General features: G+C 66.6%; 99 protein-coding genes and 1 tRNA gene (2 of these 100 only partly in view). 78 read left to right on the top strand and 22 right to left on the bottom strand.

The genetic code is table 11. From position 1 onward, the window contains the following. The 9 genes from MNI96_RS02100 to MNI96_RS02060 all read left to right on the top strand — a co-directional run. On the top strand, positions 1-320 hold the 3' portion of the coding sequence (locus tag MNI96_RS02100) for an NADH-quinone oxidoreductase subunit J (RefSeq protein WP_249689940.1). 295 nt of this gene lie to the left of the window's left edge; 320 of the gene's 615 nt are visible here — the last part of the coding sequence; its start codon lies off the left edge, out of view; the stop codon is at positions 318-320. Between the two features lie 85 nt (positions 321-405). Further along, positions 406-714: an NADH-quinone oxidoreductase subunit NuoK gene (nuoK, locus tag MNI96_RS02095; RefSeq protein ID WP_067215325.1), complete on the top strand. Its 309-nt coding sequence runs from the start codon at positions 406-408 to the stop codon at positions 712-714. Positions 715-721: 7 nt separating this feature from the next. Continuing rightward, positions 722-2,683 carry an NADH-quinone oxidoreductase subunit L gene (nuoL, locus tag MNI96_RS02090; protein WP_249689938.1) on the top strand — a complete coding sequence of 654 codons (1,962 nt, stop codon included), beginning with the start codon at positions 722-724 and terminating at the stop codon, positions 2,681-2,683. After that, complete coding sequence (locus tag MNI96_RS02085; RefSeq protein ID WP_249689936.1) at positions 2,683-4,194, top strand: NADH-quinone oxidoreductase subunit M; 1,512 nt, start codon at positions 2,683-2,685, stop codon at positions 4,192-4,194. Before nuoL ends, MNI96_RS02085 begins: the two co-directional genes overlap by 1 nt. Positions 4,195-4,216: 22 nt before the next feature. Then, entirely contained in the window at positions 4,217-5,671 is a 1,455-nt protein-coding gene (gene nuoN / locus MNI96_RS02080; protein ID WP_249689934.1) for an NADH-quinone oxidoreductase subunit NuoN, read from the top strand. A gap of 32 nt (positions 5,672-5,703) precedes the next feature. Next, on the top strand, positions 5,704-6,480 hold the full coding sequence (locus tag MNI96_RS02075) for a biotin--[acetyl-CoA-carboxylase] ligase (protein ID WP_249689931.1): 777 nt from the start codon (positions 5,704-5,706) through the stop codon (positions 6,478-6,480). Positions 6,481-6,647: 167 nt separating this feature from the next. Further along, positions 6,648-8,345, top strand: a complete 1,698-nt coding sequence (locus MNI96_RS02070) for a ribonuclease J (RefSeq protein WP_249689929.1) — start codon at positions 6,648-6,650, stop codon at positions 8,343-8,345. A gap of 120 nt (positions 8,346-8,465) precedes the next feature. Then, positions 8,466-8,870 (top strand): methylmalonyl-CoA epimerase, encoded by a 405-nt coding sequence (mce, locus tag MNI96_RS02065; protein WP_249689927.1) that lies wholly within the window; start codon positions 8,466-8,468, stop codon positions 8,868-8,870. Positions 8,871-8,918: 48 nt separating this feature from the next. Next, positions 8,919-9,188: a DUF1467 family protein gene (locus MNI96_RS02060; RefSeq protein ID WP_249689925.1), complete on the top strand. Its 270-nt coding sequence runs from the start codon at positions 8,919-8,921 to the stop codon at positions 9,186-9,188. Here MNI96_RS02060 and MNI96_RS02055 read toward each other — a convergent pair. Beyond that, positions 9,134-9,478: a hypothetical protein gene (locus tag MNI96_RS02055; protein ID WP_249689923.1), complete on the bottom strand. Its 345-nt coding sequence runs from the start codon at positions 9,476-9,478 to the stop codon at positions 9,134-9,136. The two genes, MNI96_RS02060 and MNI96_RS02055, sit on opposite strands and share 55 nt — an antisense overlap. A 314-nt stretch (positions 9,479-9,792) precedes the next feature. Between MNI96_RS02055 and MNI96_RS02050 the strand changes: the two genes are divergently transcribed. From MNI96_RS02050 to MNI96_RS02030, 5 genes are all read left to right on the top strand, one after another. After that, complete coding sequence (locus MNI96_RS02050) at positions 9,793-10,455, top strand: protein-L-isoaspartate O-methyltransferase family protein (RefSeq protein WP_249689921.1); 663 nt, start codon at positions 9,793-9,795, stop codon at positions 10,453-10,455. Between the two features lie 398 nt (positions 10,456-10,853). Further along, a complete protein-coding gene (locus MNI96_RS02045) occupies positions 10,854-12,236 on the top strand; it encodes a TolC family outer membrane protein (RefSeq protein ID WP_249689919.1) in 1,383 nt (460 codons plus the stop codon). A 312-nt stretch (positions 12,237-12,548) separates the two neighbouring features. Next, positions 12,549-13,139 carry a PopZ family protein gene (locus tag MNI96_RS02040; RefSeq protein ID WP_349629113.1) on the top strand — a complete coding sequence of 197 codons (591 nt, stop codon included), beginning with the start codon at positions 12,549-12,551 and terminating at the stop codon, positions 13,137-13,139. A 157-nt stretch (positions 13,140-13,296) separates the two neighbouring features. Next, positions 13,297-16,140 carry a valine--tRNA ligase gene (locus tag MNI96_RS02035; RefSeq protein ID WP_249689915.1) on the top strand — a complete coding sequence of 948 codons (2,844 nt, stop codon included), beginning with the start codon at positions 13,297-13,299 and terminating at the stop codon, positions 16,138-16,140. A 28-nt stretch (positions 16,141-16,168) separates the two neighbouring features. Beyond that, on the top strand, positions 16,169-16,702 hold the full coding sequence (locus MNI96_RS02030; protein ID WP_249689913.1) for a DUF2155 domain-containing protein: 534 nt from the start codon (positions 16,169-16,171) through the stop codon (positions 16,700-16,702). Between the two features lie 88 nt (positions 16,703-16,790). Here the strand turns inward: MNI96_RS02030 and MNI96_RS02025 are convergent, their stop codons facing one another. After that, positions 16,791-17,687 carry an ATP-binding protein gene (locus MNI96_RS02025; protein ID WP_249689911.1) on the bottom strand — a complete coding sequence of 299 codons (897 nt, stop codon included), beginning with the start codon at positions 17,685-17,687 and terminating at the stop codon, positions 16,791-16,793. 255 nt (positions 17,688-17,942) lie between these two features. Between MNI96_RS02025 and yajC the strand changes: the two genes are divergently transcribed. The 5 genes from yajC to MNI96_RS02000 all read left to right on the top strand — a co-directional run bounded on the left by yajC (position 17,943) and on the right by MNI96_RS02000 (position 22,342). Then, positions 17,943-18,278 carry a preprotein translocase subunit YajC gene (yajC, locus tag MNI96_RS02020; RefSeq protein WP_249689909.1) on the top strand — a complete coding sequence of 112 codons (336 nt, stop codon included), beginning with the start codon at positions 17,943-17,945 and terminating at the stop codon, positions 18,276-18,278. Between the two features lie 77 nt (positions 18,279-18,355). Beyond that, entirely contained in the window at positions 18,356-19,966 is a 1,611-nt protein-coding gene (gene secD / locus MNI96_RS02015) for a protein translocase subunit SecD (protein WP_249689907.1), read from the top strand. A gap of 18 nt (positions 19,967-19,984) precedes the next feature. Further along, positions 19,985-20,959: a protein translocase subunit SecF gene (gene secF / locus MNI96_RS02010; protein WP_249689905.1), complete on the top strand. Its 975-nt coding sequence runs from the start codon at positions 19,985-19,987 to the stop codon at positions 20,957-20,959. A gap of 23 nt (positions 20,960-20,982) precedes the next feature. Further along, positions 20,983-21,381, top strand: a complete 399-nt coding sequence (locus MNI96_RS02005; protein ID WP_249689903.1) for an Mth938-like domain-containing protein — start codon at positions 20,983-20,985, stop codon at positions 21,379-21,381. Positions 21,382-21,463: 82 nt separating this feature from the next. Next, on the top strand, positions 21,464-22,342 hold the full coding sequence (locus MNI96_RS02000) for a phytoene/squalene synthase family protein (RefSeq protein ID WP_249689901.1): 879 nt from the start codon (positions 21,464-21,466) through the stop codon (positions 22,340-22,342). Between the two features lie 64 nt (positions 22,343-22,406). Here the strand turns inward: MNI96_RS02000 and trmFO are convergent, their stop codons facing one another. Next, positions 22,407-23,819 (bottom strand): methylenetetrahydrofolate--tRNA-(uracil(54)-C(5))-methyltransferase (FADH(2)-oxidizing) TrmFO, encoded by a 1,413-nt coding sequence (gene trmFO / locus MNI96_RS01995; RefSeq protein WP_249689899.1) that lies wholly within the window; start codon positions 23,817-23,819, stop codon positions 22,407-22,409. 172 nt (positions 23,820-23,991) lie between these two features. Between trmFO and MNI96_RS01990 the strand changes: the two genes are divergently transcribed. The 19 genes from MNI96_RS01990 (at position 23,992) to lpxB (ending at position 48,235) form a co-directional block, all read left to right on the top strand. Continuing rightward, positions 23,992-24,606 carry a hypothetical protein gene (locus MNI96_RS01990; protein ID WP_249689897.1) on the top strand — a complete coding sequence of 205 codons (615 nt, stop codon included), beginning with the start codon at positions 23,992-23,994 and terminating at the stop codon, positions 24,604-24,606. Between the two features lie 602 nt (positions 24,607-25,208). After that, positions 25,209-26,537: a proline--tRNA ligase gene (gene proS / locus MNI96_RS01985; protein WP_249689895.1), complete on the top strand. Its 1,329-nt coding sequence runs from the start codon at positions 25,209-25,211 to the stop codon at positions 26,535-26,537. A 101-nt stretch (positions 26,538-26,638) separates the two neighbouring features. After that, positions 26,639-27,943 (top strand): lipoprotein-releasing ABC transporter permease subunit, encoded by a 1,305-nt coding sequence (locus MNI96_RS01980; protein WP_502960289.1) that lies wholly within the window; start codon positions 26,639-26,641, stop codon positions 27,941-27,943. Continuing rightward, positions 27,940-28,662: an ABC transporter ATP-binding protein gene (locus MNI96_RS01975; protein ID WP_502960288.1), complete on the top strand. Its 723-nt coding sequence runs from the start codon at positions 27,940-27,942 to the stop codon at positions 28,660-28,662. The genes MNI96_RS01980 and MNI96_RS01975 overlap by 4 nt, the downstream gene beginning before the upstream one ends. Before the next feature lie 969 nt (positions 28,663-29,631). Beyond that, the gene (gene dnaE, locus MNI96_RS01970; RefSeq protein ID WP_249689891.1) at positions 29,632-33,072 is read left to right on the top strand and encodes a DNA polymerase III subunit alpha; all 3,441 of its coding nucleotides are present in this window, start codon (positions 29,632-29,634) and stop codon (positions 33,070-33,072) included. A 490-nt stretch (positions 33,073-33,562) separates the two neighbouring features. Beyond that, positions 33,563-34,357 (top strand): 30S ribosomal protein S2, encoded by a 795-nt coding sequence (gene rpsB / locus MNI96_RS01965; RefSeq protein WP_249689889.1) that lies wholly within the window; start codon positions 33,563-33,565, stop codon positions 34,355-34,357. 125 nt (positions 34,358-34,482) lie between these two features. Further along, on the top strand, positions 34,483-35,406 hold the full coding sequence (tsf, locus tag MNI96_RS01960) for a translation elongation factor Ts (RefSeq protein WP_249689887.1): 924 nt from the start codon (positions 34,483-34,485) through the stop codon (positions 35,404-35,406). Between the two features lie 122 nt (positions 35,407-35,528). Next, on the top strand, positions 35,529-36,248 hold the full coding sequence (pyrH, locus tag MNI96_RS01955) for a UMP kinase (protein ID WP_249689885.1): 720 nt from the start codon (positions 35,529-35,531) through the stop codon (positions 36,246-36,248). 137 nt (positions 36,249-36,385) lie between these two features. Further along, a complete protein-coding gene (frr, locus tag MNI96_RS01950) occupies positions 36,386-36,949 on the top strand; it encodes a ribosome recycling factor (RefSeq protein ID WP_249689883.1) in 564 nt (187 codons plus the stop codon). Between the two features lie 41 nt (positions 36,950-36,990). Then, positions 36,991-37,761, top strand: coding sequence for an isoprenyl transferase (locus tag MNI96_RS01945; RefSeq protein ID WP_249689880.1), 771 nt, complete (start codon positions 36,991-36,993; stop codon positions 37,759-37,761). Further along, the gene (locus MNI96_RS01940) at positions 37,758-38,621 is read left to right on the top strand and encodes a phosphatidate cytidylyltransferase (RefSeq protein ID WP_249689878.1); all 864 of its coding nucleotides are present in this window, start codon (positions 37,758-37,760) and stop codon (positions 38,619-38,621) included. Before MNI96_RS01945 ends, MNI96_RS01940 begins: the two co-directional genes overlap by 4 nt. Before the next feature lie 57 nt (positions 38,622-38,678). Further along, positions 38,679-39,887, top strand: a complete 1,209-nt coding sequence (dxr, locus tag MNI96_RS01935) for a 1-deoxy-D-xylulose-5-phosphate reductoisomerase (protein ID WP_249689876.1) — start codon at positions 38,679-38,681, stop codon at positions 39,885-39,887. 60 nt (positions 39,888-39,947) lie between these two features. Then, positions 39,948-41,084 (top strand): RIP metalloprotease RseP, encoded by a 1,137-nt coding sequence (gene rseP, locus MNI96_RS01930; RefSeq protein WP_249689873.1) that lies wholly within the window; start codon positions 39,948-39,950, stop codon positions 41,082-41,084. A gap of 191 nt (positions 41,085-41,275) precedes the next feature. Beyond that, entirely contained in the window at positions 41,276-43,636 is a 2,361-nt protein-coding gene (gene bamA, locus MNI96_RS01925; protein WP_249689871.1) for an outer membrane protein assembly factor BamA, read from the top strand. 70 nt (positions 43,637-43,706) lie between these two features. After that, positions 43,707-44,765: a UDP-3-O-(3-hydroxymyristoyl)glucosamine N-acyltransferase gene (lpxD, locus tag MNI96_RS01920; RefSeq protein WP_249689869.1), complete on the top strand. Its 1,059-nt coding sequence runs from the start codon at positions 43,707-43,709 to the stop codon at positions 44,763-44,765. Positions 44,766-44,807: 42 nt separating this feature from the next. Then, complete coding sequence (gene fabZ, locus MNI96_RS01915) at positions 44,808-45,272, top strand: 3-hydroxyacyl-ACP dehydratase FabZ (RefSeq protein ID WP_249689867.1); 465 nt, start codon at positions 44,808-44,810, stop codon at positions 45,270-45,272. 10 nt (positions 45,273-45,282) lie between these two features. Further along, complete coding sequence (gene lpxA / locus MNI96_RS01910; protein ID WP_249689865.1) at positions 45,283-46,089, top strand: acyl-ACP--UDP-N-acetylglucosamine O-acyltransferase; 807 nt, start codon at positions 45,283-45,285, stop codon at positions 46,087-46,089. A 32-nt stretch (positions 46,090-46,121) separates the two neighbouring features. Next, positions 46,122-47,018: an LpxI family protein gene (locus MNI96_RS01905; RefSeq protein ID WP_249689863.1), complete on the top strand. Its 897-nt coding sequence runs from the start codon at positions 46,122-46,124 to the stop codon at positions 47,016-47,018. Beyond that, a complete protein-coding gene (lpxB, locus tag MNI96_RS01900; protein WP_249689861.1) occupies positions 47,015-48,235 on the top strand; it encodes a lipid-A-disaccharide synthase in 1,221 nt (406 codons plus the stop codon). Before MNI96_RS01905 ends, lpxB begins: the two co-directional genes overlap by 4 nt. Positions 48,236-48,811: 576 nt before the next feature. Here the strand turns inward: lpxB and gltA are convergent. Together gltA and gltX are read right to left on the bottom strand one after the other, a co-directional pair. Next, positions 48,812-50,104, bottom strand: a complete 1,293-nt coding sequence (gene gltA, locus MNI96_RS01895; protein ID WP_249689859.1) for a citrate synthase — start codon at positions 50,102-50,104, stop codon at positions 48,812-48,814. 250 nt (positions 50,105-50,354) lie between these two features. Then, a complete protein-coding gene (gltX, locus tag MNI96_RS01890) occupies positions 50,355-51,785 on the bottom strand; it encodes a glutamate--tRNA ligase (protein WP_249689857.1) in 1,431 nt (476 codons plus the stop codon). Positions 51,786-51,995: 210 nt separating this feature from the next. Here gltX and MNI96_RS01885 point away from each other — a divergent pair, with 210 nt between their 5' ends. Then, the gene (locus MNI96_RS01885; protein WP_249689856.1) at positions 51,996-54,443 is read left to right on the top strand and encodes a ComEC/Rec2 family competence protein; all 2,448 of its coding nucleotides are present in this window, start codon (positions 51,996-51,998) and stop codon (positions 54,441-54,443) included. A gap of 36 nt (positions 54,444-54,479) precedes the next feature. On the opposite strand, the gene lexA is transcribed toward MNI96_RS01885, so the two are convergent. From lexA to MNI96_RS01855, 6 genes are all read right to left on the bottom strand, one after another. Further along, complete coding sequence (gene lexA / locus MNI96_RS01880; protein WP_249689854.1) at positions 54,480-55,196, bottom strand: transcriptional repressor LexA; 717 nt, start codon at positions 55,194-55,196, stop codon at positions 54,480-54,482. A 175-nt stretch (positions 55,197-55,371) separates the two neighbouring features. Then, positions 55,372-56,586: a molybdopterin molybdotransferase MoeA gene (locus MNI96_RS01875; RefSeq protein ID WP_249689851.1), complete on the bottom strand. Its 1,215-nt coding sequence runs from the start codon at positions 56,584-56,586 to the stop codon at positions 55,372-55,374. Between the two features lie 17 nt (positions 56,587-56,603). Beyond that, on the bottom strand, positions 56,604-57,101 hold the full coding sequence (gene moaC, locus MNI96_RS01870) for a cyclic pyranopterin monophosphate synthase MoaC (RefSeq protein WP_249690387.1): 498 nt from the start codon (positions 57,099-57,101) through the stop codon (positions 56,604-56,606). A 27-nt stretch (positions 57,102-57,128) separates the two neighbouring features. Continuing rightward, a complete protein-coding gene (gene trpC, locus MNI96_RS01865) occupies positions 57,129-57,938 on the bottom strand; it encodes an indole-3-glycerol phosphate synthase TrpC (RefSeq protein WP_249689849.1) in 810 nt (269 codons plus the stop codon). After that, on the bottom strand, positions 57,931-58,959 hold the full coding sequence (trpD, locus tag MNI96_RS01860) for an anthranilate phosphoribosyltransferase (RefSeq protein WP_249689847.1): 1,029 nt from the start codon (positions 58,957-58,959) through the stop codon (positions 57,931-57,933). The genes trpC and trpD overlap by 8 nt, the downstream gene beginning before the upstream one ends. 34 nt (positions 58,960-58,993) lie before the next feature. Continuing rightward, entirely contained in the window at positions 58,994-60,883 is a 1,890-nt protein-coding gene (locus MNI96_RS01855) for a peptidylprolyl isomerase (RefSeq protein WP_249689845.1), read from the bottom strand. Between the two features lie 258 nt (positions 60,884-61,141). On the opposite strand from MNI96_RS01855, the gene tpiA reads away from it, so the two are divergent. From tpiA to MNI96_RS01800, 11 genes are all read left to right on the top strand, one after another. Next, positions 61,142-61,900: a triose-phosphate isomerase gene (gene tpiA / locus MNI96_RS01850; RefSeq protein WP_249689842.1), complete on the top strand. Its 759-nt coding sequence runs from the start codon at positions 61,142-61,144 to the stop codon at positions 61,898-61,900. 133 nt (positions 61,901-62,033) lie between these two features. Continuing rightward, complete coding sequence (gene secG / locus MNI96_RS01845) at positions 62,034-62,402, top strand: preprotein translocase subunit SecG (RefSeq protein ID WP_249690386.1); 369 nt, start codon at positions 62,034-62,036, stop codon at positions 62,400-62,402. Positions 62,403-62,522: 120 nt separating this feature from the next. Further along, complete coding sequence (pyrG, locus tag MNI96_RS01840; protein ID WP_249689840.1) at positions 62,523-64,151, top strand: CTP synthase; 1,629 nt, start codon at positions 62,523-62,525, stop codon at positions 64,149-64,151. Between the two features lie 63 nt (positions 64,152-64,214). Beyond that, positions 64,215-65,081, top strand: a complete 867-nt coding sequence (locus tag MNI96_RS01835; protein WP_249689838.1) for a VOC family protein — start codon at positions 64,215-64,217, stop codon at positions 65,079-65,081. A gap of 124 nt (positions 65,082-65,205) precedes the next feature. Then, a complete protein-coding gene (locus tag MNI96_RS01830) occupies positions 65,206-66,351 on the top strand; it encodes an efflux RND transporter periplasmic adaptor subunit (RefSeq protein WP_249689836.1) in 1,146 nt (381 codons plus the stop codon). 5 nt (positions 66,352-66,356) lie between these two features. Further along, a complete protein-coding gene (locus MNI96_RS01825) occupies positions 66,357-69,506 on the top strand; it encodes an efflux RND transporter permease subunit (RefSeq protein ID WP_249689833.1) in 3,150 nt (1,049 codons plus the stop codon). Between the two features lie 83 nt (positions 69,507-69,589). After that, positions 69,590-69,665, top strand: a tRNA-Lys gene (locus tag MNI96_RS01820). Between the two features lie 367 nt (positions 69,666-70,032). Continuing rightward, a complete protein-coding gene (locus MNI96_RS01815) occupies positions 70,033-70,323 on the top strand; it encodes a hypothetical protein (protein ID WP_158192338.1) in 291 nt (96 codons plus the stop codon). A 426-nt stretch (positions 70,324-70,749) separates the two neighbouring features. Next, entirely contained in the window at positions 70,750-71,718 is a 969-nt protein-coding gene (locus MNI96_RS01810; RefSeq protein WP_249689830.1) for a TAXI family TRAP transporter solute-binding subunit, read from the top strand. Positions 71,719-71,829: 111 nt separating this feature from the next. Next, the gene (locus tag MNI96_RS01805) at positions 71,830-74,667 is read left to right on the top strand and encodes a TRAP transporter permease (protein WP_249689828.1); all 2,838 of its coding nucleotides are present in this window, start codon (positions 71,830-71,832) and stop codon (positions 74,665-74,667) included. Then, on the top strand, positions 74,664-75,101 hold the full coding sequence (locus MNI96_RS01800; protein ID WP_249689826.1) for a universal stress protein: 438 nt from the start codon (positions 74,664-74,666) through the stop codon (positions 75,099-75,101). The genes MNI96_RS01805 and MNI96_RS01800 overlap by 4 nt, the downstream gene beginning before the upstream one ends. Before the next feature lie 81 nt (positions 75,102-75,182). Here the strand turns inward: MNI96_RS01800 and MNI96_RS01795 are convergent, their stop codons facing one another. The 3 genes from MNI96_RS01795 to MNI96_RS01785 all read right to left on the bottom strand — a co-directional run bounded on the left by MNI96_RS01795 (position 75,183) and on the right by MNI96_RS01785 (position 77,195). Then, on the bottom strand, positions 75,183-76,271 hold the full coding sequence (locus MNI96_RS01795) for a YeeE/YedE family protein (protein ID WP_249689824.1): 1,089 nt from the start codon (positions 76,269-76,271) through the stop codon (positions 75,183-75,185). A gap of 87 nt (positions 76,272-76,358) precedes the next feature. Beyond that, on the bottom strand, positions 76,359-76,685 hold the full coding sequence (locus tag MNI96_RS01790) for a metalloregulator ArsR/SmtB family transcription factor (RefSeq protein WP_502960295.1): 327 nt from the start codon (positions 76,683-76,685) through the stop codon (positions 76,359-76,361). Positions 76,686-76,793: 108 nt separating this feature from the next. After that, a complete protein-coding gene (locus MNI96_RS01785; protein WP_249689822.1) occupies positions 76,794-77,195 on the bottom strand; it encodes a thioredoxin domain-containing protein in 402 nt (133 codons plus the stop codon). Positions 77,196-77,403: 208 nt separating this feature from the next. Between MNI96_RS01785 and MNI96_RS01780 the strand changes: the two genes are divergently transcribed. The 10 genes from MNI96_RS01780 to MNI96_RS01735 all read left to right on the top strand — a co-directional run bounded on the left by MNI96_RS01780 (position 77,404) and on the right by MNI96_RS01735 (position 86,628). After that, positions 77,404-78,144 carry a cytochrome c biogenesis CcdA family protein gene (locus MNI96_RS01780; RefSeq protein WP_249689820.1) on the top strand — a complete coding sequence of 247 codons (741 nt, stop codon included), beginning with the start codon at positions 77,404-77,406 and terminating at the stop codon, positions 78,142-78,144. 190 nt (positions 78,145-78,334) lie between these two features. Next, positions 78,335-78,790, top strand: coding sequence for a sulfur oxidation c-type cytochrome SoxX (gene soxX, locus MNI96_RS01775; protein WP_502960294.1), 456 nt, complete (start codon positions 78,335-78,337; stop codon positions 78,788-78,790). A 56-nt stretch (positions 78,791-78,846) separates the two neighbouring features. Continuing rightward, entirely contained in the window at positions 78,847-79,299 is a 453-nt protein-coding gene (gene soxY / locus MNI96_RS01770) for a thiosulfate oxidation carrier protein SoxY (protein WP_249689818.1), read from the top strand. Between the two features lie 52 nt (positions 79,300-79,351). Then, positions 79,352-79,678, top strand: coding sequence for a thiosulfate oxidation carrier complex protein SoxZ (gene soxZ, locus MNI96_RS01765; protein ID WP_249689816.1), 327 nt, complete (start codon positions 79,352-79,354; stop codon positions 79,676-79,678). Positions 79,679-79,764: 86 nt separating this feature from the next. Further along, positions 79,765-80,619: a sulfur oxidation c-type cytochrome SoxA gene (gene soxA, locus MNI96_RS01760; RefSeq protein ID WP_249689814.1), complete on the top strand. Its 855-nt coding sequence runs from the start codon at positions 79,765-79,767 to the stop codon at positions 80,617-80,619. A gap of 146 nt (positions 80,620-80,765) precedes the next feature. After that, positions 80,766-82,460 carry a thiosulfohydrolase SoxB gene (gene soxB, locus MNI96_RS01755; protein WP_249689811.1) on the top strand — a complete coding sequence of 565 codons (1,695 nt, stop codon included), beginning with the start codon at positions 80,766-80,768 and terminating at the stop codon, positions 82,458-82,460. Positions 82,461-82,544: 84 nt separating this feature from the next. Further along, complete coding sequence (soxC, locus tag MNI96_RS01750; RefSeq protein WP_249689809.1) at positions 82,545-83,834, top strand: sulfite dehydrogenase; 1,290 nt, start codon at positions 82,545-82,547, stop codon at positions 83,832-83,834. Then, positions 83,818-84,480, top strand: a complete 663-nt coding sequence (locus tag MNI96_RS01745; RefSeq protein ID WP_249689807.1) for a c-type cytochrome — start codon at positions 83,818-83,820, stop codon at positions 84,478-84,480. Before soxC ends, MNI96_RS01745 begins: the two co-directional genes overlap by 17 nt. Positions 84,481-84,550: 70 nt before the next feature. Further along, positions 84,551-85,276: a c-type cytochrome gene (locus tag MNI96_RS01740; RefSeq protein ID WP_249689806.1), complete on the top strand. Its 726-nt coding sequence runs from the start codon at positions 84,551-84,553 to the stop codon at positions 85,274-85,276. 74 nt (positions 85,277-85,350) lie between these two features. Next, complete coding sequence (locus MNI96_RS01735) at positions 85,351-86,628, top strand: NAD(P)/FAD-dependent oxidoreductase (protein WP_249689804.1); 1,278 nt, start codon at positions 85,351-85,353, stop codon at positions 86,626-86,628. 77 nt (positions 86,629-86,705) lie between these two features. On the opposite strand, the gene MNI96_RS01730 is transcribed toward MNI96_RS01735, so the two are convergent. After that, positions 86,706-87,677, bottom strand: a complete 972-nt coding sequence (locus MNI96_RS01730) for a DMT family transporter (protein ID WP_249689802.1) — start codon at positions 87,675-87,677, stop codon at positions 86,706-86,708. A gap of 63 nt (positions 87,678-87,740) precedes the next feature. Beyond that, positions 87,741-88,772, bottom strand: a complete 1,032-nt coding sequence (locus MNI96_RS01725) for an SPOR domain-containing protein (protein WP_249689800.1) — start codon at positions 88,770-88,772, stop codon at positions 87,741-87,743. Between the two features lie 271 nt (positions 88,773-89,043). Here MNI96_RS01725 and glmS point away from each other — a divergent pair, with 271 nt between their 5' ends. Beyond that, positions 89,044-90,870 carry a glutamine--fructose-6-phosphate transaminase (isomerizing) gene (glmS, locus tag MNI96_RS01720; RefSeq protein WP_249689798.1) on the top strand — a complete coding sequence of 609 codons (1,827 nt, stop codon included), beginning with the start codon at positions 89,044-89,046 and terminating at the stop codon, positions 90,868-90,870. Between the two features lie 89 nt (positions 90,871-90,959). On the opposite strand, the gene MNI96_RS01715 is transcribed toward glmS, so the two are convergent. Continuing rightward, positions 90,960-92,420 (bottom strand): peptidoglycan-binding domain-containing protein, encoded by a 1,461-nt coding sequence (locus MNI96_RS01715; RefSeq protein WP_249689796.1) that lies wholly within the window; start codon positions 92,418-92,420, stop codon positions 90,960-90,962. A gap of 174 nt (positions 92,421-92,594) precedes the next feature. Then, the gene (locus MNI96_RS01710; RefSeq protein WP_249689794.1) at positions 92,595-93,002 is read right to left on the bottom strand and encodes a YbaN family protein; all 408 of its coding nucleotides are present in this window, start codon (positions 93,000-93,002) and stop codon (positions 92,595-92,597) included. Positions 93,003-93,219: 217 nt separating this feature from the next. Between MNI96_RS01710 and MNI96_RS01705 the strand changes: the two genes are divergently transcribed. Continuing rightward, entirely contained in the window at positions 93,220-93,891 is a 672-nt protein-coding gene (locus tag MNI96_RS01705) for a DUF502 domain-containing protein (protein WP_249689792.1), read from the top strand. Positions 93,892-93,918: 27 nt separating this feature from the next. Here MNI96_RS01705 and recG read toward each other — a convergent pair whose 3' ends face one another. Next, entirely contained in the window at positions 93,919-96,027 is a 2,109-nt protein-coding gene (gene recG / locus MNI96_RS01700; RefSeq protein ID WP_249689790.1) for an ATP-dependent DNA helicase RecG, read from the bottom strand. A gap of 199 nt (positions 96,028-96,226) precedes the next feature. On the opposite strand from recG, the gene MNI96_RS01695 reads away from it, so the two are divergent. The 12 genes from MNI96_RS01695 (at position 96,227) to MNI96_RS01640 (ending at position 108,752) form a co-directional block, all read left to right on the top strand. Then, positions 96,227-96,523: an FAD assembly factor SdhE gene (locus tag MNI96_RS01695; protein ID WP_249689788.1), complete on the top strand. Its 297-nt coding sequence runs from the start codon at positions 96,227-96,229 to the stop codon at positions 96,521-96,523. 50 nt (positions 96,524-96,573) lie between these two features. Further along, the gene (gene mfd, locus MNI96_RS01690; RefSeq protein WP_249689786.1) at positions 96,574-100,074 is read left to right on the top strand and encodes a transcription-repair coupling factor; all 3,501 of its coding nucleotides are present in this window, start codon (positions 96,574-96,576) and stop codon (positions 100,072-100,074) included. 87 nt (positions 100,075-100,161) lie between these two features. Beyond that, positions 100,162-100,500, top strand: coding sequence for an FtsB family cell division protein (locus MNI96_RS01685; RefSeq protein ID WP_249689784.1), 339 nt, complete (start codon positions 100,162-100,164; stop codon positions 100,498-100,500). Positions 100,501-100,695: 195 nt separating this feature from the next. Next, entirely contained in the window at positions 100,696-101,748 is a 1,053-nt protein-coding gene (gene pdhA / locus MNI96_RS01680) for a pyruvate dehydrogenase (acetyl-transferring) E1 component subunit alpha (RefSeq protein ID WP_283776279.1), read from the top strand. 15 nt (positions 101,749-101,763) lie between these two features. Then, complete coding sequence (locus tag MNI96_RS01675) at positions 101,764-103,158, top strand: pyruvate dehydrogenase complex E1 component subunit beta (RefSeq protein ID WP_249689782.1); 1,395 nt, start codon at positions 101,764-101,766, stop codon at positions 103,156-103,158. 15 nt (positions 103,159-103,173) lie between these two features. Beyond that, positions 103,174-104,565: a pyruvate dehydrogenase complex dihydrolipoamide acetyltransferase gene (locus MNI96_RS01670; RefSeq protein WP_249689780.1), complete on the top strand. Its 1,392-nt coding sequence runs from the start codon at positions 103,174-103,176 to the stop codon at positions 104,563-104,565. Positions 104,566-104,671: 106 nt separating this feature from the next. Continuing rightward, positions 104,672-106,120, top strand: coding sequence for a dihydrolipoyl dehydrogenase (gene lpdA, locus MNI96_RS01665; RefSeq protein WP_249689778.1), 1,449 nt, complete (start codon positions 104,672-104,674; stop codon positions 106,118-106,120). 96 nt (positions 106,121-106,216) lie between these two features. Then, the gene (locus MNI96_RS01660; protein WP_158192312.1) at positions 106,217-106,465 is read left to right on the top strand and encodes a GlsB/YeaQ/YmgE family stress response membrane protein; all 249 of its coding nucleotides are present in this window, start codon (positions 106,217-106,219) and stop codon (positions 106,463-106,465) included. 58 nt (positions 106,466-106,523) lie between these two features. After that, positions 106,524-106,763 (top strand): GlsB/YeaQ/YmgE family stress response membrane protein, encoded by a 240-nt coding sequence (locus MNI96_RS01655; RefSeq protein ID WP_158192311.1) that lies wholly within the window; start codon positions 106,524-106,526, stop codon positions 106,761-106,763. Next, the gene (locus MNI96_RS01650) at positions 106,760-107,197 is read left to right on the top strand and encodes an acyl-CoA thioesterase (RefSeq protein WP_249689775.1); all 438 of its coding nucleotides are present in this window, start codon (positions 106,760-106,762) and stop codon (positions 107,195-107,197) included. Before MNI96_RS01655 ends, MNI96_RS01650 begins: the two co-directional genes overlap by 4 nt. A gap of 54 nt (positions 107,198-107,251) precedes the next feature. After that, entirely contained in the window at positions 107,252-108,235 is a 984-nt protein-coding gene (gene lipA / locus MNI96_RS01645; protein ID WP_249689773.1) for a lipoyl synthase, read from the top strand. A gap of 61 nt (positions 108,236-108,296) precedes the next feature. Further along, positions 108,297-108,752 (top strand): type II toxin-antitoxin system RatA family toxin, encoded by a 456-nt coding sequence (locus tag MNI96_RS01640; protein WP_249689772.1) that lies wholly within the window; start codon positions 108,297-108,299, stop codon positions 108,750-108,752. A 16-nt stretch (positions 108,753-108,768) separates the two neighbouring features. Here the strand turns inward: MNI96_RS01640 and MNI96_RS01635 are convergent, their stop codons facing one another. The 3 genes from MNI96_RS01635 to MNI96_RS01625 all read right to left on the bottom strand — a co-directional run bounded on the left by MNI96_RS01635 (position 108,769) and on the right by MNI96_RS01625 (position 111,087). Then, positions 108,769-109,221 (bottom strand): hypothetical protein, encoded by a 453-nt coding sequence (locus MNI96_RS01635; RefSeq protein WP_249689770.1) that lies wholly within the window; start codon positions 109,219-109,221, stop codon positions 108,769-108,771. An 82-nt stretch (positions 109,222-109,303) separates the two neighbouring features. Beyond that, positions 109,304-109,828: a CinA family protein gene (locus MNI96_RS01630; protein WP_249689767.1), complete on the bottom strand. Its 525-nt coding sequence runs from the start codon at positions 109,826-109,828 to the stop codon at positions 109,304-109,306. Continuing rightward, positions 109,825-111,087, bottom strand: a complete 1,263-nt coding sequence (locus MNI96_RS01625; protein ID WP_249689765.1) for a bifunctional 2-C-methyl-D-erythritol 4-phosphate cytidylyltransferase/2-C-methyl-D-erythritol 2,4-cyclodiphosphate synthase — start codon at positions 111,085-111,087, stop codon at positions 109,825-109,827. The genes MNI96_RS01630 and MNI96_RS01625 overlap by 4 nt, the downstream gene beginning before the upstream one ends. A 145-nt stretch (positions 111,088-111,232) precedes the next feature. On the opposite strand from MNI96_RS01625, the gene dusB reads away from it, so the two are divergent. From dusB to MNI96_RS01605, 4 genes are all read left to right on the top strand, one after another. Beyond that, on the top strand, positions 111,233-112,267 hold the full coding sequence (dusB, locus tag MNI96_RS01620; RefSeq protein WP_249689763.1) for a tRNA dihydrouridine synthase DusB: 1,035 nt from the start codon (positions 111,233-111,235) through the stop codon (positions 112,265-112,267). Continuing rightward, positions 112,264-113,379: a two-component system sensor histidine kinase NtrB gene (locus tag MNI96_RS01615; protein ID WP_249689761.1), complete on the top strand. Its 1,116-nt coding sequence runs from the start codon at positions 112,264-112,266 to the stop codon at positions 113,377-113,379. The genes dusB and MNI96_RS01615 overlap by 4 nt, the downstream gene beginning before the upstream one ends. A gap of 17 nt (positions 113,380-113,396) precedes the next feature. Further along, on the top strand, positions 113,397-114,833 hold the full coding sequence (gene ntrC / locus MNI96_RS01610) for a nitrogen regulation protein NR(I) (protein ID WP_249689759.1): 1,437 nt from the start codon (positions 113,397-113,399) through the stop codon (positions 114,831-114,833). Positions 114,834-115,003: 170 nt separating this feature from the next. Further along, positions 115,004-115,343: the 5' portion of a sensor histidine kinase NtrY-like gene (locus tag MNI96_RS01605; protein WP_283776278.1), read on the top strand. 1,886 nt of this gene lie beyond the right edge of the window; 340 of the gene's 2,226 nt are visible here — the first part of the coding sequence; it begins with the start codon at positions 115,004-115,006; its stop codon lies off the right edge, out of view.

The following is a 115,343-nucleotide window of genomic DNA, read 5'->3' as shown; positions in this document are numbered from 1 at the left end:
GCCTGATCCTGCTGGTCGAGCTGCTTTTCGTGCTCGGCGCCTGGGCGATCTCGCCGGAGATCGCCGGAACGACGGCGGCGCCCGCGCCGCTGCCTGCGGACATGTCGAACACCCGCGCGCTCGGCGAGCTCGTCTACACCCGCTACATCCTCTTCTTCCAGACGGCCGGCCTCGTCCTGCTGGTGGCGATGATCGGCGCCATCGTGCTGACGCTGCGCCACAAGGAAGGCGTGCGGCGGCAGAACATCTCTGAGCAGGTCGGCCGCACGCGCGAGGCGTCGGTCGAGGTGCGCAAGGTCGAAACCGGCAAGGGGATCTGAGGATCCCGCCGCTCACATTCACGGTGCCCGCCCGCCCGGGCCGCGCACCGCAAGGTCTCACTCGGGGGAGCATCACGAGGCGCCCATGGAAATCGGTCTGTCACACTATCTGGCGGTCGCCGCGATTCTGTTCACCATCGGAATCTTCGGCATCTTCCTGAACCGCAAGAACGTGATCGTCATCCTGATGTCGGTGGAGCTCCTGCTGCTCTCCGTCAACATCAACCTGGTCGCCTTCTCGGCGTTCCTGGGCGATCTGGTCGGACAGGTGTTCGCGCTGCTGGTGCTGACCGTCGCGGCCGCCGAGGCGGCCATCGGCCTTGCGATCCTGGTGGTGTTCTACCGCAACCGCGGCTCTATCGCGGTTGAAGACGTCAACATGATGAAGGGGTAAGGGCAGGATGTACCAGCTTATCGTCTTTCTGCCCCTGATCGGCTTCCTGATCGCCGGCCTCTTCGGCCGGGTGATCGGCGCCAAGGCGAGCGAATACGTCACCTCCGGCCTGCTGATCGTGGCGGCCATCCTGTCGTGGATCGGCTTCTTCTCCATCGGCTACGGCGAGACCGCCGTGGTCAAGGAGCCGGTGATGCGCTGGATCACCTCCGGCACGTTCGATGCCGAGTGGACGATCCGCGTCGATACGCTGACCGCCGTCATGCTGGTGGTGGTCAACTCTGTATCCGCGCTCGTGCATGTCTACTCCATCGGCTACATGCACCACGATCCGCACCGGCCGCGCTTCTTCGCCTATCTGTCGCTGTTCACCTTCGCCATGCTGACGCTGGTGACCTCCGACAACCTGCTGCAGATGTTCTTCGGCTGGGAGGGCGTCGGTCTCGCCTCGTATCTGCTGATCGGCTTCTGGTACCAGAAGCCCTCGGCCAACGCGGCGGCGATGAAGGCCTTCGTGGTCAACCGCGTCGGTGACTTCGGCTTCATCCTCGGCATCTTCGGCCTCTTCGTCCTGTTCGGCTCGGCCGACTATGACGTGATCTTCGCCAATGCCCAGGCCTTGGCGGAAGGCGAGCCGCGCGTCGTGCTCGACTTCCTCGGCTACCAGCTGACCCAGGACGCGGCGCTGACCGTGACCTGCCTGCTGCTGTTCATGGGCGCCATGGGCAAGTCGGCGCAGTTCCTGCTGCACACCTGGCTGCCGGATGCGATGGAAGGTCCGACGCCGGTCTCCGCGCTGATCCACGCCGCGACCATGGTGACCGCGGGCGTGTTCATGGTGGCGCGCCTGTCGCCGGTCTTCGAGCTGTCGCACACCGCATTGACCGTGGTGACGCTCGTGGGCGCCACCACGGCCTTCTTCGCGGCGACCGTCGGCCTCGTGCAGAACGACATCAAGCGCGTGATCGCCTATTCGACCTGCTCGCAGCTCGGTTACATGTTCGTCGCGCTCGGCGTCGGCGGCTACTCGATCGCGATCTTCCACCTGTTCACGCACGCCTTCTTCAAGGCGCTGCTGTTCCTCGGCGCCGGTTCGGTGATCCATGCCGTGTCGAACGAGCAGGACATGCGCAAGATGGGCGGCCTTCGGAAGCACATCCCGCTGACCTACTGGATGATGGTGATCGGCACGCTGGCGCTGACCGGCTTCCCGCTGACCGCCGGCTTCTTCTCCAAGGACGGTGTGATCGAGGCGGCCTATGTCGGCCACAACGCCTTCGCCATGTACGGCTTCTGGCTGACCGTGGCGGCTGCCGGCCTGACCTCGTTCTACTCCTGGCGCCTTGCCTTCATGACGTTCCACGGCAAGCCGCGCGCGTCCGTCGACGTGATGAAGCATGTGCATGAGAGCCCGCTGGTGATGACCGTGCCCCTGATGATCCTTGCGGTCGGCGCGTTGTTCGCAGGTCTCGTCTTTGCCGGCGTCTTCATGGGCGAGGGCTACGAGGGCTTCTGGAAGGGGGCGCTGTTTACGTCGGAAGAGAACCACATCCTGCACGACATCCACGAGGTGCCGCTGTGGGTGAAGGCCTCGCCCTTCGTGATGATGGTGCTCGGCTTCGCGTTCGCCTGGCTCTTCTACATCCGCTCGCCGGAGATCCCGCGCCGCCTGGCGGAGCGTCACGACGGCCTGTACCGCTTCCTGCTCAACAAGTGGTACTTCGACGAGCTGTATGACGCGATCTTCGTCCGGCCCGCCATGTGGCTCGGCCGCCAGCTCTGGAAGAAGGGCGACGGGGCGACCATCGACCGGCTCGGACCGGACGGCATCGCCGCCCGCGTCCAGGACGTCAGCTCCTGGGCCGTGCGCCTGCAGACCGGATATCTCTATCACTACGCATTCGCCATGCTGATCGGCGTCGCCGCGCTGATCACCTGGTCCATGTTCTCCGTCGGGGGCGCTCACTGATGAGCAACTGGCCGCTTCTTTCGATCACGACCTTCCTTCCGCTGGTCGGCGTCTTCTTCATCCTGCTGGTCCGCGGCGAGGACGAGGGGGCGAAGGAGAACATGCGCCGCGTGGCGCTGATCACCACGGTGTTCACCTTCATCGTGTCGCTCTTCATCTGGGGCGGCTTCGATGCGGCCAATCCCGGCTTCCAGTTCCAGGAAAGCGGGGAGTGGCTGGGCGCGAGCATCGGCTACCGGATGGGCGTCGACGGCATCTCCATGCTGTTCGTCATCCTGACCACGTTCCTGATGCCCTTCTGCATCCTCGCCAGCTGGCAGAGCGTGCAGATGCGGGTGAAGGAATACATGATCGCCTTCCTGGTGCTGGAAACGCTGATGATCGGCGTGTTCTGCGCGCTGGACCTGGTCATGTTCTACGTGTTCTTCGAGGCCAGCCTGATCCCGATGTTCCTGATCATCGGCGTGTGGGGCGGCAAGCGGCGCGTCTATGCCAGCTACAAGTTCTTCCTCTACACGCTGCTCGGCTCGCTCCTGATGCTGATCGCGCTGATGGCGATGTACTGGAACGCCGGCACCACCGACATCCCGACGCTGATGTCGCACGGCTTCCCGGAAGGCATGCAGACCTGGCTGTGGCTGGCCTTCTTCGCCTCCTTCGCGGTGAAGATGCCGATGTGGCCGGTGCACACCTGGCTGCCGGATGCGCACGTGGAGGCGCCGACGGCCGGCTCCGTGATCCTGGCGGCGATCCTGCTGAAGATGGGCGGCTACGGCTTCCTGCGCTTCTCTCTGCCGATGTTCCCGCTGGCGAGCGAGATGTTCGCACCGCTGATCTTCACCCTCTCGGTGGTGGCCATCGTCTACACCTCGCTGGTGGCGCTCGCCCAGGAAGACATCAAGAAGCTGATCGCCTACTCCTCGGTGGCGCACATGGGCTATGTGACCATGGGCATCTTCACCATGACGGAGCAGGGCGTGCAGGGCGCGCTGTTCCAGATGCTCTCGCACGGCATCGTCTCTGGCGCGCTGTTCCTGTGCGTCGGCGTGATCTACGACCGCATGCACACCCGCGAGATCTCCGCCTATGGCGGTCTGGTGAACCGGATGCCGTTCTATGCGGTGGCCTTCCTGATCTTCACTATGGCCAATGTCGGCCTGCCGGGCACCAGCGGCTTCGTCGGCGAGTTCCTGACGCTGATGGGCGCATTCCAGGTCAACACCTGGGTGGCGCTGATCGCCACCACGGGCGTCATCCTGTCGGCCGCCTATGCGCTCTTCCTCTACCGGCGCGTGGTGTTCGGCGTGCTCGACAAGGAGAACCTGAAGTCGATCACCGACCTGACGCTGCGCGAGAAGGTGATCCTGGTTCCGATGATCATCCTGACCATCCTGTTCGGCTTCTATCCGGCGCCGATCCTGGATGCCACGGCCGCCTCCGTGGACGCGCTCGTCACGCAATACCAGGCCGCGATCGAGGCGGCCCACTCGACCGCCATGCTGGCGCAGTAAGGTCCCGAGGACGAAAGACGCCATGAACGCCTATTCCCAACTCCCGGATCTCTCGCCCGCGCTGCCGGAGCTGTTTCTCGCCGTCGGCGCGCTCGCGCTCTTGATGATCGGCGTGTTCGGCGGCCGCAGGATCACGCCCTACGTGACCGCGCTGTCGGTCGCGCTGCTGGCGGTGGCGGCGCTGCCGCTGCTGCTGCCGGCGCAGTTCGGCATCACCGAGACGCTGAGCTTCCACGGTGCCTTCGTGCTGGACGGCTTCGCCCGTTATCTCAAGCTGCTGACGCTGATCGGCTCGGGCTTCGCCATCGCCATGTCGGTGGCCTTCGCCCGCAACGAGAATTTCGAGCGGTTCGAGTATCCGGTGCTGATCGTGCTGTCGACGCTCGGCATGCTCCTGATGCTGTCGGCGAACGACCTGATCACGCTCTATCTCGGCCTCGAGCTGTCGTCGCTGGCGCTCTACGTCATCGCGGCGTTCAACCGCGACAGCGTGCGCTCCACCGAGGCGGGCCTGAAATATTTCGTCCTCGGTTCGGTGTCCTCCGGCATGCTGCTCTACGGCATGTCGCTGGTCTACGGCTTCACCGGCCAGACCGGCTTTGCGGCCATCGCCGCGGCGGTTACCGCGCAGGGCGGCTCGTCGCTCGGCCTGATCTTCGGCCTGGTGTTCATCCTCGCCGGCCTTGCCTTCAAGATCTCGGCCGTGCCGTTCCACATGTGGACGCCGGACGTCTACGAGGGCGCGCCGACCCCGGTGACGGCCTTCTTCGCCGCCGCGCCGAAGATCGCCGCCATGGGCCTGATGACCCGCGTCGTCATCGAGGCGTTCGAGCCGGTGACCCACGACTGGCAGCAGATCGTCGTCTTCATCTCCATCGCCTCGATGGCGCTCGGCGCCTTCGCCGCGATCGGCCAGAAGAACATCAAGCGCCTGATGGCCTATTCGTCCATCGGTCATATGGGCTTCGCGCTGGTCGGCCTTGCCGCCGGTTCGCAGGCCGGCGTCGAGGGCGTCATGATCTACATGACCGCCTACCTGGCGATGACGCTGGGGGCCTTCGCCTGCATCCTGTCGATGCGGCGCAAGGACGGCATGGTCGAGGAGATCTCCGATCTTGCCGGCCTGTCGCGCACCAACCTGCCGATGGCGGTGCTGCTCGGCATCCTGATGTTCTCGCTGGCCGGCATTCCGCCCTTCGTCGGCTTTTTCGCCAAGTTCTACGTGTTCCTGGCAGCGGTCGAGGCCGGGCTCTATCCGCTGGCGGTGATCGGCATGCTCGCCTCGGTGGTCGGCGCCTACTATTATCTGCGCATCTGCAAGGTGATGTTCTTCGACGAGCCGGCGCGCCAGTTCCTGCCGATGCCGGTGGAGCTGAAGTTCACCCTCGGCCTGTCCTCGGCCTTCGTTGTGTTCTTCGTGGTCTTCGCCGGGTCCATCGTTGAGATGGCCGGCACTGCGGCGGGGACGCTGTTCTGAGCACGCTCGCCTTCGACGGCCGGGTCCGCGAGGTGCCCGGCGTCGCTGGATACCGGGTTGCCGCCCACGCGGAACTGGGGTCGACCAACAGCGCCGCCCTTGCCGCGGCCGGAGAGGGCGACCCGGGCAATCTGTGGATCGTCGCCGGCCGCCAGACCTCCGGGCGCGGCCGGCGCGCCCGGCCTTGGGTTTCCGAACCCGGCAACCTATATGCCTCCCTGCTGACCATCGATCCGGTTCCGTCCGAGCGGATCGGCCAGTTCCCGCTGGTCGCGGCGCTTGCCCTTGCCGACGCCGTCGACGCCATGACCGGCTCCTACGGCCTCGTCCGGGTGAAATGGCCGAACGATCTGCTGGTGGACGGCGCCAAGATCTCCGGCATCCTGCTGGAGGCTACCATGCTTGCCGACGGACGGCGCGCGGTGGTATGCGGCTTCGGGCTCAACCTTTCGCATCATCCGGATCTGCCGGACTATAAGGCGGCGAGTCTTGCCGGGCTCGGTTTTCCGGTCGGTCCGGAGCGCGCTTTCGAAGCGCTTGCCGTCAGCCTCGCGCGGCACATGACGCGCTGGCGCGAGGCGCCGTTCTCGCAGACCCTGGACGACTGGCGGCGCCGTGCGGTCGGCATCGGCGCGCCGATCCGGGTGCGGCTCGAGGACCGCGAACTGAACGGGATTTTCGCCGGGCTCGACCCGGAGGGGCGGCTGGTGCTGGAGACCGGCGACACGAGGCAGACGATCGCCGCGGGCGACGTGTTCTTCGATGGCGCGGCTCTCGGAACGGCCGCCTCCGGCCAGCCGGCCGGCTGACGAGGAGATTGCAGGCGGGCATGTCGCGGATGCCCTGCCGGTGACCACAAACGCGACACGAGGCTGTCCGCATGCGGCGGACGGACCATATCGGCATTCGAACGACCGGCCCGGGGCGGGATCCGCAAGGATCGCTGCTGCCTGCCCGGTCCATACAGGAGCATTCAATGGCCACCAGAAAGAGGGCAGGCGGCAAGGGCACGGGCGAGAACGAGCTCGTCTTCGTCGCGCTCGGCGGCCTCGGCGAGATCGGCATGAACATGGGGCTCTACGGCTACGGGCCGGCCCATGACCGCCGCTGGCTGATGGTCGACTGCGGCGTCACCTTCGCCGGGCCGGACCTTCCCGGCGTCGACATCGTCGTTCCCGACATCCGCTTCATCGAGGAAGAGCTCGACCGGCTCGACGGCATCGTCATCACCCATGCGCACGAGGACCACTACGGCGCCATCGTGCACCTGTGGCCGCGGCTCAAGGCGCCGCTCTACATGACCCCCTTCACGGCGGCGCTGCTGGAGGCGAAGGCGGCAAGCGAGCCGGGCGTCGGCAAGATCCCGGTGACCGTGGTGAAGCAGGGCGCGCGCGTCGGGATCGGCCCGTTCGAGGTCGAGTTCGTCGCCATGTCGCACTCCATTCCCGAGCCCTGCGCGCTGGCGATCCGCAGCCCGGCCGGCACCGTGCTGCATTCGGGCGACTGGAAGATCGATCCGACGCCGGGCATCGGCCAGCCCATCGACACGCAGCGCCTGGCCGAGATCGGCGAGGAGGGCGTGGTCGCGCTGATCTGCGACAGCACCAATGCGCCGCGCGAGGGCTCGAGCCCCAGCGAGGCGGACGTCGCCACGGGGCTTGCCAAGGTCATCCGCAAGGCCAAGCGCCGTGTGGCCGTGACCACCTTCGCCTCCAACGTTGCGCGTATCCGCTCGGTCGCGCTCGCCGCGCAGCAGGCCGAGCGCGACGTGGTGGTGATGGGCCGCTCCATGCAGCGCACCATCGAGGTCTCCCGCGAGCTCGGCTATCTCGACGATTTGCCTGCCTTCCTCTCCGAAGACGCCTACGGCTACCTGCCGCCGGAGCGCGTCGTGCTTCTGCTGACCGGCAGCCAGGGCGAGGAGCGGGCGGCGCTTGCCCGCATCGCGTCCGGCGATCATCGCAATGTGGCGCTGTCCAAGGGCGACACGGTGATCTTTTCCTCCCGCACGATCCCCGGCAACGAGAAGGCGGTCGGCAGCATCATCAACAAGCTGGCCGAGGCCGAGGTCGACATCGTCACCGACCGCGACGCCCTGGTGCATGTGTCCGGCCACCCGCGCCAGGACGAGTTGGTGCAGCTTTACGAGCTGCTGAAGCCCAAGGCGCTTATTCCGGCGCATGGCGAGGCGATGCACCTGAAGGCGCACCGGGATCTTGCCATGCGCCACGGCATCAAGGACACGCTCATCGCCCGCAACGGCGACGTGGTGCGGCTGGGGACGGGCAAGCTGACGGTCGTCGACGAGGTGCCGGTCGGCATCACGGTCAAGGACGGTCTGCTCTATGGCGACGTCGAGGAGATGGGCGTCAACGAGCGGCGCAAGCTCTCCTTCGCCGGTGCCATCACCGTCAGCATTGTGATCGATGCCAAGGGTGCGTTGATCGGCGAGCCGATGGCGTCGCTGTTCGGCCTGCCCGAGACCGACCGCGAGGGCGACGACCTGGAGGACATCGTCATCGACGAGGTGATCTCCGCGCTGGAGAGCATTCCGAAGAACCGGCGCAAGGACGACGATGTCGTCGCGGAGGCGGCACGGCGCGCGGCGCGCGCGGCCGTGCGCGACTGCTGGGGCAAGAAGCCGCTGACCGAGGCTCTGGTCCAGCGCGTGTGACCAAATGACGGGTGGCGGGCGCGCCCGCCATGCGTCATGAGTGACGGATCATGACTGATGGATCATGACTGATGGACCGGGCGCTGCGGCCCGGCCATCGTTTCTTGCGGAGGGAAGCTGATGATCGGACGCCTGAACCATGTGGCCATCGCCGTGCCGGACCTTGAGGCGGCGACGGCGACCTATCGCGACACGCTGGGGGCGCGGGTGTCGCAGCCCCAGCCCGAGCCGGACCATGGCGTCACCGTCGTCTTCATCGAGCTGCCCAACACCAAGATCGAGCTGCTGGAAGCACTCGGCGAGAACTCGCCGATCACTGCCTTCCTGGAGCGCAATCCGTCCGGTGGCATCCACCATGTCTGCTACGAGGTGGAGGACATCCTCGCCGCCCGCGACCGGCTGGTGGAAAAGGGGGCGCGGGTGCTGGGCACGGGCGAGCCGAAGATCGGCGCCCACGGCAAGCCGGTGCTGTTCCTGCATCCGAAGGATTTCAACGGCACCCTGGTGGAACTGGAGCAGGTTTGACGACCTGCTGCTCATCTTGCGCAACGATCCCGTTAAAAAGGCAAAGCGGTGTCTCTCGTATCTTCGCTCGCGATCTATTTCGTCATCTGGTGGATCATCCTCTTCGCGATCCTGCCGATCGGCGTGGTGACGCAGGACGAGAGCGGGGAGGTGATCCCGGGCACCGAATCCAGTGCCCCCCAGCGGCCGCAGCTGCTGAAGAAGGCGCTGATCACCACGGTCGTCGCGGCCGCGATCTTCGCCGGGGTCTACTGGCTCAAGGTCTATTCCGGATTGACGCTCGACGACCTGCCCTTCAAGCCGCCCAGCAGCCGCTGACGGCGGCGCGGCCGCAGGTGCGGCAGGCGCTTGACCGGCCGCGTGCCGGTCATGGGTCCGTCGAGGGCGATGGCAATCGTCAGTTCGTGCTCGCAGGCGGAGATGAACTGCGCCTTCTGCTCTCCGGTGAGGAGAGACAGGTCGTCGCAGCCGAACCTGCGTCCCGCAAGCCCGCGGGCAAGCGGCATCTGGTCGTAGCGTCCCAGCTTCAGCAAGAGCTGGTCGAAGCGCCAGTCGACGGACCAGCCCGACTGGGCGGGCGCCTTGTCATTGGGATCGCCAAACAGCATTACGCACTCCCTCGGCAGGCTTATACCGCAATGTGGTGCCGCCGGTGTCGCCCTGCCACCGAAGCTCATGCGTGATTGCAGCGGAAATCGCCTGCTATCCCGTCGTCCCCGATCCATCCTCGGATGCACGCCGTGATTGCATCGTTATCTCACCATGCGGACCTCCCGGGGACTTGCGCATGCGTGCGGCTTGTCAGGCGGGCCGGACCCCGGTAAGGAACCGGATGAGGGTTTGCAGGTCCGCTTTGGCGGGCCGGCGCGAGACCGGGCCGGGCGCTGCCGGACCGGGGCAAGAACGCAAAAAGAGGCGTGCAATGGGCGATTACGAGCAGGTCCGCACCCACATGGTGGACAACCAGCTGCGGACCAACGACGTCACGGACCTGAGGGTGCTGGACGCGATGGAAAGCGTGCCGCGGGAGCGGTTCGTGCCGGCGTCCAAGCGCTGCATCGCCTATAGCGACCAGGACATCCTCGCGGCGAGCGGGGAGACCAGCCGTTACCTGATGAAGCCGCATGTCTTCGGCAAGCTGGTGCAGCTCGCTGCCGTCCAGCCGGGCGAGGTGGTGCTGTGCGTGGGCTGCGGCACCGGCTACAGCGTTGCGGTGTTCGCGCAGCTGGCCGGGTCGGTCGTCGGCATCGAGTCGGATCCGCAGATCGCGGCGGCCGCCTCGGAGCTGCTGGTGGAGCTCGGCATCGAGAACGCGGCGGTGATCGAGGGCGACCTTGCCAAGGGCGGGGCCTCGGAAGGCCCCTATGACGTGATTTTCGTCGACGGCGCCGTCGAGGTGCTGCCGCCGTCCCTGACGGCGCAGCTCAAGGATGGCGGCCGGCTCGTGGTCGTGCGCGGCCTCGGCGGGGCGGGCCAGGCCGAACTCCATGTGCGCTCGGGCGACGCGGTCTCCGGCCGTTTCGCATTCAACGCCTCGGCGCATCTGCTTCCGGGCTTCGAGCGCCCGAAGGAATTCGTCTTCTGACGGTTTTCCAGGGTTTTTTGCAAGATCGAGGGCCGCGCCGGACCGGTGTCCGCGCGGCCCTTCCATTTTCCGCAACGTGACTTTCGGGCACAGGTGTTGCCGAGAGGTCGCAGCCGCTTGCGAATGCGTGCGCGGTTACCTTTGAAAGGTTGTGTCGTGCCCGGCGGGAGATAACAGTAGCCGTGCCGTGGAACGTCTGCTGGAGGGCAGGCGGCCGGCATGCGGCGTTGCGGGACAGATCGCGGCGCGCAAGGGATCAAAAAGCGGCGGGCGCCCCTGGGGCGGACCGGAAAACCGCGGATCCGTACAGGCAGGATCATGGGTCACGGGGACCCGCGTCAAACAGAAGTCGGCCGCCGGTGATTCTGCCGTCGTGGCTGCTCCGGAGTTGTACAGGGGTGTTCAAGGTGAAGCGGACGGGTTCATGGCTCTTTGCGACCGCGCTTGCGGTGGCGGTCGCTGGCGTGCCCGCGACGGGACGCGCGCAGTCGATCGACCAGGCGTTGGCTCAGGCCTATTCCGACAATCCCACGCTGAACGCGGCCCGTGCGGCGCTGCGCTCGGTCAATGAATCGGTGCCGCAGGCGCTGTCGGGCTGGCGCCCGCAGATCTTCGGGCGCCTCGATGTCGGCGCGCAGCACACCAACAGCGATCCGGGCCGCTCGCGCTACGGCAACACGGCCTCCGTCGGCCTGTCCATTTCGCAAGCCCTGTTCCGCGGCTTCCGCACGGTGAACTCGGTTCGCCAGGCCGAGGCCGTGGTGCGGGCCGAGCGCGAGAGCCTGCGGGCGACCGAGCAGGCGGTGATGCTGGATGCGGCGACCGCCTATATGGACGTCATCAGCACCACCGCCATCGTCTCGCTGCGGCGCAGCAGCCTTGCGTTCCTCTCGGAGCAGGTGCGCGCGGCGCAGGACCGGTTCGAGGTGGGCGAGGGCACCCGCACCGACGTGTCGCAGGCACGGGCCCGCTACTCGGAGGCCCAGTCGGACCTCAACCTGGCGATGGCCAACGTCAACACCGCGCGGGCCATCTACCGCCAGGTCGTCGGCTCGGATCCGAAGTCGCTGTCCGCCCGAACCACGATCTACGGCCGGATGCCGCGCTCGCTGGACGAGGCGCTTAACCTCAGCGCCGCCAACCATCCGTCCATCCTTGCGGCGCAGCATCTCGTCGATGCCGGCACGTTCGGCGTCAAGACCATCGAGGGCGAGCTGCTGCCGACCGTCACCGTCGAGGCCGACCTGCAGCGCCAGTGGCGTCCGCCGTCCTCGCCCAGCACCGACACGGTGGACAGCGCCAGCATCTTCGGCCGCGTGTCCATCCCGCTCTACCAGGGCGGCGCCGTGTCGTCGCGCGTGCGGCAGGCGAAGGAAGATCTCGGCCAGACCCAGATCCAGCTCGATGTGGCCCGCGACCAGATCCGCGCCAATGTCGTCTCCGCCTGGGGGCAGTATCAGGCGGCGCTGGCCTCGATCCAGGCCGGCGAGGATGCGGTTTCGGCCAACCAGCTGGCGCTGGAAGGCGTCATCGAGGAGCAGCGCGTGGGCCAGCGTACCACGCTGGACGTGCTCAATGCGCAGTTCGATCTGGTCAACAGCCGGGTCAGCCTGATCAGCGCGCAGCGCAACCGCACGGTCGCGGCCTATTCCCTGATTTCGGCCATCGGGCGCCTGACCTCCGACCAGATCGGCCTTGCCGTGGCCCGCTACGACGAGACCGCGCACTACAAGAAGGTGCGCAACAGCTGGTACGGACTGAAGACGCCGGACGGCCGCTGAGCGAAAGCGGCGGGCCCGTCCCGCCCGCGCTCCCGCATCGGGAAGGACCGCTCCTGACAGTTCAGGGGCGGTTTTTCGTGCAAAATGGCCCGAATCGGGGAATTGTTGGCCCGTTCGGGTCGGCTCGGGGTCATCGCGGCGCGGTGGTGCGTTTCCCCCGGCGGCTTAACACGTTATAGTTTTTCGTGATCGACTCGGCAGTTCCGCCAAGGGCTGCAGACGGTCAGAAGCTTCCCGGCCTGCGGGCCGGACGCAGAGTTTTCGAGTGCGGGGATCGGTATGGCCAACGCCAGTCAAGCTCAAGAACCTTCAATGGAAGAAATCCTGGCGTCCATTCGCCGGATCATCTCCGATGAAGACACGTCTGCAGGCGGAAAGGCAGGGGCCGAGCCGGAAGAGGCGATGCCCGCCGCCGGCGAGGAGATGTCGCAGGACGACCTCGACAAGCTGTTCGATTCCGCAGGCGACGACGAGGTGGAGATCGAGGCCGAGGACGAGCCGGACACCGATGATGTCCTGCAACTGACCGAGGAGCAGGCCGTCGAGGCCGACGAGGTCGACCTCGATGCGTTCGACATGGTCGAGGGACTGGGATCCGACGAGGACGAGGCCGGCGATGTGGCCTTCGTCGACGAAGAGCCGGCGTCCGCCCCGCGCGCGGCGCCCCGTGGGTCTGCTGTTCCGGACGGCGAGGATCTGTTGTCTCCCGACGCAAACCAGGCGGTCCAGGCGGCGTTCCACAATCTCGCCGGCACGATCCTGTCCAACAATGCCCGTACGCTGGAGGATCTCGTCAAGGAGATGCTGCGGCCGATGCTGAAGGGCTGGCTCGACGAGAACCTTCCGCCCCTGGTGGAGCGGCTCGTACGCCAGGAGATCGAGCGGGTATCGCGCGGGCGCTGAGCCCTGGCGCTGCTTCCGCTCGAAACGCCGCCCACCGGGCGGCGTTTTCGTTTCCGGTGGCGCCCCCGCCACCGCGCGATGCCACCGCGCAATGGTTGACTTGGCGCCGCGCCAGCGAGTAACCACGCGATCAGTTCTCAAATCCCCGGGAAAACCGATGCTCGACAAGACCTATGACGCTGCCACAGTCGAACCCAGGATCGCCGAGACCTGGGACGAGGCGGATGCCTTCAAGGCGGGAGCCGGCGCCGAGCCGGGCGCAGCGTCCTATTCGATCGTCATCCCGCCGCCCAACGTGACGGGCTCCCTGCACATGGGCCATGCGCTCAACAACACGCTGCAGGACATTCTCATCCGCTTCGAGCGCATGCGCGGGCGCGACGTGCTGTGGCAGCCGGGCATGGACCATGCCGGCATCGCCACGCAGATGGTCGTCGAACGCCAGCTGGCCGAGCGCCAGGAGCCGGGCCGCCGCGACATGGGCCGCGAGGCCTTCGTCGAGCGCGTGTGGGAGTGGAAGGCCGAATCCGGCGGCATGATCATCAATCAGCTCAAGCGGCTCGGCGCCTCCTGCGACTGGTCGCGCGAGCGCTTCACCATGGACGAGGGCCTGTCCCGCGCCGTGCTGGAGGTCTTCGTCGGCCTTTACCGCGACGGGCTGATCTACAAGGACAAGCGGCTGGTCAACTGGGACCCGAAGCTGCTGACCGCGATCTCCGACCTCGAGGTCGAGCAGATCGAGATCAAAGGCAATCTCTGGCACTTCCGTTATCCGCTGGAGGGCGGCGAGACGTTCGAGGCGCCGGTCGCCTGGGACGAGGACGGCAACGCGACCGAGTTCGAGACGCGCGACTACATCACCGTCGCCACGACCCGCCCCGAGACCATGCTCGGCGACACGGCGGTTGCCGTGAACCCGGAGGATCCGCGCTACAAGGGCCTGATCGGCAAGCATGTGGTGCTGCCGCTGGTCGGGCGCCGCATCCCCATCGTCGCCGACGACTATGCCGACCCGGATGCGGGCTCGGGCGCGGTCAAGATCACCCCGGCGCATGATTTCAACGACTTCGAGGTCGGCCGTCGCCACGACCTGCCGATGATCTCCGTCCTCGACCGCGAGGCGAAGGTCCGCCTTGCCGAGAACCCGGAGTTCCTGAAGGGCGTTGCCGAAAGCGCCGAGCTGTCCGAGACGATCTCGGCCTACGAGGGCTGTGACCGCTTCGACGTGCGCAAGCGCCTGGTTGCGCGGATGGAGGAGCTCGGCCTGCTCGACCGGGTCGAGCCGCACACGCACATGGTCCCGCATGGCGACCGCGGCGGCGTGCCGATCGAGCCGCTGCTGACCGACCAGTGGTATGTCGACGCCAAGACGCTGGCCCAGCCGGCGATCGCCAGCGTGCGCGAGGGGCGGACCAACTTCGTTCCGCGCAACTGGGACAAGACCTATTACGAGTGGATGGAGAACATCCAGCCCTGGTGCATCTCGCGCCAGCTGTGGTGGGGCCACCGCATCCCGGCCTGGTACGGCCCGGACGGCAAGATCTTCGTCGAGCGCAGCGAGGAAGAAGCGCTGGAGGCCGCGCGCGCCCATTACGCCCGCGAGGTCGAGGTCGTCGACATGGAGGCGGCGCTCGCCCGCTGGGAAAGCGGCGGGGAGGGCACGGTTGCGCTCTACCGTGACGAGGACGTGCTCGACACCTGGTTCTCCTCGGCGCTGTGGCCGTTCTCCACGCTCGGCTGGCCGGACAAGACGCCGGAGCTCGCCAACTACTACCCGACGAGCGTTCTGATCACCGGCTTCGACATCATCTTCTTCTGGGTCGCCCGGATGATGATGTTCGGCGATCACTACATGAAGACCGAGCCCTTCCACACGGTCTACATCCACGCCCTGGTCCGCGACGAGAAGGGCCAGAAGATGTCGAAGTCGAAGGGCAACGTCATCGATCCGCTCGCCCTGATCGACGAGTACGGCGCCGACGCGCTGCGCTTCACCCTGGCGGCGATGGCAGCCCAAGGGCGCGACATCAAGCTGGCGACGGGCCGGGTTGCCGGCTACCGCAACTTCGTCACCAAGCTGTGGAACGCGGCCCGCTTCGTGGAGATGAACGGCGGCAAGCGTCCCGCCGGTTTCGATCCGGTCGCGGTGCGCGAGACCGTCAACCGCTGGATCGTCACGGAAACCGGGCGCTGCATCGCCGAGGTCACCGAGGCGCTGGAAGGCTTCCGCTTCAACGAGGCGGCAGGCGCGGCCTACCGCTTCGTCTGGAACACCTATTGCGACTGGTATCTGGAGCTGGCCAAGCCGATCTTCGGCGAGGGCAGCGAGGATGCGCGCGAGGAAACCCGCGCCACCGCCGCCTGGGTGCTCGACGAGATCCTCAAGGTGCTGCATCCGTTCATGCCGTTCATGACCGAGGAGCTGTGGGCTCGCAGCGTCGAGGGCGATGCCGGGGCCGCCCGCGAGCGGCTGCTCGTCCACACACGCTGGCCGGTTTCGGCGGGCGGCGACCAGTCCTCGGCGGCCGAGATCAACTGGCTGGTGGACCTGATCACCTCGATCCGCTCGGTGCGTGCCGAAATGAACGTGCCGGCCGGCGCCCGCGTGCCGCTGGTCGTCACCGGCGCCAACGAGGTTACCCGCCAGCGGCTCGCCACCCACGAGGCGGCGCTGCTGCGGCTGGCGAGGGCCGAAAGCGTTTCGCTCGCCGATGCGCCGCCGCGCGGTTCGGTGCAGATTGTCAGTGGAGAGGCGGTCTTCTGCCTTCCTCTTGCCGATTTCATCGATCTTGGTGCCGAGGCGGCCCGGCTTGCCAAGGAGGAAGCCAGGCTGGACGGCGAGATCGCCCGGATCGACAAGAAGCTCGGCAATCCGGCTTTCGTCGCCAAGGCGCCGGAAGAGATCGTCGTCGCGGAACAGGAAAAGCGGGCGGAACTCGTGGAGTTGCGCGACAAGGTCGTGGAGGCGCGCAAGCGCCTTGCCGATCTGTCGCATGCGTGATCCGGCAAGCTGAGCGAGGGAAGTGCGGATGAAGCTGGCTGCGGAGTTGCGGAGCTTCCTGCCCGGTGTGGCGGGCGCGGCGATCGTGCTGTTGACGGGCCTGTCGCCGGCCCTTGCCGAAAAGATCGAGAACCCGGTCGCCGTGTTCTCGGGCCTCGACAAGATCACCGGCCGCATCATCAGCTTCGACGTCTATATCGGCGAGACGGTGCAGTTCGGCGCGCTGCAGGTGACGCCGCGCCAGTGCAACACCCGGCCCGAGACCGAGGCGCCGCAGACCACCGCCTTCGTCGAGGTGGACGAGATCACGCTGAACAACGAGGTTCGGCGGATCTTCACGGGGTGGATGTTCGCGGCGAGCCCCGGCCTGCACGCGGTCGAGCACGCCGTCTACGACGTGTGGCTGACCGACTGCAAACAGTCCTCCAGCGTTGCCCCGCCGCCCAACTACAGCGGCCCGCCGATTTCCGAGGAAGCGGCCGCCGGCGAGGATCCGCTGGCCGGTACCAAGCCCGAACTCGGAGCCGAGCAGCTCACGCCGCGGCGCAAGCCGCCGATGTGAGGGGCAGGCATAGATCATGGCCCGAACGAAAACGGCGGCCGGAGAGATCCGGCCGCCGTTCGTATTTTCGGGTGAGGGCGCGCCCGCCTCAGGCGAGGCTGCGGCCCAGCCGGCCGGCCAGGTCCTGGATGAACTGGAAGGCGACGCGGCCCGAGCGGCTGCCGCGGGTGGTCGCCCATTCCAGCGCCTCGGCGCGCAAGGTCGCCGGGTCGTAGTCGAGGCCGTAATGCGTCACATAGCCGTCGATCATCGCCAGGAACTCGTCCTGGCTGCACTTGTGGAAACCGAGCCACAGGCCGAAACGGTCCGACAGGGAGACCTTCTCCTCCACCGCTTCGCCCGGATTGATCGCGGTCGAGCGCTCGTTCTCGATCATGTCTCGCGGCAAGAGGTGGCGGCGGTTGGAGGTGGCGTAGAACAGCACCGTGTCGGGCCGGCCCTCGATGCCGCCGTCGAGCGCGGCCTTCAGCGACTTGTAGGAGGCGTCGCCGCTGTCGAAGCTGAGATCGTCGCAATAGACGATGGTGCGGTGGCCGCCGGTCTTCACCAGCTTCATCAGGGCCGGCAGGCTCTCGATGTCCTCGCGGTGGATCTCGATCAGTTTCAGCCGCTCGGCCACGCCGCGGCGCGCCAGTTCGGCATTGACATGGGCATGGGTCGCCTTGACCAGCGACGATTTGCCCATGCCGCGCGCGCCCCACAGCAGGACGTTGTTGGCGGCAAAGCCGCTGGCGAAGCGCATCGTGTTGTCGACCAGCTGGTCGCGGGCCCGGTCGACGCCCTGCAGCAGGCCGATATCCACCCGGTTCACCTTCGCAACCGGCTCCAGCGAACCCGTGTCGGCCTGCCAGACGAAGGCGTCGGCGGCGGCGAAGTCGAGGGCGGGGCGCGCCGGCGGCACCGCCCGTGAAATCAGCTCGATCAGCGTGTCGAGGCGGCTGGCCAGTTGGTCGACCTGGGTCTTGTACTGCTGTGCGGGATCCATATCTGTGCCGTGGGTCTTTTGTGATGGGGCCTGCCGGGTCAAGATGACCGGTAGCAGAAGTGCGGGGGGAATTTCCTAGCACGGTCGAAGGCCGCGCCAAAGCCGGGAAAATGCCGGCGGATGCGGGCCGCGAACCGCGCGGTTCGTCTTGCAAAGACCGGCGCGACTTGTATAGTCCGCGCGACTTTCATTCAGGAGCCGGCCTCGTGGAGTGATCGCGAAAACGCGATACACGGGCGGCTAAGGGAGATGTACATGCTGATTTCGCCAGCCTATGCGCAGGGAGCCGGCGCCGGTGGCTCGACCGACCTTCTGATGTCGCTGCTGCCGTTCGTGCTGATCTTCGTGATCATGTATTTCCTGATCATCCGGCCGCAGCGCCAGCGCATGAAGCAGCACCAGGAGATGGTCGCGAACCTGCGCCGCGGCGACACGGTCGTCACCGCCGGCGGCCTGATCGGTAAGGTCTCCAAGGTGGTGGACGACGGCGAAGTGCAGCTGGAACTCGCCGAAGGGCTGAAGGTGCGCGCCGTGCGCAGCATGATCACGGAAGTCCGGTCCAAGTCCGAGCCCGTCAAGGACAACGGCTGACCTTTCCGGTCTAACCTTTTCCCAGTCCGGCGGATCGTCAGCAGGCGGCCCGCCGGAACACCAGAAGCGGCAACGTCATGCTCTATTTCGCACGCTGGAAGGTCACGCTGATCGTCCTCGTCATTCTCGCCGGGGCGATCACCACCCTGCCGAACTTCCTGTCGCCTGCGGCCTTGCGCGCGTTGCCGGACTGGTTGCCCTCTCGCCAGATCGTGCTGGGTCTGGATCTTCAGGGCGGCGCCTATCTCCTCTACGAGGTGGACCGCGCCGATTACGTGCAGAAGCGGCTGAAGACGCTGGAAGGCGACATCCGCCAGAAGCTGCGCGACGAGCCGCGCATCGGCTATACCGGCCTCGGCGTGCAGGGCAACGGCGTGCAGGTGCGCATCCGCGACACCGCGCGGCTCGACGATGCCCGCACCCGGCTGAACGAGCTGACCAACCCGCTGGTGACCAACCTGTTCGGCGGCCAGACCGTCAACGAGTTCGCCATCGACGTGGCCGACGACGGCCTTGTCCGCTTCACCTATACCGAGCAGGGCCTGACCCAGCGCATCAGCACCATCGTGCAGCAGTCGATCGAGGTGATTCGACTGCGTCTCGACGAGTTCGGCACGACGGAGCCGAGCATCCAGCGCCAGGGCGAGGACCGCATCCTCGTGGAAGCGCCGGGCGAGGGTGATCCCCAGCGCCTGAAGGAGCTGATCGGCCAGACCGCGCAGCTCACCTTCCACATGGTCGACCAGTCGATGTCGCCGGAGCAGGCACTGCAGAGCCGCCCGCCGGTCGGCACCGTCGTCATGTATTCCATGGACGATCCGCCGTTCCCGTATCTGCTGGAGGAAACCCCGCTGCTGACGGGCGAGGATCTGGTGGATGCGCAGGTGTCCTTCGATTCGCGCAGCAACGAGCCGGTGGTCAATTTCCGCTTCAACACCTCGGGCGCGCGCACCTTCTCGGTCGCGACTCAACGCAATGTCGGCCGTCCCTTCGCCATCGTCCTCGACAACGAGGTGATCTCTGCCCCGGTCATCCGGGAGCCGATCACCGGCGGTTCGGGCCAGATTTCCGGCAGCTTCACCGTGGAAAGCGCCAACGACCTCGCCGTGCTGCTGCGCGCCGGCGCCCTGCCGGCCAAGCTGTCGGTGGTGGAGGAGCGCTCCATCGGTCCGGGCCTGGGGCAGGATTCGGTCGATGCGGGCCGCATCGCCGCGCTGATCGGCGGCGTGTTGGTGATCGGATTCATGATCCTCGCCTATGGCCGGTTCGGCGTCATCGCCGATATTGCGCTGGCGACGAACATCGTGATGATCTTCGGCGCCCTGACCACATTGCAGGCCACGCTGACACTGCCGGGCATCGCCGGCATCGTGCTCACCATCGGCATGGCGGTCGATGCCAACGTGCTCATCTTCGAGCGCATCCGCGAGGAATTGCGCGCCGGGCGGTCCGCCATCAGCGCCATCGACGCGGGCTATTCGCGGGCGCTGGGAACCATCCTCGACGCCAACATCACGACGCTCATTGCGGCGCTCATCCTCTTCCAGCTCGGCTCCGGCCCGATCCGCGGCTTTGCCGTGACGCTGGCCATCGGCATCTTCACGACGGTCTTCTCGGCCTTCACGGTGTCGCGCCTGCTCGTGTCCTTGTGGGTGCGCTGGAAGCGCCCGAGCAAACTGACGCTCTGAGCGCCGGGAGAAAAGACCATGCTCTTGAAGATTGTCCCGGAAAACACCCACATCGCCTTCATGAGGATGAGGACCGTGTCCTATCCGCTGTCGGCGATCATGTTCCTTGCCTCGATCGCGCTGTTCTTCTCGGTCGGCCTGAATTTCGGCATCGACTTTCGCGGCGGCACCGTTTTCGAGATGAAGACGATGGAGTCGCCCGCCGACATCGCCTCGATCCGCACTCAGCTCGGCACGCTCAATCTCGGCGATGTCCAGGTGCAGCAGTTCGGCGGCCCGGACGAGGTTCTGGTGCGCGTGCAGCAGCCGGAAGGCGGCGAGATGGCACAGCAGGCGGTCGTGTCGCTGGTGCGCGAGAGCTTCGCCGAGAGCGTCGAGTTCCGCCGCGTCGAGGTTGTCGGCCCGCGCGTGTCCGGCGAGCTGGCCCAAGCCGGCCTGATCGCCGTCGTCGCCTCGCTGCTCGTCATCCTGTTCTACATCTGGTTCCGCTTCGAGTGGCATTTCGCCGTCGGCGCGATCCTGACGACGATCAACGATATCGTCGTCACGGTAGGCTTGTTCGTGGTGCTGCAGCTCGACTTCTCGCTGTCGAGCATCGCGGCGATCCTGACGATCATCGGTTATTCGCTGAACGACACCGTGGTCGTCTATGACCGCGTGCGCGAGAACCTGCGCAAATACAAGAAGCAGCCGTTGCCGGACCTGCTCGACCGCTCGATCAACGAGATGCTGTCGCGCACGGTGATGACCTCGCTGACCACGCTGCTGGCGCTCGCCGCACTCTACTTCTTCGGCGGCGAGGTGATCCGCTCCTTCACGCTGGCGATGATCTTCGGCGTGGTGATCGGCACCTATTCGTCGATCTTCCTGGCCGCGCCGTTCCTGATCCTGCTGAACCTGCGCCCGTCGAGCATTGCCGGCGAGGACGGGGACACGCCGGGCGGCGGCGAGGGCAAGGCGTCGGCGGGCGGCTCCCCGGCCGCCTCCGCCTGATCGCCGGCGAGGGAGACCAGCACATGGCCGGCCGCGGACAGGGCATCGTCATTCGCGACGCGCACTTTCCCGGCCGCGCGCCGATCGAGGCCTACGGCAATGGCGGCTTCCGCTTTGCCGGCATGTCGCATCGCGGCTCGATCCTGTGCGTTCCCAGCGGCATCTACGGGTTTGCGGACCTGGCACCGAAGCAGCTCGACCGGGATGCGCTGGAGCGCGTCTTCGAGGAGGTCGCGGATATCGAGGTGCTGCTGGTCGGCACCGGGGCGGACCTCGTGCCGCTGACCGCGGACCTGCGCTCCGCAGCGCGCGAAGCCGGCATCATGGCCGATCCGATGTCCACCGGCGCGGCAGTCAGGACCTACAATGTGCTTCTCTCCGAGGACCGGGCGGTCGCCGCGGTCCTGCTGGCAGTGGACTGACCGGTCCCGTCCGGCCGCCGTCCCGCATTCTTCTGCCCGTTCCGGGCTCCCCATTTCCCGTTCGCGCGCTAGGTGTCCCTGAATGTGGGCCAAGGATGGCACGGGGGACGGCCATTGCCTCTCCCTCGTGCGCAAGTTCGACTTCGACCGTTACCTGTCGCTGCTCTACACCGGTGGAGCGGCGCGGGACGGGCTTGCCGCGCTCTATGCGTTCAACATGGAGATCGCGCGGGCGCGCGAGATCGTCTCCGATCCCATGCCCGGCGAGATCCGCTTCCAGTGGTGGCGCGACACGCTGGAGGCGCCGCCAGGAGCCGATGTCGACCAGCACCCGGTTGCCGGCGCGATACGCCAGACGATTGCCGCCAATTCCCTGCCGCTCGCGCCGTTCGTCAATCTGATCGACGCGCGGGTCTTCGACCTCTACGACGACCCGATGCCGACGCTCGGCGATCTGGAGGGTTATGCGGGGGAGACCTCGTCGGTGCTGATTCAGCTGGCCGCGATGATCCTCTGCGAGGGGCGCGATCCGGGCACGGCGGAGGCGGCCGGCCATGCCGGCGTCGCCTATGCCATCACCGGCCTATTGCGCGCTCTGCCCTGGCATGCGCGCCGCCGCCAGCTCTACCTGCCCGGGGACATGCTTGATGCGCATGGCGTCGACCGCGAGCGCGTGTTCGCAGGCGAGGCGACGCCGGAGCTGAAGGGCGTGATCTCGGATCTCGTCGCCATCGCCCGCCGGCATCTCGATGCCCTGCGCCGGCGCATCGGCGACGTTCCGGGCGAGGCGATCCCCGCCTTTCTGCCGGTCTGCCTGGCGGAACCGCTGCTGTCGCGGATCGAGCGGCGCGGCGAGGATCCGCTGAACACGGTCGTCGACCTGTCGCCGCTCGCCAAGCATTGGATCCTGTGGCGCTCCTGGCGCCGCGCACGCAAGCGCTGCCGCAGCTCCACCGCGTGAGCTGCGGCTTGCCGCATTCGGCGGCGTCGCGCGGCATGCCCTGTTTGTGCGCGCCGCTTCTCGCCTATTCGGCGGCGTCGCGCACGGGTACGGTGCCGGCGATCCAGCGGGCGAAGTCCGTGCGGGCGCGGCGGGTCATCGCGAGCTTCTTCGCCCTGGTCTTGTCCTTGCCCTTCAGCCGGCGGCCGTCCTCGTCGGTCTTCGGCGCCTCGATCGGCGGGAACAGGCCGAAATTCACGTTCATGGGCTGGAACGAGCGCGGGCCCGGCTCGTCGCGCAGGATATGCCCGCCGGTGATGTGGCCGAGCAGGGCGCCCATCGCGGTCGTCTCCGGCGGCGGCGGGCAGGCCTCGCCCAGCCGCTCGGCCGCTGCGAAGAGGCCCGCCATGCAGCCGACGCTCGCCGATTCCACATAGCCCTCGCAGCCCGTCACCTGGCCGGCGAAGCGCAGCGCCGGGCGGCTCTTCAGCCGCAGCGTGCCGTCCAGCAGCTTCGGCGAGTTGAGGAACGTGTTGCGGTGCAGGCCGCCGAGCCGCGCGAAGACCGCGTCCTCGAGCCCCGGGATCATCCGGAACACCTCGAGCTGCGCCCCGTGCTTCAGCTTCGTCTGGAAGCCGACCATGTTGTAGAGCGTGCCGAGAGCGTTGTCCTGGCGCAGCTGGACCACCGCATAGGGCTTCTGGTCCGGCTTGTGCGCGTTGGTCAGGCCCATCGGCTTCATCGGCCCGTGGCGCAGGGTCTCGCGGCCGCGCTCGGCCATCACCTCGATGGGCAGGCAGCCGTCGAAATAGGGCGTGTTCTCCTCCCACTCCTTGAACTCCGCCTTGGGGGCGGCGATCAGGGCGTCGATGAAGGCCTCGTATTGCGCCTTGTCCATCGGGCAGTTGATGTAGTCCTTGCCCGAGCCGCCGGGGCCGGGCTTGTCGTAGCGCGACTGGAACCAGCAGGTGTCGAGGTCGACGCTGTCGAAATGCAGGATCGGCGCGATGGCGTCGAAGAAGGCGAGGGCATCCTCGCCGGTCGCCTCCAGAATCGCCTGAGACAGGGCGGGCGAGGTCAGCGGCCCGGTGGCGATGATGACGCTGTCCCAGTCCGCGGGCGGCAGGCCGGCGATCTCCTCGCGCCGGATGGTGATCAAAGGATGCGCTTCGAGCGCTGCGGTGACGGCGGCGGCAAAGCCGTCGCGGTCGACGGCGAGCGCCCCGCCGGCCGGCACCTGGTGCGCATCGGCGCTGGCCATGATCAGCGAGCCGGCGTCGCGCAGCTCCGCATGCAGCAACCCGACGGCATTCTGCTCGGCATCGTCGGAGCGGAAGGAGTTGGAGCAGACCAGCTCGGCAAGGTCCTGCGTCTTGTGCGCATCGGTGCCGCGCACCGGGCGCATCTCGTGCAGCACCACCGGCACGCCGCGCCGGGCGAGCTGCCAGGCTGCCTCCGAACCGGCAAGGCCACCGCCGATGACATGAACTGGCTGCATCTCGCTACACTCTCCGCGCTGTCGTTCCCAGTGGCAGATGCCGTCCGGGCGTGTCCGTTTCAAGGCTGACTTACCGCGTCCCCTTCCATCAGGCAAACGCAGGAAGGATAACAGAGGGGACAAGGGCCGGGGGAGCACGATGATTCGGGATGGGAATGCGGGACGGCGGGGCATGGCGCCGCGCGGCAAGGCGTTGCTTGCGCTCGGTGGCCTGCTGCTGGCCGGCTGCGCCGGACAGGCCTCCGGCAATATCGGCGGCTGGTACTCGGCGCGCGGCGGCGTCGCGCCCTCCGGCACCCGCATCTATGTCTGCCATGCCTTCGGCTGCGCGCTGAAGACGCCCTTCGACTTCTCGCCCGCCCATATGCGCCGCCTCAAGGCGATCCTCGCCAGGGGGCGCAAATCGCCGGCGGCCGAGCGCGCGGCGATTGCCGAGGCCGTCGCCTGGTCGGAAAAGACCATCGGTCCGGTCGTCGGCTCCGACAAGGATGTCGGCGGCTACGATCTGCACAATGCCGGCGTGCCGGGACAGATGGACTGCATCGACGAGGCGACCAACACCACCAGCGTGCTCAGCGTCGCCGCCCGCGCCGGCTATCTCGCCCATCATCGGGTGGCCAGTCCCGTGGCGCGCGGCTTCTTCCTCGACGGCCGCTATCCGCATGCGACGGCGGTGGTGCGCGAGACCGAGGGCGGCGCAGCCTTCGCGGTCGATTCCTGGCCGGAGGCGAATGGTGTCCCGCCGGTGATCATGCCGCTGGACGCCTGGTTCGCCGAGCGCAGCTGAGCGCCCTCGCGATTGTCCGCAAGGGCGAGGGCGCATTTTTCGGAAAAGACCTCTGCAAGATCTGCAGGCAGCCGCTTTCGTTTTTCACTGGGCGAAAGCGGCTGCCTGCTTGTGGGTCTTGCGTATTGCGCAAGCATGTTTTGAGTCGACGCGGGGGCCGGAAAAGAAAAAAGCAAGGCACAAGGCCTTGCTTTCTAGGTTTCGCGTATCGCACCTTCGTTCGCCAAAGGCAAAAAAGATCTGTTTCGGCGGGCAGCAGTCAGTTACGACGCGCCAGAAGGCTCTTCCTCCCAAGACTCAGACCGCGATGTCTGTTTTTCGGCAAATTAAGCCTTGCAGCTTCTTGCCTTGTTATGAGAACGGACCATAGCGCATCGTTATCCCCTTGTCACCATTTTGTGCAAGGGCAGCCCAATTTTTTTGCGGGCAGGGGGTTGAACTCGCGCGGCTCTGAACGGGTCGCGCGATTTTCGCGGTTTCCCGCCACCTTCGGCACTGGCAGGACTTGTGTTTTCCCGGCGCATGCGCTTTCACTGCGCAAACTTCAGGCGTTGCAATCGCGCGCCGTTCCTGCCAGCCACCGAAGTCCGAGAAGCACGCCGATGCGCCTGTCCCGCACCTTTCTCCCCATTCTCAAGGAAACGCCGAAGGAGGCGGAAATCGTCTCGCATCGGCTGATGCTGCGTGCGGGCCTGATCCGTCAGGAGGCGGCCGGCATCTATGCCTGGCTGCCGATGGGCCTGCGGGTGCTGCGCAAGATCGAGCAGATCGTGCGCGAGGAGCAGAACCGGGCCGGCGCGCAGGAACTCCTGATGCCGACGATCCAGCCGGCCGACCTGTGGCGCGAGAGCGGGCGCTACGACGCCTATGGCAAGGAGATGCTGCGCATCGCCGACCGGCACGAGCGCGAGATGCTGTACGGGCCGACCAACGAGGAGATGATCACCGACATCTTCCGGGCCTCGGTGCGCTCCTACAAGGACCTGCCGCTCAACCTCTACCACATCCAGTGGAAGTTCCGCGACGAGGTGCGCCCGCGCTTCGGCATCATGCGCGGCCGCGAGTTCCTGATGAAGGACGCCTATTCCTTCGATCTGGACAAGGAAGGGGCGCGCCATGCCTACAACCGCATGTTCGTCGCCTATCTGCGCACCTTTGCCCGCATGGGCCTGCAGGCGATCCCGATGCGCGCCGACACCGGTCCCATCGGCGGCGACATGAGCCACGAGTTCATCATCCTCGCCTCTACCGGCGAGAGCGAGGTGTTCTGCGACAAAGCGATCCTCGAGCTGCCGATCCCGGGCGCGGACACGGACTTCGACGCCGACCTGACCCCGGTCATCGACGCCTGGACGACTCCTTACGCGGCGACCGACGAGATGCACGATGCAGCCGCCTACGAGGCGGTCGCGGAGGAGGCGCGCATGTCGGCGCGCGGCATCGAGGTCGGCCACATCTTCTATTTCGGCACCAAGTATTCCGAGCCGATGGGGGCGAAGGTCGCCGGCCCGGACGGCATCGAGGTGCCGGTGCACATGGGCTCCTACGGCGTCGGCGTGTCGCGTCTTCTGGGCGCGATCATCGAGGCGCATCACGACGAAGCGGGAATCAAGTGGCCGGCCTCGGTCGCCCCGTTCCATGTCGGCCTCGTCAACATGAAGCCGGGCGATGCGGAGGCGGACGCGGCCTGTGCCGACCTGGAGCGCCAGCTGACCGCCGCCGGCATCGAGGTGCTTGTGGATGACGTCGACACGAGGGCGGGGGCGAAGTTCGCGACAATGGACCTCATCGGCCTGCCGTGGCAGCTTATCGTCGGACCGCGCGGCCTCAAGGACGGCGTGGTCGAGATCAAGAACCGGGCAAGCGGCGAGCGCAGCACGGTTTCGCCACAGGAAGCTGTCACTCGTCTCGTCGGCGAGCTGGCGTCCTGACCAGGGGCCGGCCCCGCGGGGCCGGCATCCCGGGCGCGGGGGCCACCGCCGCCGGCTGAACCTGCCCGGGCAAGACCGCCCGGTCGCGACTGGCACAGGGAATGGGAATGAACGCAGCCGCAAAGCCTGGAGCCGGGTCGGCGAAGTCCGTCGACACGCCGGCCTTCGCCCGGTTCGAATGGATGCTGGCAGGGCGGTATCTCCGCTCGCGGCGCCGCGAGGCGTTCATCTCCGTCATCGCCGGCTTCTCCTTCCTCGGCATCATGCTGGGCGTGGCGACGCTGATCATCGTCATGGCGGTGATGAACGGCTTCCGCGGTGAACTTCTGTCCAAGATCCTCGGCATCAACGGCCACCTGCTGGTGCAGCCCATCGGCAGCGAGCTGGACGACTATGATGCCGTCGCCGCGCGGATCGAGAATCTCGAGGGCGTCACCTTCACGCTGCCCTTCGTCGAGGGGCAGGCGCTGATTTCCGGTCCCTCCGGCGCCTTCGGCGCCTTGGTGCGCGGCGTGCGCGAGGCCGACATGGTCAAGCTGCCGCTGGTCGCCAGCACGGTCGGTGTCGGCACGCTGGAAGGCTTCGACACGGCCGGCGGCCTTGCCATCGGCACGCGCATGGCGCGCCAGCTCGGCGTCACCGTCGGCGACACGGTCACCCTCGTCGTGCCGCGCGGCAATGTTACCGCGCTCGGCGTCACCCCGCGGGTCAAGGGCTATCCGGTGCGCGCGATCTTCGAGATCGGCATGTCGGAATACGACGGCACCATCGCCTTCATGCCGCTGGAGGAGGCGCAGCTCTTCTTCAACCAGGAAGGCATCGTCACCGGCATCGAGGTCTTCACGGACGATCCCGACAGCGTCGGGCCGATGCGCACCGCGGTGGAGGAGGGGGCGGGGCGGCCCGCCTTCGTCAGCGACTGGCGCGCGCGCAACATGACCTTCTTCTCCGCTCTGGAGGTGGAGCGGAACGTGATGTTCCTGATCCTCACCCTGATCGTGCTGGTGGCGGCGCTCAACATCATTTCCGGCATGACCATGCTGGTGAAGGACAAGGGCCGCGACATCGCCATCCTGCGCACGATGGGCGCGACGCGCGGCACCATCCTGCGCGTGTTCCTGATCACCGGCGCCAGCATCGGCATCGTCGGCACGCTGGCCGGCTTCGTGCTCGGCTTCGTCGTCTGCCTCAATGTCGAGAGCATCCGCCAGGGCATTTCCTGGCTGACCAGCACCGAGCTGTTCTCGCCCGAACTCTATTTCCTCAGCCGCCTGCCGGCCGACATGGACACCGGCGAAACCTTCACCGTCGTGGTGATGGCGATGGTGCTGTCGCTGCTGGCGACCCTCTATCCCGCCTGGCGGGCCGCCAGGCTCGATCCGGTCGAGGCGCTGAGATACGAATGACCATGGCTCACGAACAGGACCAGGCCCTGACCGACGCACTCGGCGACCTGCCGCTGGTGCTTGCCGGCATCAACCGCAGCTTTCGCGAGGGCGAGGGCAAGCTCGACATCCTGGTCGATGCCAACCTCGCGCTGCATCCGGGCGAGCTCGTCGCCCTGGTCGCCCCTTCGGGCGCCGGCAAGTCGACCCTGCTGCATATCGCCGGCCTGCTGGAGCGGCCCGACAGCGGCGAGGTCTATGTCGGCGGGCTGGCCTGCGGCAGCATGGAAGATGCCGAACGCACGCGCATGCGCCGCACCGAGCTCGGCTTCGTCTACCAGTTCCACCATCTGCTGCCCGAGTTCACGGCGCTGGAGAACCTCGTCATCCCGCAGTTGATCCGCGGGCTCGACAAGCGCGAGGCGGAGGAGCGGGCGAGCCAGCTGCTCGATTACATGCGTCTCGGCAACCGGGCGAGCCATCGCCCGTCGGAGCTGTCGGGCGGCGAGCAGCAGCGCGTGGCGATTGCCCGCGCCGTCGCCAATGCGCCGCGCATCCTGCTGGCCGACGAGCCGACCGGCAATCTCGATCCCGGTACCTCCGGCTATGTCTTCGACGCGCTGGTGGCGCTCGTTCGTGCCTCCGGCCTTGCCGCGCTGATCGCCACCCACAACATGGAGCTGGCGGGCCGCATGGACCGCCGCATCACCTTGCGCGACCAGCAGATCATCGAGCTCTGACGTCGTCACCCAGATCCCTCTGCGGTCACTCCGGACGAGCATCGCGAGAGCCCGGGCCTATTGGCTGCCAGAGCGGTTGCGAGGAAACGCCGATGCGCGCCCACGCTCGGCCTGTCGTCCCGGTTTCGGCGAAGCCGAAGACTGGGATCCAGTAACCCCGAACGGTTCGGCTCAGACCCCGACGTCGCCGCGAGCTTCTCTTACCGAACGGATGCCTTCGCAAAACCCACGCGCCCCGGCGGATACGGGCTACCTGCCTTCGCGGGTATGACAGCCGCGGAGGTGGCGATGCGCTCCCGCCTCATGCCCGCTGAAGGTGCCAATGGCTCCGGCTCTCCGGCTTCGCCTGCGGCCGGGAAGACGGCTGAGGAGATTGGCAAAGACCTCACATCCCCTCGGCCGTCACCCCGGCCAAGCGCAGCGTGCGCCGGGGCCCATTCGTTCCCGGAGTGGCAGAGAGGCTTTCTGCCGCTCCCCTACGTTGATGTTGGCGCCCGGTCCTCCAGGGCCGGTTTAACCCTGTGCTAACCATGAGTCGTGCCGTCGGCGTGAGGGGGTTGCACAAAGAACAAAACATGAACATACTCGGATTATCGAGAGTTCACCGAGAGTTCCTGGGTAAGGGAGGCTACCATGTTCGATGAGTTCCGCGACAGTTTTCAGGACCTGGCCGCACTGGCGGCACTGACCCTGTTCGGCACCACCATGCTGCTGTGGAGCAGCGCCATCGCCGAACTGTTGACCGCCTGACGCCTGACGCCTGGGGCGCGCCGGCCGCCCGTGTGAAATGCGCGGTGCATGGCATGCCCATATCTGGGGATCGGCGGACGCGACGGGTCGACATCGGCGGGCGGACGGGAAACACTGTCCGCTCGACCACGACAGGCGGCCGCCTTTCCCGATCGCGCAACAGCCCTGATCGCATGCGCGCCGCCCGGCACTTTCGGCAGGCAGGAACGGCGGGTACAGATGAGCGATCCCGGCTTCGTCCATCTCAGGGTCCATTCGGCCTATTCGCTGCTGGAAGGCGCGCTGCCGATCGGCAAGCTCGTAGGGCTCGCCAGCGCCGACGGCCAGCCGGCGCTCGCCATCACCGACACGTCCAACCTCTTCGGCGCGCTGGAGTTCTCCGACAAGGCCTGGGGCGCCGGCATCCAACCGATCACCGGTGTGCAGCTTGCCGTCGATTTCGGCGACGGCGGCGTGCGCAAGGGGCGGGGCACCGAGCATCTTGGCGACGTGGTGCTGCTGGCCGCGACCGACGAGGGCTACGGCAACCTGATGGACGTGGTCAGCCGCGCCTATCTCGACACCGACCCGTCCATGCGCGCACACATCCCGATCTCGCGCCTGGAGGACCGTTCGGCCGGCGTCATCCTGCTCACCGGCGGCGTCGGCGGTCCGGTCGGCCAGGCGCTGGTCGCCGGCGAGCCGGACAAGGCGCACGCGCGCCTGGCGCGACTCGCCTCAGCCTTCGGCGACCGCCTCTATGTCGAGCTGCAGCGCCACGACATGCCGGAGGAGATCGCCAGCGAGGCCGCGACCCTCCGGCTCGCCTACGAACTCGGCCTGCCGCTGGTCGCCACCAACGAGCCGTTCTTCGCAACCGCCGACGATTACGAGGCGCATGACGCGCTGATCGCGATTGCCGAGGGGCGCGTCATCATCGAGGACGACCGCCGCCGTCTGACGCCGGAGCATCGCTTCAAGACCCGCGCCGAAATGCTTGAACTCTTTGCGGATTTGCCGGAAGCGACGGCGAATACGGTGGAGATCGCCCGGCGCTGCCATGCCCGGCCGCAGAAGCGCTCGCCGATCCTGCCGCAATTCGCCGGCGCCTCCGCCGATCCGGAAGCCGCCTTCATCGCCGAGGTCGAGGAACTGCGGCGGCAGGCGCGCGAGGGTCTGGCGCGCCGGCTCGAGGTGCACGGGCTTGCCGACGACGTCGGCGAGCAGGATTACTGGGACCGGCTCGACTACGAGCTCGGCGTCATCGAGCGCATGCGCTTTCCCGGCTACTTCCTGATCGTTGCCGACTTCATCAAGTGGGCGAAGGCGCAGGATATTCCGGTGGGGCCGGGCCGTGGTTCGGGTGCGGGCTCCCTAGTCGCATGGTCGTTGACCATTACAGACCTAGATCCAATGCGTTATGCGCTTCTGTTCGAGCGATTTCTCAATCCCGAACGCGTGTCGATGCCGGACTTCGACATCGACTTCTGCCAGAACCGGCGCGAAGAGGTCATCCGCTACGTGCAGCGCAAGTACGGGCGCGAGCAGGTGGCGCAGATCATCACCTTTGGAACGCTGCAGGCCCGCGCGGTGCTGCGCGACGTCGGCCGCGTGCTGCAGATGCCCTACGGCCAGGTCGACCGCCTGTCGAAGCTGGTGCCGGCGGTGCCGGGCCAGCCGATCACGCTGGAGCAGGCGATCCGCGACGAGCCGCGCCTGCAGGAGGCGCAGCGCGAGGAGGAGACGGTCGCGCGGCTGCTGGCCATGGCGCAGAAGCTGGAGGGCCTCTACCGCCACGCCTCGACCCACGCTGCCGGCGTCGTCATCGGCGACCGGCCGCTGGAGCAGCTGGTGCCGCTCTACCGCGACCCGCGCTCCGACATGCCGGTCGCCCAGTTCAATATGAAGTGGGTCGAGCAGGCCGGCCTTGTGAAGTTCGACTTCCTCGGCCTCAAGACGCTGACGGTGATCGACACGGCGGTCAAGCTCATCGCCGACAAGGGCGTCACCGTCGACATGGCGAGCCTGCCGATGGACGACCCGGCGACCTACCGCCTGCTTGCGGCCGGCGAGACGGTCGGCGTGTTCCAGCTGGAAAGCCAGGGCATGCGCCGGGCCATCGCCGGCATGAAGCCCGACCGGTTCGAGGACATCATCGCACTGGTGGCGCTGTACCGTCCCGGCCCGATGGACAACATCCCGGTCTACAACGCGGTCAAGCATGGCGAGCAGGAGCCGGATTATCTGCATCCGCTGCTCGAGCCGATCCTGAAGGAGACGAACGGCATCATCGTCTACCAGGAGCAGGTGATGCAGATCGCCCAGGTGCTCTCGGGCTACTCGCTCGGCGAAGCCGACCTGCTGCGCCGCGCCATGGGCAAGAAGATCGCCTCGGAGATGGAGGTGCAGCGCGCCCGGTTCGTCGAGGGCGCGGTCGAGCGCGGCGTCGACAAGGGGCAGGCGGGCACGATCTTCGACCTGGTCGCCAAGTTCGCGAATTACGGCTTCAACAAGTCGCACGCCGCCGCCTATGCGCTCGTTTCCTACCAGACGGCCTGGCTGAAGGCGAACCACCCGGTCGAGTTCATGGCCGCGTCGATGACGCTCGATCTCGGCAACACCGACAAGCTCAGCGACTTCTGCGTCGAGGCGCGGCGGATGGGGATCAAGGTGCTGCCGCCCTCGATCAACCGCTCCGGCGTGCATTTCACCGTCGAGGGCGACAAGATCCGCTACGCCATGGGCGCGATCAAGGGCGTCGGCGAAGGCGTGATGGAGCACATCATCGCCATGCGCGAGGATCGTCCCTTCACCAGCCTCGGCAATTTCTCCTCGCGGGTGAACGCGCGCCAGCTCAACAAGCGGACGCTGGAAAGCCTCGTCAATGCCGGGGCCTTCGACGAACTGGAGGGCAACCGCGCACGGCTCGTCGCCGGGCTCGACCGCATCATCGGCGTCGCCCAGCGGACCGACGAGGAAAAGACCAGCGGCCAGAACGACATGTTCGGCGGCGGCGAGGAGGGCGAGGAGGTGCATCTGCCCGACGCGCAGGCCTGGCTGCCGGAGGAGCAGCTGCAGCGCGAGCAGGCGGCCATCGGCTTCTATCTCTCCGCCCATCCGCTCGATGCCTATCGCCCGCTGCTGGAGCGCATGCGCGTGCAGATGTGGAGCGAGTTCTCGCAGGCCGTGAAGCAGGGCGCCTCCGCCGGCCGTCTCGCCGGCACGGTGCTGGCGCGCCAGGAGCGCAAGACCCGCTCCGGCAACCGCATGGGCATCGTCCGCCTGTCCGATCCCACGGGCCAGTTCGAGGCGCTGCTGTTCTCCGAGGCGCTGGCGCAGTTCCGCGATGCGCTGGAGCCGGGCGTCTCGGTGGTGCTGCTGGTCGGCGCGGACATGCGCGACGACGAGCCGAGCCTGCGCATCCAGTCGGTGCGCCCGCTGGAGGAGGAGGCCTCGCGCGTACAGAAGAGCCTCACCGTCTTCCTGCGCAACGAGCAGGCGGTGTCGCGGCTGTCGCGGCACCTGGGCGACCGGGGCGACGGCGAGGTCAGCGTCGTGGTGCTGTGCGGCGACGGCAACCGCGAGGTCGAGGTCAAGCTGCCGGGCGGCTACCGCCTGACGCCGCAGATGGCCGGCGCGGTCAAGACCATCCCCGGCGTCGTCGAGGTGCAACTGGCCTGACCGGGTCGGGCAGGGGCGACGTCCTGGGAAAGGGGCACGCCCGCTCGCATCCCCTCGGCCGTCACCCCGGCCAAGCGCAGCGCGCACCAAGGCCTATTGGCTGCCAGAGCGGCAGCGAAGATGCGCGACGACGCGCGCCCGTCCTTCAGCCTGTCGTCCCGGTTCAGGCTTGCCGAAGAACGGGATCCAGTAACCCCGAACGGTTCGGCTCAGGCCTCGGCGTTGCGCCCAGCGGCGTACAACTCCCCCCACCGCGACTCACGCGCCTCCGGAACAGCACCGCACCCTCCCGTCGTTCGCATCTTTTTCGCGGCGGGCGAGGCAAAAGGCGGGCCGGCGGGGCTTGTCTTGTGGCGCGCAGGTCAGTATAACGCGCGCATTCCACACGCAGGGTCGGTTTTCGTCACGGACGGGGTCCATCCGGTGTCGGTGCTTGAGCGCTGTCACACCCTGCGGAGGTACAACCGGAAAATCAAGGAGTTGCAAGGCTATGGCCCTGCCCGATTTCACGATGCGCCAGCTGCTGGAAGCCGGTGTCCACTTCGGCCACCAGAAGCACCGCTGGAACCCCAAGATGGGGAACTACATCTTCGGCGTGCGCAACAACATCCACATCCTGGATCTCGCCCAGACCGTGCCGCTGCTGCACCAGGCGCTCAAGACCGTGTCCGACACGGTTGCCGCCGGCGGCCGCGTGCTGCTGGTCGGTACCAAGCGCCAGGCTCAGGAGTCGGTTGCCGACGCGGCCCGCCGTTCGGCCCAGTACCATGTCAACGCCCGCTGGCTCGGCGGCATGCTGACCAACTGGAAGACCATCTCCCAGTCGATCCAGCGCCTGCGCAAGCTGGAAGAGACCCTCGGCAACCCGAGCGGCCTCACCAAGAAGGAGCGGCTGTTCATGGACCGCGAGCGCGAGAAGCTCGAGCGGAACCTGGGCGGCATCAAGGACATGGGCGGCCTGCCGGACCTGATCTTCGTGATCGACACCAACCGCGAGGCCATCGCCATCCAGGAAGCCAAGCGTCTCGGCATCCCGGTCGCCGCGATCGTCGACAGCAACTGCGATCCGGACGGCATCGACTTCCCGGTTCCGGGCAATGACGACGCCGGCCGCGCCATCACCCTCTACTGCGACCTGATCGCGCGCGCTGCCATCGACGGCATCTCCCGCGCCCAGGGCGGCATGGGCATCGACGTCGGTGCCGCCGAGGAGGCTCCGGTGGAGCCGGCGCTGGAAGCTGCCGAGGCGGCTCCCGCGGAAGCGGCTGCAGAAGCCCAGGCCTGACGGGATAGACCCGGGCCGGAGGACATCTTCCGCCGGCTGCCGCCTTTCCGGCGGCGCCTGTCATCATTCTTAAGCATGGCCTCGGCTACAGCTGCCGGGGTGACAACCCGTCAACGAGGCAATCTATGACCATTACCGCTGCGATGGTGAAGGAGCTCCGCGAGAAGACCGGCGCGGGCATGATGGACTGCAAGGCAGCCCTCACCGAGAACAACGGCGACATGGAAGCGGCCATCGACTGGCTGCGGACCAAGGGTCTGGCCAAGGCCGCCAAGAAGGCCGGCCGCGTGGCCGCCGAGGGTCTGGTCGGCGTCGCCGCCGAGGGCACCAAGGCCGCCGTCGTCGAGCTGAACTCCGAGACCGACTTCGTCGCCCGCAACGATGCGTTTCAGGCGCTGGTCTCCGGCACCGCCAAGGCGGCCCTGTCGGTCGGCGGCGATGTCGAGGCTCTCGGCAACGCGACCTTCCCGGGCTCGTCCAAGTCCGTCTCCGATTCGATCAAGGACGCCATCGCGACCATCGGCGAGAACATGTCGCTGCGCCGCGCCGCCGTCCTGTCGGTGTCGTCGGGCGTCGTCGCGACCTATGTCCACAGCGCGATCGCCGACAATCTCGGCAAGATCGGCGTGCTGGTGGCGCTGGAGTCCGAGGGCGATGCCGGCGAGCTCGCAGCCTTCGGCCGCAAGGTCGCCATGCACGTTGCCGCGACCAACCCGCTGTCGCTGAGCGTCGAGGACCTCGATCCGGAGGTCGTGGAGCGCGAGCGCCAGATCTTCGCCGAGCAGGCACGCGAATCGGGCAAGCCGGAGAACATCATCGAGAAGATGGTCGAGGGCCGTCTGCGCAAGTTCTACGAGGAAGTCACCCTCGTGAAGCAGGCCTTCGTGATCGATCCGGACAAGACCGTCGAGCAGGCCGTCGAGGCCTGCGGCAAGGAGCTGGGCAAGCCGGTGAAGCTGGTCGGCTTCGTGCGCTATGCGCTCGGCGAAGGCATCGAGAAAGAAGAGACCGATTTCGCCGCGGAAGTCGCGGCGGCCGTCGGCAACTAAGTCCAGAAGGGCGCCGGTCATTCCGGCGCCCTTCTTCTATGCGCGCAAGCCCGTCCGACGGATCGGCTTGCGTTTTCGTGTCTGCTCAAGACACACTGGCCCTGATCACGACGAGAAGAACAATGACGGGAAAACTCCGCTGGCGGCGCGTGCTGGTCAAGCTCTCCGGCGAGGCGCTGATGGGCTCGCAGGACTTCGGCATCGACCCTGAGACGGTCGGCCGGGTGGCCAAGGAAATTGCCGAGGCGGTCTCGCTCGGCGCCCAGGTCGGCGTCGTCGTCGGCGGCGGCAACATCTTCCGCGGCGTGGCCATCGCCGCCAAGGGCGGCAATCGCGTCACCGGCGACCACATGGGCATGCTGGCCACGGTCATGAACTCGCTGACGCTGGCCGATGCCCTGCGGCGCCTCGGCGTTCCGGCCCGCGTCCTGTCCGCCGTGCCGGTGCCCTCGATCTGCGAGACCTTCACCCAGCGCGGCGCCGAGCGCTACATGGAAGACGGCGACGTCATCGTCTTCGCCGGCGGCACGGGCAACCCGTTCTTCACCACCGACAGCGGCGCGGCCCTGCGTGCGGCCGAGATGCGCTGCGATGCGTTCCTGAAGGGCACCAGCGTCGACGGCGTCTATTCCGACGACCCGAAGAAGGTGCCGGACGCCGAGCGCTACGACACGCTCACCCCCGGCGAGGTGCTGGGGCGCGACCTCAAGGTGATGGACGCCACCGCCATCGCACTGGCGCGCGACAATGCCATTCCCGTCATCGTCTTTTCGATTCGCACCCCCGGCGCCCTGGTCGACGTGATGAACGGTACCGGCCGCTATACGGTGATCTCCGACTAGCAGGGCCGGGCGGCGAGGCATCCCTTGCAAAAGCGCTTGCAGGGCCTTGCCTTTGCGGCCGCCGTCATGGAAATAAGACGCCAAGGGTTTCGAGCCTCCCGGATTTCACGGGAGATGCTGCAATAAGAGAGGACAAGATGGCGGACCAGGGTATCGATTTTGGCGACCTCGAGCGCCGGATGAACGGCGCGCTCGGCGTGCTGAAGACGGATCTCGCCGGCCTTCGCACCGGCCGCGCCTCCGCCAACATGATGGATCCGATCACGGTGAACGCCTACGGATCCGAGATGCCGATCAACCAGGTGGCGACGGTGAGCGTGCCCGAGCCGCGCATGATCTCCGTGCAGGTGTGGGACAAGTCGATGGTCGGCGCTGTGGAGCGCGCCATCCGCGAATCCAACCTCGGCCTCAATCCGGTCGTCGACGGCACCACGCTGCGCCTGCCGATCCCAGAGCTCAACGAGGAGCGCCGCAAGGATCTCATCAAGATCGCGCACAAGTATGCCGAGCAGTCCAAGGTCGCCGTGCGCCATGTGCGCCGCGACGGCATGGACACGCTGAAGAAGCTGGAGAAGGACGGGGCGATCAGCGAGGACGACAGCCGCGTCCACGCCGACAAGGTCCAGAAGATGACCGACGACATGATCGCGGAAATCGATTCCATGCTGGCGAAGAAGGAACAAGAAATCTCCCAGATCTGACCCCAGGATCGCGGTCCGATCCAAGCGGCGGGGAGCACGAGATGACGGTGACGGCTGGCCTTGACGTGTCCGCCCCGGCCGAAGCCGGGGAGCGGATCGCCGTGCCGCGGCACGTCGCCGTCATCATGGACGGCAACGGCCGCTGGGCGGTCTCTCGCGGACTGCCGCGCACCGAAGGCCACCGGGCCGGCGTCACGGCCCTGCGGCGCACCGTCAAGCACGCCGCCCGGCGCGGCGTCGAGGTGCTGACGATCTTCTCCTTCTCCTCCGAGAACTGGAGCCGGCCGGCCGCCGAGGTCGGCTTCCTGATGGCGCTGCTGGAGCGCTTCGTGCGGCGCGACCTTGCCGAGATCCACCGGCAGAACGTGCGGGTGCGGATGATCGGCGAGCGCAGCGGCCTCGAACCGTCGATCCTGTCGCTGATCGAGGAGGGCGAGAACCTTACCCGCGACAATACCGGCATGACCCTCGTCGTCGCCTTCAACTACGGCGCCCGCAACGAGATGGTGCGTGCCATGCGCGCCCTGGCCGAGGATGTTGCTGCGGGCCGCATCGCGCCCGCCGCGGTCGACGAGGCCGCCATTGCTGCGCGGCTCGATACCGCCAGCCTGCCGGATCCCGATCTCGTCATCCGCACCAGCGGCGAGCAGCGGCTCTCCAACTTCCTGCTGTGGCAGTCCGCCTATAGCGAGTTCTATTTCCCCGACCTGCATTGGCCGGACTTCGACGAGGCGGCCTTCGACCGCGCCATCGAGGCCTATTCGGCCCGCGACCGCAGGTTCGGAGGCCTTTCGGCGAAAGTCGCCAGATGACCGGCGGGGCCGCGGGGGGAGGCAGGCCCAGGGCGAGCGAGCTGAAGCTGCGGGTGGTCTCTGCCCTGCTGCTGGCTCCTGCGGTTCTGGCCGTCACCTGGCTCGGCGGCTGGTTCTTCGCCGCCGGTGCGGCGCTCTGCTCCGCTATCCTCCTGCAGGAATGGACGGTGATCGTTCGCGCCGGCCGCCAGCGTCTCGCGGTTCTGGTATCTGCCGCAGGCATTGCCCTGATGCTGGTTGCCGCGGCGCTCGGCCTCGTGCCGCTGGCGCTGGGGCTGGCCTTCGCCTTCGCCGCACTGCTATGGGTGTGGGGGCAGGTCTCGGGCGCAGCGTCCGTCGGCTGGATGGGCACCGGGGTGCTTTATGCCGGCCTGACCGGCGTCGCGCTGATCGCCTTCCGGCACGGTGCGGAAGGCTTCGTGATGATCCTCTTCCTGTTCGCCGTCGTTTGGGCAACCGATATCCTGGCCTATTTCGCCGGCCGGCGGATCGGCGGACCGAAGCTGTGGCCGCGCGTTTCGCCGAAGAAGACCTGGAGCGGTGCGCTCGGCGGGCTGGCTGCAGCCCTTCTCGTCGGCGCCGCGATGGGCGCGCTTGTCGGGCGCGTGCCGCTGTCGCTGTGGATCGTGTCGGCCGGCATCCTGTCGGTCTTCTCGCAGGCCGGCGACCTGCTGGAATCGGCCCTGAAGCGCCATTTCGGCGTCAAGGATTCCGGCCATATCATTCCCGGTCATGGCGGTGTCATGGACCGGGTCGACGGCCTGACGGGCGCCGGCGTGCTCGGCTACCTGGTGGCGGCCGTCCTTGCCGGCTCGCTGGTGGATCCGGTCGGCGCGGTGATCGCCCTGCAGGGATACTGAATTCTTGGCAGGGACATTGAGATCTTGAAGGTGGAAGTCGGCAGCATGGAGACCGCCATGAGCGGGCAGGGGGCAGGTGTGGGCGCGGCCGCGGAGCCGCAGCGCCTGACCGTGCTCGGCGCGACCGGCTCCATCGGCAGCTCCACCCTCGATCTCGTTGCCCGCAACCGCGAGCGGTTCCAGGTGGTGGCGCTCACCGCCAACGACCGCGCAGAAGAGCTGGCGCGCGCCGCTATCGAGGTCGGTGCCGAGCATGCGGTGGTCGCGGACCCTGCCGCCTACCAGCGGCTGAAGGACGCGCTTGCCGGCACCGGCATCACCGCAGCGGCCGGGCCGCAGGCGGTGTGCGAGGCCGCCATGCGCCCTGCCGACATGGTGATTGCGGCCATCGTCGGGGCGGCCGGCCTTGCGCCGACCATCGCGGCGGCGGCGCGCGGCACCACCATCGGCCTTGCCAACAAGGAATGCCTCGTCTGCGCGGGCGATCTGTTCATGGCGGCCGCGCGCAGGGCCTCCGCCACCATCCTGCCGGTCGATTCCGAGCACAATGCCGTGTTCCAGGTGCTGGAGCGCGGCAATCTCGACCAGGTGGAGAAGCTGACGCTGACCGCGTCCGGCGGGCCGTTCCGCACCCTGTCGCTGGAGGAGATGCGCCATGTGTCGCCCGAGGCGGCGCTGCGCCATCCCAACTGGAGCATGGGCGCGCGCATTTCCATCGACAGCGCGACGATGATGAACAAGGGCTTCGAGATCATCGAGGCCTTCCACCTGTTTCCGCTGGGACCGGACCAGCTCGATGTCCTGGTCCATCCGCAATCCGTCGTGCACGGCATGGTGCAGTATCGCGACGGCTCGCTGCTCGCCCAGCTCGGCGCGCCGGACATGCGCACGCCCATCGCGCACTGTCTCGCCTGGCCGCGCCGGATGGCGACGCCGGCACAGCGCCTTGATCTCGCCGCATTGGCAACGCTCAGCTTCGAGGCACCGGACCCGGCGCGGTTCCCGGCCCTGCGCATCGCCCGCGAGGCGATGATCGCGGGCACCGCCGCGACGGCCGCTCTCAATGCTGCAGACGAAATCGCCGTCAGGGCCTTTCTGGATCGCGGGATCGGGTTTCTCGGGATCGCCGCCACGGCGGAGAGGGTGCTGGAGCGCATGGCCGCGTCCGGCGACCTCGTCGAGCCGGGCTGCGTCGACGACGTGCTGCGCATCGATGCCGTCGCCCGGGCCGCGGCGCGGGAATCGATTGCGGCACGGGCGGGCTGAGGCCCGCGAACGGGTTGTTAATATGCAAGGACGAAACTGCCGGTCCGGCAAGGAGATGACATGGAACTGATCGGATCGCTGTTCGGGTCTTTCGCAGGCTACGCCCTGCCGTTCCTGTTCGTGCTCACCGTGGTCGTGTTCTTCCACGAGCTCGGCCACTTCCTGGTGGCGCGCTGGTGCGGGGTGCGGGTGCAGGCCTTTTCGGTCGGCTTCGGGCCGGAACTGTTCGGCCGCAACGACCGCCACGGCACGCGCTGGAAGCTCTCGGTCATTCCGCTCGGCGGCTACGTCAAATTCGCCGGCGACGAGAACGAGGCGAGCGTACCCGACCAAGAGGCGCTTGCCCGCATGAGCGAGGAGGAGCGCGCCGGCGCCTTCCAGACCAAGCCGGTCTCGCGCCGCGCGGCCATCGTCGCCGCCGGCCCCATCGCCAATTTCATTCTCGCCATCGTCATCTTCGCGCTGCTGTTCGGCCTGTTCGGCCGGCCGGAGATCTCGCCGCGCGTCGACGCGGTCCAGCCCGACAGCGCTGCCCAGGCCGCCGGCCTGATGGAGGGCGACCTGGTGCTGGCCATCGACGGGCAGCGGATCGAGACCTTCTCCGACATGCAGCGCATCGTCAGCGTCAGCGCCGACCTGCCGCTCGCCATGCTGGTGGATCGTGGCGGCCAGCAGCTCACCATCGAGGTGACGCCGCAGCGGCGCGAGATCACCGACCGCTTCGGCAATGTCCAGTCGGTCGGCCTGCTCGGCGTCAGCCGCAGCGCCAGCGAGGAAGACGTGGTGGTCCGTCGCTTCGGCCCTGTCGAGGCCGTCGTGGAGGGCAGCCGCGAGACCTGGTTCGTGGTCACGCGCACCGCCGGCTACCTTGCCGGCATCGTCACGGGCCGCGAATCCGCCGACCAGCTCGGCGGGCCGATCCGCGTGGCGCAGATTTCCGGGCAGGTCGCGACGCTCGGTTTCGGCGCACTGCTCAACCTGACGGCCGTGCTGTCGGTCAGCATCGGCCTTTTGAACCTGCTGCCCATTCCCATGCTCGACGGCGGACACCTGATGTTCTACGCCGCGGAGGCCTTGCGGGGTAAGCCGCTCAGCGAGCGGGCGCAGGAATACGGTTTCCGCATCGGGATCGCCATCGTGCTGTTTCTGATGGTGTTCGCGACTTGGAATGACGTGCTTCACCTGACATCCCTGTAGCGGGACAGGGTAAGAAGCGTGTCGAAGGTGCAACGATCCGACGGGAAACGGGTTTTGCGGAGCCTGGGCGGTTGCGTCCGATCCAAAAGCCTGTAAAACGACTGACGGATATAGAGAATCTCGACTGCCGTGTCCGTTGCCCGGGGCGACGTATCAAGGGCTTGGCAGAAAAGCGAAGGCGAAGCGTCCTTATGCAGCGTGTGCAGAACCTGACGAGAACGATCCTGGTTGCGGCCGTGATGAGCGGTGTCGCGCCGATCATGCCGTGGAGCTTTGCCGGCTTGGGTGCCGACGAGGCGTCTGCGGCGGTGGTCAGCCGGATCGTCGTCCGCGGCAACACCCGTATCGAGGCCTCGACCGTCGAGAGCTACCTGACGATCCGGCCCGGCCGGGCCTTCGGGCCGGCGGAGATCGACGAGTCGCTGAAGACCCTTTACGCGACCGGCCTGTTCGAGGACGTGGCGATCAACCAGCAGGGCGGGTCCCTGGTGGTGACCGTGACCGAGAACCCGATGGTCAACCGCATCTCGTTCGAGGGCAATCGCCGTCTCGACGACAAGACGCTGACCGGCGTGGTGCGGACCGAGGAGCGGTCGATGCTGACCCGCGCCAAGGTGCAGTCCGACGTCCAGAACGTGCTCGAGGCCTATCGGCGCTCCGGTCGCTATCGCGCGACCGTCGAGCCCAAGATCATCAGCCGTTCGAACAACCGCGTCGACCTCGTCTTCGAGATCAACGAGGGCGACCGCACCGGCATCGAGCGCATCACCTTCATCGGCAATACCAAGTTCAGCGACGGCCGTCTGGCCGATGTGATCCGCACCCGCGAGAGCGGCCTGCTGAGCTTCCTGCGCACCACCGATTCCTTCGATCCCGACCGTCTCGACGCGGATCAGGAGCTGCTGCGCCAGTTCTACTACCGTCACGGTTATGCGGACTTCCGCATCGTCTCGGCGGTTGCCGACCTCGACCGCGAGGAGAACGTCTTCTACGTCACCTTCACGGTGGAGGAGGGCGAGCAGTACACCTATGGCGACATCGACCTGCAGACCACGCTGACCGATGTCGATCCGGAGGAGCTGCGCCGCAAGATCCGCACCAGCGCCGGCGACACCTATTCCTCGCTCGAGGTCGAGAAGACCCTCGAGGACATGACGCTCGACGTCTCGCGCCAGGGCTATGCCTTCGCGCAGATCCGTCCGCGCGCCACCCGCGACTACGAGAACCGCACGATCTCTCTGACCTATTTCGTCGAGGAAGGTCCGCGCGTCTATGTCGAGCGGATCAACATCCGCGGCAACGACCGTACCCGCGAATACGTCATCCGCCGCGAGTTCGACATCGCCGAGGGCGATGCCTTCAACCGCGTGCTGCTCGACAAGGCCGAGCGACGGCTGAAGGACCTGCAGTTCTTCAAGGACGTCCGCATCACCACCTCGCGCGGCAGCTCGCCGGACCGCATCGTGGTCAATGTGGACGTCGAGGAGCAGGCGACCGGCGAGATCGGCTTCGGCGTCGGTTACTCGACCTCCGACGGCGTCATCGGCGATATCACGCTGCAGGAGCGCAACTTCCTCGGCCGCGGCCAGTTCGTCCGCGCCAAGGTCGGCGCCGGCGCCTCCAACCAGGTCTACGAGTTCGCGTTCACCGAGCCGTATTTCCTCGGTCGCCGCGTCTCGCTGTCGCTCGACGTCTATCGCCGCAATTTCGAGGCGAACGACTACCGCAGCTACGACAGCAAGACGACCGGCGGTTCCATCGCCTTCGGTCTGCCGCTGCGCGACGACGAGCTGCGCCTGAACCTGATCTACCGGATCTTCGACCAGGACCTGACCTGGAACCGGCCGCAGGATCTGTCGGGCGGTCTGCAATCCTCGCTGGGCCGCAATCTGACCTCGTCCATCGGCTACTCGCTGGTCTACGATACCCGCGACAGCAAGCGCGACCCGCGCGACGGCTTCTATGTGGCGTTCAGTCAGGAATTCGCCGGCGTCGGCGGCGACAGCCGCTACCTGTCGACCACCATCGATGCCCGCGCCTACAAGGAACTGCTGCCGGAGTGGGGCGTCATCGGCATCCTGCGCACGGGCGGCGGCTACCTCAACGGTCTCGGCCAGGATCTTCGCTCCTCGGAGCAGTTCCAGCACAGCGACACCTGGCTGCGCGGCTTCGAGATGCAGGGCATCGGCCCGCGCGACTCCCGCACCGGCGATTCTCTGGGCGGCCGCTGGTACGTCCATGCCAATGCGGAAGCCGAGTTCCCGATCTTCGGCCTGCCGCGCGAGCTCGGCCTGTCCGGCGCGGTCTTCACCGACTTCGGTGCCCTGTGGGATGCGGACAGCGCGATCACCGACTGCGTCGTCGCCGGTTGCGGCCCGGCAACGCCTGCGACCGTCCAGTCGAACGGCTTCGCGCCGCGCATGTCGGCCGGCTTCGGCGTCAAGTGGGCGTCGCCCTTCGGTCCGATCCGCGCCGACTTCGCCTGGCCGATCGTCAAGGAAACCGGCGACCGGACCCAGTTCTTCCGTATCGGTGGCGGCACGCGCTTCTGATCCGGCGGACAGTTCACGATTTCAAGACCGGCCGCCGACATTCGGCGGCCGGATTCATTATGGGAAGACGATGAGCGACCCCTGTTTCTTTGACCCGTTCGAGCCCGTGGCCCTTGCGACCGTGGCCGAGTGGGTGACGGGAGACCTGCCGCGCGGCGGTGGGGAGGTGCAGGTGTCCGGCGTCGCGCCGCTCGAGGATGCCTCGGCCGGCGATATCGTCTTCTTCGACAATCCCAAATACCTGCCGGTGCTGGCCTCCACCTCGGCGACCGCCTGCATCGTTGCCCGCAAGCATGCGGACAAGGTGCCCGAGGGCGTCGTTCCCCTGGTTGCCGACCAGCCCTACAAGGCCTGGGCCCAGCTGCTCGCCCGCCTCTATCCCGCCTCCATGCGCCCCGTCGCGCTCGACGGCACGGCGTCCGGCATCTCGCCGCATGCGCGCGTCGACGCCTCGGCCCGGCTCGAGGCCGGTGTCGTCGTCGAGGCCGGTGCGGTCGTCGGGCCGGAAGCGGAGATCGGCAGCGGCACGCGCATCCAGGCCAATGCGGTGATCGGCGCGGGCGTGCGCATCGGGCGCGACTGCACGGTCGGCGCCAATGCGGTGCTGCAGCACACGCTGGTCGGCGACCGGGTGATCCTGCATCCGGGCGTGTGCACGGGGCAGGACGGCTTCGGCTTCGCCATGGGGCCGGGCGGGCACCTCAAGGTGCCGCAGATCGGCCGCGTGATCATCCAGAACGATGTGGAGATCGGTGCCAACACCACGGTCGACCGCGGCGCCAACCGCGACACGATCATCGGCGAGGGCACCAAGATCGACAACCAGGTCCAGATCGGCCACAACGTGGTGATCGGACGGCATTGCGTGATCGTCTCGCAGGTCGGCATTTCCGGCAGCGCGACGCTGGAGGACTATGTCGCGCTCGGCGGGCAGACCGGCGTGCGCGGCCATGTCACCATCGGCATGGGCGCGCAGATCGCCGCCGTCAGCGTGGTCGAGGCGGACGTGCCGCCCGGCGCGCGCTATGGCGGCGTTCCGGCCAAGCCGGTGAAGGTGTGGTTCCGCGAGATCATGACGCTGGCGAAGCTTGCCGAGCGCGGAGCCGGTTCCGCGCGGGACAAGGACTGAGATTTCGAACCGGACTGGTTTTGGTTGCCTGGGGACAGAAGAATGAGCGAAGGCGAAAAGAAAGAACTGGGTAGCGCCGACATCATGCGGATCCTGGAGCTGTTGCCCCACCGCTACCCCTTCCTGATGGTCGACCGGATCGTCGACATGGACGGGGACAATTCCGCCGTCGGCATCAAGAACGTCACCGCCAACGAACCGCATTTCATGGGGCATTTCCCCAACCAGCCGGTCATGCCGGGCGTGCTCATCATCGAAGGCATGGCCCAGACGGCGGGCGCGCTCTGCGTTTATTCGCGCGGGCCTTCGAACACGCCGAAGCTCGTCTACTTCATGACCATCGACAAGGTGAAGTTCCGCAAGCCGGTGCTGCCGGGCGATCAGCTGCGCTATCAGATGACCAAGATCCGCAACCGCACGAACATCTGGAAGTTCGAGGGCATTGCGACGGTCGACGGCGTCAAGGTCGCCGAGGCCGAAATCAGCGCCATGCTGGTCGATCACTGAGGCGCGCGTGATGGCAGCTCACTCCGCAATCCACCCTTCCGCGGTCGTCGAGGACGGCGCCAGGCTGGGCGAGGGCGTGTCCATCGGACCGTTCTGCCATGTCGGGCCGCGGGCCGTGCTGGGCGACGGCGTCGTGCTGAAGTCGCATGTGGTCGTGGCCGGGCGGACGAGCGTCGGGGCGCGGACGCAGATCTTTCCTTTCGCCTCCGTCGGACATCAGGCGCAGGATCTCAAGTATCGCGGCGAGGACGCAACGCTCACCATCGGCACCGATTGTATCATCCGCGAGGGCGTCACGCTCAATCCGGGGACGGAGGGCGGCGGCCTGGAGACGGTGATCGGCAATCGCTGCGCCTTCCTCGCCAACTCGCATGTCGGCCACGATTCCCGTCTCGGCGACGGCGTCATCCTGTCGAACAACGTGATGATCGCCGGCCATGTCACGGTCGGCAACAACGTTATTTTCGGCGGCGGCGCGGCGGCGATCCAGTTCACCCGGATCGGCGACCACGCGTTTGTCGGCGGTCTTGCCGGCCTCGAGAACGACCTCATTCCCTTCGGCATGGTGATGGGCAACCGCGCCCGCCTGATGGGGCTGAACCTCGTCGGGCTCAAGCGGCACGGGTTCTCGCGCGAGGACATCCACGCCCTGCGCAACGCCTATAAGGACCTGTTCGAGAGCTCCGAGGGCACGCTGCGCCAGCGCGCGGAGAAGGTCGCGGCCGCCTATGAGGGCGCGGCCCTCGTGCGCCGTGTGACGGATTTCATCCTGGTCGAGACCGACCGCCGCTTCTGCACGCCGGCCCAGGACGGGTGATCCGCCCGTCGGCACCGGCAGAGGACGGGGCCATGCACGACGCATCCGACACAGTTGCCAGCATCGACGGCGAGGGCGCCGTCGCCGTCATCTGCGGCGGCGGCAAGCTGCCGGCAGAGGTGCTGCGCGCGGCCAGCGACCGCGGCCGCCGGGTCGTCGCCATCGCCATCAAGGGCGAGGCCGACCCGTCGGTCGAGGCCTTCTCTCCCGTCCATCTCGGCTGGGGCCAGATCGGCAAGCTCGCCAGCCATCTGGAGCGGGAAAAGGTGCGCGATCTGGTGATGATCGGCAGCATCACCCGCCGGCCGGAGCTGCGCGAGATCGTCAGCGATCTCGGCACCATGCGCCGGCTGCCGAAGATCATCGCCTCGCTCGCCGGCGGCGACGATTCCCTTCTCAAGAAGGTCATCCGCTTTTTCGAGGGCGAGGGCTTCCGCGTCGTCGGGGCTCACGAGGTCGCCCCGCAGCTGCTGGCGCAGCCCGGCTGCATGGCCGGCACGCCGCCGAAGGGCGAGCTGCTCGCCGACATGGAGCTGGGCGCGGCCACCGTCGCCGAGCTCGGCCGTCTCGACATCGGCCAGGCCGCCGTTTGCTTCCACGGCCGCATCATTGCGGTGGAGGGGGCGGAGGGCACCGATTCCATGCTGGAGCGCTGCCGCGAGCTGCGCGAGCGCGGCCGGGTGCGCGGCAAGGGCGGGGTGCTGGTGAAATGCGCCAAGCCGGGCCAGGACCTGCGCGTCGACCTGCCGACCATCGGGCCGGGCACCGTGCAGCGGGTGCGGGATGCCGGGCTCTCCGGCATCGCCATCGAGGCCGGCCGGGTGCTGATCGCCGAGCGGGCCGAGACCGTGGCGCTCGCCGCGCGGTCGGGGGTGTTTCTCTACGGTATTTCCGCGCCGGCCCCGGCGCAGGCGGAGGGCGGGCGATGACCGAAGTCGCCGTTCGCCCGCTGCGGGTTTATGTGGTCGCCGGCGAGGAGTCCGGCGACCAACTGGCCGCGCCGATGATGGCGGCCATTGCCGCGCAGGCCGGCCGGCCGGTCGAGTTTTTCGGCGTCGGCGGCGAGCGCATGGAAGCGCAGGGCTTGACCAGCCTCTTTCCCATCGAGGACATTGCCGTCATGGGGCTTAGCGCCGTGCTGGCGCGGCTTCCCTCCATCGTCCGCCGGGTCTACCGGACCGTCGACGATGTGGTCGCCAGGGCGCCCGACGTTCTGGTCATCGTCGACAGTCCCGATTTCACCCACAACGTTGCCAAGCGGGTGCGCAAGCGCGCGCCCTCGATTCCCATCGTCGATTATGTCTCGCCGTCGGTCTGGGCGTGGCGGCCGGGGCGGGCGCGTCGCATGGCGGCCTATGTCGACCGGTTGCTCGCGATCCTGCCCTTCGAGCCCGGCGTGCACGAAAAGCTCGGCGGCCCGCCGACCAGCTATGTCGGCCATTCCCTGATCGAGCGGATCGGTGACTTCCGTCCCGCCGCCGGCGAACGGCGCGCGCTGGAGGAGGGCGCGCCGGTGCTGCTGATGCTGCCGGGCAGCCGGCGCAGCGAGGTGACCCGCCTGCTGCAGGACTTCCGCGGCGCGGTCGACATCCTGCGGCAGGCGCATCCGGGCCTCGAGGTGGTGCTGCCGGCGGTGCCGCGCTTAAGGCCGATGATCGAGGAGCAGCTTGCCGATTGGCCGCACCCTCCGCAGCTGGTGACGGGCGAGGCGGCAAAGCTCGCCACCTTCCGCCGGGCCCATGCCGCGCTCGCCGCCTCCGGCACCGTCTCGCTGGAGCTGGCGATCTCCGGCGTGCCGATGGTCGTCGCCTACAAGCTCGACTGGTTCTTCCGCCGGCTCAAGGACATTCACCGCATCGTGCCGGTCGCCCGCGTCAGCTCCATGGTGCTGCCCAACATCATCCTCGGCGAGAATGTCGTGCCGGAGTTCCTGGACGACGATGCCAGCCCGCGCGCGCTCGCCGATGCGGTCGCCCCGCTGCTGGTCGACGGCCCGGCCCGCCGCCGGCAGGTCGACGCCTTCGCCCGGCTCGACACGGTGATGCGGTTGGAGGGGGACGAGAGCCAGGCAGGCGCCGCCGCGCGCATCGTTCTGGAAGAGGTTCGCCGTGCGTCGGCAGGGTCGGGCGCGGAAAGCGGCGTTTGAGGCGAATTGAGACGGGATTCGCAAATTTGCGCTGAAATTTTGCAAAATCCGTCTCAAAAATATTTCATACATTTCAATGAGTTGGAGAAATATTGAGACAGTTGCGCAAATCGCGTGGGCCCGTCTCCGGCCACTTGTCCCCGCTGTCGCGACGGGAGCGGCGTTTTCTATCCCCGCTTGCCGCACCGGCGTTGACGCGGTGAGAGGCATTCCGCCAAACACCTGCCGAGGGTGCCAATGGTTCCCGGCTCTCCGGCTTCGCCTGCGGCCGGGATGACAGCCTGAGAAAGTGGAACGACCTCACATCCTCTCGGCCGTCACCCCGGCCAAGCGAAGCGCGACCCGGGCCCATTCGTTCCCAGAGCGGCGGCGAGAACACCCGAACCTCTCCTTGCGTGCTCCCGGACGGCGGGTCAACGCCGCGCCGGGATTGGAGAGCCGAGGGCCTATGAGGCGCGCTCCGGAACCATGCCACGACCGCCGTGCTGCTCCGCTTCGGCCGCCCCCGCGCACGTCGTCCCCAAAGCAAAAAGGCCGCCCGGAGGCGGCCTTTCAAGCTTGGCTGTGTCGATCCGCTCAGCGACGCTGGGAGACCGGCAGGTAGTCGCGCTGTGCCGCGCCCGTGTAGAGCTGGCGCGGGCGGCCGATCTTCTGGGACGGATCCTCGACCATCTCCTTCCACTGGGCGATCCAGCCGACGGTCCGCGCCAGGGCGAACAGCACGGTGAACATGGTGGTCGGGAAGCCGAGCGCACGCAGCGTGATGCCGGAGTAGAAGTCGATGTTCGGATAGAGCTTCTTCTCGATGAAATATTCGTCGTTGAGAGCGATCTTCTCCAGCTCCATGGCGACGTCGAGAAGCGGATCGTCCCGGATCCCGAGCTCGGCCAGCACTTCATGCGTGGTCTTCTGCATGATGCGGGCGCGCGGGTCGTAGTTCTTGTAGACCCGGTGGCCGAAGCCCATCAGGCGGAACGGATCGTTCTTGTCCTTGGCGCGGGCGATGTATTCCGGGATGCGGTCGACCGAGCCGATCTCCGACAGCATGTTGAGCGCCGCCTCGTTGGCGCCGCCATGCGCCGGGCCCCACAGGCAGGCGATGCCGGCCGCGATGCAGGCGAAGGGGTTGGCGCCCGAGGAACCGGCGAGACGCACGGTCGAGGTCGAGGCATTCTGCTCGTGGTCGGCATGGAGGATGAAGATCCGGTCCATGGCGCGGGCGAGAACGGGGTTGACCTTGTATTCCTCGCAAGGCACCGCGAAGCACATGTGCAGGAAGTTCGAGGCGTAGTCGAGGTCGTTGCGCGGATACACGAAGGGCTGGCCGACATGATACTTGTAAGCCATCGCCGCAATCGTCGGCATCTTCGCGATCATGCGCAGGCTCGCCACCATGCGCTGGTGCGGGTCCGAGATGTCGGTCGAGTCGTGGTAGAAGGCCGAGAGCGCGCCGACGGTGCCGACCATGATCGCCATGGGGTGGGCATCGCGGCGGAAGCCGGTGAAGAAGCGGCTCATCTGCTCGTGGATCATCGTGTGATAGGTCACGCGATGCACGAAGTCGTCCTTCTGGGCCTTGGTCGGCAGCTCGCCGTAGAGCAGCAGGTAGCAGCTCTCCAGGAAATCACCGTGCTCGGCCAACTGCTCGATCGGATAGCCGCGATACAGCAGCGTGCCCTCGTCGCCGTCGATATAGGTGATGGCGGATTCGCACGAGGCCGTCGAGGTGAAGCCCGGGTCGTAGGTGAAACAGCCGGTCTGCGCGTAAAGCGAGGCGATATCGACGACGTCGGGTCCGATGGAGCCCGGACGCACCTTCAAGTCCCAGGACTTGTCACCCATCGTCAGCTTGGCAGTGTTGTCGCTCATTCAGGCTACCCCCTTATATGAAGCGCGCCGCAGGATCGTCCGGACCGGCCTCCAGGAGAGGCTGGGGCGTGCCGGACACACGGCGGGAGGAAAGGTCGAATGTTGCGTATCCCATTTGTCCGCTCCCCGCAAGCGCGCCTCCCTAACGCTTTCGTCACAGGGTGACGGGGGATTCATGTGAACCGCGGGCGGCGGCCGGGATCGGGCCGCCGCCTGGTCGTTGCCGGCGCAGGTGCCGCGCCGTATCGGGTCAGCCGGCGGCCTGGTCGGCGATGCGGGCGAGCGATTCCTCGCGGCCGAGCACGGCCAGCACATCGAAGATGCCGGGCGAGGTGCCGCGGCCGGTCAGCGCCGCGCGCAGCGGCTGCGCCGCCTTGCCGAGCTTGAGATCGGTCTCTTCGGCATAGGTGCGCACGGCCTCTTCGGTCGTCTCCGCGCTCCAGGTCTCGAGCGCGGACAGGCGCGCGTGCAGGTCGGCGAGCACCTTGCGCGCATCGTCCGCCTCCAGCAGCTTTTCCGCCTTCTCGTCCATGGCGAGCGGGCGCTGCACCCACAGATACTCGGCGCTGTCGGCGAGCTCGACCAGGGTCTTGGCACGCTCCTTCAGCCCCGGCAGGGCGGCGCGGAACATCTCGACATGCGCCGGGTCCTGCAGCCAGGTGCGCAGGCCCTCGGCGTTCTCCGCATGCGGCAGGAAGCTGGTGAAGTCGGCCAGCAGTTCGTCCGTGCCGGCGGCGCGCATGTAGTGGCCGTTGAGATTCTCCAGCTTCTTGAAGTCGAAGCGTGAGGGCGACTTGCCGATGGCGTCGAGGTCGAACCAGCCGGTCATCTCCTGCGTCGAGAAGATCTCGTCGTCGCCGTGGCTCCAGCCGAGGCGCGCCAGATAGTTGCGCATGGCGGCCGGCAGGTAGCCCATGGCGCGATAGGCCTCGACGCCGAGCGCGCCGTGGCGCTTCGACAGCTTGGCGCCGTCCGGCCCGTGGATCAGCGGGATATGCGCCATCACCGGCACGTCCCAGCCGAGCGCCCGGTAGATCAGCGTCTGGCGGGCGGCATTGGTCAGGTGGTCGTCGCCGCGGATGATGTGGGTGACGCCCATGTCGTGGTCGTCGACGACGACGGCGAGCATGTAGGTCGGCGTGCCGTCGGAGCGCAGCAGCACCAGGTCGTCGAGGTCCTTGTTCGGGAAGACGACGCGGCCCTGCACCTTGTCCTCGATCACCGTCTCGCCGTCGACCGGTGCCTTGAGCCGGATCGCCGGCTTGACGCCGGCCGGGGCCTCGGAGGGATCGCGGTCGCGCCAGCGCCCGTCATAGCGCGGCGGCAGGCCCTTGGCGCGCTGCTCCTCGCGCATCGCGGTCAGCTCCTCCGGCGTCGCGTAGCAGCGATAGGCCATGCCCTTCTCGATCAGGCTCTCGGCCGCCTCGCGGTGGCGGGCGGCGCGGGCGAACTGCGAGATCGCCTCGCCCTCCCAGTCGAGGCCGAGCCAGGTCAGCCCGTCGAGGATCGCGGAGATCGCCGCATCGGTGCTGCGCTCACGGTCGGTATCCTCGATCCGCAGCAGCATCTTGCCGCCGAAGCGGCGGGCATAGAGCCAGTTGAACAGCGCCGTGCGGGCGCCGCCGATATGCAGGTAACCGGTCGGGGAGGGCGCAAAGCGCGTGACGACGGGAGAGCTCATTCAAAAGGCCTCGTGATCGGTGGCGGTGCCGGTACGGTGCGTCCGGCGAGCCTTCGGGACTGTCCGGTGCCGTTTCGCGTCTTGCGCGAACCCGGTTGCAATGCAACGCTCCGGTCCTGGCACGGTCGGCGACCGTGTAGCACAGCGGCGGCGCGCCACCAATGCTTGAGCGTTCGGTGGCACGCAGCAGCCAGGGGAGGGGCGGCTGGGGTGTCCCGGACGGGCGAGGACGACGACAGGCAGGCGCTACCAGGCACGGTGCCTGACACGCTACCTGACACGGTGCAAGGCCGTCGGGCCGAGCGCCGCTGGCTTGCGCTGCCTCCGTTGCCGCTTGCGGACCTGCTTGCCCGTCGTCGGCGAGCCCGCACAAGATGGCACGAGACGGAGGGGCCGGGGGCAAGATTTGCGGCCGCAGTCGCCGAGAGCCTGGCGCAGGGGCGCGGGCTTGCCTTCGCCGCGCTCGCCTTCACCTTCGGCATCGCCGCCTATTTCCGCCTGCCGGCCGAGCCGCTTGTCCCCGTTGTCGCGCTCGCCGCCGCGCTGGCCTGGGCCGGCTGGTTCGCGAGCGCGCGGCGCGGTGCGCACGGTCTCGTGCTGCTGGTTCTGGCGCTGGTGCTCTCCGGGCTTTTTGCCGGCGCCCTGCGCACCGCGCTCGTGTCCGCGCCGGTGATCGACCGGGCGCGCAGCGTGACGCTGACCGGCTTCGTGGAAGAGGCCGAGCGCACCGACCGCGGCACGCGGCTGCTGCTGCGCGTTGCGGGGATAGAGCGGCTTGCGGCAGAGGCGACGCCGTACCGCGTTCGGGTGTCGCTGCGCGGCGATCCCGAAGGCGACAGGATCGCCGTCGGTGAAGCCTTGCGGCTGCGCGCCAGGCTGATGCCGCCCTCGGCTGCCGTGATGCCCGGCGGCTACGATTTTGCCTTTCGCGCCTTCTTCGACGGGATCGGCGCGACCGGCTTCGCTTTCGGCACGCCGAGCCTCATCGATCTGGGGCGGGCGCCGCTCTCCCTGCGGCTGAAGGCCGGGGTCGTCCACCTGCGCCAGGCGATTGCCGCGCGGATCATCGCCGCGCTCGGCGAGACGACGGCGGCCGCGCTCGCCATCGCGCTGATCACCGGCGACCGCTCGCTGATCCCCGAGCCGGTGACCGAGGCGCTGAGGACCGCCGGCCTTGCCCATATCCTGGCGATTTCCGGCCTGCACATGGCTCTGTTCGCCGGCTCCGTCTTCTTCGTCGTGCGGGCGCTGCTGGCGCTCTCCCCGTATCTCGTGCAGGAGCGGCGGATCGATGCGTGGGCAGCCGTCGCGGCCATGTCCGCCGCCGTTTTCTATCTGGGCATTTCCGGCGGCTCCATTGCGACGCAGCGGGCCTTCGTGATGATCGTGCTGGTGTTTTGCGGGCGCATCTTCGCGCGGCGCGCCCTGACGCTGCGCAATGTCGCGATTGCCGTCTTCCTCATTCTCGCCGTCCTGCCGGAAGCGCTGCTCGATCCCGGGTTCCAGATGTCCTTCGCCGCGGTGATCGCGCTGATCGCGGCCTATGAGGAGATCACCCGCCGGCGCGCCGCGCGCGAGCGGCAGGCGCCGACGGCTCCGCTCGCTGGGAGATTGCTGCAGGCCGCGACCTCGGGCGCTGCCGGCTGGTTCTGGGGATTGCTGCTGACCTCGCTGATCGCGGGCCTCGCGACGGGGGCGATCGGCGCCTATCACTTCCACCGCATCTCGCCGCTCGGCACGCTCGGCAACCTGCTGGCGATGCCGGTGGTGACGCTTGTCGTCATGCCCTTCGCCGTGCTCGCTCTGGCCCTGCTGCCCTTCGGGCTGGAGGCCCTGCCGCTGGCCGCGATGGGCGCTGGCATCGATCTCGTCGTGGCGATGGCGACCTGGGTCAGCGGCCTGACGCCGGACGACGGGGTGATCGGCGCGCCCTCGCTTGCCGGCACGCTGGCGATGGTCGCGGCCGGACTCGTTGCCTGCCTCGCGCCGCGGGGATATCGCCCGGCGGCCCTGGTGCCGCTCGCCGCCTCCGTGCTGCTCTATGCCCAGCACCGGCAGCCGGACATGCTGATCTCGGCAACCGGCACCACCATCGCCGTTCGCGACGCCGAGGGCGCGTTGCGCGTTTCCTCGCGCCCGAGCGGCTTTCTGCCGGAGGTGTGGCTGCGGGCGGACGGCATCGGCGTGCGGCACCATCGCGACCGGCGGATCGGTGCCGGCGATATGCGCTGCGACAAGCTGGCTTGCCTGGTGCGCGCGCACGGCCCGCCCGGACCTGTCCCCGGTGAGACGACCCCGGCAAACGGACCGCCGGACACGAGGCCTCGTTCCGTTGCGGCAGAGCAGGACCCACCGGCGCTGCTGGTCTCGCTGGTGCGCGACAGCGCTGCCTTCGAGGAGGATTGCCGCAAGGTCGACATCATCGTCTCGGCATTGATCGCCCCGCCCGATTGCCGGGCACGGCAGGTGTTCGACGGCGCAAGGCTCGCCCGCGACGGTGCCGTCGCGCTCTATTTCAGCGCATCCGGCCTCGCGCCGAAGCTATCGGGGCCGGCGTCATCGGCCCCAGTGCCACCGGTGTCGTCGAGCACAGGCAACGCTCTCGCCGTCGCGGTGCGCCCGAGCTACGGGGCTCGCCGTCCCTGGACGCCGAAATAACCGTTCAGCGCCGGGTCACACATCCGGCGCGCGCCCTCAGTAGCGGCGGAACAGCGACACGAGCTTGCCCTGGATGCGCACGCGGCCAGGGCCGAAGATGCGGGTCTCGTAGGCCGGATTGGCGGCCTCCAGTGCAACGGAGGCGCCCTTCTTGCGCAGGCGCTTCAGCGTCGCTTCCTCGTCGTCGATCAGGGCGACGACGATGTCGCCGCTGTCGGCGCTGTCGGAGCGTCGGATCACCACGGTGTCGCCGTCGAGAATGCCTGCCTCGATCATGGAATCGCCGCGCACTTCCAGCGCGTAATGATCGCCGTTTCCGAGCAGGTCGGCCGGCATGGCGATGGTGTGGCTGTGGGACTGGATCGCCTCGATCGGCACGCCGGCGGCGATGCGGCCCATGACGGGGATCTCGACGCTGTCGTTGGCCGCGGGCGGCGGGGCGGGGACCCGTTCCACCGGCGGCGTCTTGCCCCGGGAACCTTCGATGACGGAGGGCGAGAAGCCCTGGCCGCGCTGCGAGGCAAGGCCCGGCGCGACGGATTCCGGCAGCTTGACGATCTCCAACGCGCGGGCACGATTGGGCAGGCGACGAATGAAGCCGCGCTCCTCCAGCGCGGTGATCAGCCGGTGGATGCCCGATTTGGACCGCAGGTCGAGCGCGTCCTTCATCTCGTCGAACGAGGGAGGAACGCCGGTTTCCTTCAGCCTCTCGTGGATGAACAGGAGCAATTCGTGCTGCTTGCGCGTCAACATGCGCTTGGGTCCCCCCGCTCTGGCTCGCAATGCCGGGCCGATGCCGGCCGGCTGCTGCCGATCGCCGCCTGCGACTCAGGCTATGTACAAATCATGAACATAGTCTAACCGTTCCTGCCTTGTTCCACAATGCCCATGGAGGAACGAAACGGGAAGCGGCGAGACCGGGGGCTGCTCAGCCCTGGGGCAGGCGCAGCACCGGCACCGGCGTGCCGGCGGGCAGGGGGGCGGCGTGCGGCGGGCGCACCACCAGCGCATCGGCGCGGGTGAGCGTTGCCAGCATGGAGGAGTCCTGCCGCTCGAACGGGGCGACGCGCTCCGTGCCGTCGTCCTGGCGCAGGATGCGGGCCCTCAGATAGTCCTCGCGCTGGTCGTTGCCGCCGATATCGGCGGCCAGCGGCAGCAGTTCGGCGTCGCGCCGGCGCGGCGGGCGGCCGAGCAGGGCGTCGATCAGCGGGCGCAGGAAGAGAACGCCGCAGACGAGGCTGGAGACCGGGTTGCCCGGCAGGCCGAGCACGCGCATGTTCTCGAGCCGCCCGGCCATCAGCGGCTTGCCCGGCCGCATGGCGATGCGCCAGAAGCCGAGTTCCATGCCGGAGGCGGCAAGCACTTCCTGCACCAGGTCGTGATCGCCGACGGAGGCCCCGCCGAGCGTCACGAGAATGTCGGCTCGGGCCGCGCGCGCCTCGGCGATCTTCTCGGCGATATGCTCGCGCCGGTCGGAGGCGATGCCGAGCTGCAATGGCTCGCCGCCGCAATCCTCGACCAGGGCGGCGATGCCCGCATGGTTGGAGGCGATGATCTGGTCCGGCCCCGGCTGCTCGCCCGGCTCGACCAGTTCGTCGCCCGTCGCCAGGATCGCCACCTTCGGCCGGCGGCGCAGCTCCAGCACGGGGTGGTTCATGGCGGCGGCGAGGGCCAGGCGGCGATAGTCGAGCCGCGTTCCGGCGGCGAGCAGCGTCTCGCCGGCCTTGAAATCGAGCCCGGCGGGGCGCACGAACTTGCCCGACGGCGCGCTTTCCAGCGCGGTGACGCGCTCGCCGTCGCGAGTCGTGTTCTCCTGGATCAGGATCGTGTCGCTGCCTTCGGGAAGCGGCGCACCGGTGAAGATCCGCACGGTCTCGCCCGCCTTGATGGCACCGGTGAAGGCGCGGCCCGCAGGAGCTTCGCCGATCAGCTTCAGCGTTGCGGGAACCGCGGCGATGTCGGCCGCGCGCACCGCATAGCCGTCCATGGCGGAGGCAGCGAAGGGCGGCTGGGTGCGGGTCGCGGCAAGGTCGGCGGCAAGGATGCGGCCGTTGGCCATGGCGAGGGAGGCGGTCTCGGACCCGAGCGGCACGACGCCTGCGAGAAGTCGCGACAGGGCTTCGTCGACCGAGATCAGCGCCATGTCAGCCGTGCCTCATGTCAGCCAGGTTGCGTTTCGCTTGCCGCGGTCCAGTCGCCGGACTTGCCGCCGGACTTGGCGAGAACGCGGATGCCGCCGATGGTCATGCCGCGGTCGACGGCCTTGGCCATGTCGTAGATCGTGAGACACGTGACCGAACAGGCGGTTAGCGCCTCCATCTCGACGCCGGTCTGGCCCGAAACGCGGGCCATCGCGGTGACGCGCAGGCCGGGAAGCGCCTCGTCCGGCACGATGTCGACGGCGACCTTGGACAGCAGCAGCGGATGGCAGAGCGGCACCAGCTCGTGGGTGCGCTTGGCGGCCATGATCCCGGCAATGCGGGCGGTGGCGATGACATCGCCCTTCTTGGCCGAACCGGACAGGATCAGCGCCAGCGTTTCCGGCTTCATGCGCACATGGCCTTCGGCCCGCGCCTCGCGGGAGGTGACCTCCTTGGTCGAGACGTCGACCATGTTGGCCGCGCCGCTCTCGTCCAGATGGGTCAGGCGCGCAGACACGTCGCCAGAAGGGTCGCCGGCCATGTCCTACTCCGCCGCAAGGCCGGGACGCGCCAGCAGCGCGCGCGTCGCACCCGTCACGTCGTCCTGGCGCATCAGGCTCTCGCCGATCAGGAAGGTGGAGATGCCGCAGCGCTCCATCCGCGCAAGGTCCTGCGGGGTGAAGAGGCCCGATTCGCCGACGACGAGGCGGTCGTCCGGGATCATCCCGGCCAGGTCCTCGCTGGTTTCCAACCGCGTCTCGAAGGTCTTCAGGTTGCGGTTGTTGATGCCGATCATCGGCGAGGCGAGGCGCAGCGCGCGCTCCAGCTCGTCCGCATCGTGCACCTCGACCAGCACGTCCATGCCGAGGCCGAAGGCGGTGGCTTCCAGGTCGGCGGCCAGCGCATCGTCGACGGCGGCCATGATGATCAGGATGCAGTCGGCGCCCCAGGCGCGGGCCTCGAACACCTGATAGGTATCGTAGAGGAAATCCTTGCGCAGAGCCGGCAGCGACGTGGCGGCGCGGGCCGCGACCAGAAACTCCGGCGCGCCCTGGAAGGACGGGGTGTCGGTCAGCACGGAGAGGCAGGCGGCACCGCCCGCCTCATAGGCGCGGGCCAGCGCCGGCGGGTCGAAGTCGGCGCGGATCAGGCCCTTGGAGGGGCTTGCCTTCTTGATCTCGGCGATCAGGCCGAACTCGCCGGCGTCCTTGTGGGCGCGCAGCGCGTTCAGGAAACCGCGCGGAGCGTCGGCCTCGGCGGCGCGCCGCTCGATCTCGGCCTGCGGCACGGCGGCCTTGGCAGCGGCGATCTCCTGGCGCTTGTAGGCGCCGATCTTTTCCAGGATGTCAGCCATCGCCACGCACCTCGTTCGACACCTCGACGAGGCGCGACAGCCGGGCCAGCGCATTGCCGCTGTCGATGGCGTTCGCGGCCATCGCGACGCCCTCGGCAAGGGTCGGCGCGCGGCCGGCGACCACCAGCGTCGCGCCGGCATTCATCAGGACCGTGTCGCGATAGGCGGACTTCTCGCCTTCCAGCACGGCCTTGAGGGCGACGGCGTTTTCCGGCGCCTCGCCTCCCTTCAGGTCGGCAGGCTGGTGGACCGAAAGGCCGACATCCTGCGGCGAGATCTCGAACAGGCGGACCTCGCCGTTCTCCAGAGCGGCGACGCGGGTCGGGCCGGTCGTGGTGATCTCGTCGAGGCCGTCGGAGCCGTGCACGACCCAGGCGGATTCGGAGCCGAGGGCGGCCAGCACCCGGGCGATCGGCTCCACCCATTGCGGGGCGAAGACGCCGACCATCTGGCGCTTGACGCCGGCCGGATTGGACAGCGGGCCGAGCAGGTTGAAGATCGTGCGGGTGCCGAGCTCGGTGCGTGCCGGGCCGACATGCTTCATCGCCGAATGGTGGTTCGGCGCGAACATGAAGCCGAGGCCCGCCTCGCGGATGCAGCGGGAAATCTGCGCCGGGCCGATGTCGATGTCGACGCCGAGCGCGGCCAGCACGTCGGCGGCGCCCGATTTCGACGACAGCGAGCGGTTGCCGTGCTTGGCGACAGGAACGCCGCAACCGGCGACCACGAAGGCCGAGCAGGTGGAGATGTTGTAGCTGCCCGAGGCATCGCCCCCGGTGCCCACCACGTCGACCGCATCGGCCGGGGCGGAGACCGGGACCATCTTGGAGCGCATCGTCGCGACGGCGCCGGCGATCTCGTCGACGGTCTCGCCGCGCACCCGCAGCGCCATCAGGAAGCCGCCGATCTGTGCCGGGGTCGCCGCACCCGACATGATGATGTCGAAGGCGGACTGGGCCTCGGCGCGCGACAGGGCGTGCCCGTCGGCGGCCTTGGCGATCAGGGTCTTGAGGTTGCTCAAATCGACGTCCTCCCGAAAGGGACCCGGGGCGGCATCAGCTGCCGCCCTGGCCGAGCACCCGGTTGATGTTGGCCTGGTTGACACTGACACCGAGACGCGCCTCGCGCTCGCCGACATACTGGCCGATGACCGAGTTCTGCAGCGCCTCGGCCAGCCGCTGGTCGAGCGCGGCGATCTCGCCGGCCTCGCGGAAGAAGGCCGGGGCATTGGCGCCGGTCACGCGGAAGACGAGGCGGCGTCCATCCTCGCGTGCGGCGCTGCCGAGCGTGCCGACGGGACCCGAGAAGACATCGGGAATGGCGGAGGCGGGCAGGGGGCCGTTGGCGCCGCTGCGCTTGATGCCGGTCGCGGAGGCAACGTTGAGGCCGCGCTCGGTGGCGACGTCCTGCAGCGACTTGCCGCCGCGGACCTCTTCGACGATGGATTCTGCCAGATCGTCGAGACGCTCGGTGCGCTGCTGCGCGGTCCAGGCGTCGACGACCTGCTGGCGTACCTCGTCCAGCGTGCGGTCGCGGGCCGGCACGACTTCCTGCACCTCGAACCACAGGAACCCGTCGCGGCCGAGCTGCAGCATGTCGGCCTCGATGCCGACATCGCTCTCGAACACGTCGGAGATCAGGTCGTCGGCATCCGGCAGCTGGACCGCGTTGCCGACCTCGTCCTTGCCGGCGCTGTCGAAGGCGGCCGGCGTGTCGAGGGTCAGGGAGAATCGCTCGGCGACCTCCTGCAGCGTCGCGCCGCCGGCGCGCGCGTCCTCGATCTCGTCATGCAGGTCCAGCACCTCGCGCGTCGCAAGGCGCAGGGCGATCTCCTTGCGCAGCTCGGGAGCGACCTCCTCCAGCGGCGACTGGTGCGCCTCTGTGATCTCGGCGACCTTGAGCAGGACGGAGGTCAGGCGGCCCTCGACGATGCCGGAGGTCTCGCCTTCGCCAAGCGCGAAGGCGGCCTCGGCGATGGCCGGGTCGAGCAGGTCCGTGCGGGCCATGGTGCCGAGTTCCACCTGCGCTTCCGTCAGGCCGCGCTCGGCGAGAATGTCGTCGAAGGTCTTGCCTTCGGAAAGGGCGGTGCGGGCCGCTTCGACCGCGGCCGCATCGCCCAGCGGGATCTGCAGGATGCGGCGGCGCTCCGGCTCGCCGAAACGGTCGCCGGAGGCCTCGTATTCCTGGCGCACGTCGTCCTCGCTGACCTCGTCCGGGCGCGCCAGGCGCTCGGGCGTCAGCGGCAGCAGCGCGACCTTGCGGTACTCGGGTGCGCGGAACGTGTCCTGGTTGGCCTCGAAATAGGTCGAAAGCTCGCTGTCCGTCGGGGCGGGAATCTCGCCCGCCTGGTCGACGCCGAATTCCACGTAGTCGACGCTGCGCTCCTCGTTTGCATGCTGGTGGAACGCCTCCAGCATCGCCGCAGGCGTCGCAAGACCGCCGCTGATCGCATCGGCGATCTGGCGGCGCTCCTCCAGCAGCCGGCGCTCGGCGACGAAGGCGTCCTCGGTCAGGCCGTTGGCCTGCAGCACGCGCGACAGCAGGGCGCGGTCGAAGCCGCCGCCCGGCGCCTGGAAGGCCGGGGCCTCCTGGATGAGGCGCACCAGTTCCTGGTCGGAAATGCCGAGATTGTACTCGTCCGCGGTCTCGTTCAGCGCGGCTTCGGCGATCAGGCGGCCGAGCACCTGTGCGGGAATGCCGAGCGAGGCGCCCTCGACGGTCGACAACGGCCGTCCGATGTTGCGGCCGATCGTGTCGAGCTCGCGCCGATAGGCATTGTCGAACTCGACGATCGAGATCTTGCGGTCGCCCACGGTCGCGACCTGGTCGCCGCCGACATTGAGAAGATCACCCGAAATGCCCCAGATCGCAAAGCTGATGACGAGAAGAGCGATCAGGAGTTTGGAAATCCATGACTTTGCGCCGCTGCGCAGAGTGTCGAGCATTGCAGATTCCGTCGTTACTGGGGCGTTACCGGGGCAACAGGATACGGCCCGGACCTTGGGTAAGATCCGAGCGAGAGCGGCCGGATCATAGAGATGCGGGCCGGCAGGGGCAAGGTACAGGCAATGGCTTGGGCAAAGGCTCGGGCAACGGCTCGCGCCGTACCGTCTTGAACGAGGCGGAAATTCTGGTAGCACCGGCGTTGAATGTGCCCGTCCGGCACGCCCATCGCCGACCGAACGCCAGCCGAGGATGCCGAAATGACCCAGAAGAACACGCCGCTGATCGCCGGAAACTGGAAGATGAACGGGCTGGCGACGTCGCTCGGCGAGCTGCGCTCGATGGCGGAGGCGGCCGCCGGCGGTCTGGCGGCTTCGGTCGATCTTGCGATCTGCCCGCCCGCGACGCTGGTCGCGGCGGCGGCGGCTGCGGCCGGCGACAGCGGTCTCAGCATCGGCGGCCAGGACTGCCACCCGGCGGCGAGCGGCGCCCACACGGGCGACATCTCGGCCGAGATGCTGGCCGATTCCGGTGCGCGCTGGGTCATCGTCGGCCATTCCGAGCGCCGGGCCGATCACGGCGAGAGCGACGCGCTGGTGCGGGCCAAGGCGGAGGCCGCGTGGCGGGCGGGTCTCGTCGCCATCGTCTGCGTCGGCGAGACGGAAGCCGAGCGCAAGGCCGGCAAGGCCCTCGAGGTGGTCGGCGCACAGCTTGCCGGCTCGGTGCCGGAGGGGGCGGACGGCGCCCGGCTGGTCGTTGCCTACGAGCCGGTCTGGGCCATCGGCACCGGCCTGACGCCGACGGTGGATGACGTGGCCGAGATGCATGCCTATATGCGCAAGGAACTGCAGGGACGGTTCGGGCCTTCGGCCGCGTCGATCCGGCTGCTTTACGGCGGCTCGGTGAAGCCGGCCAATGCCGGCGAGCTGCTGTCGGTCGACAATGTCGACGGCGCGCTTGTCGGCGGCGCCAGCCTGAAGGCCTCGGATTTCCTTGCGATCGCAAAGGCCGCCGGCTGATCCGCCGGCAAACCTTTTGCCATGCGGCCGGCAGGGGGCTGCCATGAGTGCAGTCGGGGCCGATCAAGGGTGGAAACCGTGACGGCATTGGTGTAGAACCCGCTGCAATCCGAACACGAAAGACTGGTTGTCGATGGAAACCGTTGTCATCGTTATTCATCTCATGGTCGTGCTTGCGCTCGTCCTGGTGGTTCTCCTGCAGCGTTCCGAGGGTGGTGCCCTGGGCATCGGCGGCGGCGGCGGCGGGATGATGTCCAGCCGCGGCAGCGGCAACGTGCTGACCCGCGCAACGGCGATTCTGGCTGCGGTCTTCTTCGCGACCTCGCTGGGTCTTGCGCTGCTGGCCAAGAACGGCGACCGTCCGGCCTCGATCCTGGATGCGGTGCCCGGTACGCAGAGCGCGCCGGCCGGCGAGGGAACGTCGGGTTCTGGCAACGGCATCCTCGACCAGTTGCGTCCGCCCGAGACGCCCTCCGGACCGCAGGTTCCGGCGGCGCAGTAAGCCCAGGGCGGCAGGCGTCTTCATCCAATGCCCCGCGATACCCGTCGCGGGGCATTTTCTTGTGTGTTAACTCCATGCCGGGCGTTCGAATCAGCGCCCGCAGCGATATGGTATTGGTCCATGGCGCGATACATCTTCATCACCGGCGGCGTGGTTTCTTCCCTTGGCAAGGGACTGGCCTCCGCGGCTCTCGGGGCTCTTCTGCAGGCGCGCGGATATAAGGTGCGGCTGCGCAAGCTCGACCCCTATCTCAACGTCGATCCGGGGACCATGAGTCCCTACCAGCACGGCGAGTGTTTCGTGACGGACGACGGCGCGGAGACCGACCTCGACCTTGGCCATTACGAGCGGTTCACCGGTCGGCCGGCCAACAAGATGGACAACATCACCACCGGCCGGATCTATCAGGACATCATCGCCAAGGAGCGCCGCGGCGACTATCTCGGTGGCACCGTCCAGGTGATTCCGCACGTTACCGACGCGATCAAGGCTTTCGTGCTCGAGGGCAACGACGACTACGATTTCGTGCTGTGCGAGATCGGCGGCACCGTCGGCGACATCGAGGGACTGCCGTTCTTCGAGGCGATCCGCCAGCTCGGCAACGAGCTGCCGCGCGGCCATGCGGTCTATATCCACCTGACCCTGATGCCGTTCATCGCCTCGGCCGGCGAGCTCAAGACCAAGCCGACCCAGCACTCGGTCAAGGAGCTGCGCTCCATCGGCATCCAGCCGGACATCCTGATGGTCCGCTGCGACCGCAAGATTCCGGAGAGCGAGCGGCGCAAGCTGTCGCTGTTCTGCAACGTGCGCGAAGGCGCCGTCATCCCGGCCTACGACGTCAAGTCGATCTACGACGTGCCTATCGCCTATCACAAGGAAGGCTTGGACGACGAGGTGCTGGCGGCGTTCGGCATCACCGGCGCGCCGGCGCTCGACCTGTCCCGCTGGACCGGCATTTCCGAGACGCTCGCCAATCCGGAAGGCGAGGTGACCATCGCGATCATCGGCAAGTACACGGTCCTCAAAGACGCCTACAAGTCGCTGATCGAGGCCTTGGTGCATGGCGGCATCGCCAACAATGTGCGCGTCAACATCGAATGGATCGAGTCGGAGATCTTCGAGAAGGAAGACCCGACCCCGTGGCTGGACAGCGTCCACGGCATTCTGGTGCCGGGCGGCTTCGGCGAGCGCGGCGCGGAAGGCAAGATCGCGGCGGCCCGTTTCGCCCGGCTGCACAAGGTGCCGTATTTCGGCATCTGCTTCGGCATGCAGATGGCGGTGATCGAGGCGGCGCGGAATCTTGCCGGCATTCAGGACGCCAACTCCACCGAGTTCGGCGAGGCGGCGGAGCCCGTCGTCGGCCTGATGACCGAATGGTCGAAGGGCAACCAGATCGAGGTGCGGCGCGCCGACGGCGAACTCGGCGGCACCATGCGTCTCGGGGCCTATCCGGCGCGGTTGCAGAAGGGCTCGCGGATCGCCGACATCTACGGATCGGAGATGATCTCCGAGCGCCATCGCCACCGCTACGAGGTGAACATCGCCTATCGCGAGCGGCTGGAGCAGGCGGGCCTGCGCTTTGCCGGCACCTCACCGGACGGCCAGCTGCCGGAGACGGTGGAGATCGACGACCACCCCTGGTTCATCGGCGTGCAGTACCATCCGGAGCTGAAGTCGCGCCCGTTCGAGCCGCATCCGCTCTTCGCGTCCTTCGTGGCCGCGGCGATCGAGCAGAGCCGCCTGGTCTGATCGGGACCGGGCCGGCCGTTCCGCTCGGGACAGGCCAGAGGCAAAGGGGCAGGGGAGAGAACTATGACCGCACGCGGTTTCGATCACGTGGTCTGGGCGGTGCGCGATCTCGGCGCGGCCGCCCGTTTCATGGAAAAGCTGGACTTTCGCCTCACGCCGCGCGCCCGCCATCCCTGGGGCACGGAAAACCATCTCGTCCAGCTCGATGGGTTCTTCATCGAGATCGTGGGGATCGGCGACGAGACGCTGATCCCGGAAGCGGCGGGCGACACGTTCTCCTTCGGTGCGTTCAACCGCGATTTCCTGAAGACGCGCGAGGGCGTGTCGATGCTGGTGATGGAAAGCCGCGATCCGGCGGCCGATCGCCGCGAGTTCGAAGAGGCCGGCCTGCATGTCTACGCGCCGTTCTCCTTCGGCCGTGAGGCAAAGCTGCCCGACGGGAGCATCCGCAAGGTCGGCTTCGACCTGACCTTCGTGCGCAACGACAGCGATCCCGAGCACGGCTTCTTCACCTGCCTGAACCGCTATCCGGAGAACTTCTGGTCGGCCGAGTACCAGACCCACCCCAACGGCGTGACCGCGCTCGAGTCGGTGGTGATCGTCTGCGACGAGCCGGCCGAGCAGCACATCTTCTACGCCGCCTTCACCGGCCGGCGGGAAATGCGCGCGACCAGCCTCGGGATCACCATCGAGACGCCGCGCGGCCGGCTGCATCTGATGCCGCCGGCAGCCTTTGCCTCGCTGTACGGCATCGACGCACCGGAGATCGGTCCCGGCGGCTCGGCGATCGCCGCACTCGGCCTGCGAGCCCGCGACCGCGCCCGTCTGGCGCGGACGCTGCGGGAGGCATCGCTCGATGCCGTGGAGGCGCCCGAAGGTCTGGTTCTGCCGGCCGGGGACCACTTCGGATTGGCGCTTGTCTTTGACTGAGTTGCCTGCGTACCCTTCCGAAAGCTACAGAAAACGGCTGTGCGAGGGGCGGTGTCATAACCGCTTCTCTTTCGTCTAATAGACCGGCGTCCGGTATCCGGGCGCTCGGGGGGAGGTTACGATTATGGGCCAGCTGCGTTCGTTCCTGCGCGTGAGCCTCGTTCCGGGCCTTGCGGTGGCGCTGGCCGCCTGCAACCCGTCGCAGGACAGCTCGACGCCGGAAGCGCCGCCCCCTTCCGTCACCGTCGCAGCAGCCGTCTCCAAGGAGGTGCGCCAGTCCGCCCGCTTCGTCGGGCGTGTGCAGGCGGTCGACGACGTCAACCTGATCGCCCGGGTTTCCGGGTTCCTCAATTCCAAGAATGTCGATGATGGTGCGACCGTGCAGAGCGGCCAGCTGCTGTTCACCATCGAGCGCGCGCCTTACGAGGCGGCTCTGGCCTCCGCCAAGGCTGAGGCGGCGCGTGCGGCTGCCGATGCGGCGCTGAAGGCCTCCGACCTGGAGCGCGACAAGGACTTGCTCGACAAGGGGCACGTCTCCCAGGCCAAGTACCAGGCGACGCTTGCGGCCAAGGAGCAGGCCGATGCCTCGGTCGCGGCCGCCAATGCCGCGATCACCCAGGCCGAGCTCAACCTGAGCTACACCGACATCACGGCGCCGTTTGCCGGCAAGATCGGCAGGAGCAATTTCAGCGTCGGCGATGTGGTCGGCCCGTCGAGCGGCCCGATCGCGCGGCTGGTACGCACCGATCCGATGTATGTGAGTTTCGCGATCAGCGAGAAGGACTATCTGGATGCGGTGCGCGGCGCCAATCCGGCGGAGGCGGTCGGCGACAAGGCCGCGTTGCCGGGCATCCACGTGATCCTGCCGAACGGCCAGCGCTACGCGCAGGACGGCGAGATCGTCTTCATCGACAACGTGGTCGATTCGAAGACGGGAACGATCGCGGTCCGCGGGCGCTTCAGCAATCCCGACCTGCTTCTGGTCGCCGGCACCTTTGTCGAGGTCGTCGTGGAAGCGCCGGTGTCGATGAAGGAGATCGTCATTCCGCAGTCGGCGGTGCAGCGCGACCAGCGCGGCCCCTTCGTGCTGGTGGTGGGCAGCAACGAGACCGTCGAGCAGCGCTATGTCGAGCTCGGCCAGCAGGTCGACACGGATTTCGCCGTGACGAAAGGTCTGCAGGAGGGTGAGCGCGTGATCACGCTCGGCCTGCAGAAGGTGCGGCCGGGCGTGCCGGTCAACGCCGCGCTCGCCGCCGGCTCGGCGGAGTAGCGCCGATGTTCTCGCGGATCTTCATCAACCGGCCGAAATTCGCGCTGGTCATCTCCATCGTCATTACCATCGCCGGCGCGCTGGGATACATGTCGCTGCCGGTCGAGCAGTTCCCCAACATCACCCCGCCGGTCGTCAACGTCTCCGCCAGCTATACCGGCGCCAGCGCGCAGGTGCTGGAAGAGACCGTCGCGGCGCCCATCGAAGCCGAGGTGAACGGTGTCGACAACATGCTCTACATGTCGTCGAACAGCTCCGACAACGGCAGCTACTCGCTGAACATCGTCTTCGATGTCGGCACCGATCCGGACATTGCGGCCGTCAATGTGCAGAACCGCGTGTCGCAGGCGACGAGCGTGCTGCCGGCCGACGTCACCCGCAGCGGCGTGACCGTGCAGAAGGCCAGCACCAACATGCTGCTGGTCGTCACGCTGTTCTCGCCCAACCGCACCTATGACGAGCTGTTTCTCGCCAATTACGCCTCGATCAACCTCAAGGATTCGCTCGCCCGCGTGAAGGGCGTCGGCAAGGCCGACGTGCTCACCGACTTCGCCTACGGCATGCGGATCTGGCTCGACCCGAACCGGCTGGCGGCCCTGTCGATGACGCCGTCCGACTTCATCGCGGCGATCCAGGACCAGAACCTGCAGGTCGCGGCCGGCCAGATCGGCGCGCCTCCGGCGCCCGAGGGGCAGCAGTTCCAGTACACCGTGCGGGCGCAGGGGCGCCTGTCTACGGTCGAGGAGTTCCGCAACATCGTGCTGCGCACGGGCGAGGACGGAGCGCTGGTGCGCATCGGCGATGTGGCGCGGGTCGAGCTCGGGTCGCAGTTCTACGCCGCAAGCGGGCGCTACGACGGCAAGCCGGCCACCGTGCTGGCGATCTACCAGGCGCCGGGTGCGAATGCGCTTGCCGTCGCCGAAGGGGTGAGGACGCGGCTGGAGGAACTGTCCCGCGCGTTCCCCGACGACATCGCCTACGACATTCCCTTCGACACGACCGAGTTCGTCGAACGTTCGCTCGACGACGTGGTCATGACCTTGATGATGACCTTCGCGCTGGTGGTGGCGGTCGTCTTCGTGTTTCTCGGCAACTGGCGAGCGACGATCATTCCGACCATCGCCATCCCCGTGTCGCTGATCGGCACGTTCGCCGTCCTGCTGCTGGCGGGCATGTCGCTCAACACGATCAGCCTCTTTGCGCTGGTGCTGGCCATCGGCATCGTCGTGGACGATGCCATCATCGTGGTGGAGAATGTCGAGCGCATCATCGCCGAGGAGGGTCTGTCGGCCAAGGAAGCGACCGAGAAGGCGATGGCGCAGATCACCACGCCGGTGATCGCCACCACCTTGGTGCTGCTTGCGGTGTTCGTGCCGACGATCTTCATGCCGGGGATCACCGGCCGGCTCTACTCGCAGTTCGCCGTGACGATCTCGGTCTCGGTGGTGATTTCCTCGATCAATGCGCTGACCCTGTCGCCGGCCCTGTGCGGGCTGGTGCTGAAGGCCCGCTCGGGCCCGCCGCGCGGCCTGCTGGCGGTGTTCGAGAAGGGCATCGGACGGGCTCGCGACGGCTATGTCGGGATCGTATCGCGCCTGCTGCCCCGTTCGTTCCTGGGCCTTCTCGGCGTCGGTGCCGCCGTCGCGCTGATCGTGGTGATGAGCGGCCGCCTGCCGCAGGGCTTCCTGCCGCTGGAGGACCAGGGCTACCTGATGGTGGACGTGCAGCTGCCCGACGGCGCGGCGCTGCCGCGCACCACCGAGATCACCGACCGGATGGAGGAGATGCTGGAAGGCATCGACGGCATCCAGCACATCATTATGGTCAACGGCTTCTCGATCCTCAATTCGGGCCTGTCGCCGAACTCGGGCATGGTCATCGTCAAGCTGAAGCCCTGGGGCGAGCGCGAGACGCCGGAGTTGAGCGCCAACGGTATCCTCGCCAAGCTCTGGGCGACGTTCTCGACAATCCCCGGCGCCAACATCATCGCCTTCAACGCTCCCCCGATTCCCGGCCTCGGCACCACCGCCGGCGTCGAGATGAAGGTGCAGCAGACGGGCGGCGGCACGCCGCAGGATCTCGCCTCGGCGGTCGGCTCGCTCGTCTATACGGCGAATCAGCAGCCTTCGATCGCACAGGCTTATTCGACCTTCCGGGCGAACGTGCCGCAGCTCTTCGTCGATCTCGACCGGGAGCGGGCGAAGCTGCTCGGCATCCGGATTGCGGATGTCTTCCAGACGCTGCAATCCTATCTCGGCGGGTACTACGTCAACGATTTCAACCTGTTCGGGCGCGTTTATCGCGTGATGATTCAGGCCGAGGGTGCCATGCGCGACCGTGCCGACGACATCGCGCAGCTGCATGTGCGCAACGAGGCGGGAGACATGGTTCCGTTGCGGTCCATCGTCAGCGTCGAGAACGTGCTCGGCCCGCAGATCCTCAATCGCTACAACATGTTCCGCTCCGCCTCGGTCAATGCGGAGCCGAAAGCGGGAATGTCCACCGGCGACACCATTACCGAAATGGAGCGGGGGGCTGCCGAGGCGCTTCCGTCCGGCTACGCCTACGAGTGGACCGGCTCCGCGCTGCAGCAGCAGGGCGCGGGCGCGGTGGTTGTCATCGTGCTGATGCTGTCGATCCTTTTCGCTTATCTCTTCCTGGTCGCCCAGTACGAAAGCTGGTCGATGCCGCTGGCGATCCTGATGTCGGTGACGGTGGCGCTGCTCGGCGCCTTTGCCGCGGTGGCGGCCACGGGGAGCGACGTCAACCTCTACACCCAGATCGGCATGATCATGCTCGTCGGTCTTGGTGCTAAGAACGCCATCCTGATCGTCGAGTTCGCCATGGAGGAGCGGGAGAAGGGCAAGTCGATCATTGCCGCGGCCCGCGAGGCGGCGCATCTGCGCTTCCGCGCCGTGATGATGACGGCGCTGGCCTTCCTGCTCGGTGTGGTTCCGCTGGTCACCGCGAGCGGTGCGGGCGCGGCCAGCCAGAAGGCCATCGGATTCGCGGTGTTCGGCGGGATGCTGTTCGCCACAACGCTCGGCGTGGTGCTGATCCCGGTGCTTTACGTGGTCATGCAGATCCTGCGCGAACGCCTCAAGGGAATCTACGCCGGAGCCGATGTCGCAAGGGGCGAAACCAAGCCGGCGTAAGCGGTGCGGCGAGGGCGGTTATCCACCCTCGCCAATTCGCCTCTTGTCACGTCGGGCGCACATTGTTACAGGAACGCGCGTGTGAGCCTGTAGCTCAGTTGGTAGAGCAACTGACTTTTAATCAGTAGGTCCAGGGTTCGAGCCCCTGCGGGCTCACCAAAACCTCCCCGATATCCGTGGCATTGGAGAGATATCGGGCGAGGTGAGGTGGGTGGCCGCGCGCTGCAAGCGCCCCACCGAAGCTGCTCATATTCCTTCCGTTCCGCTGCGTTTGTTCCGACGGTGTTTACGGCCGTCGGTGATATTTTGCGCAGGGACTGGCTTGTTGATCATTTGCTCATCGGTCCGGTTGGAAAACCCTTCCTTCATGATGTAGAGTTACGTTTGGGAATGACGGGAGCGATGCCCCGGCGCCGGCTCTGTCCGCAAGGGGCGCGCATCGTCTATCGACCATCCGCCCTATGCTGTGTACAACTGTCGGCAGAGGCGAGTGACCACTACAACGACGGGACGGACGCACGAGACGATGTCTGACACCTCCGGCGGCAACAGCACGGCAGAGTATGAGTTCCTGCGGGGGCACATCGCTGCGACCATGGCTCTCATCCATGGGCTGATCGCACAAGGTGCGCTCGACCGTCAGGCACTCGACGACTATTTCACCGATTATCTCAGCCACCTGCCGCATACGCGCGAAACGCTGGCCTTGCGCCTCGTCATAGATCAGTGGCGCCAGGGCTTGCGCGAAGGGCAGGACGAGGCTCAGCTGCGCCGCAATTTCCTCGAAGTCATTCACGGCGGCAAGAGCGGCGACTGAAGCTCTGGCACACAAGAGCGACAGCCGTCGATGCGCGGCCGCTCCGATCGTCTGTCCGATATTGCAAGATTGTCCTGCAATCCTCCCAAGGTCCTTTCTCCAATTTTTCCAGAACCTCTACAGGGGGTTGGAAGATCGTCGCGTTTCGGTCTAACCTGACTTTCCGCATTTTCGCGGGAAGGCTGTGGCAGTCCTGTCCAGCTCACGCGCCAGAAGCAAGGAGGGGAGGCAGTTGTTCGTGCGAAGGCAGCTTTAGAGACTGCCGGCAGGCGGCGCGATCCCTGACCGGATCGGGCCTTGCGCGCGAATGACGGCCCCGGGGACGGGGTCTGCGATCTTCCTGAAGCGCTTCCAACCGGGAGGCCCGTCCTGACGGTCCGCCCTTGCGTGTCGCACGAAACCGCTGCCTATCACGGGAGGCACTGCATGAAACTCTTCAAATCATTGACCCTTGGGACGATGGTCGCCGGCGCCATGGCGCTGTCCGGCACGGCCCAGGCCGAGACCTTCGTCACCATTGGCACCGGCGGCCAGACTGGCGTCTACTACCAGGTCGGCGGCGCGATCTGCCGTCTCGTCAACCGCGGCTCGGCCGAGCACGACATCAAGTGCACGCACACGACCGGCGGCTCGGTGTCCAACATCAACGGCATCCGCGCCGGCGACCTCGACATGGGCGTCGCCCAGTCGGACTGGCAGTACCATGCCTACAACGGCACCGCTCCCGACACGTTCCCGGACGGCAAGTTCGAAGAACTGCGTGCGGTCTTCTCCGTGCATCCGGAGCCGTTCACCGTGGTGGCGCGCGCCGATTCCGGCATCAAGACCTTCGACGACCTCAAGGGCAAGCGCGTCAACATGGGCGATCCGGGCTCCGGTGCCCGTGCTACCTTCGAGGTGGTGATGGACAAGATGGGCTGGAGCGCATCGGACTTCTCGCTTGCCGCGGAGCTGAAGTCGGCCGAGCAGTCTGCCGCCCTGTGCGACAACAAGATCGACGCCATCGTCTTCACCGTCGGCCACCCGGCGGGAACCATCAAGGAGGCGACCACGTCGTGCGAGTCGCGCCTGATCAATGTCGACAATGACGTCATCCGCAAGCTGGTCGACGACAACCCGTTCTATTCCATGGCGACCATCCCGGCCGGCATGTATGCGGGCACCGACGAGGACACCACGACCTTCGGCGTGGGCGCCACCTTCGTTTCATCGACCAAGACCTCGCCGGACGTCATCTACGCGGTGACCAAGGCGGTGTTCGAGAACTTCGACCGCTTCAAGCAGATGCATCCCGCCTTCGAGAACCTGAAGGAAGAGGACATGATCAAGAACAACCTCTCGGCGCCGCTGCACGAGGGGGCAGAGCGCTACTACAAGGAGCGCGGCTGGATGTAATCCAGCTCCGGGGCCGGCGCGAATCCTTCGCGCCGGCCCATTCTCTTTCAGATCGTGGTCAGGCCCGTCCGGCGGACGCGACATGGCTTGGGTGGAACCTGTGGGGGGCTCATGAGCGAAGGCACGAACAAGGGACAGCTAAGCGCGTCCGAGCTTGAGGATCTGGTCGCCTCGACCGATACAGGCGGCCGCAATCCGACCAACCGACAGGTGGCCATGCTGATCGCCGGCGTCGCGCTGGCCTGGTCGCTGTTCCAGATCTGGATCGCCTCGCCGCTGCCCTACAGCCTCGGCATCGGCGTGTTCTCGAGCCGCGAGGCGCGGCCGATCCATCTCGCCTTCGCGCTGTTCCTCGCCTATCTCGTGTTTCCTGCCTTTCGCAGTTCTCCGCGGCGCTCCGTGCCGATCGCGGACTGGGCGCTGGCCATCGGAGCGACCGCCTGCGCGCTCTATCTCTTCGTCTTCGACACCGCGCTGATCAAGAGCCTCATGGGCTCGCGGCTTGCCGACCGTCCGAACAACCCGAACGGCACCGACGTCGTCGTCGCCGTGCTCGGCATCCTGTTCCTGCTAGAGGCGACGCGCCGGGCGCTCGGCCCCCCGCTGATGATCGTCGCGATCATCTTCCTCGGCTACACGTTCCTCGGGCCCTACGCGCCCGGCCTGCTGGCCTGGAAGGGCGCGAGCTTCAACGCCGTCGCCTTCCACCAGTGGCTGTCGACGGAGGGCGTGTTCGGCATCGCGCTCGGCGTCTCGACAGATCTCGTCTTCCTGTTCGTGCTGTTCGGCGCCTTGCTCGACAAGGCGGGGGCGGGCAACTACTTCATCAAGGTGGCCTTCTCGCTGATGGGCCATTTCAGCGGCGGGCCGGCCAAGGCGGCCGTCGTCGCCTCCGGCATGACCGGCCTCATTTCCGGTTCGTCCATCGCCAATGTGGTCACGACCGGCACCTTCACCATCCCCATGATGCGCCGCGTCGGCTTCTCGCGCGAAAAGGCCGGCGCCGTCGAGGTTGCCTCGTCGGTCAACGGGCAGATCATGCCGCCGGTGATGGGCGCCGCCGCCTTCCTGATGGTCGAATATATCGGCATCTCGTATTTCGAGGTGGTCAAGCACGCCTTCATCCCGGCGATCATCTCCTACATCGCCCTCGTCTACATCGTGCATCTGGAAGCGATGCGGAAGGGAATGGAAGGCCTGCCGCGGGCGAGCGAGCCCAAGCCGCTGAAATGGGCGCTGATTTCCTTTGGCGTGACGATCTCGGTGATGCTGGCGATCGCCGGCGGCATCTACTACCTGTTTGCGGTTTTCGAGGCGCTCGGCAGTTCCGGCAACCGTTTGTTCGCGGTCTTGATTGTCCTAGGGCTCATCGCCTGCGTGCTGGCGCTGCTGCGCTCGCGCGCCGGCGAGGATACGCGCATGCGCGTCCTGTCGACCGGGGCGCTGGTGATCGGCGTCTCCTCCATCGCAGCCTTCGGCCTGTTCTTCTTCATGGATGTGTTGTCGCGCGTTACCGGCGACTGGACGCAGTGGGCGGTCGCGGTGCTTCTCCTGGCGGTCTATATCGGCCTGGTGCGGTATTGCGCACAGTTTCCCGACCTGGAGATGGACGACCCGAACGTGCCTGTGGTGCGGCTGCCGGATCCGGGGCCGACGGTCAAGTCTGGCTTGCACTTCCTGCTGCCCGTCTTCGTGCTGATCTGGTGCCTGATGGTGGAGCGTCTGTCGCCGTCGCTCTCGGCGTTCTGGGCGGCGATGCTGATGATCTTCATCCTGCTGACCCAGCGCCCTCTCTTCGCCTATTTCCGCAAGGAGCCGACGGAAGGAACGGTGGCGCGCGGCTGGTCGGAGCTGATCGACGGCATGATCGCCGGCGCCCGCAACATGATCGGCATCGGTATTGCCACTGCGGCGGCCGGCATCATCGTCGGTGCGGTGTCGCAGACGGGCGTCGGCGCGGTGCTGGCGGCGCTGGTCGAGTTCCTGAGCCAGGGCCAGATCCTGCTGATCCTGATCTTCACCGCGATCCTCAGCCTGATCCTCGGCATGGGCCTGCCGACGACGGCGAACTACATCGTCGTCTCGTCGCTGCTGGCGCCGGTGATCGTTGCGCTGGGACAGCAGAACGGGTTGATCGTTCCGCTCGTGGCGGTTCACCTGTTCGTCTTCTACTTCGGCATCATGGCGGACGTGACGCCGCCGGTGGGACTGGCTTCATTTGCGGCAGCGGCCGTGTCGGGCGGCGATCCCATCCGCACCGGCTTCGTGGCGTTCTTCTATTCGCTGCGCACCGCCTTGCTGCCGTTCCTCTTCATCTTCAACACCGACATCCTGCTGATCGACGTGACGCCGCTGGAGGGCGTCGTGGTCTTCATCGTCGCGACGGCGGCGATCCTGGTCTTCACGGCCGGGGCGCAGGGCTACTTCATCGTCCGCTCGCGGCTGTGGGAATCGACGGCGCTGATCCTGGTTGCGTTCACGTTGTTCCGTCCCGGTTTCTGGATGGACCTCACCGTCGCGCCCTATGATCAGGTCGAGCCGACCAGCCTGGTCGAGACGCTGGAGCGGGCAACGCCGGGCGCGGAGCTGCGCACGACCGTCGCGGGCATCAACGATGTCGGCGATCCCATCACGCTGACGATGATGATCCCGGTCGGCAGCGAGGCGACGGGCGAAGAGCGACTTGAAGCCTTCGGCCTGATGGTGTTCGAGCAGGACGGAAAGCTGATCGTCGACGGTACCGCCTACGATTCGCCCGCTCAGCAGGCCGGTTTCGACTTCGATCAGGTCTTCCAGACGCTGGATGTGCCCACCGCCCAGCCGCCGCGCGAACTGTTCTACATTCCGGCACTGCTGCTGCTCGGCCTGGTCTACATGCTCCAGCGGGGCCGCAAGCGGCAGCAGGTGGAAGAGAAGCGGCTGAAGGCCGGCAAGGAGGCGACCGCATGAGTTCGATGTTCAAGCATATTCTTGCCTGTATCGATCTCGGCGATGTGCCGACCTCGGCCAAGGTGATCACTGCCGCCATGGAGACGGTGGGGGCGGACGACACGCTGCATGTCTTCACCGCTGTGCCGGATTTCGGCCGCAGCATCGTCGGTTCGTTCTTCCCGGACGACTATGAGAAGTCGGCGATCCAGAAGACGCGCGACGCGCTGCACGGCTTCATCGATATGCATGTGCCCAAGGGGACGCGGGTGCAGGCGGTGATCGGCCACGGCAACATCTACGAGGAGATCCTCGTGGCGGCCGACAAGGTCGGTGCCGATCTCATCGTCATCGGTTCGCACCGGCCGGAGCTGAAAGACTATCTTTTGGGTCCGAACGCGGCCCGGGTGGTCCGTCACGCGCGGGTGTCGGTGCTCGTCGTGCGCGAGCGCTGAGGCGCCGGCAGCGCAAACGGCGAGGGTACGGGCAAGAAGGAGGCGCCGCCGCGCCTCCGCGCCGCCTTTGCCGTTCCGGTGTCAGGCGCCGTGAGAGCCGCGCTGGCCGAAGAGGCCCATGATGCTGCCCTCGATCAGCCAGGCGAGGCCCAGGCGTGCGCCGACGGCGATGGACAGCATCACCAGCGGCGCGGACACGGCCAGGACCGAGGCCGCGGTGATGCCCTGACCGATGGTGCAGCCGAAGGCAAGGATGCCGCCGGTTCCCATCAGGAAGGCGCCGACCATGTGGCGGCGAAGCTCCCGGACGTCGTCGCAGGCCTCCCAGCGGAACTCGCGCTTGAACAAGGCGCCGGCAACCGCCCCGAAGATCACGCCGAAGACCGAGCCGATGCCGAAGGTCAGCGTTGCGCCGCTAAAGGTCATGACATAGACCAGCGCGTCGCCGAGCGGGCGCACGAAGGTGAAGGATTCGAGTTTTTGCGGCTCGAACGGATTGTTGCCGAGCAGGCCGGTGGCAAGCCATCCGCCGGTGATCGCAAGGCCGACGGCGATGCCGCTGACAACGAGGCGTGTTTCGGACCGGAAGGCGCCGTCGCGCAACGTCCAGGCGCCCAGCATGCAGGCGAGGGTGAGCCCCAGCGCCGCGCCGGTCTCGATGCCGAGTGCCTTGTCGAGAATGTCATCGAGCGCCGTGCCGCCGAGCGAGGCAAACGACAGCGTGAAGGGATCGATCAGGACCTGGCGCAGGACGCCGGTGATCCCGCGCATGGCCATGTAGGCGGAGACGGCCATGACGAGAAAGGTCACGACGGAGCGCAGGTCGCCGCCGCCGATACGGGCGAGCGTGCCGAACCCGCAGGTGCCGACAAGCGCCATGCCGATGCCGAACATCAACCCGCCGGCAATCGCGCCGAGCCAAGGGAGGGTGGAGGGAAGGTAGATCGAGCGCACGGGATCGATATAGCCGAGAGCAGTCGCGATCTGGGTCAGCGCGATCGCAACGGCAATCGCCAGCGCCCAGCTGCGCAGCCGCCTCATGTCGCCGCCGAGAAACGCGTCCTCCAGCGCGCCCATGGTGCAGAACCGGCCGACACGCGCGGCGAGGCCCAGCACAACGCCGCCGGCAAAGCCGCACAGCGCCACCACCAAGGATGTCTGCATCTCCATCGGCCGCGCCTCCCCCTCGCGTACGACCGGATCTATCGATCGTCTCCGCCGGTGGTCCGTCGTCCGCCGGAGGGCATTCAGGCCGGATCAATCCCGGCAGAAAACGGTGTAGACCGCCTCGATGATCTGGCGGGCGTCGTCGCTCGCCAGACGGTAGTAGACTGTCTTTCCCTCGCGCCGCGTCGTGACGAGCTTGTCCATTCGCAGGCGTGCGAGCTGCTGGGAAACGGTCGGCTGGCGCAGCGAGAGCAGGGCCTCCAGTTCCGTGACGGACTTTTCCCCTTCCGCCAGGATGCACAGGATGAGCAAGCGGCTCTCATGAGCAATGGCCTTCAGGAAGTCACTCGCGGTCTTCGCGCGGTCCACGATCCTGTCGAGGTCGTCCGAACACTTGAGTTCCTTGATTCCCGGCAGTGCCAAATGCGTATCCCTTGTCGTCGGTCCGCTCGCGCAACGGGGCGAGCCGGAACTTGGTGTTTCTCAGTATACAGGTTTGACGGCCAATCCGCATATGGCCCCGGATCAACCGGCCGCAGGGCGATCGTCCGCGTCTTCGGCAGAAGGGGTCAGCTTCTCGATCATCTGCCCCAGGAGGCCCCAGAAGAAGTCTTCACCGGGATACCCGCGAATGCGGCCGATCTCACGACCATCCTCGATCAGCGCAAAGCTCGGCGTGAACCGTTCGCCCTTCATCCATGCCAGATCATCGGGCATCGGCTCGTGGATGTCGACGCGACGAAGTGGCGCCTGCCGGCCTTCCTCGGTCTTGGGATAGATCGGCCCTATCTCCGCATGCCAGCGCATGCACCATTCGCAGCCCTTCTGCTCGAACATGACGAGTTCGGCTGCGCGCGCCTGCGGGGCGGCAAAAACGGCGAGGGCCGTCACGAGCATCAGGGGCAGAGTCGGGACCGGCCAACGCATGATCTTTCTTCCTGCTCGCCAAAAGGTGAGGGGACACGTCTATCCCGCCAGCCTATACCAAAACAAGTGGATCATATGCGAAAAGAGGAATACGAGTTGAGGCAAGGGGTCACATTGCCGTGTAGCGTGTATCCGTTATGCCTGGCGATATCGGACCGCCGCTCACCTCGGCGTCCCGCCCGGTCCCAGGCAGCAAGCAGGTAGGCTCATGTTTCAGGACGTCACAGTCATCGGCGCGTTTTTCGCGGGCCTCCTTTCCTTCGTGTCGCCTTGCGTCCTGCCGCTGGTCCCGCCCTATCTCGGCTTTCTCGCCGGCGTTTCCCTCGATCAACTGACGGGGGAAGGCGAGGAGGAAAGGGCCGATCCGCGCAAGGTGTTCTTCGCCTCTCTGGCCTTCGTACTCGGCTTCTCGACCGTGTTCGTGGCGCTGGGTGCCAGCGCATCCTTCATCGGCCAGTTCGTCACGCAGCATATTCAGGTGCTCGGCTATATCGCGGGCGCGGCGATCATCGTCATGGGCCTGCATTTCCTCGGCGTGTTCCGCATCGGCCTGCTGTACCGGGAGGCGCGGGTGCATGTGGAGCGCAAGCCGGCGGGCCTTTTGGGCGCCTATGTGATCGGTCTTGCCTTCGCCTTCGGCTGGACGCCGTGCGTGGGGCCGATCCTGGCGGCGATCCTGTTCGTTGCCGGCACCGAGGAATCGGTGGTGCAGGGGGCTGTCCTGCTCGGTTCCTACGCGCTGGGGATCGGCGTGCCGTTCCTGATTGCGGGCCTTTTCGCCGGATCGTTCATGCGGTTCATGCGCCGCTTCCGCAAGCACATGGTGACGGTGGAGCGGGTGATGGGCGTGTTCCTGATCATCACCGGCGTCGCCTTCATGACCGGGCAGATGGCGCGGCTCTCCTTCTGGCTGCTCGAAACGTTTCCCGCTCTCGCCGTCATAGGTTAAGCTCGATCCCGCATCCTGGGGGAGAATGCGGCCGCATCAACGTATTCTCATAAATGAATATGTGAATTGATTGCCCTTCCCGATGGTGCTACGGTTTCGACAGGTCGATTGAATCGGCCGCCAAGAAGACAAGGCCGGGAACGCCGGCTTGACGCTGGCGCAAGCCGGTCAGAGGGAAGGAAAACAGCCTATGAACCTCTTTCGTAGGGGTATGACGGCCGCGTGCGTCCTGCTTGCAGGCGTTGCAACGGCTGCTGCCGAAGACATCGTGTCCTACGAAGTTGTCGACGGAACCATTCCGAAATCGCTGACAGGCGTTCCCGGCGACGCCGCTGCCGGTCGCCAAGCCGTGATCGATCGCCGGCTGGGCAACTGCGTCGCCTGCCACACGGCGACGGAGCTGTCCGATCAGCAGTTCCATGGCGAAGTCGGCCCGCCGCTCGACGGCGTTGCCGATCGCTGGGACGAAGCGACCCTGCGTATGATCATCGTCAATCCCAAGATGGTCTACGAGGGCACCGTTATGCCGGCCTTCTACCGCAACGAAGGTTTTCACCGGGTGGCGCCGAAATTCGCCGGCAAGACCATCATGACCGCACAGCAGGTCGAGGATGTGGTCGCCTATCTGATGACGCTCAAGGATTGAGCCGCGGACGCCGGACGGGCTGCTGCGACCAGTCGATCTTTCGCGAGGAACTCAAGATGAACATGACACGACGCCAGGCGCTGGCCTTTGGTGCTGGAGCCGCCATTCTCGGAATGACGGGCCTGCCGCGCCTTGCAGCGGCGGAAGACGCCAAGATGCAGGCGGCCATCGATGCCTTTGCCGGCGGCGCCTCGGTTGAGACAGGCACCGTTTCGCTGTCAGCGCCGGAGATCGCCGAGAACGGCAACACCGTGCCGATCGGCGTTTCTGTCGACAGCCCGATGACCGAAGCCGACCACGTGACCGCCGTGATGCTGCTCGCTGCAGGCAACCCGCAGCCGGGCGTGGCGACGTTCCACTTCTCGTCCATGTCGGGTTCCGCGGATGCTACCACCCGGATGCGCCTTGCCAAGACGCAGGACGTGATCGCGCTGGCCAAGACGTCGACGGGCAAGGTCTTCATGGACCGTAAGACCGTCAAGGTGACGATCGGCGGCTGCGGCGGCTAAGCCCTCCGGCCCGCGCCCATTCTTCAACATTCATCGCCATCAGGAGCGTGAGATGTCCACTTCCAAGCCCCGCGTCAAGGTGCCGAAGACAGCGTCCAAGGACGAGGTCATTCAGATCAAGACCCTCATTTCCCACAAGATGGAGTCCGGCCAGCGCAAGGACGACCAGGGGAATGTCATTCCCCGGTCGATCATCAACAAGTTCACCTGCGAGTTCAACGGGAAGCCTGTCTTCTCCTGCGATCTCGAGCCGGCGATTTCGGCCAATCCCTACCTGGAATTCAGCGCCAGGGTGCCGGAGACGGGCACGTTCAAGTTCACTTGGGTGGACGACGACGGCTCGGTCTATTCCAGCGAATCCAAGATCACCGTCGAGTAAGGCGGCCCCTGCCGGCGATGGAGGTCGCCGGTGGACAGTCGAACGGCATAAGGCGGGTCGGCAGCCCGCATCACAGGGGGAGGCTTATGAAGAAACTTGCGGGCACACTTATCGTCGGCACCGCCGCTATCGCGGTCCTGGCGACGGGCGCCGCGAACGGTGACGAGACCGAGATGCCGAGCATCGACGGTACGATCATCGTGACGCGGGTGGCGCCGCCCGAGGGGCATCCCCTGAGCGAGGTCATTTCCGGCTTCGAGTTCCGGACCAAGGAAACCCAGGACCTGGAGCTCGACGACTTCAACAATCCCGGGTTTTTGATGGTCGAGCAGGGCGAGGCGCTCTGGTCTACGGTCGAGGGCAGCGCGGGCAAGTCCTGCGAGAGCTGTCATGGCGATGCTTCGGAAAGCATGAAGGGTGTGCGCGCCTCCATGCCGAAGTGGAACGAGGCCGCCGGCAAGCCGATGTCGATGGAGCAGTATGTCAACGCCTGTCGGACTGAACGAATGGGCGCGGATGCCTGGAAATGGGAATCCGACCAGATGCTGAGCATGACCGCCTATGTCGGCCTGCAGTCCCGCGGCATGCCCGTGGCGCTCGACCTGAAGGCCGGTAACATGCAGAGCTGGTGGGACAAGGGAAAAGAAATCTATTACGCACGCAGCGGTCAGTTGGACCTAGCTTGCGCGAGTTGCCACGAGACCAACTACGGCAACTACATTCGTGCCGATCATCTCAGCCAGGGCCAGTCGAACGGCTTCCCGACCTACCGCCTGAAATGGCAGAAGGTCGGCTCGCTGCACCGTCGCTTCAAGGGCTGTATGCAGGAGGTCCGGGCGGAGCCTTATGGCGTCGGCTCCGACGAATTCGTCGCACTGGAGACCTATCTTGCCTGGCGCGGTACGGGCCTTTCGGTCGAGACCCCGGCGGTGCGCAACTAGGCGCGCCCCCGATCCGGGGTGGCGCGGGCCGCCCCGACCCGTTTGACAACAGAATGTTCCGTTCGCGCCCGTTGCGGCGCAACGGCTCCGCTATGCCTGTGCGAACAAATCCAGGCGGCGGGCGACCCGGAAGTGGATGAGCGAGCATGATTTCGCGACGTGAGTTCCTGATGGCGGCGGTGGCCGCCGGTGCCCTGACCAGCGGTTCCGGCTTCGGCCAGTGGGCGCGGCTGGCCGCCCAGCAAAGCCTGACCCAGGACGATCTTCTGTCGTTCCGGCCGCTCGGCAATGTCACCCTCGTGCATCTGACGGATATCCATGCCCAGCTGATGCCGGTCTACTTCCGCGAGCCGTCGACCAACCTCGGCGTCGGCGAAGTGAGGGGTCTGCCGCCGCATGTGACCGGCGAGGACTTCCTCAAGCTCTACAATCTCCAGCCGGGCTCTCCGGAGGCATATGCGCTGACCTCGGTCGACTTCGATTCCCTATCGCGCGCCTATGGCCGGATGGGCGGCATCGACCGCATCGCCACCGTGCTCAAGTCGATCCGCGCCGAGCGCGAGGACCGGATGCTGTTCCTGGACGGCGGCGACACCTGGCAGGGCAGCTACACCTCGCTGAAGACCGGCGGCACGGACATGATCGAGGTCATGAACGCGTTGGCGCCGGACGCCATGACCGGCCATTGGGAGTTCACCTATGGCGCGGAGCGCGTGAAGGAACTGGTCGAGGGACTTCCCTATGCCTTCCTCGGCAGCAATATCCGCGACACCGAATGGGACGAGGCGGTCTTCGAGCCCTATCGCATCTTCGAGCGCGGCGGGGTCAAGGTCGCCGTCATCGGCCAGGCCTTCCCCTATACGCCGGTCGCCAATCCGCGCTGGATGATGCCCGACTGGTCGTTCGGCATCCGCGAGGAGGAAGTCCAGGCCAATATCGATGCCGTGCGCGCTGAAGGTGCGGAGCTTGTCGTCCTGCTGTCGCATAACGGCTTCGACGTCGACCGCAAGTTGGCAAGCCGGGTGACCGACCTCGACGTGATCCTGACCGGCCACACGCACGATGCACTGCCTGAGCCGGTGAAGGTGGGCAAGACGCTGCTGGTCGCTACCGGCTCCAACGGTAAGTTCCTCTCGCGCCTCGATCTCGACGTGCAAGGCGGCGAGGTGAAGGATTTCCGCTATCGGCTGATCCCGATCTTCTCGGACGTCATTGCACCCGATGCGGAGATGACGGCGCTGGTGGAGAAGATCCGCGCGCCCCATGCGGACGAGCTGGCACGCGAACTCGCGACCACCGAAACGCTGCTCTATCGGCGCGGCAACTTCAACGGCTCGTTCGACGATCTCATCTGCGATGCCCTGCTGGAGCAGCGCGAGGCGCAGATCGCCCTGTCGCCGGGCTTTCGCTGGGGTACGTCGGTTCCGGCCGGTCAGCCGATCACCGTGGAGGACCTGCACAACGCCACGTCGATGACCTATCCGGCGACCTACCGATCGGAGATGACCGGCACGATGCTCAAGGACATCCTCGAGGACGTGGCGGACAATCTCTTCAATGCCGATCCCTACTACCAGCAGGGCGGCGACATGGTGCGCGTCGGCGGCATGGCCTATTCGATCGATCCCACGAAGGACATCGGCAGCCGGATTTCCGACATGACGATCATCGCCGACGGGACGGCGGTCGAGGCGAACAAGAGCTATGTGATGACCGGCTGGGCCAGCGTGAACGAGGGGACGGAAGGCCCGGCGATCTGGGATGTGGTCGAGGCCCATCTGAAGGATCGCGGAACGGTCACGCTCGAGCCGAACCGCGCCGTGCGCGTCACCGGGATCTGAGAGGGCAGGGGTGGGGCGCAGCTCTCACTTCAATGTTCAATCATATGAAATCGCGTATCTGAAAAGATGCCTGCGGAGGACGACATGAAGAAAACACCAGGACCCGACGGCGCGCCGGCAAGCCCGGGCCGCCGGTCGCTGCTGAAGGTGGGACTTGCGGTCGGCGGACTGGTCGCGACCGGCGGTCTTGCCCGGGCCTCGGAGGCCAATCCCGACAACCTGCCGCCGAACGTCGCCGACTGGAGCCGCTATCTGGGCGCGGGCGTCGATGCGTCGCCCTACGGCGTGCCGTCCGAATACGAGGCGCATGTGGTGCGACGCAGCGTCGAGTGGCTCACGGCCTCGCGCGAGAGCTCGGTGAACTTCACGCCGCTGCATGAGCTGGACGGCATCATCACCCCGAACGGGTTGTGCTTCGAGCGGCATCACAGCGGCGTCGCCGATGTCAATCCGACGGACTACCGGCTGATGATCAACGGTCTGGTCGACACGCCACTGGTCTTCACGCTCGATGATCTGAAGCGCTTCCCGCGTGAGAACCGACTCTATTTCCTGGAATGCGCCGCCAACTCCGGCATGGAGTGGCGCGGTGCCCAGCTGAACGGCTGCCAGTTCACCCACGGCATGGTCCATTGCGTCATGTATACGGGCGTGCCGCTGAAATACCTGCTGGAAGAGGCAGGGGTGAAGACCAATGCCCGGTGGGTCATGCCGGAAGGCGGCGATTCCGCCGGCATGAACCGCTCCATCCCGCTGGAGAAGGCGCTGGACGACTGCATGGTCGCCTTCAAGATGAACGGCGAGGCGCTGCGTCCCGAACAGGGTTATCCGGCCCGCCTCGTGGTGCCCGGTTGGGAAGGCAACATGTGGGTGAAGTGGCTGCGCCGCATCGAGGTGGGCGACGAGCCGTGGCATGCCCGCGAGGAGACGTCGAAATACACGGATCTGCTGGAGGGCGGCAAGGCGCGGCGCTTCACCTGGGTGATGGATACCAAGTCGGTGATCACCAATCCCAGCCCCCAGGCGCCCATCCTGCATGGTCGCGGCCAGACTGTGCTGACCGGCCTTGCCTGGTCGGGCAAGGGGCGCATCACCCGGGTCGACGTCACCACCGACGGGGGCCGCAACTGGCATCGGGCGCGGATCGACGGGCCGAGCCTGCCGAAGGCGCTGCACCGCTTCTACTACGAATTCGACTGGGACGGATCGCCGCTGCTTCTGCAGTCGCGCGCCTATGACGATGCCGGCTTCGTGCAGCCGACCAAGGACCAGTTGCGTGCCGCCCGCGGCACCAACTCCATCTATCACAACAACGGTATCCAGACCTGGGAGGTCAAGGCCAACGGGAGCGTTGAAAATGTCGAGATCTCTTAAGTCTGCCGCTCTGGTCCTGTCGCTCGTCCTTGCCGGGGCGATGCCGGCGAGCGCCGGCAAGCTCGGTCTCGGAACGCCGGCCACACCCGAGGAGGTTGCCGGCTGGGACATCGATGTGCGCCCGGACGGGCAGGGCCTGCCCGAAGGACGCGGGACAGTCACTGAGGGCGAGGTCATCTTCTCCGAGCAATGCGCGGTGTGCCACGGCGATTTCGGCGAGGGGGCCGGACGCTGGCCGGTGCTGGCCGGCGGAGCGGGCTCGCTATCGTCGCACGACCCGGTGAAGACGATCGGCTCCTACTGGCCGTATTTGTCGACTGTCTACGATTACGTCTACAGAGCCATGCCGTTTGGGAATGCGCAGAGCCTTTCGCCCGACGAAACCTATGCTATCGTTGCGTATCTTCTGTATCTGAACGATGTCGTGACGGATGAGGAGTTCGAGCTTTCGAAGGAGAATTTCACCTCGATCAAGATGCCGAACGAGGGCGGGTTCATCGACGACACGCGGCCGGAAGAGCCGATGAAGACCGAAGCCGAACTTTGCATGACGGATTGCAAGACGGCTGTGAAGGTCACGAAGCGGGCCCGCATCATCGATGTGACGCCGGAGGATGAAGAGGCCGCCGGCATGTCCGTCGACTAGACTGCCGGCCCGGTATAGCCGGTCGCGATTGTTTCTCGTCACCTTGGGAGGGGGAAGTGCGAGAATGGGAGTGAGTGGCGTTCGGTCCGGTGTTCTGGGCATTGCGCTTGCGATTGCCTGGGCGGGAAGCGTGCTGCCGGCGATGGCGCGCGAAGAACTGGTCGACCAGGGCCGCAAGCTGTTCCGCCAGTGCCAATCCTGCCATCAGGTCGGGCCGAAGGCGCGACACGCGGTCGGTCCCTATCTCAACAACATCTTCGGTCGCCGGGCGGGAACCCTCGAGGGGTTCCGCTATTCCGATGCCATGAAGCAGGCCGGGCAGGACGGTCTCGTCTGGGACGAGGCGGTGCTTGCCGCCTTCATCGCCGATCCGCCCGGTACCGTGAAAGGCACGCGGATGAAGTTCCGCGGTCTCAAGGGCGAGGCCGACCAGAAGGCACTTGTCGCTTTCATCCGCCAGCATTCGCCGGGCTCCTCCAACATTCCCGAGACGCCGCCGACGGCGCCCGTGCATGCCTCGGCAGGCGATCCGGACCTGCCCGAGCACATCCTGTCGATCACGGGCGATCCCGCCTATGGCGAGTACCTTTCCAGCGAGTGCGTCACCTGCCACCAGGCCAGCGGCGAGGACAAGGGCATTCCGTCCATCACCAACTGGCCGGCGCGCCGCTTCGTGACCGTCATGCATGCCTACAGGTCGAAGTACCGGGAAAACCCGGTCATGCGCTCCGTGGCCGCAAGCCTGACGGACGAGGAAATCGCGTCGCTGGCGGTCTACTTCGAAACGCTTGAGTGAGGAGCAAGGAAGGGGATAACTTTGGGTTGAAAATTCAAGGGAAGCCCGCAGAGCGGGAATGGGAGGAGCAAGACATGGGGATCACACGGCGACGGTTTGCGAAAGGTGCGGCGGCGATTGCCGGTGCGGGGCTGTTGACGGGAATGGGGCATGCGGCCTATGGCCAGGTGCGGCCCAAGGTCGTGGTGATCGGCGGCGGTGCCGGCGGCGCGACCACAGCCCGCTATCTGGCGAAGGACAGCAAGGGGGCCATCGATGTCACCTTGATCGAGCCGACCAAAGCCTATTACACCTGCTTCTTCTCGAACCTGTATCTCGGCGGCTTCCGCTCGCTGGAATCCATCGGCCACACCTACGATAGGCTGGCCTCCGACTTCGGGGTCAATGTCGTTCATGACTGGGCCGTCGGCATCGACCGGGACGCCAAGACAGTGACGCTCGCCGGCGGCGGCAGCGTTCCCTACGACAAGCTGGTGGTCGCACCGGGCATCGATCTCATCTACGACAGCGTGCCGGGGTATTCTCTGCAAGCCGCCTCGCTGATGCCGCACGCATGGAAAGCGGGCACACAGACCGCGCTTTTGAAGAACAAGATCGCGACGATGCGCGAGGGCGGAACCTTCGCCATGGTGGCGCCCCCCAACCCCTATCGCTGCCCGCCGGGACCCTATGAGCGCGTTTCGATGGTCGCGCATCTGCTCAAGCAGTCCAACCCGACGGCGAAGATCGTGGTGATCGATCCCAAGGAAGCGTTCTCCAAGCAGGCGCTATTCATGGAGGGCTGGGAGAAGCATTATCCCGGCATGGTCGAGTGGCTGCCGGCATCCATCCATGGCGGCATCGAGAGCGTCAACCCGCAGACGGGCGAGATCGTGACCGGTCTCGATACGATCAAGGCGGATGTCGCCAACATCATTCCCGCGCAGAAAGCTGGCCGAATTGCCGAGGCGGCGGGTCTGACCAACGAAAGCGGATATTGTGCCATCGAACCGGCGACGATGCAGAGCAAGGCGGACGCGAGCATTCATGTCATCGGCGATGCCTGCATTGCCGGCGATATGCCGAAGTCCGGTTTCTCCGCCAACAGCCAGGCCAAGGTTGCGGCCATGGCGATCCGGGCCGACCTGACCGGATCCAGCAAGTTCCCGCCGCGGTTCTCCAACACCTGCTGGAGCCTCATCGCAACCGACGACGGGGTGAAGGTCGGCGCAAGATACGAAGCCGGCGAAGAAAAGATCGCCTCCGTCGACAGCTTCATCAGCCAGACGGGTGAGGATGCGGCCCTGAGAAAGATGACCTACGAGGAATCGGTCGGCTGGTACGAGGGGATTACCGCCGACATGTTCGGCTGAGCGCCGACCGTTTCGGTCGGAGTGTTCGCAGCCGCCGGGCCTTGGGTTCGGCGGCTTTTTCATGGGGTTTCGGCGGTCTACTCGGCGTCGCGGCGGGGCAAGGCATGCGCGAGCGACGGTGGCAGCATCGCAGCGAACCGGCGCCACAGGGCGCTTGGTGCAGTGGCCAGCAGCAGACCGGCCATGACCAAAAGAAAGCCGGCAAAGTGGTAGCCGTGCAGCTCCTCGCCCAGAAAGACCACGGCCATCAGGACGCCGTAGGGCGGTAGCAGGTACATGAAGAGCCCTGCCGTCGACGGTCCGACCACCGCGACCCCGTGCTGGAAGCAGTAGAAGGCCAGAACCGAGGAGATAGAGGCGAGGCCGAAGATGGATAGCCAGGCGTCCAGGGACGCGGGGAAGTGCCCGGTTTCGGCGATCTCGACCAGCATGAAGGGGGCGAGCGTGACGACACCTGCAAAGGCGAGGGCCGCAAACAGCGACATCGTCGGCACGGCAGAGAGCGTACTGCGCTTCAGTAGAACCGAATAGACCGCCCAGCTGAGGGCGGCGATGGCGAAGATCACGTCGCCTGCGTTGAAGCGAAGGGCGAACAACTGGGCGAGCGACCCCTTCACCACGATGGCGACGACACCGAGAATCGCCAGCACGATGCCGATGGCCTCGCGTCGGCCGATGGCGCGACCGCGGAAGAGCCATTCCAGCACCAGGATCAGCACAGGCGAAGAGGTGTAGATGAGCGTTCCGTTGGTCGCGCTGGTATAGCGCAGCGCGAAATAGACGCCGGCGCCGCAGAACCACATCCCGAGCAGGCCCATCAGGCCGATGAGATCCCAGTTCCGGGCGATGTCGCGCCCATGCGCCTTGAGGCCTGGCAAGGCGAAGGGCAAGAGGATCAGCAGGGCTATGAGCCAGCGAAGGAAGGCGAGCGTCCAGGGCTCCACCGCATCGGCGGCGGCACGGCCGATGACGATGTTGGACGCGAAGAAGAGCGGCATCACGAGAAGCAGGGCAAAGGCCCGCTGCCGGACATTCGTGGGATCGAACATGGAGAGCCTGACCTGGGAGGGTGCCGTTTGGGGCTTCCGGCCGGCCGGGCCTTGAGCCTGGTGTTACTCGGCGCGGGCCCGCGGGAACGGTACGGGCCGGCAACTGATACCCTCGTCGGCGATATGGACGCAAGTCGCAGCTGCATCGGCGGCGTTGGGATAGGGGCCGACATAAAGCCGCACGCTCTGGCCTTCCTCTTCGGGAAGGACACGGCTGACAAGCTGGGCCGGCAGGTCCTCGCGCGCGGCGCGCAGGCTCGTCCATGCTTCTTCTGCTGCGTTGCGGGAAGCGTACAGGCCGAGGTCGATGCCGAAGTCGGTGCGCCGTATCCGGTCGCCGCTGTCCGAGGCGATATGCCCTGCAGCACCGTTCACCGAAAGGCTGGGCTCTTCGGCGATGTCCTGCTCACCGGAACTGGGAATGGACGCGGTTGTCGTCGCTTCTCCAGACATCGGCAGAGCGACGATCCGCACCGGCTGGCGCAATGTCTCGGGCAGGGCAGCCTCGATGAGGTTTTCCGGCTTGGCTTCGACCGCTTCGGCCTTCGCGGGGACTGCATCCGCGGTGCGCAGAGTCGCCTGCGGGGCAGTCTGTCTTGCGGTTGGCGCAGGCACGATCTCGACCGGCGTGGCAGGTCCCGCGCGCGCGCCAACGGCCGCATCCATGTTCTCACGGAAGGTGGCGGATGGAGGCGGCGCGTCAGCCTGTTCCTTGCGTTCGGCGATGATTTCGCCGCGCTCGTGCATCACCGACATGGCGCGCCGCAACTCGGCGACCTCGCGGCGCAGCGTTTCGACTTCGGCCTGCATCAGGCGGCGAGCCTGCGCGCCCTCGACGCCGCCGTCGGAGGGGTAAATCTCGATGCCGCCCGGCTTGCGTGCGGAAATGGAGGCGGTGCTCCCGACTTCGCCCTGCGGGGGCAACAACATCGTACCGGCAGTGCGGCCGCGAAAGGGAGGATCTTGTGCGAGAAAAACGGATGCAGCGCCAACCACGGCAAAGAGCATCGCACCGCCGCCCCAGAGCGCGACGGACCGCGTGTCGCCGGTAATTTGAACCGGCCTTCTTCCCTTGCTCGCCTTCAGCGGTTTCACGCCGCGTATCCCGCGCTTGATTTGTATCGTTCCAGAAAACGCCGGACATGGTTAACAAGGCCTGAAGTTTCTGTCGACGCAAAGGCTTTTAGGCAATTTTGCGGAGATAATGGGAGGGCTGTTTCGTCTTTGTTTGCAAATCCGTGTCACGAATTGAAACAGGTTTTGATTGTGCGGAAAGAGGCTGCGTTCGCTATGGGTGTGGCCAGACACGACAGGTGCAACGTCGAAACGGCACGCGCCTGACTGCGGCCTTTGGAGACACTCACATATGTGCGGAATTGTCGGGATCTTGGGAAAGCAGCCGGTCGCGGGCCTGCTGGTCGATGCGCTGAAGCGGCTGGAATATCGTGGCTACGATTCGGCCGGCGTTGCAACGCTCGACGCTGGGCGGCTGGTGCGTTGCCGCGCCCCCGGCAAGCTGCGCAACCTTCAGGAAAAGCTGGAACGCGCACCGCTCGCCGGCCTTGCCGGCATCGGCCACACCCGATGGGCGACGCATGGCGCGGCGACCGAGGCCAATGCCCATCCGCATTCGGCGCCGGGCGTGACAGTCGTTCATAACGGCATCATCGAAAATTATCTGGAGCTGCGCGGCGAGCTGCAGGCCGACGGCGCGAAACTCTCTAGCGATACGGATACGGAAGTCGTCGCGCATATGGTCTCGCGCGAGCTCGCTCGCGGCGCCAGCCCGCGCGATGCGGTGGCCGTGACCCTGCCCAAGCTCAGGGGAGCCTTCGCACTGGCCTTCCTCTTCGAAGGCCAGGAGGATCTTCTGATCGGCGCAAGGCGCGGCTCGCCGCTTGCCGTCGGTTATGGGGAAGGCGAGATGTTCCTCGGCTCGGACGCCATCGCGCTGTCGCCCTTCACCGACCGGATCTCGTATCTGGAGGAAGGCGACTGGGTGGTGCTCACCCGCCACAGCTGCGAAATCATGGACGCTTCCAATGCGCCGGTCGAGCGGCCGGTGATCGCCTCGCAGGCCGTCTCCCTGACCATCGACAAGGGCAATTACCGCCACTTCATGGCCAAGGAGATCCACGAGCAGCCGGAGGTCATCGGCCATACGCTGTCGCGCTATCTCGATCTGTCGAAGATGCAAACGACCTTCGCCAACGGCACCTCCATCGACTTCGCACCGCTCGACCGGCTGATCATTTCGGCCTGCGGCACCGCCTACTACGCGGGACTCGTGGCGAAGTACTGGTTCGAACGTTACGCCAGGTTGCCCGTCGACATCGATGTCGCCTCCGAGTTCCGCTACCGCGAAATGCCGATCCGCAAGGGCGACATGGCGCTGTTCATCTCGCAGTCCGGCGAGACGGCGGACACGCTGGCGGGCCTTCGCTATTGCAAGTCGCAGGGCATCAAGGTCGCGGCGGTGGTCAACGTACCGGAATCGACCATCGCCCGCGAGGCGGATCTGGTGTTCCCGACGATCGCAGGTCGCGAGATCGGTGTCGCTTCGACCAAGGCTTTCACCTGCCAACTCGCCGTACTGGCTTCGCTCGCGGTGCATGCCGGCGTGCAGCGGGGCCATGTCTCCGCCGACGAGGCTGCCGCGCTGGTGCGTGCCCTTGCCGAGGTGCCGGGCACGGTCAACCGCGCGCTGTCGCTCGAGGCCGAGGTGGAGGCGCTGGCTCAGCCGCTGTCGCGGGCCCGCGACGTTCTCTACCTCGGACGCGGGACAAGCTTCCCGCTCGCCATGGAAGGTGCGCTGAAGCTGAAGGAAATCTCTTACATCCACGCGGAAGGCTATCCGGCCGGCGAGCTGAAGCACGGTCCGATCGCGCTGATCGACGAGGACGTTCCGGTGATCGTCATCGCGCCGTTCGACCAGGTGTTCGAGAAGACGGTCTCCAACATGGAAGAGGTTGCGGCGCGCGGCGGCAAGGTGGTGCTGATCACCGACGAGAAGGGCGCGGCTGCCTGCGGGGCGCCGACCTGGCGCACGGTCGTTGTGCCGGATGTGCCGGAGTTCATCGCGCCCATCGTCTTCGCCCTGCCGGTGCAACTGCTGGCCTATCATACCGCCGTCTTCATGGGTACGGATGTGGACCAGCCGCGCAATCTCGCGAAGTCGGTGACGGTGGAGTAAGCGGCAACGCCCGGTCTTTCGACCTGAAACGAAAAGGCCGCCCGGAGGAGTTCCGGGCGGCCTTTCCTGTTTTTACCGGCGGGCAAGTTTCAGTTCGCCGTTTCCTTCGTGCCGGTTGCGGTGTCTTCATCGCTGGCCGCAGCAGGGCACAGCATGCCCAGCGCACCGACGGTGACGCAGGAGCGGCACCAGGTGATGCCCTGACGCTCCTGCTGCTGGAACAGCTCTTCCTCGCTCATCCCTTCCGGTGCCGGGATGCAGCTGCGGCCGCAGGGCTCCAGGCTCTCGTCCTCGGCGCTGAGCAGGCCGTAGAGCCGGCCGCTGGCGCAAAGGGCAGGGGTGGCGGCAAACGGGCCGGCTGATGGAACGGCATCGGTATCACCCGTCTCCTTGCCCTCAGCGTCCGTATCCTCATCGGTGCCTGTATCGGACGTGGTTGCTCCGTTCCCGTTCTCGCCGGCTGGATTGCAGGCGGCGAAGAGCTTGGCCAGCGTCTCGGGATCCGTGTACGGCGCCTCGCCCGTGCCAAGGTCGCTGTCCTCACGGAAGCTGGTCCAGGCATCGCGCGTCCGGCGGCCGGTCAGGCCGTCGATCGGGCCGGCGTCGTAGCCGGCGGCGTTCAGGCAGGCCTGGATCCAGGAGATGTTTTCCTGCGGCGTCGGAGCGGGCCGCTCAGGCGCACATCCGGCACCGAAGGGGCGATACCCTTGTGCGCAGACGCAGCGGTTCTCGTTCGAGGAATAGACGAACGGGAACGTGCAGGCCTGGCTGTCGCGGCGCACGCATTCGCCGCGGTCGACCACATAGCCGCTCGGGCAGATGCAGCCGCCTGCGGATCGCGAGTACTGCCAGGGCGCAATGCAGGCCGGCGGGGTGACGATTGGCGGCACCGGAACCGGCAGGATGCAGCGCCGCTCACGGGCGGAATAGATGTAGGGCAGACGGCAGACCGGCGGCCGTTCGGGCATCACGCAGCGATTGCCACGGCGCACTTCCGGCGGGCGGCAGATGACCGGCGGTGCAACGCAGCGGCCGCCGCGCATCACCATCGGCGGACGGCATACCTCGGGACGCTCCGGCATAACGCAACGGTTGCCGCGGCGGACCTGCGGCGGGCGGCAGATGACCGGAGGCATGACGCAGCGGCCGTTCTGCATCACCCGCGGAGGCGTGCAGATCACCGGGGCCGGCAGGACGCACCGGCCATTGCGCATGACCCTGGGCGGCAGGCAGACCGCCGGACGTTCGGGCATTTCGCAGCGACCGCCGCGCATCACGCGCGGCGGCGGGCACAGGATCGGCCGGTCGGGGCGCACGCAGCGGCCGTTCTGCATCACTCGCGGCGGGGCGCAAAGGATCGGCCGTTCGGGCAGGATGATGGGCCTGTCGCGGCCAAGGTCCAGCGGCTGGGCCGCAGCCGGCGTCTGCAGAACGGCGAAAAAGGCCAGCGCCATCCCCATGAGCAACCAGATGGCAGCCTGCAGGCTTGCGGTCAGGGGCGGCGGGTCGGCGCAGGTCGCGCCTGCAAAGACATGTGATCTCCTGGTCATTGCCAAATCCTCGCATTCTCTGGTTTGACCGTCGGCCTGTCCTTGCGGGAGCGGATGACGGGATGAGGCAAGTCTGCGCGCAGGAATGTCCTGTCGCCGTGACCGGCATCACATGGTGCGACGCCTTGTCGCGCGATGGTAAACCATTGGCGAGAAAGAGGCAGCCAGGTCGTTTCAGTCGTACTCGGAGCCCGAGGGACGCGAGGCGACATAGGTCGCACAGCCCATCAGCACCACGGAGACGAAAACGGCCAGCGGCAAGGTCGGCTTGGCCGAGAGCAGGAAGACGGCATAGCCGAAGGCCATTCCGCAGAGCGCAGCGATTTTGGCGCGCGGACGGATCGCCCGCTCGTCGCGCCAGGCGCGGATGCCGGGGCCGAATTTCGGGTGCTCGAGCAGCCAACCTTCGAGTGCCGGCGAGGAGCGGGCAAAGCAGGCTGTTGCGCCGATGAAGAAGATGGTGGAAGGAAGCAGCGGCAGGAACGCGCCGACGATGCCGATTGCCACCAGCATCGCACCGAGCAGCCGGTAACCGAGACGCAGGGCCCAGGACGAGCCGGGCGTGGGTGCATTCTGGTCCATGAAACCGGTTTGTCTCCATGGCGACTTGCTCAATCGCTCAGGCTGACTATCAAATGTTTGGGCAGGGGGCTAGTTCGGCGCTGCAACATCGTAGTGTGCGAGGGTGGTACAGCCGGAGCCGTATCGCCGCATGGCAGGACGTGAAGCAATTATGAGCGGAAGCAGCAATCCCGAAGAGCTGGAGCCAATCCCGGCGCCAGCGGCGCGGCCGAGGGCAATGACCCGGCTGCGGAACTATTTTCTTACCGGACTGATCATTGCCGGCCCGCTCGGCATCACGGCCTATCTGACCTGGTCGATCGTCCAGTGGGTGGACGGCTGGATCAAGCCGCTGATCCCGCAGGTGTATAATCCCGACACCTATCTTCCCCTTCCGGTTCCGGGCATCGGCCTGATCGTCGCTTTCCTCGCGCTTGTCGTCATCGGCTTCCTGACGGCGAATATCGCCGGGAAGACGTTGGTGTCCTATGGCGAGCTGCTGCTGGGCCGCATGCCGGTAGTGCGCAATCTCTACAGTGGCCTGAAGCAGATCTTCGAGACGGTGCTGGCGGAGCGTTCGAACAGCTTCAAGAAGGCGGCGATCATCCAGTATCCCCGTCCGGGCCTGTGGGCGATCGTGTTCATCGCAACCGATGCACGCGGCGAGGTCGCGCACCGGCTCGACAAGGAGGGGGCGGATGTTACCGCCGTCTTCCTACCGACGACGCCGAATCCGACTTCGGGTTTCCTGCTCTACGTGCCTAAGAACGAGATCATCGAACTCGACATGACGGTGGAAGAAGCGGCGAAGCTCGTCATCTCCGCGGGCCTGGTCAGTCCGGAATACGAGAAGCTGGCCTCGGCACAGCTGCAGAAGAACGAGGACGAGGCGACCGCTTCGGCAGGTTGAGATCGTGCCGTCGGCCCGCTCCCGACGTCACCCGGCGCGGAGCAGGCGGACCGCTTCGTCGCGGCCGAAGAGATAGAGCAACATCTTCAGGTGCGGACCGCGCTTGCCATCGAGGGCCGGCTCGGTCTCCAGCACCAGCCGGGCGTCGTCGCGCGCGGTCTCCAGCAGCTCTGCTTGCGTACCTGCATCGGCGATGCGGAAGCCCGGCGTGCCGGACTGGCGGGTGCCGAGAATTTCGCCCTCGCCGCGCAGCCGCAGATCTTCCTCGGCGATCAGGAAGCCGTCGTTGGTTTCGCGCATGATCGACAGGCGCGCGCGGGCAGTTTCGCCGACAGGCGTCTTGTAGAGCAGCAGGCAGGTCGAGGCTTCCTTGCCGCGCCCGACCCGGCCGCGCAACTGGTGTAGCTGCGACAGGCCGAATCGCTCGGCGTGCTCGATGACGATGATGGAGGCTTCCGGCACGTCGACGCCGACCTCGATCACCGTGGTGGCGACGAGAAGCTGGACGGGGCCGTCCTTGAACGCGCGCATGGCAGCGTCTTTCTCGTCGCTGCTCTGGCGGCCGTGCACCAGCGCAACGCGCGGTCCAAGGAGCTGCGTCAGGACCGCATGGCGCTCCTCGGCCGCAGCGAGGTCGGACTTTTCCGATTCCTCTACGAGAGGGCACACCCAGTAGGCCTTCTTGCCTTCCTGCAAGGCGGCACGCAGGCGCTCGACCACCTCGTCCATGCGGTCGAGCGGCACGACGACCGTGGTGATCGGCTGGCGGCCGGCGGGCTTTTCCGTCAAGCGGGAGACTTCCATGTCGCCGAAATAGGTGAGCACCAGCGTGCGCGGGATGGGCGTGGCCGTCATCACCAGCATGTCGACGCCCTGTCCTTTGGAGGCGAGCATCAGGCGTTGGTGGACGCCGAAGCGGTGCTGCTCGTCGACGATGGCCAGGCCGAGATTGGCAAAGGCAATGTCTGACTGGAAAAGCGCGTGGGTGCCGACGAGAAGGTCGATCTCGCCGGCTTCCAGCGCTGCTCGCGTCTCGCGCTTGTGCCGGGTGCCGTCTCGTCCGGTGAGGACGGCAATGCGAATGCCGGCGGCCTCGCACAGCGGGGCGAGCGAGGCATGGTGCTGGCGGGCGAGGATTTCGGTCGGCGCCATCAACACGGTCTGGGCGCCCGATTCGATGGCGGCAGCCGCTGCGAGCAAGCCCACCACGGTCTTGCCGGCGCCGACATCGCCTTGCAGCAGACGCAGCATGCGGATGGGCGAGGCGAGGTCCTCCTCGATTTCCCGGACCGCCTGCGCCTGTCCGTCCGTCAATGAGTAGGGAAGGGCAGCCAGGATCTTCGCCTTCAAGGCTCCGTCAAATGTGCGGCCAATGCCCCGTGTCTGGCGCAGCGAGCGCCGCACGAGGGCAAGCGCAAGCTGGTTGGCGAGAAACTCGTCATAGCTGAGGCGCGCCAAAGCTGCGCTTTCCTCGCCCTGTTCGGCAAGGCGCGCCTCGTCCGGCCGATGCAGCGCGATCAGTGCCTCGCGGAACGAGGGCCAGTTCGCCCGCTTGCCATGGGCAGCATCCAGCCATTCGGGAAGATCCGGCACGCGCTCCAGGCCCGCAGCGATGGCCTTTTGCAGTACCTTGCCCGACAGGCCCTGCGTCAGCGGATAGACGGGCTCGACCAGCGGCAGCGTGTCGGCCTCGTCCGCCGGCACCACATGGTCGGGGTGAACCATCTGCGGACGGCCATTGAACCACTCGACCCGGCCGGAGACGATGAGATCGGCGCCCACCGGCATCGATTTTTCCAGCCAGCTGGAATTGGCATGGAAGAACACGAAGGCGATCTCGCCGCTGTCGTCGTGGCCGAAGATCCGGTAGGGGGCGCGACTGCCGCGGGGAGGGGCCTGATGGCGGTCGATCCGCACCTCCAGCGTGACGATGGCTCCTTCCGGTGCACGCGCGATGCCGGGGCGCAGGCGCCGGTCGATGATGCCGCTCGGGATGTGCATCAACAGGTCGATGACATGCGGCTCGCGTTCCGGGTCCGTTCCCAGAAGGCTGACAAGCCGTGTCGCCAGCCTGGAGCCGACGCCCGGCAGGGACGAAACGGGAGCGAACAGGGGATCGAGGATCGAAGGGCGCATGGACAGGAAGCGGGCCGGTCTTCTGGCTGGTGGACATGCTGCCAAGGGCACGGTCGCTGGAACCGGCGGCAGCCCCGTGCATTGAGTTTCACGCGGGGACCGCTATAACCCGCGCACGATCAGGGTTCTGTCAAGGCCGCACCCGTGCGGCCGGGCAGATGCGTCCCCAGCGGACGCTGGCGAAGACAAAGGAAACGGCATGGCAGACCGCACGGTCACGTCCGAAAGCGAGCGCGACGACGACAACGCGCGGCGCAAGCGCATTCTCTATCGCTGCCAGCATCGCGGCATGAAGGAGATGGACATTCTCCTCGGCGGCTATGTGGGCGAGAACATCGCCACGATGAGCGAGGCGGAGCTTGCCACGCTGGAAGTGCTGATGGACGTGTCCGACCAGGAGTTGTTCGCCTGGATGATCGGGCGCAAGCCGGTCCCGGCCGAGCACGATACCGAGCTTTATCGCGCCATCGCCGCCTATCGCAGCCAAAGCAGCTAAACACTCCGCCAGTCGCATGGGGTGTGGCTGGCCGGGCCGGGAACCGAATCGTGGTCGACAAACTCTCCCTCAAGACAGGCAATGCCGTCATTACCGGCGTGCCGGATGGCGCGGAAGCCTATGTGCTGGCCGCTCTGGTCAAGGATGCGGGGCCGGGCCTCTCCCTCGTGTTCGTGGCGCGCGACGCCAGTCATGCGCGCAGCGTGCAGGATGCGCTCGCCTACTTCGCGCCCGATTGCGATGTGCTCGACCTGCCGGCCTGGGATTGCCTCCCCTATGACCGGGTTTCGCCGACCTCCGCGCTCGTCGCCCGGCGCCTGACGTCGCTCAGCCGGCTTGCCGGCGGAGGCGGTGCGTTCGAGGGGCCGACGATCCTTCTCACCACCGCCAACGCCGCCTTGCAGCGCCTGCCGGTGCCGGATTTCGCCCGCAGCCAGAGCTGGAGTGCCCGTCCGGGCAACCGGGTCGATCTCGGCGGGCTGGTCTCGTGGCTGGAGACCAACGGCTTCGTGCGCTCCTCCACCGTGCAGGACACGGGCGAATACGCCGTGCGCGGTGGTATCGTCGATGTCTTCGCGCCGGGAATGGAAGCGCCCGTCCGCCTCGACTTTTTTGGCGACACGCTGGAATCGCTGCGCACCTTCGACACCGAAACCCAGCGCACGACGCGGCAGATCAAGCATCTCGATCTCGTCGCGATGAGCGAGGTGGTGCTTACGGACGAAACCGTCTCGCGTTTCCGCAAGGGTTATGTGGCAAGCTTCGGCGCCGCCGATCGGGACGACATCCTCTACCAATCGATCAGCGAAGGCCGTCGTTATGCCGGCATGGAGCACTGGCTGCCGCTGTTCCACGACCGACTCGCAACCCTGTTCGATTATTGCCCGGGCGTGCCCTTCGTTCTCTCGTCATCCATCGACGACGTGGTGCGCGAGCGTCAGGAGCAGATCACGGAACACCATCAGGCGCGTGTCGATGCGCTGGGCAAGTCCTCGGGCTCCGGAGCGGTGCCGTACAAGCCGTTGGCGCCGGATGCGCTTTATCTGACCGGCGAGGAATGGGCGACATCCCTTGCAAACGGTGCGAGCCTGCGCCTGTCGGCCTTCGACGTTCCTCCCGGAACAGGGCAGCAGGTGTTGGAGCTCGGTGGCCGGCAAGGACGCAGCTTCGCGGCGGAACGCTCCGCCGGCGACGTCAACGTCTTCGATGCCTTGGCGGCCCATGCCAGCGCCCGGCGCAAGGCAGGCGACCGCATCGTCATCGCCTGCTGGAGCGAGGGATCGCGCGAGCGCCTGTCGCATGTCCTTGCAGATCACGGCCTCGACCGCGCAGCGCCCGTTGCGACCGACCGCGATGCGCTGGGCCTGCCCAAGGGTATGGCCGCGCTCGCCGTGCTCGGCATCGAGCAGGGCTTCGAGGTCGACGGCCTGACCGTCATCTGCGAACAGGACATTCTCGGCGACCGTCTGGTGCGCCAGCGTCGCCGCAAGGCATCGGGCGCCAACGTCCTGACCGAGGCCGCCAGCCTTGCCCAGAACGACCTTGTGGTCCACGTCGACCACGGCATCGGCCGGTTCATCGGCCTGCGTACCATCGAGGCGGCCGGCGCGCCGCACGATTGTCTCGAGCTGCAATATGCCGGCGGCGACAAGCTGTTCCTGCCGGTCGAGAACATCGAGCTTCTGACCCGCTACGGATCGGAAGACACCGAGGCGCAGCTCGACAAGCTGGGCGGCGGGGCCTGGCAGGCCCGCAAGGCCCGGATGAAGAAGCGGATCCTCGAGATCGCCGACGGGTTGATCAAGACCGCTGCCGCCCGGGCCCTGCGTACCGCACCGCCCATCGTTCCGCCGGAAGGCGTCTACGACGAATTCGCGACGCGCTTCCCCTATGACGAGACCGAGGACCAGCTCAACGCCATCGACGCGGTGTTCGAGGATCTTGCGTCCGGCCGCCCGATGGACCGGCTGGTCTGCGGCGATGTCGGTTTCGGCAAGACCGAGGTGGCCCTGCGGGCGGCGTTCATCGCGGCCATGACCGGCCGGCAGGTCGCGCTGGTGGTGCCGACGACGCTGCTGGCCCGCCAGCATTTCAAGACGTTCTCCGAGCGCTTCCAGGGCCTGCCGATCAATGTCGCCCACGCCTCGCGTCTGGTGCCGGCCAAGGACCTTGCGGCGACCAAGAAGGGGCTTGCCGACGGTTCGGTCGATATCGTCGTCGGCACCCATGCCCTGCTCGGCAAGGGCGTCACCTTCCGCGATCTCGGCCTGCTGATCATCGACGAGGAGCAGCATTTCGGTGTGAAGCACAAGGAGAAGCTCAAGGAGCTGAAATCCGAGGTGCATGTGCTGACCCTGTCGGCAACGCCGATCCCGCGCACCCTGCAGCTGGCGCTGACCGGCGTGCGGGAACTGTCGCTGATCGCGACGCCGCCGGTGGACCGGCTTGCCGTGCGCACATTCATCTCGCCGTTCGATCCGGTGGTGGTGCGCGAGGCGCTGCTGCGCGAGCGCTATCGCGGCGGCCAGAGCTTCTATGTCTGCCCACGCGTCTCGGATCTTGCCGAGCAGAAGGCCTTCCTCGAGCAGAACGTGCCGGAGGTGAAGGTCGCCGTGGCGCATGGCCAGATGGCGCCGAGCGAGCTGGAAGACGTCATGAACGCCTTCTACGAGGGCAAGTACGACGTGCTTCTGTCGACGACCATCGTCGAATCCGGCCTCGACATCCCGACCGCCAACACGCTGATCGTCCACCGGGCGGACATGTTCGGCCTTGCCCAGCTCTACCAGCTGCGCGGGCGCGTCGGCCGGTCGAAGACGCGGGCCTATGCGCTGTTCACGGTGCCGGCCAACAAGTCGCTGACGACCACCGCCGACCGGCGGCTCAAGGTGCTGCAGTCGCTCGACAGCCTCGGTGCCGGTTTTCAGCTCGCCAGCCACGATCTCGATATTCGCGGTGCCGGAAACCTGCTCGGCGAGGAGCAGTCGGGGCACATCAAGGAAGTCGGCTTCGAACTCTATCAGCAGATGCTGGAAGAGGCGGTGGCGCAGCTGCGCACCGGCGACGACACCGAGGCCGAGGAGACCTGGTCGCCGCAGATCCAGGTCGGGACGCCCGTTCTCATCCCGGAAAGCTATGTCGCCGATCTGCCGCTGCGCCTCTCTCTCTATCGGCGACTGGCGGACCTTGCCGCGCCGGAGGAGATCGACGCGTTCGGCGCCGAGCTCATCGACCGTTTCGGTCCGCTGCCGGAAGAGGTGGAGCACCTTTTGAAGATCGTCTTCATCAAGGGGCTGTGCCGCCGGGCCAATGTGGAGAAGATCGATGCCGGACCGAAGGGCGTGGTCATTGCCTTCCGCAACAGCTCCTTCGCCAATCCTGCCGGGCTGGTATCCTACATTGCCGAGCAGGGCGTGCTGGCGAAGATCCGCCCCGACCAGAAGGTGGTCCTGGTGCGCGACTGGGATAGCGCCGAGCAGCGGCTCAAGGGCAGCGCTGCCGTCCTGCTCAAGCTGGTGCGCCTCGCGGAGGCAGAAACCGCTGCCGCCTGAGCCTTTCGCTTTGGCGGCAACCATCCATTAAGGCTGTTGGTCGATAGTGATCCCGTCGAACTGTTCGTATCGAGTCGGGTCGCTTCCGTGCCGTTCAATTCCACCCGTTACCGCCGCCGTACCCTTCGCCAGCGCCTCACGGTGCCGGCGATTGCTGTGGGGCTCGTCGCCTATTTCGCCTTTCACGCGCTGAACGGCGAGCTCGGTCTCGTGGGCAAGGCCCGGATCGAGCATCGCTATGCCGAGCTCGAGAAAGAGCTTGCCGTGGTGCGCGGGGAACGCGAAGATTTGCTCAGGCGCGTGATGCTGCTGCGCCCCGAAAGCCTCGATCCGGACATGATCGACGAGCGGGCGCGCGCAAGCCTCAACCTGGTGCATTCGCAGGAGCTGGCGATCCTGCGCCCGCGCCGCGCCTCTGCAGAATAACTGAAAATAGGTTCAGAATGTATATTGAACCACATTTCAGTTAAATTCAGAAAAGAGAATTGATATCAGTCACTTGAGATGATTCTGCTGCCATCAACTTCCGGCTTTCATTGACTTTTCCCCTCGCGTACCTTCCGCTAGATTGCTGAAGGGGAAACGCAGTCCCGCAAGGGGCGCAAAACCGAGACGAGGGACATGGCTGGAACGTCTGGCAAGACCTCCGGTGCACGCTCGAAGAGCGCTGCCCGGTCGAAGGGAGGGGCGGCCAAATCGTCGCCCGCGATCGTAGAGTTCACCAAGGAGCAGGAGCTGAGTGCCTATCGGCACATGCTGCTCATCCGCCGTTTTGAGGAAAAGGCCGGCCAGCTTTACGGCATGGGCCTGATCGGCGGCTTCTGCCACCTGTATATCGGTCAGGAAGCGGTCGTCGTCGGCATGCGCATGGCATCCAAGGACGGCGACCAGATGATCACCGGTTATCGTGATCACGGCCATATGCTCGCCATGGACATGGACCCGAAGGGCGTCATGGCCGAGCTGACCGGACGCCGGGGCGGCTATTCCAAGGGGAAGGGCGGCTCCATGCACATGTTCTCCAAGGAAAAGCAATTCTACGGCGGCCACGGCATCGTCGGTGCCCAGGTCTCGCTCGGCACGGGCCTCGGCTTCGCCAACCGCTACCGCGAGAACGGTGCGGTCGCGATGACCTTCTTCGGCGACGGCGCCTCCAACCAGGGCCAGGTCTACGAAAGCTTCAACATGGCGCAGCTGTGGAAGCTGCCCGTGGTCTATGTCATCGAGAACAACAAGTACGGCATGGGCACCAGCGTCGAGCGCGCCTCCGCGACGACGGACCTGTCCCAGCGCGGCGCCTCGTTCGGCATTCCCGGCGAACAGGTCGACGGCATGGACGTGCGCGCCGTCATGGCGGCCAGCGAGAAGGCGCTCGAGCACTGCCGCTCGGGCAAGGGCCCGTACATCCTCGAAATGATCACCTATCGCTATCGCGGCCACTCCATGTCCGACCCGGCCAAGTACCGGTCGAAGGAGGAGGTCCAGAAGATGCGCACCGAGCACGATCCGATCGAGCAAGTCCGCAAGCGTCTGCTGGACAACGGATGGGCGAGCGAGGACGACCTCAAGGCCATCGACAAGGAGGTGCGCGAGATCGTGGCGGAGTCCGCCGAGTTCGCGCAGACGGATCCGGAGCCGGATGTTTCCGAGCTCTACACCGACATTCTTCTTTGATCGCGGGAGCGTACGATGCCGATTGAGATTCTGATGCCGGCCCTCTCCCCGACGATGGAAGAGGGCACCCTGGCCAAATGGGTGAAAAAAGAAGGCGACAGCGTCGCCGCCGGCGATGTCATCGCCGAGATCGAGACCGACAAGGCGACCATGGAGGTCGAGGCGGTTGACGAGGGCGTGCTCGGCAAGATCCTCGTTGCCGAGGGCACCGAGAACGTCAAGGTCAACACGCCCATCGCCATGCTGCTGGGCGAGGACGAGGATGCGTCCGCCCTCGATGCCGCGCCGAAGGCCGCCGCTGCAGCGCCCGCGCCGCAGGAAAAGCAAGCCGAGGCTCCGGCCGAGAAGCCGGCTCCGGTTGCCGCCGCGCCCGTCGCTCCGGCCCCTGACGACGTCAGCGACCCGGATGTGCCGGAAGGCACGCCGATGGTGAAGACCACCGTCCGCGAAGCGCTGCGCGATGCCATGGCGGAAGAGATGCGCCGCGACGGCGACGTCTTCCTGATGGGCGAGGAAGTCGCCGAATATCAGGGCGCCTACAAGATCTCGCAAGGCCTGCTCGAGGAGTTCGGTGCCAAGCGCGTCATCGACACCCCGATCACCGAGCACGGGTTCACGGGCCTTGGCGTCGGCGCGGCGATGGCCGGCCTCAAGCCGATCGTCGAGTTCATGACCTTCAATTTCGCCATGCAGGCGATCGACCAGATCATCAACTCCGCCGCCAAGACGCTCTACATGTCCGGCGGTCAGATGGGCGCGCCGATCGTGTTCCGCGGCGCCAACGGTGCCGCGGCCCGCGTCGCCGCCCAGCACAGCCAGGACTATGCGGCCTGGTACGCCCATGTCCCGGGCCTCAAGGTCGTGCAGCCGTGGTCGGCGGCCGATGCCAAGGGCCTGCTCAAGGCCGCGATCCGCGATCCGAACCCGGTCGTCTTCCTCGAGAACGAAATTCTCTACGGCCAGACCTTCGAGATCCCGGACGTCGAGGACTTCGTCCTGCCGATCGGCAAGGCAAAGGTCGAGCGCAAGGGCAGCGATGTAACCATCGTATCCTGGGGTATCGGCATGACCTACGTCATGAAGGCGGTCGAGGAACTGGCGGCTGCCGGCATTTCCGCCGAAGTGGTCAACTTGCGCTCGATCCGTCCGCTGGACATCGACACGGTCATCGCTTCGGTGAAGAAGACCGGGCGCCTGGTCACGGTCGAGGAAGCCTACCCGATGTGCTCGGTGTCCTCGGAGATCGGCTATCAGGTTCAGGAAAAGGCGTTCGACTGGCTCGACGCGCCGATCCTGCGGGTCACCGGCAAGGATGTGCCGATGCCCTATGCGGCCAACCTCGAGAAGCTGGCTCTACCTTCGGTGAAGGAAGTCATCGACGCGGTCAAAGCCGTCACCTACACGGCCTGAGGCGGGGAAGAGACGATGCCAATCAAGATTTTGATGCCGGCCCTCTCGCCGACGATGGAAGAGGGCAATCTCGCCAGGTGGCTGGTCAAGGAGGGCGACACCGTCTCCTCCGGCGACGTCATCGCGGAAATCGAGACCGACAAGGCGACAATGGAAGTCGAAGCGGTCGACGAGGGCAAGGTCGGCAAGATTCTCGTCGCGGAAGGCACCGAGGGCGTGAAGGTCAACGAGGTCATCGCGCTGCTGCTCGAAGAGGGGGAGGATGCCTCCTCGCTCGACGGCGCCGCGAAGGCCGACGCTGCACCTGCCGAGGCGGAAGCACCCGCGAAATCGGAGGCTCCGGCAAAGTCCGAGGCCTCTGCAAAGTCGGAGCCGTCCACTCCGGCCGCTGCCGAGCCGGCGGCTCCCGCCAAGGCTCCGCCGGCCCCGGCCGGCGACAAGGGCGAGCGCATCTTTGCCTCGCCTCTCGCCCGCCGGCTTGCCGCGCAGGACGGTCTCGACCTTGCCGCGATCTCCGGCTCCGGTCCGCATGGCCGCATCGTCAAGCGCGATGTGGACGAGGCGCTGAAGTCGGGCACGGGCCGCAAGGGCGCGGATGCGCCGAAGGCCGCTGCGGCCGACAAGCCCGCCGCTGCCGAGGCTCCCAAGGCCGCCGCGCCGTCCGGCATGGCGGACTCGCAGGTGCTCAAGCTCTTCGAGGAGGGCAGCTACGAGGTCGTGCCGCATGACAACATGCGCAAGACCATCGCCAAGCGCCTGACGGAGTCCAAGCAGACCGTGCCGCATTTCTACCTGACGGTGGATTGCGAGCTCGACGCGCTGCTGGCCCTTCGCGCCCAGCTCAACGATGCGGCGCCGAAGGACAAGGACGGCAAGCCGGCCTACAAGCTCTCGGTCAACGACATGGTCATCAAGGCCCATGCTCTGGCGCTGAAGGCGGTGCCGGCGGCCAATGCCAGCTGGACCGACGGCGGCATGCTGGTCCACAAGCATGCCGATGTCGGTGTTGCCGTGGCCATCGAGGGCGGCCTGATCACCCCGATCATCCGCCGGGCCGACGAGAAGACACTGTCCGCGATCTCCAACGAGATGAAGGACCTTGCCGGCCGCGCCCGCAGCCGCAAGCTGCAGCCGCAGGAATACCAGGGCGGCACCACCTCGGTCTCCAATCTCGGCATGTTCGGCATCAAGGACTTCGCCGCTGTGATCAATCCGCCGCACGCAACCATTCTCGCGGTCGGCGCGGGCGAGCAGCGCGCCGTGGTCAAGAACGGTGCGCTGGCGATTGCCACCGTCATGTCGGTGACCCTGTCGACCGACCACCGCGCGGTCGATGGCGCCCTCGGCGCGGAACTGATGTCTGCGTTCCGGCAGTTGATCGAAAACCCGATGAGCATGCTGGTGTGATCAGCAGGCCGGCGCCGCATCGCGGTGCCGGCCGTCTCGCCATCACTTCCGTTTCCGCCGGGCGCAGCCTTCCGGCGCGCCCGCCGTCCTATCTGGAGGACTTTTCATGAGCGGTACGTCCTACGACGTCATCATCATCGGCTCGGGTCCGGGAGGCTATGTCACGGCCATCCGTGCGGCGCAGCTCGGCCTCAAGACCGCGATCGTCGAGCGCGAGCATCTTGGCGGCATCTGCCTCAACTGGGGCTGCATCCCGACCAAGGCGCTGCTCCGGTCGGCGGAGATCCTCGATCACGCCAACCATGCCAAGAGCTACGGCCTGAAGCTCGAGGGCAAGATGACCGCAGACGTCAAGGACGTGGTCGCCCGCTCGCGCGGCGTCTCGGCCCGTCTCAACGGCGGCGTCGCCTTCCTGATGAAGAAGAACAAGATCGACGTGATCTGGGGCGAGGCGAAGCTGACCAAGCCCGGCGAGATCAGCGTCGGCAAGTCGACGAAGCCGGTGGTCGAGCCGCAGAACCCGGTGCCGAAGGGCGTCAAGGGCGAGGGCACCTACACCGCCAAGCACGTCATCGTCGCGACCGGCGCGCGTCCCCGTGCGCTGCCGGGTATCGAGCCGGACGGCAAGCTGATCTGGACCTATTTCGAGGCGATGAAGCCGGACGTCATGCCCAAGTCGCTGGTCGTGATGGGCTCGGGCGCCATCGGCATCGAGTTCGCCTCCTTCTACCGTTCGATGGGTGCCGAGGTGACCGTCGTCGAGGTGATGCCGCAGGTCATGCCGGTGGAAGACGCCGAGATCTCCGCATTCGCCCGCAAGCAGCTTGAAAAGCGAGGGTTGAAGATCCTCACCGAGGCCAAGGTCGCCAAGGTCGAGAAAGGCGCCAATTCCGTTACCGCGCATGTTGAGACCAAGGACGGCAAGGTGGAGAAGATCACCGCCGACCGCCTGATTTCCGCTGTCGGCGTGCAGGGCAATATCGAGGGCCTCGGCCTGGAGGCGCTCGGCGTCAAGACCGACCGCGGCTGCATCGTCATCGACGGCTACGGTAAGACCAACGTGCCGGGCATCTATGCGATCGGCGACGTCGCCGGCCCGCCGATGCTGGCCCACAAGGCCGAGCACGAGGGCGTCATCTGCATCGAGAAGATCGCCGGCGTGCCGGGCGTCCATCCGATGGAGAAGGGTCGCATTCCGGGCTGCACCTATTGCAACCCGCAGGTCGCCTCCGTCGGCCTCACCGAGGCCAAGGCCAAGGAGCAGGGACGCGATATCCGCGTTGGCCGCTACAGCTTCGCGGCCAACGGCAAGGCGATCGCGCTCGGCGAGGACCAGGGACTCATCAAGACGATCTTCGACAAGAAGACCGGCGAACTGATCGGTGCCCATATGGTCGGCGCGGAAGTGACCGAGCTGATCCAGGGCTTCGTGGTCGCCATGAACCTGGAAACCACCGAGGAAGAGCTGATGCACACGATCTTCCCGCACCCGACCCTGTCGGAAATGATGAAGGAGAGCGTGCTCGACGCGTATGGCCGGGTGCTGAACGCCTGAGGGCTGGCGGCGGTCCAATCTATCTTGAGTTGTGCTCCGAAGCGTCTACCCTTGGCGGGCGCCTCGCGGCGCTTCTTCAAAACGGGGACTTTCGACATGGACGTCAAGAACATCCTCATCTGGTGCGCCATCGGTCTCATTGCCGGCTGGCTCGCCAGCCTGTTGATCGGCGGCGGCGGTCTTGTTCGCTATCTCATCACCGGCCTGATCGGCGCGTTTGTCGGCGGCTTCCTGTTCAATCTTGCCGGCATCAACATCAATGTCGGCAATGCCTTCGTGAATCAGGTCATCGTCGCGGCGGTCGGTGCGATTGTCGTGGTGCTGATCGCGCGGGTGCTTGCCTGATCGGACGGATAACATTACCGGCCGGGCGATCCCCGGCCGGCTTTCAGGTGAGGGCAGAATGGGCATCATCCTCTGGATCTTGATCGGGCTGATCGCCGGTGCCGTTGCGCACCGTGTGCTCGACAGCCGCGGCGGCTTCTTCGGCAGCCTGGTCGTCGGCCTGATCGGCGCGCTGGTGGGCGGCAAGCTTGCGGAAATCTTCAAGCTCAACGTGTCGGGCGGGTTCATCGACCAGCTGGTGCTGGCGACGGTGGGCGCGATCCTGCTGTTGTTCGTGTGGCGGAAGATCCGCGGTTGAGCGACGCTGCCGCCATCATCGATGCCTTTCCGCTGCGCACGAGCGACAAGTTGCGCTACAGCGACACGGATCGGCAGGGTCACGTCAACAACGCGGTCTATTCGACGTTTCTGGAAACCGGCCGGGTGGAGCTTCTGTTTCATGCTGCCGGGGAGCTCGCCGAACCGGGTGCGGCCTTCGTGATCGCCCGGCTGGAGCTCGACTTCCTTGCCGAAGGCCTGTGGCCGGGCACCGTGGAGATCGGCACGGCGGTGGCGAGTATCGGGCGCAGTTCGGTGACTTTGGAGCAGGTGATCTGCCAGGACGGCCGGCCGCTTGCGAAGGCGCGCAGCGTGGTGGTGCAGATCAACGAAGCGACCCGCCGCTCGCAGCCGCTCGGCGAGACCGCCGTTTCGCAGCTCAAACGCTACATGAGACCTGCTGCGGCGGTATAGCAGACCGGCGCGGAACCGCTTGACCTTTCACCCCAACAGCGACACTTAGGTGCCATGGTTACACTCCTCGACACGGTCACCCAGGGCAACTCGCAGGCCGAGCGGCCCCGCCACCCGGAAAAGGCCCATCGGCCCGACAATCCGATCCAGCGCAAGCCTGCCTGGATCCGGGTGAAGGCACCCACGTCCCCCGTCTACCGGGAGACGCAGCAGGTCGTGCGCTCCAACAATCTCGTGACCGTCTGCGAGGAAGCGGGCTGCCCGAATATCGGCGAATGCTGGTCGAAGAAGCATGCCAGCTTCATGATCCTCGGCGATACCTGCACCCGCGCCTGCGCCTTCTGCAACGTGCGCACGGGCATGCCCGGCCCGGTCGATCCGAAGGAGCCGGCCGGCGTTGCCGAGGCGGTTGCGACGATGGGCCTTCAGCATGTCGTCATCACCTCGGTGGATCGCGACGATCTTTCCGACGGCGGTGCCGGCCATTTCGCCGAAGTGATCCAGGCGATCCGCGAGCGCGCGCCTTCGACCACCATCGAGGTGCTGACGCCCGATTTCCTGCGCAAGCCCGGCGCGCTGGAGACGGTGGTTCGCGCGCGGCCAGACGTCTTCAACCACAATCTCGAGACCGTGCCGTCGAAGTATCTGACCGTGCGCCCCGGCGCCCGCTACTTCCACTCCATCCGCCTGCTGCAGCAGGTAAAGGAGATCGACCCGGGCATGTTCACCAAGTCGGGCATCATGGTCGGCCTCGGCGAGGAGCGGAACGAGGTCCTTCAACTGATGGACGATCTGCGCACAGCCGATGTCGACTTCCTGACCATCGGCCAGTACCTGCAGCCGAGTTCCAAGCATCACGCGGTGATGCGCTTCGTGACGCCCGACGAGTTCACGGCGTTCGAGAAGATCGCCTATGCGAAGGGCTTCCTGAAGGTTTCGGCGAGCCCGCTGACCCGTTCCTCGCATCACGCGGGCGAGGACTTCGCCGACCTGAAGCGCGCGCGCGCCGCAAAGCTGGGCCAAGCCGCGTCCGCCTGATCTTTCGGCCCGGCTGGACGTCGGGCCGCCGACACGAGAAAGACGCAGGACCGAAAGTCACATGCCGTCATTCCAGACCGTGCATAAGGTGGCGCACAGCAGCGACGACATGTTCGCGCTCGTCGCCGATGTGGAGAAGTATCCCGAATTCGTGCCGCTTTGCGAGAAACTGCAGGTGAGGGGGCGCAAGGATCTCGGCGGAGGGCGCGAAGTGCTCGTTGCCGACATGACCGTCGCCTACAAGCTGTTTCGCGAGACCTTCACCAGCCGGGTAACGCTGGAGCCTGCCAACAGGCGAATTCTCGTCGAGTATCTCGACGGCCCGTTCCGGCACCTGGAAAATGTCTGGACGTTCAAGCCGCTCGGCGAGGATGCCTGCGAGGTTGGTTTCGACATCAGCTATGAGTTTAAGAGCCGCACGTTGAGTGCGCTCATGTCGGCGATGTTCGACCGGGCTTTCAGGAAGTTCTCCGATGCCTTCGAGGCGCGGGCCGACGTGGTCTACGGCGCCGGCTAGCCGGGCTCCCCGCACGTCACCTTGCGTGATAGGATGATGAGGCGGCGCCGGAATTTCCGTATTTCGAGAACATCTGACGGATATGGATGAAGCGCATGCGGCGGTTCATCGCCTCTTCGCTGGCGCGCATCACCTCCGCGTTGGTGCCCTCGACACCAATATCGGCGAGCTTGACCTGCTTGCTCGGTTCCTCGCAGATACGGTACCAGCCCTTTCCCTGGTTCAACTCCAGGCCGACGTCGCGGCCTTCCTCTGCCTCGTAGTTCATCCAGGCGACCGTTGCCGCCCGGGCGTAATAGGCATGACCGCAGAGCGATATCTCGTGAAGGTTGTCGCCGGCGCGCGTGAATACCTTGTGGCTGCCATAGAAGGAGCCGTCCGAGTGTCGTGAGATCATGTGGATGTCGTCTGCAAGCGCGCCTGTCGGCAGGGCAATCGCGAGGGCAACGGTCAGGCAGGTCTTACGCATGTTACATGTCCCTGTTTGAACAGGACTTTGGGTGCATTACCCAGAAAAAACAATTAACAGGGGAAAGCCCTTGTTGAACTGGTCATTCTCCGGTTTCACGAACCGATAAAACTTTAGCAATGGTCTGCGACAGGGCAGTGAGGGCGCGCTCCACGGTGGCAAGGCGCACTGCGCTTCGCCCGACGTCGCCGAGGCGCAACTCTTCATGTTGTGTCGGGAGGCCCTTGGCAGCCAGGGCCATGTGAACCAGACCGACCGGCTTTTCCGCAGAGCCGCCGCCCGGTCCGGCGATCCCGGTGATTGCAACGGTCACATCTGCGCGCGAGGCCGTGAGCGCGCCCTCGGCCATGGCGATGGCGACGTCGCGGCTGACCGCGCCGACGCGGGCGATCAGGTCGGCCGGTACGCCCAGCATGTCGCGCTTTGCTTCATTGGAATAGGTCACGAACCCGCGGTCGACCACTGCCGACGAGCCGGAGATCTCGGTAAGGGAGCTGGCGATCAGCCCGCCGGTGCAGGATTCCGCGGTTGCCAGCAGCAGGCCTGCGGCAGTCGCCTCGCGGATGACGCGGGCCGCACTGTCCTCGACGCGGGCGAGATCGGTCACGCATGGCCTCCTTGCGCGGTGATGTCGTCATTCTGCTCGGGCAGGCGGACGGTGACCGTCGCCAGAGCCGCAATGCCTTCCTCGCGCCCCGTGAAGCCGAGGCGCTCCGAGGTCGTGGCCTTTACCGATACCCGGTGAAGCGGCGTGCCGCAAATTTCGGCGATGCGCGCGCGCATCGCTTCGCGGTGCGGCCCGATTTTCGGGCGTTCGCAGACGATGGTGACATCCAGATGCGAGATCCGCCCGCCGCGCTGGCGCAGCCGGTCGACCGCGTAGTCGAGAAACTGATCGGAGGCTGCGCCCCGCCACTGCGGATCGCTCGGCGGAAAGTGATGGCCGATATCGCCGTCGCAAATCGTTGCCAGCACCGCGTCGGTGAGCGCGTGCAGCACCACGTCCGCGTCGGAGTGGCCCATGAGCGCGCGGTCGTGGGGAATGGCGATGCCGCCGAGAACGACACCGTTGCCCGCCTCGAATGCGTGCACGTCGTAGGCGGTGGCGACCCGTGTTTCCATGTCCATGCGAGGCTCCCTGGTGGCGCTGTCCCTGTCGAAGCGGCGCAGGTCCTCCGCCGTGGTGATCTTGACGTTGCCGGTCTCGCCGGGCGTAAGCACGACCGTAAGGCCCGCCCATTCGGCAACGGCCGCATCGTCCGTGAAGGACGCGAGGCCTTCGCTTGCCGCGCGCTCATGCGCGTCCAGGATATCGTGAAAGCGGAAGGCCTGCGGCGTCTGCGCGGCATAAAGTCCGTTGCGCTCCACCGTGCCGAGGATTGCGCCGCTCTCCGGGTCTGCCCGCTTCAGCGTATCGGAAACGGGGACGGCGGCAACCGCTGCGCGGTGGCCGGCCGCAATCGCGTCGATGGAGGCCTGTATGACCTCAATCGAGACGAAGGGGCGGGCCCCGTCATGGATGAGGACGATGTCCGGGGCGAGGTGTGCGAGCGCCCGCAGGCCGTGCAGCACCGTTGCCTGGCGGGTGTCGCCGCCTCGGGCGGGCGGCTGCAGGCGCGGATCGGCGAGCCCGGCAATGCAGTCGGCATAGTGGGCGTCGTCGTTCTCGCCGATCAGCACCGCGACGGCAGACACGCGGTCGCAGGCGAGCGCCGCCTCGATTGTGCGGCGCAGCAAAGGCGTGCCGCCGATCTGTCGGTACTGCTTCGGCACGCCGCCGCCCGCGCGCAGGCCCTTGCCTGCCGCGACGATCAGCATGGCCACTCGGCCGGCAGCGCTAGGCGGGGAATGGTCGGGCGCGGTCATCGTCATGTCCGGTCGTCAATGCGGATGCGGCGGTTTTGACGGTTTCGCTGCGCATCCACAAGGCTTATGTCGGACGCGCGAATTTCGCACTTGCAGCGTAATCGACATTGTCTATTCTGTAGGCACAGTGGAAAGTGCACATCATATGAGCATTCAGCAAGGCGGCGCCAACGGCCGCGGCATCAGGATCGGGACGGTGGAAAGCGCCAATCGCGTGTTTCTCGCGCCCATGTCCGGCGTCACCGATGTGGCTTTCCGGCATCTGGCGCACCGCTTCGGCGCCGGGCTCGTCGTTTCCGAAATGGTGGCGTGCGAGCAGCTTGCCGAGGGGCATCCCGAAACCCGTCTGCGCAGCGAGGGAATCGCCGGCGCGCTGCATGTGGTGCAGCTAGCCGGCCGCGAGGCGCACTGGATGGCAGAGGGTGCGCGCCTGGCAGAGGCCGCCGGGGCCGATATCATCGACATCAACATGGGCTGCCCGGCCAAGAAGGTGACCTCCGGCTATTCCGGCTCGGCGCTCATGCGCGATCTCGACCACGCCCTGACGCTGGTGGAAGCCACCGTCGGCGCGGTCTCCGTGCCCGTGACGCTGAAGATGCGCCTCGGCTGGGACCACGATTCGCTCAATGCGCCGGAGCTTGCCGCGCGGGCCGAGGCGGCCGGCGTCGCGATGATCACCGTGCACGGCCGCACTCGCTGCCAGTTCTACAAGGGTCAGGCCGACTGGGATGCGATCCGGGCGGTGCGCGAGCGGATCTCCGTCCCGCTGGTCGCCAATGGCGATTGCGGCTCGGTGGAGGATGCGCACGAGATGATGGACCGGTCAGGCGCCGATGCGGTCATGGTCGGGCGCGCTGCTTACGGTCGCCCCTGGCTGCCGGGAGCCATCGCTGCCGGGCTCGACGGCCTGCCGGCTCCGGTTGTGCCTTGGGGCGCCAAGCTCGGCGAGCTCGTCTGCGAGCATATCGAGATGATGCGCGAGCTCTATGGCGCGCAAAAGGGGCTGCGGCTCGCCCGCAAGCATATCGCCTGGTATCTGGATGCCGGCGCACCCGGCGTGCCCGGCCCCATACGCCAGAAAATCCTGACATCGGAAGACGCCGGCTTCGTCACCGCCAGCCTTCGAGCCTGCTTTGCGGGTGGGGCGGAAACCGCATCCAGCCTGGAGGCCGCCGCATGAGAGGCGCACGCGAAGCCGCCGCCGGTCCCATCCCCGGCACCAATGGGCAGATTCTCGACGCGCTGCCGCACCCGCTCATCCTCGTCGACCCGCAAGGCCGCATCGTCGAGGCGAACATGGCGGCGGAGAGCTTCTTCCGCGCCAGCGCGCAGGTGCTCCGCCGGCATCCGGTGTCCCATTTCGTGCCGTTCGGCAGTCCGCTGCTCATGCTGATCTCGCAGGTGAGGGAGCGCGGCGCGCCGGTCAACGAGTACAAGGTGGACATCGGCTCGCCGCGCATCGGCGCCGAGAAGATCGTCGACATCATCGCCGCACCTGTGGCCGACAGGCCCGGCGCCGTCGTCCTAATGCTGCAGGAGCGGGGCATGGCGGAAAAGATCGACCGCCAACTCACCTCGCGCGGTGCGGCGCGCACCGTCTCGGGCCTTGCGACGATGCTGGCGCACGAGATCAAGAACCCGCTGTCGGGCATTCGCGGCGCCGCGCAGTTGCTGGAGGCCTCGGCCGCCGAGGACGACCGTCCGCTCACCCGGCTGATCATGGACGAGACCGACCGGATCGTGAAACTGGTCGACCGGATGGAAGTGTTCTCCGACGAGCGGCCGGTCGAGCGCGAGCCGGTCAACATCCACGTGGTGCTCGACCATGTGCAGCGCCTCGCCAATTCCGGCTTCGCCCGCAACATCCCGATCAACGTCGAATACGACCCGTCCCTGCCGCTGGTCCTGGCCAATCGCGACCAGCTGGTGCAGGTGTTCCTCAACCTGGTGAAGAATGCCAGCGAAGCGGTGGCGGGCGAGCCGGCGGGCGAGATCACCCTGACGACCGCCTACCGCCCCGGCATCCGCCTGTCGGTGCCCGGCTCGCGGGAACGGGTGAGCCTGCCGCTGGAGTTCTGCGTGCGCGACAACGGCCCGGGCGTTCCCGAGGACCTGCTGCCGCATCTCTTCGACCCCTTTGTGACGACCAAGGCCAACGGCTCCGGCCTGGGGCTTGCGCTCGTTGCCAAGATCATCGGCGACCACGGCGGTGTCATCGAATGCGACAGCCAGCCGGGCCGCACCGTTTTCCGCATCCTGATGCCCGCTTACGCGACGCAGGACGAAATCTGACCTCTGGGACACCGACCATGCCGACCGGGACAATCCTCGTTGCCGACGACGACGCCGCAATCCGCACGGTGCTGAACCAGGCGCTGTCGCGCGCCGGCTATACCGTGCGGCTCACATCCAACGCCACAACCTTGTGGCGCTGGGTCAGTTCCGGCGATGGCGATCTCGTCGTCACCGACGTGATGATGCCGGACGAGAACGCCTTCGACGTGCTGCCGCGCATCAAGAAGCTGCGCCCCGACCTGCCGGTGATCGTGATGAGCGCGCAGAACACGTTCATGACGGCGATCCGCGCCTCGGAGAAGGGCGCTTACGAGTATCTTCCCAAGCCCTTCGACCTGAAGGAGCTGACCAGCATCGTCGGCCGCGCCCTTTCGGAACCGCGCCGGATCAAGCTCGACGAGCCGGAGGAGGCGGGCGAAAACATCCCACTGGTCGGCCGCTCGCCGGCCATGCAGGAAATCTACCGGGTGCTCGCCCGGCTGATGCAGACCGACCTTTCCGTCATGATCAACGGCGAGTCCGGAACGGGCAAGGAGCTCGTTGCCCGCGCGCTGCACGACTACGGCAAGCGCCGCAACGGCCCGTTCGTCGCGATCAACATGGCGGCGATCCCGCGCGACCTGATCGAGGCCGAGCTGTTCGGCCACGAGAAGGGGGCCTTCACCGGCGCGCAGCAGCGCTCGGCCGGACGCTTCGAGCAGGCGGACGGCGGCACGCTGTTCCTCGACGAGATCGGCGACATGCCGATGGAGGCACAGACGCGGCTCCTGCGCGTCCTGCAGCAGGGCGAATACACCACCGTCGGCGGCCGGGTGCCGATCCGCACCGACGTGCGCATCGTCGCGGCCACCAACAAGGACCTGCGCCAGCTGATCAACCAGGGACTCTTCCGTGAAGATCTCTACTATCGGCTCAATGTGGTGCCGATCCGGCTCCCGCCGCTGCGCGAGCGCATCGAGGACATTCCGGACCTGGTGCGGCACTTTTTCACGCTGGCGGAGAAAGAAGGGCTGCCGGCCAAGCAGATCGAGACAGCCGCCATCGACCGTCTGCGACGCTATCGCTGGCCGGGCAATGTGCGCGAGCTGGAAAATCTCGTCCGCCGGCTTTCGGCGCTCTATCCGCAGGACGTCATCTCCGCGGCGCTGATCGACCAGGAACTGAGCCAGCCGGCGCCCAGCGTCGAGGAAGAGGAGAACGCCCAAATCGATCTGTCCGGATCGGTCGAGCGCTATCTCAACACCTACTTCCAGGCCTTCGGCGACGCGCTGCCGCCCCCGGGGCTCTATCATCGCATCCTGCGCGAGGTGGAGTATCCGTTGATCGGCGCAGCGCTCGCCGCCACGCGCGGCAACCAGATCAAGGCGGCAGAGCTGCTCGGCGTCAACCGCAACACGCTGCGCAAGAAAATCCGCGACCTCGACGTCCAGGTGATCCGCTCCAACCGCTGACGTCGGCTTCACGCGGCGGCATCCCTGTCGTAATTTGGCAACATTGTGTGGTAAGGGTGCCGCATTCCCAGCAACGGACTCGCCTGGGCCGATTCTAGCGACGGTTGCCAACTGTGCTTGCCGAGAGAACCAGCGGAGCAGATTCTCCGTCCGACAGCGGTCGGAGCGGGTTGCGCGTGCGCCGCATCGGCCTCGTGCTGGTCATCGTTTCGCTGATTTCCATCACGCTGACCTTCTTCGTGCTGATGGGCGTGACGCCGATCGCGCCGGACGGTCCCGTCGCACAGGTTGCGATGGTGATCAACGGCGTTCTCGTCGCCATCCTCTTGCTGCTGATCGGGCTCGAATTTGCGGCGCTTCTGCAGGCGCGCAGGCGAGGGCGGGCGGCGGCTCGCCTGCACGGGCGCATCGTCACGCTGTTCAGCGTCGTGGCGGCGGTTCCCGCGGTTCTCGTCGCCATTCTCGCGACCATCACCCTCGACCGTGGCCTCGACCGCTGGTTCGAGGACC

It is taken from the genome of Stappia sp. WLB 29, assembly GCF_023507705.1.
In the GTDB taxonomy this organism is placed as follows: domain Bacteria; phylum Pseudomonadota; class Alphaproteobacteria; order Rhizobiales; family Stappiaceae; genus Stappia.
This window is presented reverse-complemented; position numbering and strand designations above follow the sequence as displayed.

Excerpts from the sequence above, each read along its gene's own strand:
- dxr (WP_249689876.1), top strand. The coding sequence starts at position 38,679 with ATGAGCGGGCAGGGGGCAGGTGTGGGCGCGGCCGCGGAGCCGCAGCGC.
- mce (WP_249689927.1), top strand. The coding sequence starts at position 8,466 with ATGATCGGACGCCTGAACCATGTGGCCATCGCCGTGCCGGACCTTGAG.
- MNI96_RS02025 (WP_249689911.1), bottom strand. The coding sequence starts at position 17,687 with ATGGATCCCGCACAGCAGTACAAGACCCAGGTCGACCAACTGGCCAGC.
- MNI96_RS01710 (WP_249689794.1), bottom strand. The coding sequence starts at position 93,002 with ATGGACCAGAATGCACCCACGCCCGGCTCGTCCTGGGCCCTGCGTCTC.
- proS (WP_249689895.1), top strand. The coding sequence starts at position 25,209 with ATGCGCCTGTCCCGCACCTTTCTCCCCATTCTCAAGGAAACGCCGAAG.
- lpxD (WP_249689869.1), top strand. The coding sequence starts at position 43,707 with ATGAGCGACCCCTGTTTCTTTGACCCGTTCGAGCCCGTGGCCCTTGCG.
- MNI96_RS01655 (WP_158192311.1), top strand. The coding sequence starts at position 106,524 with ATGGGCATCATCCTCTGGATCTTGATCGGGCTGATCGCCGGTGCCGTT.
- lipA (WP_249689773.1), top strand. The coding sequence starts at position 107,252 with ATGGTTACACTCCTCGACACGGTCACCCAGGGCAACTCGCAGGCCGAG.
- nuoK (WP_067215325.1), top strand. The coding sequence starts at position 406 with ATGGAAATCGGTCTGTCACACTATCTGGCGGTCGCCGCGATTCTGTTC.
- pdhA (WP_283776279.1), top strand. The coding sequence starts at position 100,696 with ATGGCTGGAACGTCTGGCAAGACCTCCGGTGCACGCTCGAAGAGCGCT.
- lpdA (WP_249689778.1), top strand. The coding sequence starts at position 104,672 with ATGAGCGGTACGTCCTACGACGTCATCATCATCGGCTCGGGTCCGGGA.
- MNI96_RS02035 (WP_249689915.1), top strand. The coding sequence starts at position 13,297 with ATGCTCGACAAGACCTATGACGCTGCCACAGTCGAACCCAGGATCGCC.
- MNI96_RS02070 (WP_249689929.1), top strand. The coding sequence starts at position 6,648 with ATGGCCACCAGAAAGAGGGCAGGCGGCAAGGGCACGGGCGAGAACGAG.
- gltX (WP_249689857.1), bottom strand. The coding sequence starts at position 51,785 with ATGAGCTCTCCCGTCGTCACGCGCTTTGCGCCCTCCCCGACCGGTTAC.
- MNI96_RS01805 (WP_249689828.1), top strand. The coding sequence starts at position 71,830 with ATGAGCGAAGGCACGAACAAGGGACAGCTAAGCGCGTCCGAGCTTGAG.
- MNI96_RS01875 (WP_249689851.1), bottom strand. The coding sequence starts at position 56,586 with ATGGCGCTGATCTCGGTCGACGAAGCCCTGTCGCGACTTCTCGCAGGC.
- MNI96_RS01990 (WP_249689897.1), top strand. The coding sequence starts at position 23,992 with ATGGCGCCGCGCGGCAAGGCGTTGCTTGCGCTCGGTGGCCTGCTGCTG.
- nuoN (WP_249689934.1), top strand. The coding sequence starts at position 4,217 with ATGAACGCCTATTCCCAACTCCCGGATCTCTCGCCCGCGCTGCCGGAG.
- nuoL (WP_249689938.1), top strand. The coding sequence starts at position 722 with ATGTACCAGCTTATCGTCTTTCTGCCCCTGATCGGCTTCCTGATCGCC.
- MNI96_RS01715 (WP_249689796.1), bottom strand. The coding sequence starts at position 92,420 with ATGACCAGGAGATCACATGTCTTTGCAGGCGCGACCTGCGCCGACCCG.
- MNI96_RS01810 (WP_249689830.1), top strand. The coding sequence starts at position 70,750 with ATGAAACTCTTCAAATCATTGACCCTTGGGACGATGGTCGCCGGCGCC.
- MNI96_RS01830 (WP_249689836.1), top strand. The coding sequence starts at position 65,206 with ATGGGCCAGCTGCGTTCGTTCCTGCGCGTGAGCCTCGTTCCGGGCCTT.
- MNI96_RS01905 (WP_249689863.1), top strand. The coding sequence starts at position 46,122 with ATGCACGACGCATCCGACACAGTTGCCAGCATCGACGGCGAGGGCGCC.
- MNI96_RS01695 (WP_249689788.1), top strand. The coding sequence starts at position 96,227 with ATGGCAGACCGCACGGTCACGTCCGAAAGCGAGCGCGACGACGACAAC.
- rpsB (WP_249689889.1), top strand. The coding sequence starts at position 33,563 with ATGGCCCTGCCCGATTTCACGATGCGCCAGCTGCTGGAAGCCGGTGTC.
- MNI96_RS01705 (WP_249689792.1), top strand. The coding sequence starts at position 93,220 with ATGACCCGGCTGCGGAACTATTTTCTTACCGGACTGATCATTGCCGGC.
- secG (WP_249690386.1), top strand. The coding sequence starts at position 62,034 with ATGGAAACCGTTGTCATCGTTATTCATCTCATGGTCGTGCTTGCGCTC.
- ntrC (WP_249689759.1), top strand. The coding sequence starts at position 113,397 with ATGCCGACCGGGACAATCCTCGTTGCCGACGACGACGCCGCAATCCGC.
- MNI96_RS01640 (WP_249689772.1), top strand. The coding sequence starts at position 108,297 with ATGCCGTCATTCCAGACCGTGCATAAGGTGGCGCACAGCAGCGACGAC.
- trpC (WP_249689849.1), bottom strand. The coding sequence starts at position 57,938 with ATGGCTGACATCCTGGAAAAGATCGGCGCCTACAAGCGCCAGGAGATC.
- MNI96_RS02040 (WP_349629113.1), top strand. The coding sequence starts at position 12,549 with ATGGAAGAAATCCTGGCGTCCATTCGCCGGATCATCTCCGATGAAGAC.
- MNI96_RS02030 (WP_249689913.1), top strand. The coding sequence starts at position 16,169 with ATGAAGCTGGCTGCGGAGTTGCGGAGCTTCCTGCCCGGTGTGGCGGGC.
- gltA (WP_249689859.1), bottom strand. The coding sequence starts at position 50,104 with ATGAGCGACAACACTGCCAAGCTGACGATGGGTGACAAGTCCTGGGAC.
- secD (WP_249689907.1), top strand. The coding sequence starts at position 18,356 with ATGCTCTATTTCGCACGCTGGAAGGTCACGCTGATCGTCCTCGTCATT.
- glmS (WP_249689798.1), top strand. The coding sequence starts at position 89,044 with ATGTGCGGAATTGTCGGGATCTTGGGAAAGCAGCCGGTCGCGGGCCTG.
- MNI96_RS01785 (WP_249689822.1), bottom strand. The coding sequence starts at position 77,195 with ATGCGTTGGCCGGTCCCGACTCTGCCCCTGATGCTCGTGACGGCCCTC.
- recG (WP_249689790.1), bottom strand. The coding sequence starts at position 96,027 with ATGCGCCCTTCGATCCTCGATCCCCTGTTCGCTCCCGTTTCGTCCCTG.
- MNI96_RS01780 (WP_249689820.1), top strand. The coding sequence starts at position 77,404 with ATGTTTCAGGACGTCACAGTCATCGGCGCGTTTTTCGCGGGCCTCCTT.
- MNI96_RS01625 (WP_249689765.1), bottom strand. The coding sequence starts at position 111,087 with ATGACCGCGCCCGACCATTCCCCGCCTAGCGCTGCCGGCCGAGTGGCC.
- lexA (WP_249689854.1), bottom strand. The coding sequence starts at position 55,196 with ATGTTGACGCGCAAGCAGCACGAATTGCTCCTGTTCATCCACGAGAGG.
- trmFO (WP_249689899.1), bottom strand. The coding sequence starts at position 23,819 with ATGCAGCCAGTTCATGTCATCGGCGGTGGCCTTGCCGGTTCGGAGGCA.
- dusB (WP_249689763.1), top strand. The coding sequence starts at position 111,233 with ATGAGCATTCAGCAAGGCGGCGCCAACGGCCGCGGCATCAGGATCGGG.
- MNI96_RS01975 (WP_502960288.1), top strand. The coding sequence starts at position 27,940 with ATGACCATGGCTCACGAACAGGACCAGGCCCTGACCGACGCACTCGGC.
- MNI96_RS01730 (WP_249689802.1), bottom strand. The coding sequence starts at position 87,677 with ATGTTCGATCCCACGAATGTCCGGCAGCGGGCCTTTGCCCTGCTTCTC.
- secF (WP_249689905.1), top strand. The coding sequence starts at position 19,985 with ATGCTCTTGAAGATTGTCCCGGAAAACACCCACATCGCCTTCATGAGG.
- frr (WP_249689883.1), top strand. The coding sequence starts at position 36,386 with ATGGCGGACCAGGGTATCGATTTTGGCGACCTCGAGCGCCGGATGAAC.
- yajC (WP_249689909.1), top strand. The coding sequence starts at position 17,943 with ATGCTGATTTCGCCAGCCTATGCGCAGGGAGCCGGCGCCGGTGGCTCG.
- MNI96_RS01635 (WP_249689770.1), bottom strand. The coding sequence starts at position 109,221 with ATGCGTAAGACCTGCCTGACCGTTGCCCTCGCGATTGCCCTGCCGACA.
- MNI96_RS01825 (WP_249689833.1), top strand. The coding sequence starts at position 66,357 with ATGTTCTCGCGGATCTTCATCAACCGGCCGAAATTCGCGCTGGTCATC.
- MNI96_RS01940 (WP_249689878.1), top strand. The coding sequence starts at position 37,758 with ATGACCGGCGGGGCCGCGGGGGGAGGCAGGCCCAGGGCGAGCGAGCTG.
- MNI96_RS01815 (WP_158192338.1), top strand. The coding sequence starts at position 70,033 with ATGTCTGACACCTCCGGCGGCAACAGCACGGCAGAGTATGAGTTCCTG.
- MNI96_RS01670 (WP_249689780.1), top strand. The coding sequence starts at position 103,174 with ATGCCAATCAAGATTTTGATGCCGGCCCTCTCGCCGACGATGGAAGAG.
- MNI96_RS02055 (WP_249689923.1), bottom strand. The coding sequence starts at position 9,478 with ATGCTGTTTGGCGATCCCAATGACAAGGCGCCCGCCCAGTCGGGCTGG.
- MNI96_RS01660 (WP_158192312.1), top strand. The coding sequence starts at position 106,217 with ATGGACGTCAAGAACATCCTCATCTGGTGCGCCATCGGTCTCATTGCC.
- fabZ (WP_249689867.1), top strand. The coding sequence starts at position 44,808 with ATGAGCGAAGGCGAAAAGAAAGAACTGGGTAGCGCCGACATCATGCGG.
- soxZ (WP_249689816.1), top strand. The coding sequence starts at position 79,352 with ATGTCCACTTCCAAGCCCCGCGTCAAGGTGCCGAAGACAGCGTCCAAG.
- tsf (WP_249689887.1), top strand. The coding sequence starts at position 34,483 with ATGACCATTACCGCTGCGATGGTGAAGGAGCTCCGCGAGAAGACCGGC.
- MNI96_RS02005 (WP_249689903.1), top strand. The coding sequence starts at position 20,983 with ATGGCCGGCCGCGGACAGGGCATCGTCATTCGCGACGCGCACTTTCCC.
- soxX (WP_502960294.1), top strand. The coding sequence starts at position 78,335 with ATGAACCTCTTTCGTAGGGGTATGACGGCCGCGTGCGTCCTGCTTGCA.
- lpxA (WP_249689865.1), top strand. The coding sequence starts at position 45,283 with ATGGCAGCTCACTCCGCAATCCACCCTTCCGCGGTCGTCGAGGACGGC.
- dnaE (WP_249689891.1), top strand. The coding sequence starts at position 29,632 with ATGAGCGATCCCGGCTTCGTCCATCTCAGGGTCCATTCGGCCTATTCG.
- MNI96_RS01980 (WP_502960289.1), top strand. The coding sequence starts at position 26,639 with ATGGGAATGAACGCAGCCGCAAAGCCTGGAGCCGGGTCGGCGAAGTCC.
- MNI96_RS01745 (WP_249689807.1), top strand. The coding sequence starts at position 83,818 with ATGTCGAGATCTCTTAAGTCTGCCGCTCTGGTCCTGTCGCTCGTCCTT.
- soxA (WP_249689814.1), top strand. The coding sequence starts at position 79,765 with ATGAAGAAACTTGCGGGCACACTTATCGTCGGCACCGCCGCTATCGCG.
- MNI96_RS01835 (WP_249689838.1), top strand. The coding sequence starts at position 64,215 with ATGACCGCACGCGGTTTCGATCACGTGGTCTGGGCGGTGCGCGATCTC.
- MNI96_RS01735 (WP_249689804.1), top strand. The coding sequence starts at position 85,351 with ATGGGGATCACACGGCGACGGTTTGCGAAAGGTGCGGCGGCGATTGCC.
- MNI96_RS01800 (WP_249689826.1), top strand. The coding sequence starts at position 74,664 with ATGAGTTCGATGTTCAAGCATATTCTTGCCTGTATCGATCTCGGCGAT.
- lpxB (WP_249689861.1), top strand. The coding sequence starts at position 47,015 with ATGACCGAAGTCGCCGTTCGCCCGCTGCGGGTTTATGTGGTCGCCGGC.
- MNI96_RS01855 (WP_249689845.1), bottom strand. The coding sequence starts at position 60,883 with ATGCTCGACACTCTGCGCAGCGGCGCAAAGTCATGGATTTCCAAACTC.
- MNI96_RS01945 (WP_249689880.1), top strand. The coding sequence starts at position 36,991 with ATGACGGTGACGGCTGGCCTTGACGTGTCCGCCCCGGCCGAAGCCGGG.
- MNI96_RS01615 (WP_249689761.1), top strand. The coding sequence starts at position 112,264 with ATGAGAGGCGCACGCGAAGCCGCCGCCGGTCCCATCCCCGGCACCAAT.
- MNI96_RS02050 (WP_249689921.1), top strand. The coding sequence starts at position 9,793 with ATGGGCGATTACGAGCAGGTCCGCACCCACATGGTGGACAACCAGCTG.
- MNI96_RS02000 (WP_249689901.1), top strand. The coding sequence starts at position 21,464 with ATGTGGGCCAAGGATGGCACGGGGGACGGCCATTGCCTCTCCCTCGTG.
- MNI96_RS01795 (WP_249689824.1), bottom strand. The coding sequence starts at position 76,271 with ATGGAGATGCAGACATCCTTGGTGGTGGCGCTGTGCGGCTTTGCCGGC.
- soxB (WP_249689811.1), top strand. The coding sequence starts at position 80,766 with ATGATTTCGCGACGTGAGTTCCTGATGGCGGCGGTGGCCGCCGGTGCC.
- soxC (WP_249689809.1), top strand. The coding sequence starts at position 82,545 with ATGAAGAAAACACCAGGACCCGACGGCGCGCCGGCAAGCCCGGGCCGC.
- rseP (WP_249689873.1), top strand. The coding sequence starts at position 39,948 with ATGGAACTGATCGGATCGCTGTTCGGGTCTTTCGCAGGCTACGCCCTG.
- tpiA (WP_249689842.1), top strand. The coding sequence starts at position 61,142 with ATGACCCAGAAGAACACGCCGCTGATCGCCGGAAACTGGAAGATGAAC.
- MNI96_RS02085 (WP_249689936.1), top strand. The coding sequence starts at position 2,683 with ATGAGCAACTGGCCGCTTCTTTCGATCACGACCTTCCTTCCGCTGGTC.
- pyrH (WP_249689885.1), top strand. The coding sequence starts at position 35,529 with ATGACGGGAAAACTCCGCTGGCGGCGCGTGCTGGTCAAGCTCTCCGGC.
- pyrG (WP_249689840.1), top strand. The coding sequence starts at position 62,523 with ATGGCGCGATACATCTTCATCACCGGCGGCGTGGTTTCTTCCCTTGGC.
- bamA (WP_249689871.1), top strand. The coding sequence starts at position 41,276 with ATGCAGCGTGTGCAGAACCTGACGAGAACGATCCTGGTTGCGGCCGTG.
- soxY (WP_249689818.1), top strand. The coding sequence starts at position 78,847 with ATGAACATGACACGACGCCAGGCGCTGGCCTTTGGTGCTGGAGCCGCC.
- MNI96_RS01675 (WP_249689782.1), top strand. The coding sequence starts at position 101,764 with ATGCCGATTGAGATTCTGATGCCGGCCCTCTCCCCGACGATGGAAGAG.